At 61.6% G+C, this 92,049-nt stretch carries 79 protein-coding genes and 2 pseudogenes (1 of these 81 running past the window's edge); 56 read left to right on the top strand and 25 right to left on the bottom strand.

Annotated elements, in window-relative coordinates; translation table 11 throughout:
- The first annotated feature begins 668 nt into the window (after positions 1-668).
- Positions 669-1,328, top strand: coding sequence for a ParA family protein (locus AC1DDO_RS17345; protein WP_476850955.1), 660 nt, complete (start codon positions 669-671; stop codon positions 1,326-1,328).
- Between the two features lie 5 nt (positions 1,329-1,333).
- The gene (locus AC1DDO_RS17340; RefSeq protein ID WP_476972395.1) at positions 1,334-1,876 is read left to right on the top strand and encodes a hypothetical protein; all 543 of its coding nucleotides are present in this window, start codon (positions 1,334-1,336) and stop codon (positions 1,874-1,876) included.
- A 136-nt stretch (positions 1,877-2,012) separates the two neighbouring features.
- Here AC1DDO_RS17340 and AC1DDO_RS17335 read toward each other — a convergent pair whose 3' ends face one another.
- Both AC1DDO_RS17335 and AC1DDO_RS17330 read right to left on the bottom strand, forming a co-directional pair.
- Positions 2,013-3,755, bottom strand: coding sequence for a MarR family transcriptional regulator (locus AC1DDO_RS17335; protein WP_476972394.1), 1,743 nt, complete (start codon positions 3,753-3,755; stop codon positions 2,013-2,015).
- 265 nt (positions 3,756-4,020) lie between these two features.
- Positions 4,021-4,257 (bottom strand): hypothetical protein, encoded by a 237-nt coding sequence (locus AC1DDO_RS17330; RefSeq protein WP_116768077.1) that lies wholly within the window; start codon positions 4,255-4,257, stop codon positions 4,021-4,023.
- Between the two features lie 583 nt (positions 4,258-4,840).
- On the opposite strand from AC1DDO_RS17330, the gene AC1DDO_RS17325 reads away from it, so the two are divergent.
- From AC1DDO_RS17325 to AC1DDO_RS17310, 4 genes are all read left to right on the top strand, one after another.
- Positions 4,841-5,317 (top strand): hypothetical protein, encoded by a 477-nt coding sequence (locus AC1DDO_RS17325; RefSeq protein ID WP_476850958.1) that lies wholly within the window; start codon positions 4,841-4,843, stop codon positions 5,315-5,317.
- Positions 5,314-6,315 (top strand): hypothetical protein, encoded by a 1,002-nt coding sequence (locus tag AC1DDO_RS17320; protein WP_476972393.1) that lies wholly within the window; start codon positions 5,314-5,316, stop codon positions 6,313-6,315. The genes AC1DDO_RS17325 and AC1DDO_RS17320 overlap by 4 nt, the downstream gene beginning before the upstream one ends.
- Entirely contained in the window at positions 6,312-6,938 is a 627-nt protein-coding gene (locus tag AC1DDO_RS17315; protein WP_476972392.1) for a hypothetical protein, read from the top strand. The genes AC1DDO_RS17320 and AC1DDO_RS17315 overlap by 4 nt, the downstream gene beginning before the upstream one ends.
- A 149-nt stretch (positions 6,939-7,087) precedes the next feature.
- Entirely contained in the window at positions 7,088-7,543 is a 456-nt protein-coding gene (locus tag AC1DDO_RS17310; RefSeq protein ID WP_476972391.1) for a hypothetical protein, read from the top strand.
- 270 nt (positions 7,544-7,813) lie between these two features.
- On the opposite strand, the gene AC1DDO_RS17305 is transcribed toward AC1DDO_RS17310, so the two are convergent.
- Entirely contained in the window at positions 7,814-8,140 is a 327-nt protein-coding gene (locus AC1DDO_RS17305; RefSeq protein ID WP_476972390.1) for a helix-turn-helix domain-containing protein, read from the bottom strand.
- A gap of 118 nt (positions 8,141-8,258) precedes the next feature.
- On the opposite strand from AC1DDO_RS17305, the gene AC1DDO_RS17300 reads away from it, so the two are divergent.
- From AC1DDO_RS17300 to AC1DDO_RS17260, 9 genes are read left to right on the top strand one after another with little or no spacing between them, the layout of a single operon-like run.
- Positions 8,259-9,311: a CHAP domain-containing protein gene (locus AC1DDO_RS17300; RefSeq protein ID WP_476972389.1), complete on the top strand. Its 1,053-nt coding sequence runs from the start codon at positions 8,259-8,261 to the stop codon at positions 9,309-9,311.
- Positions 9,308-9,835 carry a hypothetical protein gene (locus AC1DDO_RS17295; RefSeq protein WP_476972388.1) on the top strand — a complete coding sequence of 176 codons (528 nt, stop codon included), beginning with the start codon at positions 9,308-9,310 and terminating at the stop codon, positions 9,833-9,835. Before AC1DDO_RS17300 ends, AC1DDO_RS17295 begins: the two co-directional genes overlap by 4 nt.
- Positions 9,836-9,870: 35 nt before the next feature.
- Entirely contained in the window at positions 9,871-11,322 is a 1,452-nt protein-coding gene (locus AC1DDO_RS17290) for a MinD/ParA family ATP-binding protein (RefSeq protein ID WP_476972387.1), read from the top strand.
- A 33-nt stretch (positions 11,323-11,355) separates the two neighbouring features.
- Positions 11,356-11,967, top strand: a complete 612-nt coding sequence (locus tag AC1DDO_RS17285) for a DUF6668 family protein (RefSeq protein ID WP_476972386.1) — start codon at positions 11,356-11,358, stop codon at positions 11,965-11,967.
- Between the two features lie 11 nt (positions 11,968-11,978).
- Positions 11,979-12,248 carry an integral membrane protein gene (locus AC1DDO_RS17280; RefSeq protein WP_028275338.1) on the top strand — a complete coding sequence of 90 codons (270 nt, stop codon included), beginning with the start codon at positions 11,979-11,981 and terminating at the stop codon, positions 12,246-12,248.
- A 27-nt stretch (positions 12,249-12,275) separates the two neighbouring features.
- Positions 12,276-13,025, top strand: a complete 750-nt coding sequence (locus AC1DDO_RS17275; protein WP_476972385.1) for a DUF8175 domain-containg protein — start codon at positions 12,276-12,278, stop codon at positions 13,023-13,025.
- A 1-nt stretch (position 13,026) separates the two neighbouring features.
- Positions 13,027-14,328: a TrbL/VirB6 family protein gene (locus AC1DDO_RS17270; RefSeq protein WP_476972384.1), complete on the top strand. Its 1,302-nt coding sequence runs from the start codon at positions 13,027-13,029 to the stop codon at positions 14,326-14,328.
- Positions 14,315-15,823, top strand: coding sequence for an SCO6880 family protein (locus AC1DDO_RS17265; RefSeq protein WP_476972383.1), 1,509 nt, complete (start codon positions 14,315-14,317; stop codon positions 15,821-15,823). Before AC1DDO_RS17270 ends, AC1DDO_RS17265 begins: the two co-directional genes overlap by 14 nt.
- Positions 15,823-17,379: a helicase HerA domain-containing protein gene (locus AC1DDO_RS17260; protein ID WP_476972382.1), complete on the top strand. Its 1,557-nt coding sequence runs from the start codon at positions 15,823-15,825 to the stop codon at positions 17,377-17,379. The genes AC1DDO_RS17265 and AC1DDO_RS17260 overlap by 1 nt, the downstream gene beginning before the upstream one ends.
- Positions 17,380-17,438: 59 nt before the next feature.
- Here the strand turns inward: AC1DDO_RS17260 and AC1DDO_RS17255 are convergent, their stop codons facing one another.
- The 4 genes from AC1DDO_RS17255 to AC1DDO_RS17240 all read right to left on the bottom strand — a co-directional run bounded on the left by AC1DDO_RS17255 (position 17,439) and on the right by AC1DDO_RS17240 (position 20,644).
- Positions 17,439-18,797: a hypothetical protein gene (locus AC1DDO_RS17255; protein WP_476972381.1), complete on the bottom strand. Its 1,359-nt coding sequence runs from the start codon at positions 18,795-18,797 to the stop codon at positions 17,439-17,441.
- A gap of 407 nt (positions 18,798-19,204) precedes the next feature.
- The gene (locus AC1DDO_RS17250) at positions 19,205-19,555 is read right to left on the bottom strand and encodes a helix-turn-helix domain-containing protein (protein WP_476972380.1); all 351 of its coding nucleotides are present in this window, start codon (positions 19,553-19,555) and stop codon (positions 19,205-19,207) included.
- A 4-nt stretch (positions 19,556-19,559) separates the two neighbouring features.
- On the bottom strand, positions 19,560-20,342 hold the full coding sequence (locus AC1DDO_RS17245) for a tyrosine-type recombinase/integrase (RefSeq protein WP_476972379.1): 783 nt from the start codon (positions 20,340-20,342) through the stop codon (positions 19,560-19,562).
- On the bottom strand, positions 20,339-20,644 hold the full coding sequence (locus AC1DDO_RS17240; protein ID WP_476972378.1) for a hypothetical protein: 306 nt from the start codon (positions 20,642-20,644) through the stop codon (positions 20,339-20,341). The genes AC1DDO_RS17245 and AC1DDO_RS17240 overlap by 4 nt, the downstream gene beginning before the upstream one ends.
- A gap of 227 nt (positions 20,645-20,871) precedes the next feature.
- Here AC1DDO_RS17240 and AC1DDO_RS17235 point away from each other — a divergent pair, with 227 nt between their 5' ends.
- Positions 20,872-22,650, top strand: coding sequence for a type IV secretory system conjugative DNA transfer family protein (locus tag AC1DDO_RS17235; RefSeq protein WP_476972377.1), 1,779 nt, complete (start codon positions 20,872-20,874; stop codon positions 22,648-22,650).
- Positions 22,651-22,663: 13 nt separating this feature from the next.
- The gene (locus AC1DDO_RS17230) at positions 22,664-23,128 is read left to right on the top strand and encodes a DUF4913 domain-containing protein (RefSeq protein WP_476972376.1); all 465 of its coding nucleotides are present in this window, start codon (positions 22,664-22,666) and stop codon (positions 23,126-23,128) included.
- Positions 23,129-23,609: 481 nt separating this feature from the next.
- On the opposite strand, the gene AC1DDO_RS17225 is transcribed toward AC1DDO_RS17230, so the two are convergent.
- Complete coding sequence (locus AC1DDO_RS17225; protein ID WP_476972375.1) at positions 23,610-23,921, bottom strand: putative quinol monooxygenase; 312 nt, start codon at positions 23,919-23,921, stop codon at positions 23,610-23,612.
- 311 nt (positions 23,922-24,232) lie between these two features.
- On the opposite strand from AC1DDO_RS17225, the gene AC1DDO_RS17220 reads away from it, so the two are divergent.
- From AC1DDO_RS17220 to AC1DDO_RS17205, 4 genes are all read left to right on the top strand, one after another.
- The gene (locus AC1DDO_RS17220) at positions 24,233-25,021 is read left to right on the top strand and encodes an SDR family NAD(P)-dependent oxidoreductase (RefSeq protein ID WP_476972374.1); all 789 of its coding nucleotides are present in this window, start codon (positions 24,233-24,235) and stop codon (positions 25,019-25,021) included.
- A gap of 12 nt (positions 25,022-25,033) precedes the next feature.
- On the top strand, positions 25,034-25,858 hold the full coding sequence (locus tag AC1DDO_RS17215) for a fumarylacetoacetate hydrolase family protein (RefSeq protein WP_476972373.1): 825 nt from the start codon (positions 25,034-25,036) through the stop codon (positions 25,856-25,858).
- A gap of 74 nt (positions 25,859-25,932) precedes the next feature.
- Positions 25,933-26,373 (top strand): cupin domain-containing protein, encoded by a 441-nt coding sequence (locus AC1DDO_RS17210; RefSeq protein WP_476972372.1) that lies wholly within the window; start codon positions 25,933-25,935, stop codon positions 26,371-26,373.
- A gap of 95 nt (positions 26,374-26,468) precedes the next feature.
- Positions 26,469-26,771 (top strand): Dabb family protein, encoded by a 303-nt coding sequence (locus AC1DDO_RS17205; protein WP_476972371.1) that lies wholly within the window; start codon positions 26,469-26,471, stop codon positions 26,769-26,771.
- Between the two features lie 66 nt (positions 26,772-26,837).
- Here AC1DDO_RS17205 and AC1DDO_RS17200 read toward each other — a convergent pair whose 3' ends face one another.
- From AC1DDO_RS17200 to AC1DDO_RS17185, 4 genes are all read right to left on the bottom strand, one after another.
- A complete protein-coding gene (locus AC1DDO_RS17200) occupies positions 26,838-27,506 on the bottom strand; it encodes a TetR/AcrR family transcriptional regulator (RefSeq protein WP_476972370.1) in 669 nt (222 codons plus the stop codon).
- A gap of 194 nt (positions 27,507-27,700) precedes the next feature.
- Positions 27,701-29,185 carry an APC family permease gene (locus AC1DDO_RS17195; RefSeq protein WP_476972369.1) on the bottom strand — a complete coding sequence of 495 codons (1,485 nt, stop codon included), beginning with the start codon at positions 29,183-29,185 and terminating at the stop codon, positions 27,701-27,703.
- A 142-nt stretch (positions 29,186-29,327) separates the two neighbouring features.
- On the bottom strand, positions 29,328-29,741 hold the full coding sequence (locus AC1DDO_RS17190; RefSeq protein ID WP_476972368.1) for a Rid family hydrolase: 414 nt from the start codon (positions 29,739-29,741) through the stop codon (positions 29,328-29,330).
- A gap of 17 nt (positions 29,742-29,758) precedes the next feature.
- A complete protein-coding gene (locus AC1DDO_RS17185) occupies positions 29,759-31,153 on the bottom strand; it encodes a flavin monoamine oxidase family protein (protein WP_476972367.1) in 1,395 nt (464 codons plus the stop codon).
- A gap of 223 nt (positions 31,154-31,376) precedes the next feature.
- Here AC1DDO_RS17185 and AC1DDO_RS17180 point away from each other — a divergent pair.
- Both AC1DDO_RS17180 and AC1DDO_RS17175 read left to right on the top strand, forming a co-directional pair.
- Positions 31,377-31,481: pseudogene (locus AC1DDO_RS17180) on the top strand (hypothetical protein); the annotation flags it as partial.
- Between the two features lie 206 nt (positions 31,482-31,687).
- Complete coding sequence (locus tag AC1DDO_RS17175; RefSeq protein ID WP_476972398.1) at positions 31,688-31,918, top strand: hypothetical protein; 231 nt, start codon at positions 31,688-31,690, stop codon at positions 31,916-31,918.
- 221 nt (positions 31,919-32,139) lie between these two features.
- Here the strand turns inward: AC1DDO_RS17175 and AC1DDO_RS17170 are convergent, their stop codons facing one another.
- The 7 genes from AC1DDO_RS17170 to AC1DDO_RS17140 all read right to left on the bottom strand — a co-directional run bounded on the left by AC1DDO_RS17170 (position 32,140) and on the right by AC1DDO_RS17140 (position 40,999).
- Positions 32,140-33,321, bottom strand: coding sequence for an aspartate aminotransferase family protein (locus tag AC1DDO_RS17170; protein WP_476972366.1), 1,182 nt, complete (start codon positions 33,319-33,321; stop codon positions 32,140-32,142).
- A 71-nt stretch (positions 33,322-33,392) separates the two neighbouring features.
- On the bottom strand, positions 33,393-33,788 hold the full coding sequence (locus AC1DDO_RS17165; RefSeq protein ID WP_476972365.1) for a RidA family protein: 396 nt from the start codon (positions 33,786-33,788) through the stop codon (positions 33,393-33,395).
- On the bottom strand, positions 33,785-35,113 hold the full coding sequence (locus AC1DDO_RS17160) for an aspartate aminotransferase family protein (protein WP_476972364.1): 1,329 nt from the start codon (positions 35,111-35,113) through the stop codon (positions 33,785-33,787). The genes AC1DDO_RS17165 and AC1DDO_RS17160 overlap by 4 nt, the downstream gene beginning before the upstream one ends.
- Before the next feature lie 40 nt (positions 35,114-35,153).
- Positions 35,154-36,497 carry an MFS transporter gene (locus AC1DDO_RS17155; protein ID WP_476972363.1) on the bottom strand — a complete coding sequence of 448 codons (1,344 nt, stop codon included), beginning with the start codon at positions 36,495-36,497 and terminating at the stop codon, positions 35,154-35,156.
- A gap of 50 nt (positions 36,498-36,547) precedes the next feature.
- A complete protein-coding gene (locus AC1DDO_RS17150; protein ID WP_476972362.1) occupies positions 36,548-38,203 on the bottom strand; it encodes a hydantoinase B/oxoprolinase family protein in 1,656 nt (551 codons plus the stop codon).
- Positions 38,200-40,233: a hydantoinase/oxoprolinase family protein gene (locus AC1DDO_RS17145; protein ID WP_476972361.1), complete on the bottom strand. Its 2,034-nt coding sequence runs from the start codon at positions 40,231-40,233 to the stop codon at positions 38,200-38,202. Before AC1DDO_RS17145 ends, AC1DDO_RS17150 begins: the two co-directional genes overlap by 4 nt.
- A 25-nt stretch (positions 40,234-40,258) precedes the next feature.
- Entirely contained in the window at positions 40,259-40,999 is a 741-nt protein-coding gene (locus tag AC1DDO_RS17140; RefSeq protein WP_441410137.1) for an IclR family transcriptional regulator, read from the bottom strand.
- Positions 41,000-42,565: 1,566 nt separating this feature from the next.
- On the opposite strand from AC1DDO_RS17140, the gene AC1DDO_RS17135 reads away from it, so the two are divergent.
- On the top strand, positions 42,566-43,468 hold the full coding sequence (locus AC1DDO_RS17135; RefSeq protein ID WP_476972360.1) for a pyridoxal-phosphate dependent enzyme: 903 nt from the start codon (positions 42,566-42,568) through the stop codon (positions 43,466-43,468).
- Positions 43,465-44,249 (top strand): annotated as a pseudogene (gene trpA, locus AC1DDO_RS17130) (tryptophan synthase subunit alpha). Before AC1DDO_RS17135 ends, trpA begins: the two are co-directional and overlap by 4 nt.
- 1,032 nt (positions 44,250-45,281) lie before the next feature.
- Here trpA and AC1DDO_RS17125 read toward each other — a convergent pair.
- Positions 45,282-45,950 carry a TetR/AcrR family transcriptional regulator gene (locus AC1DDO_RS17125; protein WP_476884067.1) on the bottom strand — a complete coding sequence of 223 codons (669 nt, stop codon included), beginning with the start codon at positions 45,948-45,950 and terminating at the stop codon, positions 45,282-45,284.
- A 392-nt stretch (positions 45,951-46,342) separates the two neighbouring features.
- On the opposite strand from AC1DDO_RS17125, the gene AC1DDO_RS17120 reads away from it, so the two are divergent.
- The 9 genes from AC1DDO_RS17120 to AC1DDO_RS17080 all read left to right on the top strand — a co-directional run bounded on the left by AC1DDO_RS17120 (position 46,343) and on the right by AC1DDO_RS17080 (position 60,213).
- Entirely contained in the window at positions 46,343-48,142 is a 1,800-nt protein-coding gene (locus AC1DDO_RS17120; RefSeq protein ID WP_476972359.1) for a sigma-54-dependent Fis family transcriptional regulator, read from the top strand.
- 224 nt (positions 48,143-48,366) lie between these two features.
- Positions 48,367-49,314 carry a C-terminal binding protein gene (locus AC1DDO_RS17115; protein ID WP_441410134.1) on the top strand — a complete coding sequence of 316 codons (948 nt, stop codon included), beginning with the start codon at positions 48,367-48,369 and terminating at the stop codon, positions 49,312-49,314.
- A 19-nt stretch (positions 49,315-49,333) separates the two neighbouring features.
- A complete protein-coding gene (locus AC1DDO_RS17110; protein ID WP_476972358.1) occupies positions 49,334-50,623 on the top strand; it encodes an aspartate aminotransferase family protein in 1,290 nt (429 codons plus the stop codon).
- A 2-nt stretch (positions 50,624-50,625) separates the two neighbouring features.
- Complete coding sequence (locus AC1DDO_RS17105) at positions 50,626-51,525, top strand: fumarylacetoacetate hydrolase family protein (protein ID WP_441410132.1); 900 nt, start codon at positions 50,626-50,628, stop codon at positions 51,523-51,525.
- Between the two features lie 34 nt (positions 51,526-51,559).
- The gene (locus tag AC1DDO_RS17100; RefSeq protein ID WP_441410131.1) at positions 51,560-53,650 is read left to right on the top strand and encodes a hydantoinase/oxoprolinase family protein; all 2,091 of its coding nucleotides are present in this window, start codon (positions 51,560-51,562) and stop codon (positions 53,648-53,650) included.
- A gap of 2 nt (positions 53,651-53,652) precedes the next feature.
- Positions 53,653-55,413 (top strand): hydantoinase B/oxoprolinase family protein, encoded by a 1,761-nt coding sequence (locus AC1DDO_RS17095; RefSeq protein WP_476972357.1) that lies wholly within the window; start codon positions 53,653-53,655, stop codon positions 55,411-55,413.
- Between the two features lie 83 nt (positions 55,414-55,496).
- Positions 55,497-56,630, top strand: a complete 1,134-nt coding sequence (locus tag AC1DDO_RS17090; RefSeq protein WP_441410129.1) for a Gfo/Idh/MocA family protein — start codon at positions 55,497-55,499, stop codon at positions 56,628-56,630.
- Positions 56,631-56,818: 188 nt separating this feature from the next.
- Complete coding sequence (iolD, locus tag AC1DDO_RS17085; protein WP_476972356.1) at positions 56,819-58,765, top strand: 3D-(3,5/4)-trihydroxycyclohexane-1,2-dione acylhydrolase (decyclizing); 1,947 nt, start codon at positions 56,819-56,821, stop codon at positions 58,763-58,765.
- Positions 58,766-58,857: 92 nt separating this feature from the next.
- A complete protein-coding gene (locus tag AC1DDO_RS17080; protein WP_441410127.1) occupies positions 58,858-60,213 on the top strand; it encodes an aldehyde dehydrogenase family protein in 1,356 nt (451 codons plus the stop codon).
- An 89-nt stretch (positions 60,214-60,302) separates the two neighbouring features.
- Here the strand turns inward: AC1DDO_RS17080 and AC1DDO_RS17075 are convergent, their stop codons facing one another.
- Positions 60,303-61,487: a Gfo/Idh/MocA family protein gene (locus AC1DDO_RS17075; protein WP_441410126.1), complete on the bottom strand. Its 1,185-nt coding sequence runs from the start codon at positions 61,485-61,487 to the stop codon at positions 60,303-60,305.
- A 183-nt stretch (positions 61,488-61,670) separates the two neighbouring features.
- Here AC1DDO_RS17075 and AC1DDO_RS17070 point away from each other — a divergent pair, with 183 nt between their 5' ends.
- The 20 genes from AC1DDO_RS17070 to AC1DDO_RS16975 all read left to right on the top strand — a co-directional run bounded on the left by AC1DDO_RS17070 (position 61,671) and on the right by AC1DDO_RS16975 (position 86,334).
- The gene (locus AC1DDO_RS17070) at positions 61,671-62,441 is read left to right on the top strand and encodes an SDR family NAD(P)-dependent oxidoreductase (RefSeq protein WP_441410125.1); all 771 of its coding nucleotides are present in this window, start codon (positions 61,671-61,673) and stop codon (positions 62,439-62,441) included.
- Positions 62,442-62,494: 53 nt separating this feature from the next.
- On the top strand, positions 62,495-64,255 hold the full coding sequence (locus tag AC1DDO_RS17065; protein ID WP_441410124.1) for an IlvD/Edd family dehydratase: 1,761 nt from the start codon (positions 62,495-62,497) through the stop codon (positions 64,253-64,255).
- A 71-nt stretch (positions 64,256-64,326) separates the two neighbouring features.
- The gene (locus AC1DDO_RS17060) at positions 64,327-65,310 is read left to right on the top strand and encodes a D-2-hydroxyacid dehydrogenase (protein ID WP_441410123.1); all 984 of its coding nucleotides are present in this window, start codon (positions 64,327-64,329) and stop codon (positions 65,308-65,310) included.
- Between the two features lie 150 nt (positions 65,311-65,460).
- Positions 65,461-66,924, top strand: a complete 1,464-nt coding sequence (locus AC1DDO_RS17055; RefSeq protein WP_441410122.1) for an APC family permease — start codon at positions 65,461-65,463, stop codon at positions 66,922-66,924.
- Positions 66,925-66,972: 48 nt separating this feature from the next.
- The gene (gene iolG / locus AC1DDO_RS17050; RefSeq protein WP_441410121.1) at positions 66,973-67,980 is read left to right on the top strand and encodes an inositol 2-dehydrogenase; all 1,008 of its coding nucleotides are present in this window, start codon (positions 66,973-66,975) and stop codon (positions 67,978-67,980) included.
- Positions 67,981-68,613: 633 nt separating this feature from the next.
- Positions 68,614-69,498, top strand: coding sequence for an ATP-binding cassette domain-containing protein (locus tag AC1DDO_RS17045; protein ID WP_441410120.1), 885 nt, complete (start codon positions 68,614-68,616; stop codon positions 69,496-69,498).
- A complete protein-coding gene (locus AC1DDO_RS17040) occupies positions 69,495-70,493 on the top strand; it encodes an ABC transporter permease (RefSeq protein ID WP_441410119.1) in 999 nt (332 codons plus the stop codon). Before AC1DDO_RS17045 ends, AC1DDO_RS17040 begins: the two co-directional genes overlap by 4 nt.
- 67 nt (positions 70,494-70,560) lie before the next feature.
- Positions 70,561-71,529, top strand: coding sequence for a sugar ABC transporter substrate-binding protein (locus AC1DDO_RS17035; protein WP_476884064.1), 969 nt, complete (start codon positions 70,561-70,563; stop codon positions 71,527-71,529).
- Positions 71,530-71,654: 125 nt separating this feature from the next.
- Positions 71,655-74,594, top strand: a complete 2,940-nt coding sequence (locus AC1DDO_RS17030; protein ID WP_476972355.1) for an FAD-binding and (Fe-S)-binding domain-containing protein — start codon at positions 71,655-71,657, stop codon at positions 74,592-74,594.
- A complete protein-coding gene (locus AC1DDO_RS17025; RefSeq protein WP_476884062.1) occupies positions 74,595-74,792 on the top strand; it encodes a hypothetical protein in 198 nt (65 codons plus the stop codon).
- A gap of 98 nt (positions 74,793-74,890) precedes the next feature.
- Positions 74,891-76,102, top strand: coding sequence for a D-arabinono-1,4-lactone oxidase (locus tag AC1DDO_RS17020; protein ID WP_476972354.1), 1,212 nt, complete (start codon positions 74,891-74,893; stop codon positions 76,100-76,102).
- A 462-nt stretch (positions 76,103-76,564) separates the two neighbouring features.
- Positions 76,565-77,395, top strand: a complete 831-nt coding sequence (locus AC1DDO_RS17015) for an acetoacetate decarboxylase family protein (RefSeq protein WP_476972353.1) — start codon at positions 76,565-76,567, stop codon at positions 77,393-77,395.
- A 142-nt stretch (positions 77,396-77,537) separates the two neighbouring features.
- The gene (locus AC1DDO_RS17010; protein ID WP_441410113.1) at positions 77,538-77,858 is read left to right on the top strand and encodes a DMT family transporter; all 321 of its coding nucleotides are present in this window, start codon (positions 77,538-77,540) and stop codon (positions 77,856-77,858) included.
- A 79-nt stretch (positions 77,859-77,937) separates the two neighbouring features.
- Positions 77,938-78,690 (top strand): SDR family NAD(P)-dependent oxidoreductase, encoded by a 753-nt coding sequence (locus tag AC1DDO_RS17005; RefSeq protein WP_441410112.1) that lies wholly within the window; start codon positions 77,938-77,940, stop codon positions 78,688-78,690.
- Positions 78,680-79,087, top strand: a complete 408-nt coding sequence (locus AC1DDO_RS17000; protein WP_441410111.1) for a DMT family transporter — start codon at positions 78,680-78,682, stop codon at positions 79,085-79,087. The genes AC1DDO_RS17005 and AC1DDO_RS17000 overlap by 11 nt, the downstream gene beginning before the upstream one ends.
- 152 nt (positions 79,088-79,239) lie before the next feature.
- Positions 79,240-80,706 carry an APC family permease gene (locus AC1DDO_RS16995; protein ID WP_476972352.1) on the top strand — a complete coding sequence of 489 codons (1,467 nt, stop codon included), beginning with the start codon at positions 79,240-79,242 and terminating at the stop codon, positions 80,704-80,706.
- A 46-nt stretch (positions 80,707-80,752) separates the two neighbouring features.
- Positions 80,753-81,541: an SDR family NAD(P)-dependent oxidoreductase gene (locus AC1DDO_RS16990; protein WP_476972351.1), complete on the top strand. Its 789-nt coding sequence runs from the start codon at positions 80,753-80,755 to the stop codon at positions 81,539-81,541.
- A gap of 369 nt (positions 81,542-81,910) precedes the next feature.
- Positions 81,911-82,774 carry a formyltetrahydrofolate deformylase gene (gene purU / locus AC1DDO_RS16985; protein WP_441410108.1) on the top strand — a complete coding sequence of 288 codons (864 nt, stop codon included), beginning with the start codon at positions 81,911-81,913 and terminating at the stop codon, positions 82,772-82,774.
- A gap of 59 nt (positions 82,775-82,833) precedes the next feature.
- A complete protein-coding gene (locus AC1DDO_RS16980; RefSeq protein ID WP_476972350.1) occupies positions 82,834-85,308 on the top strand; it encodes a GcvT family protein in 2,475 nt (824 codons plus the stop codon).
- 96 nt (positions 85,309-85,404) lie between these two features.
- Positions 85,405-86,334 carry a bifunctional methylenetetrahydrofolate dehydrogenase/methenyltetrahydrofolate cyclohydrolase gene (locus AC1DDO_RS16975; RefSeq protein ID WP_441410106.1) on the top strand — a complete coding sequence of 310 codons (930 nt, stop codon included), beginning with the start codon at positions 85,405-85,407 and terminating at the stop codon, positions 86,332-86,334.
- 227 nt (positions 86,335-86,561) lie between these two features.
- Here the strand turns inward: AC1DDO_RS16975 and AC1DDO_RS16970 are convergent, their stop codons facing one another.
- On the bottom strand, positions 86,562-87,992 hold the full coding sequence (locus AC1DDO_RS16970) for an APC family permease (RefSeq protein WP_476972349.1): 1,431 nt from the start codon (positions 87,990-87,992) through the stop codon (positions 86,562-86,564).
- Between the two features lie 80 nt (positions 87,993-88,072).
- Entirely contained in the window at positions 88,073-88,930 is an 858-nt protein-coding gene (locus AC1DDO_RS16965; RefSeq protein WP_441410104.1) for an acetoacetate decarboxylase family protein, read from the bottom strand.
- A gap of 270 nt (positions 88,931-89,200) precedes the next feature.
- On the opposite strand from AC1DDO_RS16965, the gene AC1DDO_RS16960 reads away from it, so the two are divergent.
- Both AC1DDO_RS16960 and AC1DDO_RS16955 read left to right on the top strand, forming a co-directional pair.
- Positions 89,201-90,817 (top strand): helix-turn-helix domain-containing protein, encoded by a 1,617-nt coding sequence (locus AC1DDO_RS16960; protein ID WP_476972348.1) that lies wholly within the window; start codon positions 89,201-89,203, stop codon positions 90,815-90,817.
- A gap of 122 nt (positions 90,818-90,939) precedes the next feature.
- Positions 90,940-91,455 (top strand): TetR/AcrR family transcriptional regulator, encoded by a 516-nt coding sequence (locus tag AC1DDO_RS16955; RefSeq protein WP_476972347.1) that lies wholly within the window; start codon positions 90,940-90,942, stop codon positions 91,453-91,455.
- Positions 91,456-91,604: 149 nt separating this feature from the next.
- Here AC1DDO_RS16955 and AC1DDO_RS16950 read toward each other — a convergent pair whose 3' ends face one another.
- Both AC1DDO_RS16950 and AC1DDO_RS16945 read right to left on the bottom strand, forming a co-directional pair.
- The gene (locus tag AC1DDO_RS16950; RefSeq protein ID WP_476972346.1) at positions 91,605-91,820 is read right to left on the bottom strand and encodes a hypothetical protein; all 216 of its coding nucleotides are present in this window, start codon (positions 91,818-91,820) and stop codon (positions 91,605-91,607) included.
- Positions 91,821-91,877: 57 nt separating this feature from the next.
- Positions 91,878-92,049, bottom strand: partial view of an NAD-dependent succinate-semialdehyde dehydrogenase gene (locus AC1DDO_RS16945; RefSeq protein ID WP_441410100.1) — the final stretch only. It continues 1,208 nt past the right edge of the window; the window shows 172 of its 1,380 coding nt (coding positions 1,209-1,380); its start codon lies off the right edge, out of view — the gene reads right to left on this strand; its stop codon occupies positions 91,878-91,880.

Below are 92,049 nucleotides of genomic sequence, written 5' to 3'. Positions count from 1 at the left end.
CTACTTCCGAACCGCGTAAGTCTGTCACTCTGTCATATCCGTACTCACGGAACTGCCGGACTCTGTACAAACCGCGCCGGCCAASCCTGAACCGCCAAACGCCAGGGACGCCCGCCCGGCAACACAGTGAGTCTGTGAGTCCGTGAGTCAGTAGGCCCGCCCAATTCAGAGGTCCTGCTGGGAACCGCGGCCCACCCTGGACCCTGACACTCCGGACCCCGGAAGTCACGAACTCCGGGAGTCTGTAGGCCAGCAAAGTCAAACGACTCCGTGCCCCTATGTCCACCAAGTTCCAACAGAACGTGACTAAAAGTGCTCGGTGGCCTTGTAGTCAGGGGGCGGATAGCTGTCGGGCGCGATTCATTGGCCTTGAACTGAATCGCGGGGGAGTGGTCTGTTGAGCCCACCAGATGCCTAGGGTGATACAGAAGTACAGAGTTACAGAGTTACAGAGAAACGAAGTCACTGACTCTGTGCGTCTACGGCGTTTCTTCCGACTGAAGGGGAGTGGGGCTGGTAATTTTGGCGTAGCGCTTGCCGGCGACGTGGATACAGATGTTCTCTGCCTTTGATCGAGCTGACCCATTTTCTCGGGTTGTGAAGCTTTGGTGAGGTCCCAATCCGCCGTCGGTCCGAGTGCCATGGAAACCAAATTTAAGGAAGCACTCATGAGGGTCGTAGCTGTCGTCAACCAAAAAGGCGGCGCCGGGAAAACCACCACGGTGATGAATCTTGCCGCCGTTGCCGCCCAGAGCTCGAAAGTGCTCGTCGTCGACGCCGACCCGCAAGGGTCAGTAACGATGTGGGCAACCAATGCAGAGGAACTTCCTGAAAAGGAACAGCTGCAGTTCGACGTCGCGACTGAGACGGATCCGGAAGCGCTCACACAAATGCGCGATCTCGACTACGACACGGTCTTCGTCGATACCCCCGGTAACTTGGAAAACATTCAGGTACTCAAGGCCATCGTTAGCCAGTCGGACTTCATTGTGATGCCCACAGAAGCAACTCCTTTGGCCCTTCTGCCTCTCGTCTACACATTCGAGAAGATAGTCCAGCCCTCCGGTCGGGACTACAGGGTCGTCGTCACAAAAGCCGATTCGCGTTCCCCGCAAGATGCACTGGATGCACAGGAGATGTTGCGAGAGCAGGGGATCCTCGTATGCAACTCGTTTGTTCGAGCCTATAAAGCACACGAGCGGGCACCCATGTACGGAACGGTGGTTACTTCTTACGAGAAGACCCGCAACTCCGAGAAAGCAACTATGGATTACAAAGACGTCGCCCTGGAGCTGTTTAGTCTCTGGGCCAAGACCAGGAAGGGCTGACCTCGATGGCGCTCAAAGGTGGATTCAAGAACTTTGCCAACCAGACCCGGGAGATCAAAGAAGCCCCTCCCATAGACCTAGGTGGAGATGCGCCCGTCCTGCACATTGTCCATGAGGCCGCTGCATTGCATAATGGCTCACAATCGTCCTCGACAGCACAAGTTGCCACGCCTGCGCCGGCTGCTGAGCCTGCACGAACTGAGACAAATGGGGGAGTGGAGTCCGAGGTCGCGCCCAGGCTCGAGAATGCCCTGGTGCAGCCCCCTTTGACCCAAGAGATACAAGAGGTTAAGGGACCCGTTGTTTCGAGCCATACCCACTACACAGATCTGGTCCGTAAGGAATTGCGGCTGCACGCAGACCAGGCTGATGAGCTGACAGCGCTCGCTTCGAAGGTTCAACGTGCCCGCAGGGAAAAGGGGGAGCGGATCACCGATAACACGCTGATCCGCGTTGCCGTGGACCTGCTGATGGAGCGCCAGAAGGAACTGGTGGGTTCTACAGAGGATGAGCTCCGCGTTGCCTTGGGCCTGGCCCCACGGGCCTAAAAATCCCCGTTTCCTATCCCCAGGAGGACCTGACTCCTGGGGATAGGACCCTAATGCTCTGTAAGTACGTTATTCACAGACTGACAGAGTCCGTCACTACCAGACTGCCAGACTTATTGCCTTCGTTTTGGTCCGATCATCCCGCCTGTGTGAACGCCATGTCCGTCAGGGCCCACTCGTCCGGTGGACCCTCGAAAGCCTCCCACGGATAGTCCTCACCGGGGGAGAGGAGCTCAGCGACGGTGTTGACGTTCTTGGACAGCCATTCCTTCCACAGGATCCGTTCGATCCGGTAGCGCTGCAGCTGCGCTGCGACAGCTTCCATGACCCCGAAGTGCTCGGCGAGGTCTTTCAGTGACGTCGATGCCACCACCGACCAGGCCCGTGCGTGGTTCCGGGCGATCATGTTCCAGGCGGCCATCACCTCAAGCGCCTCACTGACAGCTGTCCTCGAAAGCCTGGTCAGCTTTACGATCTCGGATGCTGACAGGCCGGGGGAGTGCTCGAGTGCTTCGTACACGAAGGCCGCCGGCAGTCCCAGTTCCCTGAAAACTGGCCGAAGCGCGTGGATTTTCCCCTTCCGCCAAGTCAGGTCTTCAGCCGCCGTCTTCACCTCCTCAGGCACGGTCAGCATGTAAAGGTCTCCCTTGGTACCGCGGCCCCGTTCAACGAGGGTCACCAACGGGTCCTTCTCGTTGCGCAGGGCTCTGAGGTGTGATCCGACCGTGGTGTGGTCGAGGCCGGTGGCCACCGCGATGGACCGGTCACCGAATTCAATGAACCTGGACGCCGTCATGTGTGCTGCCTCCCCCAACGACCTCAGCACCATTCTCCTGGCCAGCCCTGTCCTTGACTCGGTGTAGGCATGTTCCTTCAACCGCAGTGCATTTCGCCAGGTCCGGATGAACCGATGCTCACCATCGGGATTCGATGAAATCGGATTTCCCTGCAGTACGGGGGGCTGTGTACTTGGCTGGCTTGTGGGGGAAATACGGGCATTGTTCTTTCCGTCCCTGGTCCCGGCGTTTTTGCTCAGATACGCGATCGCATTCAGCCAGTCCCTGCGCAGCGCCGGGACACGGTGGCCGGAGGCATAACGGGCATAAAAAGAGGCCAGCCCCGGCCAGGTCCCCTGCAACATCCGGCGTTCGACGTCGACGAGCTCCAGCCCGGCGGCCGCAGCCCCCGTGACAATGGCCTGTCGTGCCTCCGAATCGGAGGCGTACCGGTTTGTGTCGTACAGCCCCGTCTGGGCCATCAGCTGCATGGCCCGGGACATCCGCCCGGCCGGGTGCTGGAATCGGGACGTCTCGGCGGTGGCCGGTGTGACCGTGCCTTCCAGACGGAGTGCCCTGACCGCTGCGATCTGCCCCGCCAGGTCGGCCTTCATGGCTGCCCAGACCGAGGTCGTGTTGGGCCGGCGGGCAACGTCGTAGGCCATCGACAACGACATCGCCAGTTCCTGGTGGCCGCCGCGCTTGTGCGGGGATCCGGGTGTGCGCATGCAGCCATGCAAAAGGTTCTGGTGCGGGGTCTTGTCCAGGCTCCGGTACCGGGTGCCCAGCGCCTCGACAAGATCACGCGCTTCAGAAAAAGTAACCCGCTGCTCGAGCGGGATGTACACGTGCCGGCCGCCATTGGGGGAGTAGTCCTCAATCCACCGCGCACCGACCGAGTGCAGCCAGGTCTGGACGGCCCGGACATCGGCTTCGACCCAGTCAACACCAGCAACGGACGAGTCAAAGTCAAGGAAAATCGCAGCGCACGTGCCGTCCTTGCCAAAGATCCGGACGGCAGCGGGGAAGGCCGGAAGCGCTGGCGTTAGGGTTCGTTCATGTTTTTGCGGGTAGGACTTTCCGCCGTCGCGGGAAAGGCGCATGCGAGGCTGCCCGGCAAGCAAGAGAGCTAGTGCGGCCCAGGCTTCGGCAGGACGGCATAGTGCATGCGGCGCGCCCGAACTCTGTGAGTCTGTGCATGCGCGCATCTCGTGGGGTACGATGATGCTATTCCTCTCAAGGGATAGGAAGATGCCCGGACCGCAAGGCCCGAGTTGATTCTCAAGGACTCTCTACCTCGTCGCCGGCAAGCAAAAAAGGTAGTGAGTCAAATGCTTAGAAGGCCCGCCTCGTGCGGGCCTTCGTCATTTAAGAGGCGATGCGGCCAATGGGCAGCTCCTCCTGAAACTTAGGGTGGTCGTGACGCTCCAGATCGACTTCAAGCTGCTTTGCTACAACCGAAGCCACGTAGTCCGTGATCGTGACGCCCTCCGCTTCGGCCACCTGCGCGACCTGGTCGGCCATCTCGGCAGGCACACGAAAGCCAATGTATTTGCGGAGGCCCTTACTGGGGCGCCCGCCTCCCCGATGTGCAACAGCAGTCATGTGTCATGTCCTTTGAATCTCGTACAGACTGTCTTCACCTGTACTGGCTTCAGTGCTGTAAATCGTTCGTACCCCTCAACAGGTTTTAGTTACTGTTTTAGGTTCCTCCGAACCTAGCATTCAGGGGACCGCTGGAAGCGGATTTGGTTACTGTAACTACTCGGCGTGTCGCCTTCGTTACATTGCCATTCCCTTTCGGGTAGGCGACGCCGTGACGAGCCGCCTACAGGGTCTGGCCGTCGATTGCCCTCGGTGGCGCGGATGTCGACGGATATGCGGTTCGCGCCGAAAGTAGCGTCTACGCCGCGGGGCCGCACGAAACCTCAACGACCATGTCTGCCTTCTGATAAGCGACGAGTTGCGCGGGGGCGGTCGCTCGCTTCCCGATGACCTCGCTCAAAACGCGTCTCGATCATTGCTGCTCAGGTGTCCAGTTCTGGGTCATCGGGATTCCTGTTCCTTCTTTGACTGCTGCTGTTTTCGGAAGCTTGGTAGGGTGGCTCCTTGCCAAGGCGCGTCTGGCGCTGATTTCATAGTACACATTACTGAAATTTTTTCAGTTGATTACCGGAGCAGCTTAGATATGGAACAGGCCGCACTGACCGCGGACGTCATAGAGACCTTGAATCTTCCGGCGTACCCGGATCTGGGCGACGTAGTGTACGCGGTTGAAGAGAAGTACGGCAAGCGTCTGATCTTCGAGGAAGGCACAGTGGAAAGCCTTGGAGAAGGTGTTACTGGCCAGTGGCTCGATACTCCCGGCTATGGCATCGTCCGTTACCTGCGTGGTGCCAAGGCTTGGAGTGTTCACGTCATTCTGCATGAACTTAGCCATATCCTTTTGGGCCATAAGGGGAAACCTCTCGACGGCCTTATCGCAGGGTCTTTCTTTTCCGGTATCGGTAAGCGGAACGGTGTCAGCTGGATGTGCCGTGCAGTGGACGTTCCCCTAGACGAGGCGGAGGCTGCAGCCGAAAGATTGGCCTTTGGCCTGGCGCAGGTTCTGCATGCCACGCCCATGAAAGAGGCCACGAAGGCCGAGCGAGTGTTTGGCCTATGATTGCTGCTGCGTTCTGGATCCTGGCAACGGTATTTGTTTTTCGCCTGTATTTTGCCGCTCGGTGGGGCTCTTCCACGGCCTTTATTGGTGCGATCGGGATCGGTGTCCTCGGCCTCTTTTTTACGGGCGTCGTCTTACCCGAAGAATCCATGGACGCTGCTCTCGGCGGCGTCAACTTTCTGCACCTTGTTCGCAATATGTGTGTCACGTGTGCCGTCTGGCTGGTACGGGAGGGAATCTTCGCTGCCTACTCACCTGACGATAAGTACCGAATCCGCTTCAGCCACGGCCCAATTGCTGCTGGCCTGGGGGCAGTTGTGATCACGGTTCCATTCCTGTTCCAGCAGTTCGTTCCGACGACTTTGAGCTACGTGCCGGAAAATGTCCAGCAGCTGCCGGTCTTCATCTATGCCAGCGTCTACATGGGCATTTTGGCGTTGCTGGCTGTTTCCGTCCTTCGCATTTGCCTCCGGCCTCAGGAAAGCCTGCCCGTCCGTGTGAGTTCCCGGGTTGTCGCATTCGGCATGGCGATGGTCGCACTCGCCTCCTTCGAAGAGATCGCGTACATGACCGCCATGCACATCGATGTGGGCGGTTCCTATCTCCATCAGGCTTTGTACGCCCTGTTCAGTCCGCTGTTCTACGGCGGGGTTCTGCTCACCTCTCTCGGTCTGGGCATCCCCCCGCTTGTTAAGGCGTGGCGCCGGCTACAGCTTTGGGACCGGGTCGCCTTGGTCTTTCTTACAGCCACGCTGGGGAGAGCCTACTGGGGGCACTCCCGTGCAGCGTGGTTGGCAGGCATTGCGAGCAGCTTCTACGACACGTGCCCCTCCGCGCGCCTGTATGAGTACGTTATTCGCTCCAGCGATCACAAGGTCGTTCTCTCCGGGCGATCCACACCTATGCTTGCCAGCCGTGTCCTCGACGCGGTCCAAGCCCGATTTGATGGCGGCGTCGGTTCCCTGGAATCGGTGCTGCCGGTAAAGGCACCTCAGTGACAGCAGCAACCACGACCCGAACCACCGCAGAGAGGTCCTCCACAGCCGTTGGGCGTGTGGCCAGGTCCGCAACCGAGATTGCGCAGCCGCCCTTGGTGTTGTCTCTCCTGTTGATATTGGCTTCTCTGCTGAGTGACCGGTGGGCGGTCTCTATCTGGTCGGGCATTATCGCTGCATTCTGCATCTGCCTTGTGCCATTTGCTGTCGTACTGATGCTTGCCAAGAAAGGCCAGCTGACGGACCACCACGTGGGAGACAAGAAACAACGCCGCCCGGTCATGCTCTGGACCTTGGGCTCGTCACTGCTTGGCTGCGCAATCCTCGCCGTCATCGGGGCACCCCAGCCCGTCTGGGGGCTAATTGGCGGGATTCTTTGCGGGATTGTAGCCCTCATTCTGGTCAGCCCGATCTGGAAGATATCGGGCCACGCAATGACGTTGGGCGGCGCGACCGTGTCAGCGGTACTGATGTTCGGCTGGCTCGGTCTTCCGTTCGTCGTGGCGGCCCCGCTTGTCTGCTGGTCCAGGGTCTATCTCCGGGATCACTCAGCTCCTCAGGTCATTGCCGGGTTCATAACCGGTGTAGTCGCATTCGGAGCCTCATATACTCTGATTGTCGGTTGATCTTCACGTGGCACTCCACGAAGCCGCCAAGGCCTCGCAGGGGGTCTCAACGATGACGGAATTAGAAGGAGGGCTGTGACTTTGCTACCGGTGGCAGAGCGCTTCCCTCGGGATGTGGCCGCCCTGGTTGGCCGGGAGCAGGATCACGCGTGAATTCGAACGACAACCCCATAGATCCTCGCAGCGATAAAGAGGTTCTCGCGTCGAAAATCCAACTTCTTCTGGACATCGTTCATGCCAAAGACGCCGACAGCTTCACGTACGAAGACGTTCGACAAGGTCTCGCGGAACAGGGGCTCACGCTCACCAGAACGCGCTGGCATCGGCTACTGGCCGGTTCCCCTGATAACCGCTGGGATCCGGAGCTACTGAAGGCACTGGCGTACTTTTTTGACGTTGACGAGAACTACCTGCTTCAGCGAAGCGGTCCCATCCCGGAGCGCGTCGAGGCTGAACTCCGCCTGATAGAGGCTTACCGCATCGCCGAGGTAGAACACTTCGCAGCGCGGGTTTTGGGAGAAGTGAACATCGACGCCCTTCGCGCGGTGACTGAAGCACTCCGAAACCTTCCACCCAGGCACGAGAAGAAACGCCCGACGGACTGAAAATTTTCACTACTGAATTTTTTTCAGTAGACTCAGGGGCATGACATGCTCTAGGCGCCCGCTACGGCCTGACCATGCGCATTGAGTGGCACTAAAGGTGCGGCCCCTACGACAGGTTTGGGGGGTAGTAGGGGCTGTACCTCCGCGGCGACCGCACCTCAGATGCGCACTCGGGTCGCAGCCCTCATGGGCCTAAATCTCGTTACCCACGCCCTTGATCTACAGGCTGACGGGGTGGCCCGCCGTCTCGAATGCGGCCACATTGAGCGCTTATTCTCCCGACAGATATCTCATGTAGATGAGGCCCTGCGCCCGCAGCCTGGCCAAGTCTATGGAGTAGTGAACGCGTTGCCCGCTGCGGGCCCCAGCTTCGCCTGCGGCGGAGACGAGCCCTTCAGCCTCAAGCGTCTTGATATGCGCGTAGACCTGCCTGTAGTCCACGCCGATACGTTTAGCGATATTTCCGGTGGTGTCGCCGTCAAGATGCTGGGCCAGGTCCCTGATAACAGCCGCTCTCAGCGTGTTGGCGTTGAACACGTTCAAAGCCCTTCCGGCCTCGTGAGGCGGCGCAAGGAGCGGCTTGTAGATGCGGGGCATTCGTCAATTCTCACGCACCGTCGCAACTTGAAAAAGCATCAACGTATTTTTGGTGATGCTAGCATCATTTTAAAAATGATGCTTCTAGTCCGTTGAGAGAGCCGAGAGGGGAGCAAGAATGAAGCCGAAAGGGCTAGCGATCGGTGCGGCACTGCTGGTGCCAGCGATGTTCCTGGGGCTGGCCTTGTCGATCGTTCTGCTCTTCAGGTCGCCACCGGCAGCGGCCGATTGCAGCCCCGCGGTTTCCGTCTCGATCAGCGCCGATACCGAGGTCGACGGGTACTCATCTGAGCAGGTGAGGAACGCTGCGGCGATCATGAATGCGGGCAAGTCCCTGAACCTGTCGGCCAAGGGCCAGATGGTCAGTGTGATGGTGGCCCTGGGGGAGTCGGGCCTGCGGGTTTTGGATATCGGCGACGCGGCTGGGCCGGATTCCCGGGGTCTGTTCCAGCAGCGGGATAACGGCGTCTGGGGTTCCTACGCGGACCGGATGAACCCGTCGACCAGCGCGGCCAACTTCGTCAAGGCCCTCCAGAAGGTCGACGGTTGGGAGCTGCTGGAACCGACGATCGCAGCGAACCGCGTTCAGCGCAACGCGGACCCGTATCACTACCGGCGGTACTGGGACCCGGCAGTCAGGATCGTCCAGGCGCTCTCGGACGCGAAGTTTTCCGTCACCGGCACGGGCTGTGCGGTTCCCGGCGCCTCCGGCGCGGACGATGACCTGCCGTGGGCCACCGCCGCGATCTATCAGCCGAGCGTGTTGGGGATGTTCAACCGTGAGTGCGTCGACTTCGCCCTGTGGCGGGTCAACCAGCAGCTCGGCAGCACCGCGGCCCCCTACAGGATCCTCAACAGCACATTCCGCCCCGACGGAGTGAACCTCGGCTCGGCGCTGTCCTGGCGGGAGGGATGGAACGCCCGCGGCTGGCCGACCGGTCCGGCGCCGCGGGTCGGCGCGGTCGTCTGGTACGCCCCGGGAGCTGGGGGAGCGGACCCCACCTACGGCCACGTCGCCGTCGTGAAGGCCGTCAACGCCGACGGGACCTATCTGGAGGAGGGCTACAACGGCAACCCGGCCCCCGAGGACCACAAGTACTACACCCGGACCGTGAACAACGAGGTGCCCAGCGCGTTCCTATACGTGCCGGGCTCGGAGGAGCAGAAGTGAAACGACCCCTGACAACCCTGGCCACCGTACTTCTGTGCACGGCGTGCGCTCCTACGGCGACCACCGGCGGCGGTCCGGAACGCCAGCTCGTCCCCATGTCTCCCGCAGTGGTATCCGTGGCTCCCTCCCTCAGTGCCGGCGGCAGGTCCCAGGCCCCGGGCGGGACCGTCCCGCCCACCTCCGGCATCGCCTGGGATGACGAGAGCAAGACCGAGGCCGCCAAGATCGCGACCCGGGCCATGGCCGACTACGCCCGCCCCAAGGAAGAGGCCACCCAGTGGGCGAACGACTTCGCCCGCTGGCTCACCCCGCAGGCCACGGCCGACTACTCCACGGTGGACCCGGCCAACATCCCCGTCTCCCGGGTGACCGGGCCGGCGACGCTGGCCGTGGATGAAACCAACGGATACGGCGTCACCGTCACGGTCCCGACCGACATCGGCCACTACACGCTCCAGCTGCTGCGCACCTCCAAAGACGCCACCTGGAAGGTCAACCGGCTCACGCCGCCGGCTTCCCGCTAACCCAAACCACCCCGCTCGAGAAGAGGAAGAAGCCCATGGGTCTGACCCCGACAGAGGTACTGGCTTTCCCCAAGATCCAGGCCATCGTCCGTGACAACGGCACCGCCGAAGTCGTCGTGGCAGGGAACTCCCGCACCGTGGCGTCGGCAGAGTCCCTGCAGCAGCTCCGCGAGAACGTCCTGGCCCTCGTGGTCGGGGAAGCCAGGACGCTGAACCGGGCCGTCCGGGTGACCATCGATGACCCCGAAGGACACGGCGAACTCATCGTCAGCCCCGACGGCAGCAAGGAATCCGTCAGCTACACACCCAAGCCCGCCCGGCGCCGGGCCGAGGCCCAAACGACCACCGCCGCGCCCGTGGTGACGGCGGCCGCCATCGAGACGGCACCGATGGAACCGGCCCAGCCGCAGGCCGCCCCGGCGGACACCACGCCGAAGGGTGAAGCGACAGCACCCCTCGGAACCACAGCAACGACAGGAACGACCATGAATCCCACCCCCGCAGCGGCCCTGGCCGCGGGGGGAGCCCCGACGCGCCGGAGCCTGAAAGACACGTCCTTTCTGGTGAGCGCTCCGGTACCGGAGCCGGCCACGCAGGGCTGGCGCGGCACCCTGACCCGGCTGGGGCTCCGGATGGACCCCTCCGAAGAAGAACTCTCCGAGCGGGAGGACATCCGCACAGTCAGCCAGCACTGGCCCGGCCCGCGGACCATTGCCGTGGTCAACCGCAAGGGCGGGGCGAACAAGACCCCCACCGTGGTGATGCTCTCGGCCATCCTTGCCCGCTACAGCGGGGCCGCCACGGTCGCGTGGGATAACAACGAGTCCCAGGGCACCCTCGGATGGCGGACGGAAAAGGGCGCCCACGACCGCAGCGTCCTGGACCTGATCGACTCCTCCCAGACCCTGCTCTCGCCCTCGACCAACGCGGCCGAAATCGCCAGGTTCGTCCACCACCAGACCGCCGACAAGTTCGATGTCCTGCGCTCGGATGAAAACGAGGAAGGCGATCACGAAGTGACCGCCGAGGAAGTCGACATCGCCCACCAGGTCCTCACCCGCTACTACCGGCTCGTGGTCATGGACTCCGGCAACACCGCCCGCGCCGCCAACTGGCGGCGGATGATCGATCACACCAACCAGCTCGTTGTCCCCGTCACCGCCATCGAGGACCGCGCCGAAGCCGCACGCCTGACGCTGCAGACCCTGGAATCCCGCGGCGGGCACGATGCGGAACTGGCCCGCAACGCCGTCGTGATCGTCTCCGAGTCCACCGACGCCAAACGCAGCATGAGCGGGGATGCCCTGAAGCGGTCCAAGGACGAGGCCCAGCGGATCGCCGACGGCTTCACCCCGTTCGTCCGCGCCGTCGTCCGGATTCCTTACGATCCGGCCCTGGTCAACGGACCCATCCGCTATGAAGCCCTCCAGCCCGCCACCCAGCGGGCATGGCTCGCGGCCGCGGCCGCCGTAGCCGCTGGCTTCTGAACCACTCACCAACGGAGTTTGGAAGGAGGAACCATGCAACAGACATTGAACCCCTGGATCACAAGCCCCGCCACCGACAACGCGGAGGAGGAGGTACAGGACGCGCACCTGCCGCCCGCGGCAGTGATTAGTGCGCCGCTGAGGGGAGTGGTTGAACCGGACGCTGCAGACCGTCTGTCCCGCCGCACGGTCTCAGGTTCTGCAGTGCTGTGGGTCACCGGCGCTCACGGTGGATCCGGTGAAAGCCGCATCGCTGGCCTTCTCGAAGGGGCGCGCGTCACCGGTCACTGCTGGCCTGTTCTCCGGGACGGCAGCATGCCGCGGGTGCTGCTGGTCTGCCGTGCGGATATGCGCGGGCTGACAGCTGCACAGAGCGCGCTGACGCAGTGGGTATCAGGCGCGGCACCCGAGCTTGTTCTGCTCGGCCTCGCCGTCCTGGCGGACGCACCGGGGAAGACTCCCAAACCCTTGCGTGACTTCGCCGCCATCGTCGGCGGGGGAGCGCCCCGGCTGTGGACCCTGCCCTGGGTCGAGGCCTGGCGGCACGGGGACGCCACAACGCCGCCGCCGGGCCGCGAATACGAACGCTTCATCACTGACTTGGCCGTCCTGGCTACCGACACCACACCCGGCACCACCAACTGAAAGGTCTCACCATGAACCCCTTCGCGGTACTTGACGGAAGCGTTATCCCCAACCCCACCCCGGTCGTCCCGGCACAGGCAGGTGGCCTGCTCACGATCCTGAACTGGGCCTCCGGCATTGGCCTGGTCCTCGGCGTCCTGGGCGTGATCATCGTCGGCATCGGCATGGTGATCCAGCTCCAGCGCGGCGAAGGAGCCCAAGCCATCGGCAAGCTCGGCTGGGTCCTGATGGGCTGCATCATCATCACCGGTGCCTCGGGCATCGTCCGCGCCTTCGTCTAAGCCAGCACTATCAACGGGAGGTTCAGCATGAGCCAGTCAACAGAGAGCACCACCGAAAGCAATCCGTTCACCAAACCCGGTTTCATCATTGCTGCCGCGCTGGTGGTCGCGCTGATTGCAGCAGCCATCGTCATCTTCCTGCTCCCCAAAGGACAGGGGAACGCACAACCGGCCCCCGGGACGGCGGGGCCCGGCAGCTCAGCCACAACGAGCCCCACCGCCCACGCTGCCGCTGACAAGAGCGTCTGCGGACTGCCCTCAAGCACGGAAACGGCGCTGGGGGCAGCGCCTAAATCCAAGTGGGAACTTGTAGGAAAAATGGCGGCACCCACCGAGCCCAAGACCTTCGGTCCGGGCGTGACAGACGGAGACGGCTTCAGATCATGCTTCGCGAAGTCCCCAACTGGTGCCCTATATGCGGCCGCCAACATCTTGGCTTTGGGCTCCTCTGGAGATCCTGTCCTCAATCGGAAAGCAACAGACAAGCTCTTGATGCGCGGGCCGGGCCGGGATATCGCTAGGGCAGACTCCTCGACAAAGTCCACGTCGAACACAACCGTTCAATTTCGCGGCTTCGTAATCAAGAGTTACTCACCTTCCGCAGCAAACGTTGACATCGCCTTTCAGACCGACAAAGGGATGCTTGGGCACGCGGTCCTTCCTTTGCAATGGGCCGATGGGGACTGGAAACTGGCAATTGCCGATTCCGGTCAATTGATCAACGAAATAGCCCAACTTCGAGACCTGAGCGGCTTCATCGCCTGGTCGGGAGCCTGACGTGGCAGAAAAAGCATGTGGACCCATTGATGCCGGATGTGCAGTCGGGAACTGGGTCTCAGGGCTCGCCGATGACGCCATGGGCAACATGGCGAAGGCCATCATGGAGGGCATGAGCCAGATGGTGACGACTCTGTCGACTTTCTGGGTGTCCATGCCCACGGTGAACCTGGCCAGCGAGGACGGAACGACGCCGAGTCCCATCGTCTCCATGGTGAACAGCGAATTGATGGTCTGGACTCTGACGCTGGCGGTTCTCGCCGTCATTCTCGGCGGTATCCGGATGATCTGGGAACAGCGCGGAGCACCGCTGAAAGACCTGCTGCGGTCCCTCGTCACGCTCACACTTGTCAGTGGCTTGGGCCTGGGCGTCATCTCGATTCTGGTAGTCGCCGCGGATGCTTTCTCTGCCGCCATCATTGAGCGTTCCACGGACGGAAAGGGCTTTGCTGAGTCGATGAACCTCCTGATCGTGTCCGGCCAGACGGGGGTGGGCGTTTTCATCCTTATCGTTCTGGGATTGATCGGGTTGCTTGCCTCCCTCGTCCAGATCGTCCTGATGGTGGTCCGCAGCGGCATGTTGGTGATCCTGGCGGGCATCCTGCCCACCACCGCGGCTTTCACGAACACGGAGATGGGAAAGCAGTGGTTCCAAAAAGCGGTTGGCTGGACCATCGCTTTCATCCTCTACAAACCAGCTGCGGCCATCGTCTACTCGGTCGCATTCCTCCTCATGGGCAGCAGGGGGAAGGACGGCCTGATCGGCTCCATCACTGGATTCTCGCTAATGGTTGTCGCCCTGTTCGCTTTGCCCGCGCTGATGCGCTTCGTGACGCCCATGGTTGGTGCCGTCGCCTCCGGCGGCGGAGCAGGGGCCGGTGCAGCGGTCGGGGCCATGGCCACAGGCGCTGTGTCCCTGGGCCGCAGCGGCAGCGGTAAGGGCAATGCCGCCCCGACCCCGGCGAGTACACAAAGCAACCAGCCAGGAACAGCTGCGAAGGGCAGCAACGGAACGCCGGGCCCCAAGGGAAGCGGCGGCCAGCCGACACCCGGGGCTACCGGCCCGGGCGGGGCCACCAGCACCGCCACAGCCGGCGCAGCAGGCACCTCTGGCGCCGGGGCAGGAGCTGCCGCCGGCAGCGCAGGCACCGCGTCGGGTGCGGCGAAGGCCGCAGGTCCGGCTGGCATGGCCGTCGCCGTCGGAGCACAAGCAGCGTCCAGGGTTTCTCAGGCCGCACAACAGACCGCGCAGGATTCAACCGGCCAATCAGAAACAACGGAGGGCCCCAGTGGCAGCAATTAATACCGAATACAAGGAACCGTCCTACGGCAACTGGCGCGTCCCGCGTTCTGCCGGGCTGGGCAGCCTCGGCGCGATCGGCACCGGCATTGTCATGGCCGGGTTGTTGGCCGGGATCATCACCTTCGCGCTTCTTGGCCTGTTCCCGGGCCTTGCTGTCCTGGCCGTGGCCGGGGCCAGTGCCCTGTTGCTGACGGTCAAGGACAAGCACGGCCAGTCCGTTGTTGACCGTTTCGGAACACGGATGAGCTTCCGTCTCTCCAGGTCCTCCGGAACGAACCTCTACCGATCCGGCCCGCTCGGTGTAACGCAGTGGGGAATGTACCAGCTGCCCGGCCTGGCCGCGAAGTCGACCCTGTACGAATTCGCCGACTCCTACAAACGTCCGTTCGCGCTGCTGCATGTGCCGGCCACCAGCCACTACACCGTGATCTTCTCCACCGAACCCGACGGTGCGTCCCTGGTGGACCCGGAGCAGGTCGATGCGTGGGTGGCGAACTGGGGCGGCTGGCTCGCCGGGCTGGCCGATGAGGCTGGTTTGGACGCCGCGGCGGTGACGGTCGAGACCGCACCGGACTCCGGCTACCGGCTCCGCAATGAGGTCATGATGAACATCGACCCGAACGCCCCGGATTTCGCCAGGAACGTGCTCCACGAGGTCGTAAACACCTACCCGGAAGGCTCGGCCACGGTCCGGGCCTGGGTGTCCCTGTCCTTCAACGCCTCCCTGCGGACGGGATCGAAGAAGCGCACACCCGAGGACGTGGCCCGAGACCTCGCGTCCCGGATCCCCGGCCTGTCGGCCCGGCTGCAGTCCACCGGTGCCGGCATCGCCAGGCCGATGTCCGCGCAGGAACTCTGCGAGGTCGTCCGGATCGCCTACGATCCGCCCGCGGCCCTGATCATTGATCAAGCCCACGCCGCCGGCTCCCCGGTGTCCCTGACCTGGGGCGAGGTCGGACCCTCCGCGACGCAGGCGGCCTGGGATGACTACCGGCATGACAGCGCGTTCTCAGTCTCCTGGACCATGACCGGTGCCCCGCGCGGGTCGGTGAACTCCTCGGTCCTGTCCCGGTTGCTGGCCCCGCACGGGGACATTGACCGCAAGCGGATCTCGCTGCTCTACCGTCCGATGGATTCGGCCCGTGCCGCCGCCGTGGTGGAGCGGGACCAGAACAACGCCAACGTCCGCATCACCTCCGGGACCCGGCCCTCCGCCCGCGCCCTGGTCGATGCCCGCTCCGCCGTGCAGACCGCGGCCGAGGAAGCCCAGGGCGCCGGGCTGGTGAACTTCGGCATGGTCGTCACGGCCACCGTGACCGACAAGGAACGCCTCCCCGACGCTGTCGCCGCCGTGGAACAGACCTCCGGCACCGCCCGGGTGCTGCTGCGCCGCGCCTACGGCACCCAGGACACCGCGTTCGCCGCGTCCCTGCCGCTGGGGCTGGTCCTTCCCAAGCACAGCCTGCTGCCCTCCGAAATCAAGGATGCCCTGTGATGGCCCGCATGAAACTCTTCGCCCGACCAACCAAAGCGGTTGGTGCGCCGGTCAAAGATGCGCCGAAGAAGAAGGCTGAGAAGGAACCGCGTCAGGCCGGGCCGGCTGCCCGGGGCTGGACCGGACGCGGCGGCGGGATGGCCCAGCTCGTTCCGTCCGTGAAGGAATACCGGGGAACCACGGTTCAGGTCTGCGGGCTGTGGCCGTTTTCCTCCGGGGCGTCCTCGCCGATGATCGGCGTCCCGCTTGGACGCCATGAGGAGACCCAGGCCACGGTCTGCTGTGACCCGGTCAGCTGGTTCCAGCGGGCACGCCTGATTTCCAATCCGTCGGCGTTCATCCTGGGCAAGCCGGGGCTGGGAAAGTCCACCGTGGTGCGCCGGATGTTCATCGGACTCTCCGCGCAGGGCGTCCACCCGCTGATCCTGGGGGACCTCAAAGGCGAGCACGTCAAAGCGGTCCAGGCACTCGGCGGCCAGGTCATCAAGCTCGGCCGCGGCGTCGGCTACCTGAACATCCTCGATCCCGGCCAGGCCGTCGAAGCGGCGCAGCTGCTCGAAGACAGCGGCCACCATGAGGACGCCGCCCGGGTCCGCGCCGACGCGCACGGCCGGCGCCTGACCATGGTTGTCTCCCTGATCACGATCAGCCGGAACAACCCGCCCACCGATCAGGAACAGACCATCCTGGACCGGGCCCTGCGGGTCCTCGATGACCGGTTCGACGGTGTACCTGTCCTGAAGGACCTGTTGGACGTGATCATCTCCGCACCCGATGAGCTGCGGCAGGTCGCGCTGGACCGCGGAGACATGGCCGTCTACCTGCAGGAAACCCGGGCACTGGAAGCAACCCTGCTGGGCCTGACCGGGGGCGGGAAACTGGGAGAAATCTTCTCCCGGCACACCACCAACCCCATGAAGCGCGACCGCGCCGTGGTCTTCGACGTCTCCAGCATTGACGAGACCGAAACCGACCTCCAAGCTGCAATTCTGCTCGCGTGCTGGTCCTACGGTTTCGGCACCGTCAACGTCGCCAACGCCCTCGCGGACGCCGGGCTGGAACCGCGCCGGAACTACTTCGTGGTCCTGGATGAACTGTGGCGGGCGCTGCGCGCCGGTAAAGGCATGGTGGACCGGGTGGACGCCCTGACCCGGTTGAACCGCTCCGTCGGTGTCGGGCAGATCATGATTTCCCACACCATGTCCGACCTGCTGGCACTGCCGGCCGAGGAGGACCGGATGAAGGCCCGCGGATTCGTTGAACGCTCCGGCATGGTGATCTGCGGCGGACTCCCGGCCTCCGAAATGCCGCTGCTGACCTCGGCCATTCCGTTGTCCCGCCAGGAACAGCAGAAGCTCATCTCCTGGCAGGACCCGCCCGCCTGGGACTCCCGCGGGCTCGACGTCGAACCGCCCGGACGCGGGAAGTTCCTGATCAAGGTCGGCGGGCGGCCCGGGATCCCGGTCCTGGTGGGACTGACGTCCCTGGAGCAAGGCCCGGACGGAGTCAACGACACCGAGGCTAAGTGGAGAGAGAACGTTGAGAAGTTCGCGTGAATTTTGACGCTTTGGGCGCGAACCTGAGCATGCCCGGGGGTTACAGCCTGTGTGGGTGCTCAGGTTCGGGGAACCTGTTCGCCCTCAAGGGTGAGGTCCGGGTGCTCGACGGTGTTGAGGTAGCGGGTGGCGCCTTCGACGCTGAGCCCGAAGAGATCGCAGACGCGGCGGACGTCGCCGCCGGTCGCGTGGATCTCGTGCAGGATACGGTCCTCGCGCAGCGCCTGCGGCCGCAGCGTCAACCCGTTCCAGGGGTACTGCCGACTGACGGGCAGGAGCCTGGGCGCCGTACGCCGGTTGATGAGCAGGTGCGGGTTGGCACTGCCTGGCCAGGTCCGGTTGCGCTGGTCGAGCCAGGCCGCCATGCGGGTTCGCACGGGCGCGGCCAGCGGAATGTCGCGGGTGCCCAGCACCAGATGTCCGTCGCTGATGTCGGTGAGCCGCAGCTCGCTGAGCTGTTTCTTGGTCAGCGCGTGGAAGGCGACCAAGGCAACCGCGAGGGCGACCACCGGGTTCGGGGAGTTCAACTCCTCGCGGATCACTGCGGCGTCCAGAGCGAAAGGGATAGTGCTGCCCTTCGGGGACGCCTTCATCCCGCGGGTCGGATTCGCGAAGATGAGCCGGCGGCCTTTGAGGGTCGTGAAGAGCGACTTGAGCCCGTTCCCGGCGACGTGGCGACGGACCCTCGTTTCGTCCAGCGCGGCTGTGATGTCGTCGCGAGTGATCTCGGCGAAAGACTGGAAGCCTGCCTCGGCCCAGGCGTGGATGATGGGTTCGATGCCCATGATGTGCGCCCTGATGGTCCCTGGGTCGCGCGGGATCTGCCGTGGCGCCTGGTGGGCGCCGCTGGTCAGGACCTGCAGCCACACCTCGAGCTGGTCCTTCATGACCGGCGGCAGGGTGCTGGTCTTGGCGGCGAAGTAGCGTTCGATCCGGGTCGGCCGGTCCTCGATGAGCAGTCCGGCCGCGGCCAGAACGTCGATCGTGGAGATGACGTTGCCCGAGTATTGGCGCAGCTGGAGGACGTCGGTGGCGCGGATCTTCGCGGTCGGGCCGAGCCGGAAACCCTGCAGCAGCCGAAGCGACCGGGTCACGTCGTTGCGTTGCCGCTTGCTCCAGCCGGCCCTCTGGGCGTGTTCACGGACGATGGCGGCGCAGTAGCGGGTCAGGTCTCTGTCTTCGAGGCGGGCACGCGCCGCGACAACCTTCGGGTCGGGCGCCATATCGAACAACGTCATCTGCACACCGTGGTCGGCGCCGGGCAGGGTGTTCTTGTCCCGCCGCTTCCATGGGGCGCGTTGGTCCGGGCTCAACGGTGGTGCTCCCCGACGTGCGAAGGTCATGTTGGCGAGGAAGAGTTGGTGCCCGGCCTGATTCGCGCCGGCCAGGTCCAGCCCATGTCCGGGCTCCTGGAGCATGCGGGCCTGTTCCAGACACAGGCGGCAGGCCCGCCGCTCTCCGATCCGGGCCGCGCGCCCGCAAAAGTCGCAGATTCCTTCCGGGTTGTGGGAGCGCCACCAACGACACTGCCAGCACGTCCAGTTGTATCGGCGGTAGACGCCCCACGCCAGACAGCCCCTGCAGGAGCCTGGGTATTGCGGACTGCCGGGATGGCAGCCGGCGCACAAGCCCTGGCTGAAGTAGCCCATGCTGGTGCCGCACTTGGAACACGGCGGTGCGATGAACGGGCCGCCGGGAAGGCAGTCATAGCAATAGTCCACCCGCGGGTGAACCCAGGCGACGCGGTTGATCTGGCAGCGGGGGCACATCGATGGCGGCCGCAGCGCCGCCGCCGGGCCCGGGGCAGGACTCACAACAGCCCTGCCTATAGGGGCGGCTCGGACCGCGGCCTGCCGAATCTCGGCGTGACGACCGGCGATACCCCGCCATTGCCTGAGCCGTGGCCCTGGTCACCGCCGTTGACGGTCTCGGTCGCGCGTGGACGACGTGCAGCGACCTTGTCCGGCTCGGGACTCATCAGGTCCGTCGGCGTGCACTTCAACACTGAGCAGAGCACGTCGAGCTCCTCCAGTCTCATCGTCGCCGGTGTCCCCGCCCACCACGAGGACATCTTCCCGGCGCTGATCTCCAGCCCGGCATCGGCGAGCATCCGGCGCATCTGCGCCGACTTCCAGACCCCGCGTTCAGCGGCTCTGATCCGCAGATTCCACAGCACGGCCTCATCCCTCCTTCGGTGTAGTCGCGAAGCGGGACTCGACCCGCTCATTGGCGTTCTTCCATGCCAGTTCGACGTGCTCGCTGCGCACGTGGATGTAACCCGAGGTAGTCGCGAGCCACTGATGCCCCAGCAACTCCTGGAGGGCCTTGATGTCCATCCCTGCCCCGTACAGCGAGGAAGCGCAGTAATGCCGCAGAACGTGGGGCGTCATCCGACCCGACCATGCCGGCAACCACTGCTCGACCTGCAACCCCAGGCTGCGCCGCAGCGCGTTGCCACCGACCCGGCCGCATCGCCCAAGCTCGCGGTCGAACCGCTCCGAGGGGAGCAAAGGTGCGTCGGGGTCAGCCCAGTCCTCGCCGCACTGGTGTCGGACCTCGCCCAGCCACCAGTCGATCAGCTCTGCCGCGCCATTGATCGCGGGCACCAGACGCGGCTTCGGGCCACGGCCCTGTGCTCCCTTGCCGAACCGGACATGGAGCTTGCCGAACCCGCCCAAGTCCGGGCGCCAGTCACGGATGTCGAGCATCACCGTCTCGTTGATCCGCAACCCCAGCCGACGCCACAGCGATGCAGCGAAGTAGTCCCGCGCGGCGGGCAGATACTTGCGGGCCTGCGGGATCGAGTGCCGCCAACAAGTAAAGAACGCGTCGATCTCGGCATCAGACGGCGGCACTCTGACGTTGCCCAGCGCCGCCCCGGACTGGCGGTTGAACTCATCGATGGGCTGCTCTACCAGCACGCCGGCCACCCGATGGATCCGGCCCTGATAACGGCTGATCATGAAAACAACGCGAGTGTCCCTGCCTTGCCGGCCCTGGTGCTCACACTGCGACCCAGCCTGCGCTGCTCGGCCAGGAACCGGTCGGCGTCCTGGCAGGTCGCCGCCCACAGCGGGCCCGTCACCGAACGAGCGAACTCAATAATCGTCGCCCGGGTATTGCGGATATGCGAGTCGCTCAAACCAGCCGCTGCCATCGCCAACGCGTACTGGTCAACGATCTCCTGCTCGAAATCCTCGGCCGCCTGCACACTCCAGAACGCCGGATCCATGGCGCCGCCACCGGGCAACGCCACCAGCACCATCAGCTACCAACTTCAGAAGGAGCGAGCATGCGTCGACATTACGCCCAAACCGTCACTCTCGTCGATGGTTCGTCGATTCGGGCCCCAAGGGGCTCCGAACCGACATCACCTACTCAAACGCGACTCCCGGCCGCAGAACAGGCCAACGAACCTGAGCGAATAGAGATAATCCCGGAAATCCTCCTCGAGCCAACGACCCCTGCCGTACCGGCTGAGGGAGGCACGCTGTGAGCGCACCGAACCGTAAAGGAATGGGCCTCGGCGATGCCCTGCTGGTCTGGTTCGCCATCGGCTTCATCGTCGTCTTCGGCGGCGGGACCTACGCGGCCGCGCACCTCGGCTCCTGGATGGCCGGCATCGACTCACCCCCCAAACATCCGATTGATCTGATCGCCGGGCTCATCAAGGGCCGGGTGCCCTGGCCCGTCCAGTCCACCGTCGCGGCCGCCCTTATGGCAGGGGTGATCCTGGTCCTGACCATCGTCGTGCTCGTGGCCTGGAAGAAAGGTTCGTCCAAACGTGCCCGCGTCGACAAAGCCGCCCGGTACCTGGGTCGAGGGAAGTCCCTGGCCGCGTTCTCCGAGAAGGGAGCCAAAGCCACCGCCGAGCGCCTCGGCGTGACAGACACCCCCGGAATCGTCGTCGGCAAGGTTGTATCCACCGGCCAGACGTTCATTCAGTCCTGGGAAGACCTCAGCCTCGATATCTGGGGCCCCCGTACCGGTAAGTCAACCTCCCGGGTCATGCCCGCGATCCTGGACGCACCCGGTGCTGTGGTGTCGACCTCGAACAAGCGTGACGTGGTGGACGGCACCCGTGGCGTCCGCGAGCTCACGGCCCCGGTATGGGTGTTTGATCCGCAGAAGATCGCGCAGGAGGAAGCACAGTGGTGGTGGAATCCGCTCTCTTATGTCACGGATGAAGAGAAGGCGTACAAGCTCACCCAGCACTTTTCTGTCGGTTCACGGGTGCCGGGGTCTAAGCCGGATGCCTACTTCGACCCCAAAGCCGAGGACATCCTCTCCTCCTACTTCCTCGCGGCCGCACTCGGCGGGCTGCCCATCACCCAGGTCTACCTGTGGGTCACGGAGCAGGTCAGCCAGGAACCCATCGAGATTTTGAGGGAGCATGACTACGAGCTGCAGTACAAGGGTCTGGAGTCCACGCTGAAGCTGGCTGACAAGCAGCGTGACGGTATCTTCGGCACGGCCGAGAAGATGATTCAGTGCCTCAAGAGCAGGAACACGCTGCGCTGGGTCGCCCCGGCCCACGGCGCATCCGTGGCCACGGACGCCCGACGCCAGTTCACCCCGCACGACTTCGCCGCCTCACAGGAATCGATCTACATCCTCTCCAAGGAAGGCGCCGGCTCTGCCGCCCCGCTCACCACAGCGCTGACCGTGGCGATCGCCGAAGCCATGGAGGAACGCGCCGAACGCAGCGGCGGCCGCCTGCCCAAGCCCGCGCTGTTCGCCCTCGACGAGCTGGCCAACGTCGTCCGCTGGGCAGCCCTGCCGGACCAGTTCAGCCACTACGGCTCCAAGGGCCTGATCGTCATGGGCATCCTGCAGTCCTGGTCACAGGGCGTCGAACTCTGGGGTGAGGCGAACATGCGGAAAATCTGGTCCGCCGCGAACGTCAAGGTCTACGGCGGCGGCGTCGCCGAAGAAGGGTTCCTCCGAGCCCTCTCGGACCTGATCGGGGACTACAGCTACACCAACGTCTCCATCTCCTCCGGAAAGACCGGATCCAGCCGCTCCCGCCAAGAGGGCAAGGAACGCATCTTCGACGTCTCCAACCTCGCCGAACTCGACCGCGGCCGCGCCGTCGTCCTCGCCTCCGGCGCACCCGCCACACTCGTCCGCACCCTGCCCTGGTACACCGGACCCCACAAAGACGCCGTCGAGGCGTCCATCAAGACCTACAGCCCCCGCCCCGAGGAACCGGACGAACCCGTAGCGGCTGTGCCGGCACCCCATGCCGCCAATCCATGGATCACGACGTAGGGGAGTTTCCGCCATGACCATCGACATCGGCCGCTTCAGCACAGCTTCCAGCACCGGCGAGACAGAGGCACCTGCGGAAAGGCCGGCCGAAGAGCAGAAGCCACCGGAACTGGTCTACGGCTCAGCCGAAGAGTTCCTGCACGAACAGCTGCTGCCCACCTACGTCCGCGACGTCGACGGCCGCGCCGCGAAATGGTGCATCGAGTGGTACTTCCACCCCGAAGCCGTCTCCCGCGTCGAAGCGCTGTGGCGGGCATGGGAACACCTCCGGCTCGACGGGGCCACAGGGATCAGCGTCTGGTTCAAAGACCACGCAGACCACCACATGAGCGTGCTCCTGGACCCACGCGGGCCGTACTACAAATGCGACATGCAGAAGCACCGCGATCCCGAACATTTGGAGCCACAAAAGGCTCCCGAAGGCTGGTTCCCCGATGTCCGCCTTGATTCCGCCCGGCCGCAAGGGGTGGGCTCCTAGGGGAGGCGGAGCCTTCAGTGGACCCGGGTGCACCTCGAACTTGCTAGTTACCGCTCCGGCGCGAGGATCGATAGCACGACAAAAGATGAGCCACTGCTGTTACGAGAGCGGCAGCCGTTTTTGCGGTGACCGCAGAGGCCGATGGCCTGTTTGAAAAACAGCTGTACCGCGGGGCTGCATGTGACCAGGCGCGGCTTTGGGTCGCCGCAACCCTAGAGCAGTGAGAAGGAGGAATATTCCAAGAATGGCCAGGAACAAATTTGCCATCACATTACTCCTATCCTGGCTGGCGGCTCTCTTCGAGCCAACCATCCGAAAAGTCGTGTTGGTATCTCAGGGGCTGGTGGTGCGAGACCTTGAAGATGGATTGATCCGGAGTGGAACCGGGGCCTCCCGAGTTGCGAGAGTCAGGAGGCTCCGGTGGCTGCATTCCTCTGAGGAACGGAAGGGTCACATGCGCATGGTTTGCGGCGTCGTGATCTTAGAGAATTCCTTGATGTCCGGTCCCAGCCGGTACAGCCGTTAGCCGAACCACTTCCGGGGATTTGGCGATGTGGGGCTTGATTCGGTCCACTAAGGCGGCCACCGGATCTCCATCCAGGTGCGTCTGGAGAAGCTCCTCCGACTCCCATTTTTCGAGCAGGACTACAGAGCGGTTTTCAGCCCTGTGGAGGGCGAACATTAGGCAGCCCGGCTCAGCATGAACCGCAGGGATGGACTCCCTCAGTGCATCGATGAGGTTCTGCTCGTGCCCTTCGTGCGCTTCGAAGTGGGCGGTAACTATGACACTCAAGAAATACTCCTTTGGTTTGTGGATCAACCTAACTAACGTTAGCTCGGGCGGCGTAGATTGGATAGAGGCCGCGGCAGCCTTATTCGAGTGCTGCGAGCGGTGCCCGCGATCCCAGCGCAAAAATTGCGAACCCTGAATGCGAGGGGCTTCTGCCGATAAGCCAGCCATAAGACTCCGAGGCAGCGGGCCAGATTTTCCAAAAGGTGCTGCTTTCTGGTGTGATATCTGCTACATTGCTACCTAACGTTAGTTAGGCACTACTGGCGTTAGAACATCGACCGCGCAGAGACGCGCAGGGAGGAAGGGCTCTCATGGCTGGAAGGCTTGAAGGCAAAGTAATTGGAATCACTGGCGGTGCCAGTGGTATGGGCCTGGCGTTCGGTGAGGCCTTCGCCCGTGAGGGTGCGAGGGTCCTGATCGTCGATCTGAACGAGGACGCTGCGAAGAAGGCTGTCGAGGACATCGTCGAAGCTGGCGGCTCGGCCGCCTATGCCGTCGCAAACGTTGTTGACCGGGCCCAGGTGCGCGCAGCGGTTCAAACAGCAGTCAGCGAGTTTGGCCGCCTCGATGTCTGGTTCAATAACGCGGGCTTTAATGCCCCAATGCAGTTCCTCGACATCACGGAAGAGAACTTCAGGAAGGTTTTGGATATCAACGCCTTGGGCGTGCTAATCGGCACCCAGGAAGCGGCCAGGCAGATGGTCGAGCAGGGACAGGGCGGCAAGATCATCAACACGTCCTCAATTGCCGGCAGGGAAGGGTTCCCCACCTTTGCTCCCTACAGTGCTTCGAAGGCTGCCGTCATTTCCTTGACCCAGTCCGGGGCCAAGGCGCTGGCCAAGCATGAGATCACCGTGAACGCCTTTGCTCCGGGTGTCGTTGCCACGCCCCTTTGGGACAAGCTGGATCAGGACCTGTACGCCATTGGTGACATTGAGAAGCCCGGAACGGCGCTGAATGAGTATGAGAAGGGCATCATCCGTGGCCGGAAGGCGTACCCGAAGGACATCGTCGGCACCGCGCTCTTCCTGGCTTCGGGCGACTCCGATTACATGACCGCCCAGTGCATCATGATCGACGGCGGTATGACCCTGGTCTAGGAGGAGGTTTCCATGAGGCTCGGCACCGCCCGGAACGGCGATCACAGCCGTGCATTCCGGCAAGACGAAACCGGCACCTACTACTACGCCGTTCATGACGTGGGGCAGCTCCTGAATACTCCGGAATGGACTTCACTTCCCGCGCAGCAGGGCGAAGCGCCTGACCCTGAAGACCTCCTGGCCCCGATCTGCAGGCCGGGCAAGACCATCTGCGTCGGCCTGAACTACTACGACCACGCCGCAGAAGTCGGCAAGACGGCTCCGGAAGTGCCGACCTTGTTCGCCAAGGTCTCCACCGCTTTGACCGGGCCCCGGGCCGAGATCCGCTTACCCGACCTGAGCGCAGAAATCGACTGGGAAGCAGAACTTGCAGTCGTGATCGGCACACGAACCAACCAGGCCGACGAGCAGCGGGCGCGGGAGGCGATAGCAGGCTACACGGTGTTCAATGACCTGAGCGTCCGGGATTGGCAACGCCGTACCTCGGAATGGTTCCAGGGCAAGAATTTCGATAAATCCTCACCGCTGGGTCCGGTCATCGTCACACCCGACGAAGTTTCTCCCGAGGACGGCTTGCAAGTCGAAACCCTTGTCAACGACAGGGTGGAGCAGTCGGGTAACACGTCCGACCTGATCTTCAGCGTCACGAAGCTGGTGGTTTACATCAGCCAGTTTCTGACGCTGGAGCCCGGAGACATCATAGCTACCGGCACTCCCGGAGGCGTCGGCTTCGTCAAGACACCGCCGCGATACCTGCGGGACGGGGACGTGATGAGGACCCGGATTGAAGGAATCGGCGAGTTGCGCAACACCATCCGCATCGGAACGGCTGACTGAGCTTCCCCCAACACGGCAGAACCAACCAAGTTTGAACAGTGCGCCAGAGGCGCACTTAAGGAAGGAAGAAGAAAATGACCGAACAGCGCATCGAGTACAAGCGCCCCAGCGTACAGAAGGGAGACGATCTCCCCTTTCTGGACCAGGACCAGACTTCACAGGCGCGGCGCTATGCCGGTGTGACGCCCCGGAACACCGAGGTCGAGCACCTCTGGTTCGGAAAGGTGTACACGGCGGTAGGCGAGGCTTCCGATCCGCATCACCACGGGGTGGCCGAAACCGGGGGCTATGTCCTGCAGGGCAGCGCATACCTTCGTTTTGGGGAACGATTCGAGGAGATCGTCTACGCGGATGAAGGAGACTTCATCTTCGTACCCCCGCACATGCCGCACATCGAGGGAAACGCCAGCCGCAGTAAGGAACTGATCTGGCTCACCACCCGCCAGCCGGACAACATCGTGGTGAACCTCCCGGATCATGAGGTCGCGGACATCGAGATTGACTACCGCGACTAAGAGTTGGACAGGAAAGAGGGCTCCCGATCATTCACGATCGGGAGCCCTCTTTCGAATCGATATCCCTTCAGCCATCCATTTCAGGAGACAACCCCATGATCCAGCACATCGTAGCTTTCCGCCTTTCCGGCAATGACGTCGAGGAAAAGCGCCGGCAGTCATCGTTGGCCCAGGCTGAACTCAGGAAACTGGACACCGGCCGGATTCCCGGACTGCTGGACCTGCGGGTACGGCCGGATCTGGGAAAGGTCACCGCCCACTGGGATCTGGTTCTCGTTTCCCACCATGAATCCGAAGCCGCCCTGGAGACCTACATGGAACATCCGCTGCACCTGGCCGTGGCGCGGGAAGTCGCGGTGCACGTCGCCGAGAAGGCGATCATCGATTCACGGGTCTGAGCCGAAGCAAACGGGGGTGCCCCTGAATACTCTGAGTATTCAGGGGCACCCCGTCGTCGCAAGCGGTTACTTTGTGCTGCTGAGTAGGTGCGCGTCCAAGGTCGCTAAGGAGGTGCGGATGGCGACTTCCGCGATGCCATCCAAGGCAGCGATGTCACCGTTCCAGCGGCTCCATGATCGGACTCCATCCAGGACGGTGAGGACAATCGCGATGGTCTGGTCGAGGTCGCCCTGATAGCCCATGTCCAGGGCAGCGCCTTTGAACAGCCCGGCGTTCAAATCAACGAGGTGGCTAATTTCTTCGCGGGTTTCGGGCGGGAGGAACCCGCTGATCCGGTCCGTTGCGAGCATCAGGTCGAACATGTCATTTTCAGGAGTCTGCAGCTGGCGCCGGATGTGTTGATCGACAAGCGTCGTCCAGAATTCCATGGCGTCAGCCGTGCGTTCGACTGCCTGGATGGTCCCGGTAGCAAATTGGGAGTAGTGCCACGTAAGGGCTTCGCTGACGACCTCATCCCGACCGCCGGGGAAGTGACTGTACAGGCTAGGTGCCTTGACGTTCACCTGCCTGCCGAGGGCCCGCATTGTGACTGCTGAATAACCGGCGGTAGTGGCGATGCGTAGGAACGCCTCAAGTATGAGTCGTCGTCCATCGGTCAGGTTCGTCCAGTCGAACGAAGCTATCTGGTCGCGCACGACGTCAAGAGCCTGCATGCGCTGCGGTCGCTCTAACATTTCTCTCCTGAATCTGTTTGGCATGGCCAGCTGCCGGCAGATGGCCACCTGCCTATCTTAAGTCCACTCATCAGCCATGATCGCCGCCAACGGCCGTTCACGTCCCAAGCATGCGGGGACGCTGACGGGGAAAGCGGCGCTGGCCGAGGCTGTGGAGGGGGCGCTGTCTCCAGCCCCCCCCGTCCACAGTCCAGTCAGGACAGGTCGACTGGTCCTGTGTCCCTCCGGCCAAGTCCCTGGTAGATCTGCGGCTTGGCCCATCGGAAGTATGCCGCAACGAGGGTTCCGAGGAGGAGGCTTGCGCCCAGAACGTACAGCAGTCCAAGGTTCTGCCCTGGTTCACCGCCGACGACGAGTTCGAAGCGCATGATGGCGAACACGACAACGGCCGTAAGTGCCAGGAAGGACACGATGGGTGCGACGAAGACTTTCCAGATGTTTTCGCTGGCGGGCACTCCCTTGCGGAAGAAGAACACCGCTACGGCAAGGCTCACCAAAGCCATCAGGACGAGAACGCCGGTGGAACCGAGGCCGGCCATCTGACCGTAAAGTTGAGCGGCGTCGGTGCCTGCGACGACGAAGGAAAGCAGGGCCAGTGCAACCACGATCGAGACGGTGATAGATGCCAGGTGAGGGGAGTGATGGCGCTTGTGAACCCTGGAGAGATAGGGCGGCAGCGCCCGGTCAGAGCCGATGTTGAACAGGTACCGGGCGATGACGTTATGGGTTGAGATCAGAGCAGCAACACAGGAGGAAGCGATGAGGACCAGCGCGACGTTCGAGAAACCCGGCATGACGAATCGGTCGAGTGCGTCGTTGAACATGCCCGTCGTATTGTTGGTGGCGGTATCCACGGCCTTGGAGCCGTAGGCGCTGACGAGTGCGTAGCAGGACAGGCAGTACAGCAGACCGATGAGGATCACGGCGAGATAGGTGGCCCGGGGAACAGTCTTGTTGGGGTTTTTGACCTCGTCCCGGTACATGGCGGTGGCTTCAAATCCGATGAAGGTCAGGAAGGCGAACAGCAACGCAACGCCCACCTCGCTTTGGGAAAAGAATTCCACCGGGTTGAACGGTGCGGCGGAAAGTCCTTCCGCTCCTCCCTTGGAGAGGGTCGCGACATTGAACGTCATGACGACCACGACTTCGAGGATCATGACCACGCTCAGCACCTTCGCTGAGAGTTCGATGTTGAAGTAGCCGAGAACACCGACGATCACAAAAGCGGTGTAGGACCACACCCACCAGGGGGTCTCTGGTCCGCCGAAACTCTGGACCAGCGCAGACATGGTGATTCCGGTGAAGGAGTATAGTCCCGTGATGATCATGGAGTAGGAGACGATGGCCAGGTAGGCGCCGCCGAGCCCGATGATCTTGCCTAGGCCTGTGCTGACGTAGGCGTAGAAGGCGCCCGGGCGCGGGATGTGCTTGGTCATGGTCGTGAATCCGACCGCGAAGATGGTCAGGGCGACCGTGGCCGTCAGGAAAGCGACGGGGGACGTAGTGCCGCTGAAGATGACCGTGAACGCGATGAAACCCGAGACTGTGACGATCGGGGCGGAGAAGGCGAGCACGCTCAGCACGAGCTCGGTGATGCCCATGTTGCCGGTGAGACGGCTGGTCGTCGTCTCCGAGGCTGGGCGGGTGTTCAGTGTCGTGGGAGGGGGATCATTCCTCATCTTGTTTGCCTCTTTTTTGGATGCGAATCAATGGATGGACCTGGTGCCGCCCCAAGCTGGCCGCCAGAAAGAAGTGGGACCCTAAGGATCCCGCCTGCGTAGCCGCCCGCCAACATGTGTGGTGCGGGCGGCCGTGCAGGATTCAGGAGCGGACGCGGGCGATGGCGCCGATCTCGATAAGGGCGCCTTCTCCACCGAGGTCAGAGACTCCGAAGCCTGTCCACGTAGGGTAAGGAGCTGTGAAGAAGCGCGACTTCACCGGCAGGAACCATTCGTTCGTGGCAGCCATTCCTCCCTTATGGAAGGTCTGCAGCTGAACAATGTCACGCAGGGTAGCCCCTGCCTCGGCCAGTACACGCTGCACGGCGAGAATCGCCAGCTCAGCCTGACGCGCACCGTCAGCCGGGATCGCGCCGTTCTCGTCGATTCCGAGCTGGCCGGAAACGAAGATCAGGTCGCCCGTTCGCAGTCCCGGAGCCAGCCCGTAGGTTTCGCCCACCTCTTCCGTTCCCTCTGGAACGAGGTAGGTAAAACCGGCAGCGGTATCTTCTGTCATTGATGGCTCCTTAGTCATCAGGCGGCACCTGCCGCCAGGGTCTTGTGCGTGGCCAGGATGCTGTGGGCTGCGGCTTCGCCGGCCTGGACAGCACCTTCCATGTAGCCGGTCCACATCGGCGCGGCTTCAGTGCCGGCGAACCGGAGTGGCCCCACGGGTGCGTTGAGGGCGTTGCCGATGCTGCTCAACAGACCCGGTGGCAGGACGGTCACCGGGGCGCCCATTGTGTACGGGACGCTCGGCCAATCCGTCTCGTGGTATCCGAGTGGGTGGGCGGCGTCAGGGCCCAGAACTGCGACCAGCGAATCGAGCACCGCCTTCTTCCGGGCTTCGGCGCCGAGGGCGAACCAGGCGTCGTAGTCCTTTCCTCCGATAAACGCCACGATAGTGGACCAGTCGTCCCCGGGCCGGGTGACGTCCAGGGAAAGGTAGCCAAGGTCGAGATCGAAAATTTCGCCTGAAAGGCCGGCATCACGCCAGAACGGGCGGTCATAGCGCATCTGGACCTTCGACTCCCGACCCATGGGCGCTCGGGCCTGCAGCTGCCGGCGGGGAAGGGGCAGTTCAGGTGAAAACTGGATGGTGTTCGCCGCGGACGGCGGAACCGCGATGGTGGCCGCCGGTGCGGTGAACCGGCCCTGCGCCGACTCCACTACGACCAAGTCATTGGTGTAGGAGATGGCGTGAACGGGTGCCTCGGTGACGACAGTGATCCCAGGCAGTTCTGCGATTCGCTGCGAGATCTGCTGGGAGCCGCCGAGCCAAAGGGCATCGTTGGCGGTGACCTGCAGAGAGCGCATGCCTTCGCACTTAGCGACGTACTGCGCCCAGAACAGCATGGACATCTCCGAGGTATCGGCACCGACGATGATATTCAGATCCGTGGTGACGATGCGACGCACCACCGGATTGGCAACGTTCTGCTCAAGCCACGACGCAACGGTGATGCTGTCCAGTGCGATGTCCTCAGGGGTGTTCCACGGCCCCTCCGCTCCGACCTGCTTGGCGAGTTCATCGAACAGTGCGTTTGCCTTCGACAGCTCCACTTCCAGGTCGGTGGCCCCGGCGATGGACTCCGGGTAGCCCCCATCAGGAGCCCTCACGACCTGCCCTTCGACGCGGTAGCTCATATCGCCCTTCGGTCGCGCCGGAACCCAGGCCAAGCCAAGTCCCTCCCCCAGAGCTCGCGAACGATGATGGGTTGTTCCAATGAGCATGCCGCCCAGATCAAGAGGACCGCCCGGGACATCCGGGTCAGAATGCGTGCGGCCTCCCACACGGTCCTTCGCTTCGAGCACCGTGACCCGCAGGCCCTCGCTCGCCAGAGTGTAGGCGGCGGCCATTCCAGACAGGCCGCCACCCACGATGATGGCATCGGTCTGGTTGCCGGCCTCATTAACAGTGGTTGACATTGTGAAGCTCTTCCTGCTTATGGGAGCCCACGATGCGATCGCCAGACGGCTCACGACCGCAGCTCCCCTCAGTGATGTACCTAACGCTAGAGAGTGACCTAACTAACGTTAGGTAGCAATCAATTTAGCAGGAATAGGCTGAAGTAGCAGCACTTTTCTGAAATATTCTTTGACCGGCCCTGCACTCGTCGGCTGTCCCCAGCCGCAGCAGTAGTCCCTGGCAATGGGACACGCCCCTCGGGGCGTCCCCTCTACTAACTGGTGGGGCGAAGCGAACATGCGGAAAATCTGGTCGGCCGCCAACGTCAAGGTCTACGGCGGCGGCGTCGCCGAAGAAGGCTTCCTCCGCGCACTCTCTGACCTGATCGGGACTACAGCTACACCAACGTCTCCATCTCCTCCGGCAAGTCCGGCTCCAGCCGCTCCCGGCAGGAGGGCAAGGAACGCATCTTCGACGTCTCCAACCTCGCCGAACTCGACCGCGGCCGCGCCGTCGTCCTCGCTTCCGGCGCACCGGCCACACTGGTCCGCATCATGCCCTGGTACACCGGGGCCCACAGGGAAGCCGTGGAGGCGTCCATCAGGAAGTACAGCCCCAGGCCGGAGCAAGACGAAGTGCCGCTCGCTGCAGCAGCTGCCGCCAACCCCTGGGTCACCGGGCAGAAGAAACTATGGCGCGCCATCGCCAACCGCTACACCACTGCGTCTCCGTCGCGGGCGAACGGCATCAGTTCGATGAGCTGTGGCCTGGCTATATCCCGGTGAAGACCCGGTCCAGAACCAGGCCTTCGAGCTGACGCTCCTCGTTCTGATCCAGGTACTCACGCGCACACTCCCAATCGGCTGACCAGCCACCGCCGGCCTCCAACACTCATCCTGTCAGGTGAGTTCTAGGCCTATCTCGGAAGAACGTCAAAAGCAGCAAAGCCGGTTTGGTTGTGGTTTTATTGCACTCAACCGACCAGCTCTCTCAATTTGAATCACCTTCATTTGACTGAGAGGTCAGCGGTACTACAAATGACTGCTTCTGCGACTTGTTGGATGTGGTCATCGGTCATTGCTGTTGAGAGGGCAAGGAGTCCATTGGAGCCGGCCAGGACGCCCTTATCGTAGAGATTCCACCAAAGGGATTCGATGTCTGGGGTGACTATGCGCATCAGTGATCCGAAGCCGTTGACCGGAATTCCCGCGGATTTCAGTTGACTGCGCAAGCGGTCGCCTCGGATGTTCAGATCTAATACGGCTTCTTCGTCGTATAGGCGGAGGGCAGAGAGGCCAGCTGCCATAGTCACGGGGTTGGCGGTGAACGTGCCACCCCACATGACGTTGCCGGTCGTTGTTGGGCTGAACGTCTTGAGAATGTCGGGGCTTCCGCCGATCGCTCCGGCGGGAAAACCGCCTCCAATGATCTTCCCTACCGAGATCAGGTCCGGCTCCACGCCATAATGTTTATGAAACCCCCCCCAGCTAAGGCGAAGGCTGATCACTTCGTCTACCGCTAACAGCACATCGTATTGCCGTGTGAGTGCCCTGAGCTCTTGGACGAATTCCTGGGTTGCTGGTTGCAGCCCCGCGCGGTTAGGCATCAGGTCGATAAGAACCGCTGCAGTTCTGTGGCTGTGGTTTTGGAGTGCATCCGAAAGAGCCCGGAGGTCGTTTTGGGGGAGCACAATAACAGATTGTCGTGTCGAAGCCGGGACGCCCAGCGATTTTTGGTCCACAACTTCATCGCCGGTGCCGTGGTAGCTGCCCTCGAAGCGGATGATGATGTCGCGCCCCGTGTGGGCTCGCGCTGCGCGAAGCATCATGAGAACGGCTTCAGTTCCCGAGTTGCAGAAGCGCCACTGCTGGATACCGGTTCGTTCTGCAAGGCACTCAGCCATTTCCACTTCGTACCTGGTCGGCAGGCCGAATGCAGTTCCCTTTTTGGCGGCATCAAGAGCGGCGTCAAGGACTTCTTCCTTGGCATGCCCATGTATCAGGGATGTGTAGTTGTTGTTGCAGTCGATGACCGATCGTCCGGTTTCATCGGTGACAAGGGCGCCGGAACCTTCGGCGGCATACGGTGGATGGGGAGGGACGAACACGGTCGAACGAGTGTTGCCGCCTGGCATGACCCTCTTGGCTCGATCGAAAATGTCGGGCAAATGTTTGGTGGACGTTGGCATTGTGTCGATTCTCTTCAGCTGGGGCGTTGGGGGCAGTCCCTGGCCTGCTTGTGTAGGCCAGGGACTGCGGGTCAGCGTACGGCGACGGCATCGATTTCGATGACGGCACCTTCGGCGGCCAAGTCACTGACTTCGACAAGGGTGCTGGCCGGTTTTGTGTCGGGCCAGCGAGTAGCCCGCAGCCTGTTCACTGCGGAACGTTCGCTGATGTCGGTGACGTAGACAGTGAGCTTTACCAAGGAGGCTGGAGAAGAACCTGCTGCATGAAGGATCGACTCGAGTGAGTCCAATATTCGCGCTGTCTGAGCTTCGATGTCCCCCGGTTCAGGGAGCTGTCCGGAGGCGTCAAAGCCGAGCAGGCCGGACACGTGCACAAAATCTCCGGCGATTACGGCGTGCGAAAAGTGACCGCGGGGGCTTGGTACGTCAACGCTTAACACTTCCGTCCTCTTTGTTGGATGTGTCATACTCTGGCCTCCTGCAATGTATTTTTCTGCGCTCTCGAAATTGCCGTGAGCGTCGAGGTGAAGGCTTGGATGGCAAATTCGAGATCTTCCTCGGTCCAGGCTGCATTCGGACCAAAGGTCCTGCTGGTAAGCCCGAGCCCAGTGTTGGCCAATCCCAAGCACATTAGGCGCCACAACCCGTGGTCTGCACGTTCGGCTGACGCGAAATCAATGACTTCTTCACTGGTGAAGTGGAGTCCCACGCACGGGCCGTCACCAGTGACTGCCAGCGGGGTTGCAAGCCTTGCCGAGAGGCCGCGTAGGGCCTCTCGTAGCTTGTCGCCCTTAGACGCCGCTTCTGTGAATACCTCCCTGGTTGTTAGTCGCATCGTAGCTACGGCCGCGGCAAGGGCAACAGGATTTTGAGCATGCGTGTTTGATGCGCTGATTGGTTGCTCAAGAATGTCGGCCCGCCCGGTCACTACGGCGACAGGCAGGCCGCCGCCGAGCATTTTGCCCATGACAATCAGGTCCGGCGCTTCAAAGCCGTAGTACTCACTTGCGCCGCCGACAGCGAATCGACATCCAGTTATGACCTCGTCAAGGATGAAGAGCGTCCCATGGCGCTGTGTGGCAGAGCGGAGGCCTTCAAGGAACCCATTTCTTTGATGCACAGCGCCGGGGATCGTCATCATGGGTTCAACGATCACTGCCGCGACTGACCCCGGATGGAGGTCCAGGGCCTCGTTAATGGCTGCCAGATCGTTGAACGGCACGGTGATGATGTTGTCATGTGCAGTTGGTGAGATACCCGCTTTTGACGATTGTTCGCCGAGGAGGGCGTCGTGTTGGCCGTGGAAGCCGCCAGCTACCCTGATGACGGTCTGGTGCCCTGTAAAGGACCGGGCGAGACGCAGCGCGTACGTATTGGCTTCCGACCCGGAGGGGGCGAACACGACCCGTTCCGCACCCGGGATGCGTTCGCACAACTGTTGCGCGAATTCGTCCCGAATGGGGGAGGGGTGCATCGCGCCTCCAGGCGCCCCCCCTTGGTTCATAGCGTCGTGCACTGCGGCGGCCACGACCGGGTGGGACCGTCCAATAAAGCTTGCGTTCCACCCAGCGTTGCAGTCCAGGATGTCATTGCCATCCACGTCAGTGAAATGGGAACCCGATCCCTGCTGGATGTAGACGGGATACGGCATTCCCGAGTTGAACCGGCTTCGCTGACCTTTGGCAATGAAATTTTGTGCGGACTCGTTCGCCGCCTTCGATCGGGCATTTCGCCGGTGATACGTCTCCAACCACTCAGCCTCGAGTGCCTTCAGCGTGCTTGTGCTGGTCATAATTTTTCCTAGTTCATTTGGTGTGGCCGGCGGCCGGACGCTATGCGTGAACAGATGTGTCCGCAGTTTGCTGTTCTTCGTGGTCGTTCATCCTCACGCCCCGGGTTTCCCGGGTGAAGGCAGCCGTCACAGCGACAATGGCCAGAGCGATGCAGACGTAGACGGTGATGGCAGTTGTGGAACCGAAGATCTGCAGAAGACCGATCGCGATGGTGGGTGCCAGGCTGCCGCCAACGATGCCGGCTAGTTGGTATCCGAGCGAAGCGCCGCTGTACCGGTGCTTGGCGTCAAATAGCTCGCAGATCCACACTGCCTGGACGCCGTACATCGCAGAGTGGAAGACGAGACCGACCAGCACGGCAAGGATGATCAAGCCGACAGATTTGGTGTCGACCAGCGGGAAGAAGGCGACGACCATCCAGATGATCGCCCCTACCGCGCCGAAGATGGTCAGCGGTTTCCGACCGAAGCGATCGCTGAGTGCGGCGAAAGCCGGATACGTCAGGAGCTGCATTCCCGCTCCAAGCATCGCTGCGGTGAGGCCAACCGTAGTGGGCAGGCCCAGGGTCTTCGAAATGTAGGTCAGGAGAAAGGTAATGAGCAGGTAGAACATAATGTCCGCTCCGGCCCGAATTCCAATCACGCGAAGGACGTCGAGGGGCTGGCGCCGCAACAGCTCAAGCACGGGGGATTTGCTGACGCTGCCACTTTGCTTCAAGGCGTCAAAGGCGGGTGTCTCGGTGACTTTCAGACGAATGTAGATGCCCACGACAACTACTACTGCCGACAGCAGGAACGGTACCCGCCACCCCCAAGCAACGAAATCGTCGTGTTGAAGGGCCGTGGACATCAGCAGCAGGATTCCGGTGCTCAGAAGGTTGCCGATGGACGCACCGACCTGAACGAAGCTTGTTAGGAAGCCTCGCCGTTCCTGGGGTGCGCGTTCGGCGATCATTAGCGCGCCGCCAGCCCATTCACCGCCAAGTGCAAGGCCCTGAATCAGCCTGACGGTGACCAGCAGAATCGGAGCGAGCACTCCTGCGGTCGCGTAGCTTGGGAGGAGTCCGATACAGATAGTTGACACTCCCATCACCATGATGGTGGCCAGCAAAACCTTTTTGCGTCCGATCTTGTCGCCGAAGTGGCCAGCTATCACTGCGCCAACGGGGCGGGCAGCAAAGCCCACAGCGAATGTAATGAATGATAAGAGCGTTCCCGTTAGAGGGTCATATGACGGGAAGAATACCTCGCCGAAGACGAGGGCGGCTGCCGTCCCATAGAGGAAGAAGTCGTACCATTCCAGAGACGTGCCAACAAGGCTTCCCATGATGGCCCGCCGCAGGGATTTTGTCTGTTCGTGCGCTGCTTGTCCGGTGTTTTCCATGATGCCTCCAGGTGGTGGTGCCGAAGCTGATGCTTTGCGATGGTTGCGTGTCACAGGGCGGAGGGCGCTGCCCGGACGTAGCCTGACTGCACATCGGCCCTTAGGGCCTTGTCGGACCGGGCTGAAGGGTGGCCGTAGCCACCTCCTCCAGGGGTGAGCATGCAGATGAGGTCACCCCGCGTGAGTGGGATGTTCTCTCCCTTGCTGATCATGGGAAGGATGACTTTCTCGCCACGGAGGCGGAACCAGGGCGCCGATGCCGCCCCGGGACCTCCACCGGCGCGACCAACTGGAGCGGTTTTCGATTGGTCTCCGAGCAGGCTCGCGCGTCCTCGATCACCGGTGTACTCGAACTCGAAATGCACACCGAGTCCGCCTCGGAATTCGCCTTCACCGAATGAGTCCTCGCGGAGCGAGTACTGGCGGACGAGAATGGGATAGCGCTGTTCCAGTGTTTCGACTGACTGGATCAGGCCAATGCTCATGAGCGAGCAGCCGTTTGAGAGCCCATCGCCAGCTTTGTGGCCCCCGTAGCCGCCTCCTAGGAAGACGTACATGACAAACGGGTCGCCTTCCTCGTCAACGCCGCCGATGGACAGGTTGTTGGAGGTAGCCGAGGAGCCCGCGGGCACTCGGTCCGGAAGCGCCCCGGCCAACGCGCCCATGACCGCCGTGATGATCCGCTGGCTTGTTTCCGCTGCGCATCCGGCCACAGGCCGGGGCACCTTGGCATTCAGGAAGACACTTTCGGGGATTACGAAAGTAAGGGGTTCAAAGATCCCTGAGTTGATGGGCACATCGGGGAAGACGTGTTTGATCGCGACAATGGCGCTGGAGACGGTGGCCGCGTAAACGGAGTTCATCGGCCCCTCGCAAGGGGGCGAGGATTTGCTGAAGTCGACTGTCATTTCCTCGCCGGAGACGGTGAGCTCAACTGCGATGCTTAGGGCCTTATCCACGATGCCGTCGTTGTCCATGTCCTCAGTGAACTGGTACGTGCCATCAGGGATGTCCTTGATATAGCTACGCATCTGAATCGAAGAACGTTCGCGCAGTGTATCGATCACCGCGGAGACAAGATCGGCACCGTATTCATCAAGAAGCTCGGTCAATCGTGCATCCCCGGCTCGCAACGCCGTCGCCTGGGCCTGGACGTCGCCCAGGACATCGTCCGGCAGCCGGGAATTAGTCTGCAGGATTGCGAGGATATCCGAATTCAATGCCTCGTCAGTGAACAGACGCACAGGCGGGATGCGCAGGCCCTCCTGGTAGCAGTCGCTCGCTTCTGCTGCGAAGCCTCCGGGGACGCGTCCACCAAGGTCTGTCCAGTGGCCTGTGTTTGCCAGCATCGCAAATAATTTGCCGCGGTAATAGAACGGCCGCACCATCTTGGTGTCCATGATGTGAGTACCGCCGGCGAAAGGATCATTCACCAAGTACATGTCGCCAGGCTTCGGATCCTCGATTGCGGATAAGACGCTGGCAACCGTGTATTGCATGGTGCCGACGAAGATGGGCAGACCGCGGACGCCCTGCACGATCATCGATCCGTCAACCGCGGAATAAATTCCGTCGGCGCGGTCCCATGCGTCTGAGATGACCGGGGAGAACGCCATGCGTTCAAAGACAGTGTCCATTTCGTCTGCGATTTGCTCGAGTCGGCCGCGGATCACGGCCAAAGACAGGGCATCTACTTCGGGCCTCATCGGGCCACCTCCACGAGAAGAGAACCATCGTTCTGGACCACCGACGTTGTGCCTGGCGGCAGGATGATGGTTGTATCTGTTTGTTCAATCACCAGAGGTCCTTCCAGTGTCTGGCCCACGGTCAACGTGTCCCGGGAGAGCACGTCGACCATTACAGTCATGCCGTCGAACGTTATGGTTCGTTTTGCCAGCGCGTGCCCGGTACTTGCGGGTAGAGCTGACCCCATTTGCAGTGACCGTTTTCCGGTGGCGACGGTACGGAGGTTTATCAGTTTGATATCCCGTGATGGGTGCCTGCCCCCATATGTAGTGGCATGCTGATCGAGGAACGCCTGGACGAGGCACTTGGCTGTCCAATTGGTCTCTACGTCCCCGAGGGGAATCCGCAGCGTGTACCTCTGCTTGCTGAAACTCATTTCAGCGAAGTGTTCGACTGTTATGACGGTGTTGTCGAAGCCGTCGTTGGTCAGCAGTACGTCACCGGTGACGCGGTGTTCGGCGAGAATGTGCTGCACTGTGTCGGCAAAGCTGCTGCCTTCAACGGTGGCATTGACTGCGGTTACGTAGTCGTACTTTGCATCCGCGATCAAGCAGCCGTAGGCGCTCAGGGCGCCTGGGTGGGGAGGGATCAGCACTGTGGTGGCACCGACAGTCCGGGCAAGTTCGACAATGTGCATTGGGCCGGCGCCGCCGAAACCGACGAAGGCGAAGTTGCGCGGGTCATAGCCCTTGTCAACGCTGACGCTTCGGATAGCAGCGGCCATCTTTTCATTGGCGATGCGGATGATCGCCAGCGCGGCTTCGTCAACAGTGAGTCCGAGAGGTTCGGCGACTTCATTGCGGATGGCATCTTGTGCGGCGTTTAGGTCAATCTTGAAACCTTCTTGTGTCCCCAACTGCTGCTTAGGGGCGATTCTGCCGAGGACGACGTTGGCATCTGTCACGGTGGGCCGAATACCTCCACGGCCGTAGCAGGCAGGTCCGGGGTCAGATCCTGCACTCTCAGGGCCGACTTGCAGTATGCCTCCGCGGTCGACTGAAGCGATTGATCCTCCGCCCGCGGCAATGGTAGTGATGTCGATCATCGGCAGTTTGATCGGCATTCCGTAGTCGATATTCTTCTCGGAAGTGATGGCTGGGCTGCCATCAGGGATGAGCGCCACGTCAAAGCTGGTGCCGCCCATATCGCAGGAAATGACGTTGGCAAGGCCCGATGCGGCCCCGAATGCGGCCGCGGCGACGGTGCCCGCGGCAGGTCCGGACAACAGGGTCCGTGCGCCCAAATGCCCAGCTCGGCTGGCGGGAGTCAGCCCGCCGTTGGACTGCATGACCTGAACTTCGTGCCTGAAGCCCTGGGAGTTCAAACGTTTCTGAACGCTGTCCAGGTATCGGCTCATCGTGGCGCTTACATAAGCGTTGACAGCCGTGGTGTTGGCCCGTTCGAATTCGCCGGCCTCGGGGCAAAGCTCATAGGACGCACTAACGGCCACGTCCGGGAGTAGTTTCGTCAGGAGTTCGACAATTCGTTGTTCATGAGCGGGATTGACGTAGCTGTTGAGCAGACATATGGCGACGCTTTCGATGTTCGCCGTTCGCAGCCGTCTTGCCAGGGCATGTACTTCATCCTCGTTAAGAGGAGCGTGAACACGGCCTTTCGAATCGATGCGTTCATCGATCTCGAAGGACAGGCTTCGAGGCACGATTGGGGTGTAACCAGTAGTCAGACCATAGGTCGTGGGCCGGTCGCGGCGGCGAAGCTCAAGCACGTCCCGGAATCCGCGGGTCGTTACAAGGGCACAGCGGTCACCCTTGCGCTCCAGGACAGCATTGGTGGCAACAGTCGTTCCGTGGACAACTGCACCTAGACGTTCGAGCGGTACTTCCAGTTGGTTGAGTCCAGACACGAGCCCCTCTGCCTGGTCCCCGGGTGTGGAGAAGACTTTGGCGATCCGCAGTCTTCCCGTTTCTGCATCGTGGAGGACCACATCGGTAAATGTGCCTCCGACGTCGATCCCAGCGATATATTCCATAAGTTTTGTTCCTTCATCGTTCTCGTTAGAAACGTGTGTTCACTGCTGAGTTGCGGCGGCGGGCTGCAAGAAGTGCAGTCATGTCGTCTGCGGCCTGGAGCAGGCCGCTCACCCATTTGTCTGTTGAGAATCGGCTGCTTGGTCCCGCCACGCTCAGTGCCGCCACCACAGAACCCGTGGAATCGGCGACTCCGGCAGCCACACCATCAATCCCTACTGCGTATTCGCCTTCGGTCACCGCATATCGTTGCCTCCTCACAGTTGGGAGGATCACGGATTTAAGGAGGTCTTTGGAACGGATGCTGTGTTCCGTCACGGGGGGCAGGTCGTCCTCCGGGTAGAGATTGTCGATCTCTGCATCCGACAGGGAAGCCAATATGATTTTTCCGGACGCGCAACTGATGAGTGGCATCCGAGTCCCAACCCCAATGTCCACCCTTAGGACGTGATTGGTCTCAAAGCGCTGGACAATAACCGCGTCGCGATGCCACGGGATTGCCAGTGATACGGCCTCGCCGGAAAGATCTGCAAGCTCGCGCATCGGCCCAAGCAGCTCACCCCCGAAGCGGGCCGCGTCCGGTACAGCTGCTCCGACCTCAAAAGCTGTAATGCCCAGAACATACTGGCTCTCCTCGTTCTGCAGGGCGAATTCCTGTTCGACAAGGGTGGCTAGGAGCATGTGTGCTGTGCTGCGCCCAATTCCCATCCTTCGGGCAACGTCGCTTACCCCAATACCATCAGGATTCTCACTCAGCAGCTTGAGCACCCGGAGGGCCATTGCAACTGTGCTTGAGGTCCTAGAGCTATTTGACATATGCGAACACCCTTCGTAAAATGCGAATGCCTGTAGATCATGCCCTGTGCCTAGAGACCGGTCAAGAGTCTTTTCCGAATTAGCCGGATGTGAGAGTACGGTCTCTGCATCTCTGGCAACCCCTTGCAGCGCGGAAGTACTGACCGTGGCGTGCGCGGTATTTTGGGATCCCGGGGGCCGCTCGAGGGATCGGCTGAAGGAGCAGCCCCACTCCTGGGACACATCGCCTAATGCCTACGACGAAGCCTAGGATGCTCATAACGGAGCGGGCCTGTCTTCATTCACGACAGCGAAGTCGCCGAGGCGGCTTGCCCTTTGGAAAGCCGGGATGGAGGGGTTTATGTCCCTCTTTTGATACCGCCCGGACGCCGGTGTTTCGGCAAGGTGTTGTCTGTGGTGTCGACGCGTTCACCGCGGACAGAGCGTCCAGCCCAGTGTTCTTCCGGTCGAGAGGATCGAAGACGTCCTCACACCGTCTGAAGGCATCTGGGTGGGTAGCGTCGCGTCGACCGCTACGGAAACAGGGCGAGAAATGTTTGAAAACCTAAGCGCCCCGGCCACCTGGCCATTGGCCGCAGGTACATGCTGCATTCGCTCTGATGGATTTTGTTGCTACCTAAAATACCCATCGCCATGGCGGGGAATTGGCGTCGCCAGCTGTCTCAAAGTGACACGTTTTGTTCCTTGCCCCCGATCCCATGCTGGAGGAGACCCTTTAGATCTCAAAGTTTGGTGAGTTGATCAGAATGATGAACCGGAAGCTTGCGCACGGTCGGCACCTCGAGTGGGGGCTACGCGCGAATGAGCAATGCAACCCGCAGGGGGCCTTCGACGGCGAGTCGGTACAGCGCAAGCAGCGCTCGGAGTTGAGAGAGCCCATGGGGCCGTGGTTGCCTGCTTCCAACGAATCAATGGTTTCAGTTGTCGGCCATACCCTCGATGGCATTTGGCCGGACACCATGGCGGCAGTGGCCTGACACGGTGCGGCGAGGACGCGGATACAAAGTAATGCTTGCGCGGGGGTCACGGGATCCACCCACTATTGAGTTTGGCGCTCAGGGTCTGTGAACAGCGTGGCAGTGACGGTACATTCCGCCACAGGTTCTTACCGGCTGGGCAGGTCCGACTAGCCGCTCTCAGCGTCTAGGTCATTGGCGACCTCAATCGGCGCCCAAGCTGCTGCGCACAAACAGTTCCTATTTACAGATCAAGGGGAAAGCAATGAAGGCTCGAGAAGCTCACAGGAGACAGAGAAAGCATGCTGCGCTTTCCGACTGGCGAGAACTGCAAGACGGTGAACGAGTAAACATTTTGAGGAATGCAATGATCGTTGCCCATGGTCGAGTGGAAGAAGTCTCGGAGAGTGGGGGAGTGCTGTGGATTCTGAATGACCAATCCCAAAACCAAGCATTTCTCAAGTCGGACGGGGTTTTTGTTCACAGGAATTGATGGCAATTGAAATGAAGCGCACCACCGCGCGACCACTGCCAGCAGCCAAGGTAGCCGCGCCAGCACGGCGTGGCCAGCGCCACCGCTGCGGCACTGCTTGGGCTGGAGTGCGTCGTCTACATGGGGGCGGAGGACTGCCGGCGGCAGGCGCTGAATGTGGCCCGGATGGAGCTCCTCGGTGCCACGGTCGTGCCGGTCACCAATGGATCCCAGACGCTGAAAGACGCCATCAACGAAGCTCTCCGGGACTGGGTGGCCCATGTCGGGAACACTCACTATCTCTTGGGCACAGCCGCCGGGGCGCACCCGTTCCCGGTGATGGTCCGCTACATTCACGAGGTCATCGGCGAGGAGGCCCGGGCCCAGATACTGGAGACCGGCCGCCTGCCAGACGCCGCCTGCGCGTGTGTTGGTGGCGGGCCCAACGCCATCGGCCTTTTCCACGGTTTCCTGGATGATCCGTCCGTCAAGATCTACGGCTTCGAGGCCGGCGGCGACGGCGTGGAAACCGGCCGCCACGCCGCCGTCATCACGCTTGGTCGTCCCGGCGTGCTGCACGGCGCCCGCTCCTACCTCATGCAGGACGACGACGGGCAGACCATCGAATCACATTCCGTCTCGGCCGGCCTGGACTATCCGAGCGTCGGACCGAGCATTGTTATCTGGCTGACATCGGGCGTGTCGGCTACGAGCCGATTACGGACAGCGAAGCCCATGGAAGCCTTCCGCCTTCTGTGCCGCACCGAGGGCACTATTCCCGAAATCGAGTCTTCCCATGCCCTGGCCGGGGCCTTCAAAGTCGGACAGCGGCTGGCTGCCGAGGTCGGCGCCGCCGGGGCAGCAGACAAGGTCGTGTTTGTGAGCCTGTCCGGCCGGGGCGACAAGGACGTGGCGACCGCCGCAGAATGGTTCGACCTTCAGGACAAGAACTCGCCCGAGGCAGCCATCGGCAAGGAAGGCGAACAGCTGTGAGCACCGCGCAGTCGACCAGCAAATCAGCGTGTGCCATCGACAAGGCCCGAGCGGAAGGCCGGGCTGCCCTGGGTTACCCCAGTGTGGAGGAGACCATTGCGGCAGGCATCGCCCTGGCACGCAACGGTGCCGACTTTATCGAAATCGGGATTCCCTACTCCGACCCAGTCATGGATGGGCAGGTCATCCAGGCGGCCACTGCCGAGGCCCTGGCCAAGGGGTTCTCCGTCCGCCAGGTCTTCGACGTGGTTGCGGGGATCACAGCGAAACGGACGCTGCTGTCCTGGTCATGACCTACTGGAACCTAGTGGTTTGCATGGGTGTGGACGAGTTCTCGCGGCGCCTGACGGAGGCTGGCGGAGCAGGACTTGTTACCCCTGATTTGATTCCAGACGAGGCAGCCGAGTGGATGGAGGCCTCCGAGGAGTACGGCCTCGATCGCGTCTTCCTGATGGCGCCCTCTTCGACCCCGGGGCGCATGCGACGCTCCGTGGAGGCGAGCTGTGGTTTCGTGTACGCCGCCTCCATCATGGGTGTCACCGGTTCCCGGGCATCGGTGAGCTCGCCCGCCACGAACGTCGTGGCCGCTGCCAGGGCTGCCGGCGCCGAACGGGTGTGTGTTGGCCTCGGTGTCTCCAACGCAGAGCAGGTTGCCGAAATCGCCGCCTACACTGATGACGTCATTGTCGGCTCGGAGCTTGTGTCGGCTCTGCACGAAGGCGGCGTTGATGCCATCGCTTCCCTCACCAGAGACCTCAGTGCAGTGCCGGCCAGGAAGTAGCCCGCATCAAGCAGACGTTCCTTATGGGTCCCGCAACCATCCCGAGCCCCGACTGGTCCGGGTTCCATATCCCGCTGCCGTGGGGTTCGCTCCGTATCACGCACGCCGAAGCCCTGTAATCGAGGGCAGCATCATTTAAACGACGGACCAGCCAACAGCCCGTCCGTGCAACCCCACGGGACGGTTCGGCAAGCTCGCTGAAAACTGCTCTGCCCGGATGGCCGGCAGGACAGGTATCGTCCGAGGGTGGCCTCGGCCGTGACTTTGGGGATCTGAGCCCAGGCACCCAGACCCTCGCCGCCCAGGAGGCCATTGGCGAGTTCTAGCTCAGGTCGGGGGCCGGGACTTCGAGTTCCAGGCTAGGGGCGTCTTCGTTTTAGGAAGCGCTGAGAAGACTACGGTTTGAGCGTACTCCAAGTCCAGGAGCTTTAATGGGCCGTTCAAACTCTGGGTCGCGCCAGGGTGTCCCAAACTGACACGGTCTCTTGGTAAACCCAAAGCTGATGCTTTAAGCATCTCCAGACATCCACTAATGCGCAAGTTATTTGGACACTAAGGCTTAATACCATCAAGCAATTCGACAAAGAAATGGTGCAGCATCTATGACGAGAATTTTAGGGACACGTTGGGACAACGTAGCTCGACGCGACGTAGTGGAAGTAAGTTTCGCGGGGAGGTTCGTGCAAGTGGGAACCGTTGATGAGTGTACTCCCGACGGTGATTTCGTGTGGCTTCTGGACAGCCTCGGAGAGCGGCGACTCTTTCATGAGCACGACGGTTACGACCTCGTGAAAGTGGATCGGTAAAGGTTTTCACTTGCAAACCGAATGCGACGTCCTGCAGGTCCTGGTTACATATTGGAGTCGCGGATCGCTCTGACAGCTGCCGAGAGCAGCATCGCGGTACGTTTCATTTCTTCCCTGCATCCTGCGAGCCTCCTGGCTACACCTTGAGATGCAGTAAAGGGCCACTCTTTCGGGAGCGGCAAGAGTCCGTTCGAAGCCACGCCCGTCAATAGTCGAACCGTCCCGTTTATAGCGGTTGCGCTGCAGCATGGAGATCCAGCTTGAGAACGGCGTGTGAAAGCAGGACCGCCCGGTCGGTCAGCTTCTCCAACTCTTCATCGTCGCAGTCGGGTGATGCCCACCGGGTCGCACCTTCAAGCAATGTCACGACAACTTTGACTCGCTCTTCCGCCTCCGGATAACCCATATCCATGGCTGCGGCTACATACATGTTCTGGTGCATCCGCACCCAGTCATCGACCTGGGCGCGGAGTTCGGCCGGAAGGATTCGTGCCGCTCTGTCCGTGGCAACCAGCAGATCCCACAGATTGCTCTCCGGAAGCCGCACCTGACGGGTGAAATGGAGCCTGACCATGGCATCCCAGAAGTCCTCAGCGGATGCGGCTTGGCCAACCGCTTCTAACAGTGCGACGCCGAACCGATGGAAGTGCCACCTCAGCGACTCTGTGACAATCTCATCCCGGCCATTCGGAAAGTGTGAGTAAAGGCTTGGAGGCTTGATGTTGACGGCATTCGCGATGGTCCGCATCGAGACTGAGTTGAACCCGTTCGCTATGGCTAGTTCAAGGAAAGCCTCAAGGATATGCCGACGCGAGACTGACTGTCCGGCCCAGCCCCACTCCTCGAGGCGGTCTGCAAAATCGTCGCGTGCAGTCACATAAGATGTACCACTCATAGCTCGACCCTAACAAGCAAATAACGTCTCAAAAACTCTTGGCTAACGATCATTCGTTAGGTACTCTTGGAGTGGCACGAAGAAACAACCGCCTTGGGCGTTGTATAGATGCGGTTCTGAGCAGGAAGAGCGGAACATGGTCACCGAAAATACAAGCTGGGGGGCCAGCCAGCAAAGCAACAACTTTGGAAGCGGCCTTTCGGGCATGATTGCCGCGCACATCAGCGCCAGAGCCTTGGAAGATAACGCGTCCCAAGACGAAGCTTGGCAGGCCCAGCAGGCCTTCCGCCCTCGGATCCCGGGGTGGCTCGCACGGCGACGCGCATCACACGGCAGCGGTGCTGCCGCTGTCTCCTAGACCCTCTTACTTTCTCCAGAAAGACCGTTATTCCATGGCCTCCGCTGAACTGCTATCCCCTTGGCCGCAGAATTCATTGCGCGAAACAGATCGAGTTCGTGAACTCTTCCTCATGCAACCTCATGCGGATCTCCATGGAATCCGGCCGATCGTGGCGCGCTCTTGGTACCGCAGCCGGGCCGCCGGGGTCGACGCCGTAGCCGATCGAGGCTTTTTTGACGAAGGCCGGGTAGACGAATACACAATCCATGCGGCCGGCCCGCATCTGCAGAAGCTGGATGAAGTGGCTGCCGACTTGGGCGGATATGTCAGCCTGACGGCACCGAACGGCGTACTCGTCAAGGCCAATTTCCTTCGTGACGACGGCTTCCCGGCCGGATATTCGCTACTGGAAGAAAGTTGCGGCAGCAACGGTGAGGGCTTGGCGCTGGAGGAAGGCCGCGGAGTCTGGCTTGCCCCGGAGGAACATTTCCGCGAAGACATGCGGGGGAACTGGTGCTTTGCTTCCCTGGTCCGGGACCCGCTCCACAACCGCGTGCGGGCAGTGATTGGTCTGACACTCCCAGCCAACCGCGTCTCCACCTTGGAACCCTCCTCGACGCTGCTGATGCTTGAGGGCGTGGCCTCGCGGATCGAACGCGACATCGAGGTGCGGACCTCTTCCAAGGAGCGGGCGCTTCTGAATGAGTACTTGAGAATCTCGCGCCGAAGGGGCAACCACGCGGTGATAGCAGTTGATGGGAAGAACTCCCTCCTGAACACCTCTGCATCGGCTTCTTTGGAAGACAGCGATTTCTCGATCATATCCGGCTACGCCACGGCGGTGATGTCTTCCGGCCGCAGCATGAACTGCGAGGTCATGCTGCGGGGGCCTGGACTGTCCACTCTGGAAGTTTCCCCTGTAACCCTGTCGCCTGCGAGTGTCGGGGCGATTGTTGTGGTCCGGCCCCATGCTCCGACCAAGGATCGGGCTGTCGCTGCTGCAGCCATACCTCTGCAGTTGGAGTCTTCCCCGCAAGGAACAGTTGAGCGGCTGATGAAGCACTTGGATGGCACCAGCACCGAATTCAAGCGCACCCTGAACCTGGCCCGCAAGGCGGTGGACGAGGGCAGGTCCGTGGTAATGATCGGTGAACTTGGCAGCGGGAAACGCCGCTTGGCGAGCGCCATCGCATCGTTGCGCGGTGGCCAAATGACAGTTGATGCACGCAGTGGCACCCTCAGGAACCACCAATTCAGGGACGTGCTCCACCGGGTGGCTACGGAACTGCCTGCGACGCTGATTGTTGAGCACGCCGATGAGCTTTCCCAGAACGAAGCCAGCGAGATCGCCCGCAACCTGCGGGGCAATTCGGCCACCAAACTGATCTTCACCATTGCTCGGCCCACAGAAGCCACCCTGCTGCTTTCCGAGTCTTTTGACGTCCTTGAGATCCCAGTGGCCCCGCTGCGGAACAGACGGGAAGACATCCCGCAACTCGCCACTGCCATTGCGGAGGAACTGGGGGAGCGCAGGCTTTCCCGCAGGCTCGTCTCGACGCTCACACACGCCGACTGGCCGCGAAACATAGACCAGCTCCGGTCCGTCGTCTCCAACGCCGTGGAGCGGGCAGAAGGTGCCGAAGTGACGGGGGACGACCTGTCACAGGGCTTCCACCGGGTCTTGACCAAGGGCCGGCTTTCGCGGTTGGAAGACGCCGAGCTCAGCGAGTTGCGCACCGCGCTTCAGGAGGCGAAAGGCAACCGCAGCCTCGCAGCGGAAACTCTGCAGATCGGCCGCTCCACCCTGTATAGGCGCATGGACTACTTCCGCAGTCGGGGCATCGACCTCTGATTCCACCGGGCAGCACGCAGGAGCCGGCCATCAAAGGATGACCGGCTCCTGCGTGCTGCCCGGCAACCCTGTCCCGTGGGACAGGTGTCCCACTCTTGTGTCTCGATCTGGCACGGATAGAGGCTTCGATATCGCGTTGTACTTGAAATCACCCGACACCGGCACCCCGTCCCATGGAGTGTTCGGCAGCGAACGACGGTACGACACGAACAGGACGACAGACTATGACCCTCGATGCCCAGGGAACCATTCTTGTGGCTCCCCACCATTTCCCGAATCTGGACCGCGAACACGCACTCGCGGAAGAGTTCGGTTACACACTCAACCCTGCGGCAGACACCGATGCCTTCCGCGACGGGCTTCCTGAGGCCGACATTGTGATGATCACGCCCTACGCCAAACTCACTGCCGACGATTTTCCGATCATGTCCAAATGCCGTGCGGTCATCAGGTACGGAATCGGTTACGACAACATCGACGTTGCCGCAGCCACGGAAGCCGGCATCCCGGTATCAATTGTTCCAGGAACAGCATCCGAGGAAGTCGCCTCTCACGCATTTGCCATGGGCCTGGCTCTGGCCCGTCGCCTGCCGGCCGGTAATGCCTCGATCCGCGACCTGGGCTGGGCCGGAACCATCGGCTACGACACACCGGTACTCTCCGAGCTTGAGGTCGGCGTGCTCGGAATGGGACGCATCGGCCAGCATGTGGCCCGAATGTACTCGGCTGTCGGAGCCCGCGTCCGGGCTTATGACCCCTTTGTCACAGACAGCTTTGTGGAATTGGCTGCCCTGGAAGACATCCTGGAGAACTCCGACGTCGTCTCGCTGCACCTGCCACTGACCGCAGACACGGGAAACCTCCTTTCCGGGGATGTCCTGGCACGGATGCGCAAGGGCGCGGTGGTCGTCAACGTGTCCCGGGGCGGCCTCATCGATGAAGCGGCTCTTGCCGAAGCACTGACCTCCGGACACATCGCCGGCGCCGGCATCGACACCTTCGCCGAGGAGCCGCTGCGTGATGGACACCCGCTCCGCTCAGCGCCCAACACCATCCTGACTCCCCACATCGCCTGGCGCTCCAACCGCTCAACGGGCGCACTGCAGGACGGAGCCGTGGAACGGGTCCGCCTGGCACTGACCGGGCAACCGCTCATCGACCTCGTGAACTGAAAAGACTGGAGACTCGAAATTGGGAACAACAAACTTGGACAACGTCGCGGAGCTCAATCCCACGGAAGATCCGCACGTGCGTCGTGGGCCGCGCGGTTTTCCGCTGCTGCCGGGCGGCTACGGCCGATCAACCTATTACACCGGAGCCCCGAGCCCATATGCCATCAAAGGCGAAGGCTACCGTGTATGGGATGACCGCGGCCGCGAACTGATCGACGCGAACAACAACTTCACGTCCTTGATCCACGGCAACGCCCACCCGGAAATCACGGAGGCCGCAACCAAAGCCCTCACCGCTGGAGCCAGCTGGGGCATCCCAAACCTCTACGAATGGGAACTTGCCGACCTCCTGCTATCCCGCCTGCCCGACCTCGACCAGGTTCGCTTCGCGAATTCCGGCACAGAAGCCGTCATGTCCGCAATCCGCGTCGCCCGGGCGAGTACCGGCCGTGAACGCGTCGTCGTCACCAAGGGCGGTTACCACGGAACGTCCGAGGTAGCCCTGGTGCCCGGCGGACCCTCCTACCAGCGTGGGGTGACCCGCGGCGTGATCGACGACGTCACCGCAGTGCCGCTCAACGACGTCGAATTCCTGCGCCAGGCGATTGAGGCCGCCCCTGATCAGTACGCGGCAATCATCCTCGACCTGCTGCCCAACCGCGCCGGCCTGCTCACGATCTCTAAAGAGTTCGTCCAGACGGCCAGGGAGCTTGCGACCCAGTACGGCATCGTCCTGATCATCGATGAGGTCATCAGCCTGCGGCTCGGATTCAACGGTTTCAGCGGCGAATACGGCGTCTCCCCCGACTTGCTGACAACCGGCAAGCTCATCGGCGGCGGCTTCCCCGTTGGAGCCCTCTGCGGCAAGGCCGAACTCATGGCCGAGGTGGACCCGACCCGGCCGGGCAGCCTGCCGCATGGCGGCACATTCTCCGGCAACCCGGTCAGCATGGCCGCAGGGGCCGTGGCCTTGCGTCTCTACACTCAAGAGGAAGTTAAGCGGCTGAACCATCTGGGCGATTCCGCACGGGACACAGTGAACTCCCGGGTCGCTGAGGCAGGCTGGGAAATCCGCGGCCGTGGCTCACTGCTCCGCGCGGTCCCGGCTGGCGCAGAGAAAGTGGACGAACAGACCCAGCACCAGCTGTGGTGGGCCACCTACGAACGGGGGCTGCTCGGTTCCCCAGCCAACCTGCTGTCCCTGTCCACACCCATGGACGAGAAGGTGGTAAGCGACATCGCTGACCGTCTGGCAGATGCCGTGCTGGCAATTGCCGCAAAGACTCCCGCAACGGAAGGCGGCAAATAACCATGAAGATCGTTTCCTACGAGCACGAATCCGGCGTTCGTGGCGGTGTCCTGATCGAAGATACCGTCTACGACCTGGAGCTGCTCTTGCAGGGTTCCAAGCAAGCCGTTCATGGAGCCACCACCGTCGTCCGTGAGTTCCTCGAGCTGTATGGTGACCGGCTTGAGGCCATTTCTGCCGAGGTCAACACGTTGGCAAGTCAGGACCCCGTGGCCCGCGTTGGTGCACGGGCCGAGATCCGCCTCACCACACCCGTGACTGATCCCTCCAAGGTCCTTTGCGTTGGACTGAACTACAAAGATCACGTAGCAGAAACCGGACGAGCCTTCCCCGAGTACCCGGACGTTTTCGCCAAGTTCGCCTCCACCATGGTTGGTCCTGAAGACGAGATCGGTGGTGCACAAGTCAGCGAGAACCTTGACTTCGAGGGTGAACTGGCAGTGGTCATCGGACGACGTGCCAGCGAAGTATCAGAAGAGGACGCGCTGGCGTACGTCGGCGGCCTCGCTCCGCTGAACGACATCACGGCACGCGACCTCCAATACCGCGGCACCCAATGGCTTGCTGGCAAGGCCGTCGACGGCTCAACCCCCTGGGGCCCTGCACTGGTGACCCTGGATGAAGTGGGCGATCCGCAAAACCTGGAACTGGCAACCCGCGTGAACGGCAATGAGGTCCAGCGCTCCAACACGCGATACCAGATCTTCCCCATCGCCCGCATCGTCTCCTACGTCTCGAGCTTCCTCACCCTGGAACCGGGTGACGTCATCGCCACAGGTACCCCGCAAGGTATCGGTGCCAAGCGGAACCCGCCTGTCTGGCTTGAGCCCGGAGACACCGTGGAGATCGAGATCGAAAAGGTCGGACTGCTTCGCAACACCGTCGGCAAGCCCCAACTCTAATTCCCTGCAAGCTCTACGAAAGTAATGAAGACCCATGAGTGAAGTACAAACACAACCAGGCGAGGCCAGGTACCGTATCGCCGTCGACACCGGCGGTACGTTCACCGACGTCGTGGTCGATTCCAACAGCGGCGACATGGCGGTCGGTAAGGCACTGACCACCTACGACCGCGTGTTCACCGGCTTCGAAGCTTCTGTCCGCCGTGCGGCGGAGTCGGTCGGCTGGAGCGGCGACGAGGTGCTCCGCAACGCCGACGTCATCGTCTACGGCACCACCCACGCCACCAACGCAGTGCTGACCGGCAAGGTTGCCAAGACCGCACTGCTGACCACGGACGGGTTCGCGGATACTCTGCTGCTCCGCGAAGGCGGCCGCCGGGATGCTTTCGACTCCAAGGCCGCCTACCCGCCGCCCTACGTTCCCCGCCAGCTGACCTTCGAGATCACCGAACGCATCTCCGCCGAAGGCGATGTCCTGGTGCCGCTGGACGAAGGGCAGGTCCGGGAAGTACTGGGTTCCTTCAAGGAACAGGGGATTGAAGCTGTTGCCGTATCCTTCCTCTGGTCGATCATCAACGACACCCACGAGAAGCGGGTTGCCGAGCTGATAAAGGAAATCCTCCCTGATGTTCCCTTCACGCTCTCCAACGAGGCCAACCCCACCATCCGCGAATACCGCCGTTCCTCTGCAGCCTCGATCGACGCCTCCCTGAAGCCCTTGATGGCCGACCACCTGGGCAAGCTACGCTCGGACCTCCAGAAGTACGGCTTCGCCGGTGACCTTCTGGTGGTGACCTCGGAAGGTGCTGTTCTCGACGTCGCCGATGTCCTGGACCGTCCCGTTCTGCTGCTGAACTCCGGCCCGTCCATGGCGCCGCTGGTCGGCGCGGCAGCGGCTCCGGACCGCGACACTGTGGTTGTTTGCGACATGGGTGGCACGACCTTCGACGTGTCCTTGGTTGAAAAAGGCGTGGTCCGCCACACGAGGGAGGCCTGGCTGGGTGAGCCCTTCGTAGGACACCTCACCGGTCTGTCCTCCGTTGCCGTCTCCAGCATCGGTGCCGGTGGCGGCAGCATCGCGTGGATCGACGGCGGCGGCTTGCTCCGCGTGGGTCCGCAGAGCGCGCGCAGCACCCCCGGCCCGGCAGCCTACGGCCGCGGCGGCGAAGAGCCAACGGTTACGGATGCATGTGTGGCACTCGGTTACCTCGATACCGAGGGCTTCGAAGGCGGGTTCACCTTGGACCGCGAGGCCGCCGTGCGGGCCATCGATACCCGCATCGCCGGACCGTTGAAGATGGACACCCTGCAGGCCGCACAGGCCATTCTGGACGTCTCTGCCAACCACATGGCCACGGCTATCCGGCAGGCTGCCTTGGAACAGGGTGTAGACCCCCGGGGTGCGCTCATCGTTGCCGGCGGTGGCGCCGGGGCCATGGTTGCCGCCGCGATTGGTGTCCTCCTCGAAGCTGAGACTATCCTCATTCCGGCCACCGCAGGTGTGCTGGCGGCCTACGGCGCCCACCGTGCACCCATCGCCACGGAGTTCCTCTCGCCGCTGCACAACGACACCCGCAGTTTCGACGCCGGTTCGGCCTCCCGCGCTGTGGAGGACCTGACGGCCAAGGCCGAGTTCTTCGTGAAGCGCTTCGATGGGGTGGGCGAGGCAGCCAACGTCACCTACTTCGTCGACGCCCGCTACCCGGGCCAGGCCTGGGATCTGCGTGTGTACCTGGATGCCGCCCCCGACACCTCCGGCGATGCCGCTGGAATCATTGAGCGGGCCTTCCACGAAGAACACGACCGCCGCAACGGCACACACGATCCGGACAGCCGCGTCGAGATCATCACCTGGGGCGTCCGTGTGGAGATCCCGCGGCCCGAGCACACGAAGGACGAGGCCGGCACCACCGGCACCAGCGAGGTCCACCGTACCGATGACATCGTCTTTGGGGGCGAGGCCTTCAGCACCCAGCGGTACCGCGGCGTCACCTTGGCACCGAGGGACAAGATCGTGGGGCCTGCAGTCATTGACCAGCCCACCACCACAATCGTCGTTCCGCCGGAGTGGAACGCCACGCTCGACGAACGATCCAACATCTACCTCACCCGTAAGGAGGCATAACCGTGACGCGCGAATTTGATCCTGTAAAGCTTTCGGTACTTGCCAATGCATTCGACGGCATCGTCCGCGAGATGACCAGCGGCCTGCTCCGCTCGGCACGTTCGTCCGTCATTAACACGGCCCGCGACTTCTCCTGCGCCGTGCTGACCGCAGACAACCAGCTCCTCGCAGCAGCGGAAGGCGTCCCCGTGCACGTCTTCGGCGCCGGCCCTCTCGGCGAGGACATGGTGGAACTCCATGATGACATACGTGAAGGTGACGCGTTCCTCCACAACGACCCCTACATGGGCAACTCCCACGCCGCCGACCACGTCATCCTGGTGCCCATCTTCATCCAGGGACGCCACCTCTTCACCGCCGTGACCAAGGCCCACCAGGCCGACTGCGGTAACTCGCTGCCCACCACGTTCTTCGCCACCGCCCGTGACGTCTACGAGGAAGGCGCCCTGATCTTCCCCTGCGTGAGGATCCAGCGCGATTACACGGACATCGACGACATCATCCGCATGTGCCGCTCCCGCATCCGCGTTCCTGACCAGTGGTACGGCGACTACCTCGCATCGGTGGGCGCATCGCGCATCGCCGAGCGCCGCATCCACGAGCTCGCCGAAAAATTCGGCGTCGATGACCTGGTGGACTTCGTTGACGCCTGGTTCGACTACTCGGAACGCCTCACCGCCAGTGCCATCGAAACGCTGCCCGAGTACGTCCTCCACGGCACCTCGGTCCACGATCCCTTCCCCGGCACCGGCCCGGACGGTGTGCACCTGCAGGCCACCATCGAGGTCAAGCCCAAGCAGGGCAAGATCACCATTGACCTTCGAGACAACCCGGACAACCTCCCCAACGGCCTGAACCTCACCAGGGCAACGGCAACGGGTGCAGCACTGGCAGGTATCCTCTCCGGTATCCCGGAGAACCTGCCGAGCAACGCCGGAACCTTCCGCAGGGTGGAGGTGCTGCTCCGTGACGGCTGCGCAGTCGGTGTCCCGAAGCACCCCTACTCCTGCTCGTCGGGAACCACCAACCTCGCCGACCGCGTGGTCAACATCGTCCAGGCCGCGTTCTCCCAAATCGACGACGGCTACGGCACCGCTGAGGGGGCAGCCGGGCAGGCACCCGCCAAGTCGGTCATTTCGGGCATCGACGAACGCAACGGCAATGCCTACGTCAACCAGATTCTGGTGGGCGGCGTCGGTGGCCCCGCCACCCCCTACGTCGACGGTTGGCCGACGTACCAACGGCCAGTCTGCGGTGCTCTTCTCTACCACGACAGCGTGGAGGTGGATGAGCAGCGTTATCCGATCCTGGTCCACGAACGCACTTTGGTAGCCGACTCCGGCGGAGCAGGTCGGCAGCGCGGCGGACTCGCAACCCGCGTCACCATGGAACCCCGGGGGGAAAGCGTCACCCTCACATACGGCATCGAGGGTAAGCTCAACCCGCCGAAGGGCGTCCGCGGCGGACACGACGGGACCGTGCCGTCGACCTGGGTGGAAGATCTCAAGACCGGTGAACGCCGTGAAATTCCCGTGGTGGGCCGCTACGACTTGCAGTCCGGCGAGAAGGTAGTGTCCATCACCCCGGGTGGTGGCGGATACGGCGACCCGCTGGAACGTGACGTACTGGCGGTCCTCGATGACTACCGCGAGTCGCGGGTTTCCCTTGAAGCGGCGGTTGCCGAATATGGCGTCGTCATCACCGACGACGCCGTCGACGAACCGGCCACGGCAAAGACCCGCCTAGAGCGTCTGCCCAGCTAGAAGTATCAGCCATAGCAACTGATTCCGGGGCGGGGTATGTTCCTCGCCCCGGGAGGTTTCACCAACTAATGACGGAGATTCACATGGAACCCATTCGAGTCGGCATCATCGGCGTCGGAAACGTTCTCAACCAATACCTGGACAAGATCGACGTCCACCCGGATGTCGAGGTTGTGGCACTGGCAGACGTTAACGCGGAGGCCGTGAAAGCCCGGGCAGCAGCTTATTCGGTTCCCAAGGCCCTCTCGCCGGACGAACTGCTGGCCGACGACGAGGTAGAGCTGGTCCTCAACCTCACCCCGCCGAAGCTCCACGCGCCGGTGACCCTCCAAGCCATCGCCGCAGGTAAGCACGTCCTTTCGGAAAAGCCGTTTGCCACCTCCCTGGAGGAAGCACGCCAGATCCTGGACGCAGCCCGCGAAGCCGGGGTGAAAGTGGGCTCCGCGCCCACCACCTTCCTCGGTTCCGGCATGCAGACCAGCCGCAAGCTCATCGATGACGGTTGGATCGGTGAACCCGTGGCCGCCTTCGCGTCCTTCGCGTGCCGCGGCTATGAGCACTGGCACCCGAACGTCGACCCCTTCTACAGCCCGGGAGCCGGCCCCATGCTGGACATCGGGCCGTACTTGATCACCAATCTTGTAAACTTCTTCGGCCCGGTCAAGCGGGTTTCTGCAACAACACCGCGTTCGTCGGAGACCCGGCCCCGTCCCGGCAAAGAGGGCGAAGTCATTCAGATCAAGACCCCGACGCACGTCACAGGCGCCATTGATTTCGAGTCCGGTGCGGCCGCAACCGTGATCGTCAGCTGGGACATTTGGAACCACAACCTGCCGCATTTGGAGATCTACGGAACGGGTGGCTCGCTGGCGGCGCCAAACCCGGACCACTTCTCCGGGGCACCTGTTCTGCGCCGTGGCGAGCCCGGCGACCTGGCGTTGGACATGACTCCTCCAGGCGGTGGCGACTGGCGGGAAACGTCAATCACTCACCGTGACGATGCCTACCGAGGCATCGGCCTGGCCGAGTTCGGCTATGCCATCCGCAAGGGCGTGGAGCCGCGCACCGGTGGCGACTTCGCCTACCACGTGCTGGAAGTCCTTCTGGCCTTTGAAGCATCCTCGGAGCAGGGCCGTCACATCGAGATTGAAAGCACCTGCGAGCGGCCACGGCCGCTGCCTTCGGTGGGGCCACAGGAGCCCTACCGTTTCGACTAGAGGGACGGACGTAAACAACTGCAGCAGCCGACGGCGGTACTGACGTGCCGTCGTCGGCTGCTGTTTTGTGTCCCGTGGGCAAGCTGCGTATCAAACTGGGACACAACATTGCCTCCCCAGGATGAAAACCTGATGTTCTGGCGAATCGGTTTGCAAATGCCGACGCACCTACGAATTTAGGAGATCGCATGACCAGCACAGCCGCTGCTGATATCGGCACCGAGGTCGACATCAAGAACGTCCGCCGCCGCACTGTCGCACAAGCAATCGTTGAATACCTTCAGGTCCAGTACAGCGAACTGGACGGTGAAAGGAGGCGCCTGATTGCCGGAATGTACGGCATCTTCGGACACGGCAACTCCGTCGGCCTGGCGCAGGGAATCGACGAATATGGCGTGGACTTCCCCCACTACCAGGGCAAGAACGAGCAATCGATGGTGCACGCGGCCATTGGCTTCGCGAAGGCCTCAAACCGCGCCGCAACCCTCGCCTGCACCGCCTCCGCCGGCCCGGGAGCGACGAACATGATCTCAGGTGCCGCCACGGCAACTACCAACCGCCTTCCGGTGCTTCTGTTCCCCGCGGATATCATCAACAACCGTTTCGGTGATCCCGTGCTGCAGCAGATCGAGCACCCGGTAGAACGGGATGTATCCGCCAACGACTGTTTCCGCCCGGTCAGCCGCTACTTCGACCGGATCACCCACCCGGCCCAGCTGCTGTCCACACTCCCTGAAGCGATGCGGGTCCTCACCGATCCCATCGAAACCGGCGCCGTAGTAGTTTGCCTGCCCCAGGACATCCAGGGCGCGGAATTCGACTTCCCGGAATCCTTCTTCACACCGCGTGTGTGGCACATCCGTCGTCGTCCGGCTGTGGAGGACGAGTATCGCGATGCTGCCGAAATCATTGCGAACGCCGAGCGCCCCCTTCTGATCGCAGGTGGTGGCGTCCGTTACTCGAAGGCACAGGAGGAGCTGGCACGCTTCAGCGCCGAGTTCGGCATTCCGGTGGCCGAGACGTACTCCGGCAAGGGAAGCGGCCCCATCAGTGAACTCAATCTGGGCGCCCTCGGCGTGACCGGCACGGTGGGGGCAAACGAAATCGCCGACGGCGCGGATGTTGTCATCACTGTAGGCTCACGCCTCCAGGACTTCATCACTGCATCACACTCACTGTTCCAGAACCCCAATGTGAAGTTCGTGAACCTCAACGTTGGCTCATTCGACGCCCACAAGATGGGCTCATTCCCCGTCATTGGCGATGCCAAACTGTCCCTTGCTGCGTTGCGGGAACGCCTCGCAGCTGTTGACTACGGCACGTCCCAGGACTTCCGCAGCGACATCGCGGACGCCCGGAAGGCCACCTTCGAGGTACGCCGGCACGACCTTCAGGCATTCCCCGGTGAGAACATGAGCCAGGCCCAGGTGATCGACGTGCTCAACCGGACGGCCACCAGCCAGGACGCCCTGGTCCTGGGCTCTGGCGGTGCGGTTGAAGGAATCCACAAGGCCTGGGATCCGTCCAACGGCACCGAGATCCACTTCGAGTACGCCAACTCCTGCATGGGCCATGAAATCCCGGCCGGACTGGGTTACCGGATCGCCCGCGGGGACGCACCGGGCGAGGTGTACGTGCTGATCGGTGATGGCACCTACTTCATGCAGCCCACTGAACTGGTCACTGCAGTACAGGAACACAAGAAGATCATCACTATCGTGATCGACAACCGCGGGCACCAGTGCATCTGGCCGCTCCAGGTGGCGAAGGGCGGGGGCCGCGAGTTTGGTACCCAGTACCGGGAACGCAGCAAGGAGTCCGGTCGCCTCGACGGAGCAATTCTGGACTTCGACATTGCGGCCAATGCTGCCAGCATGGGCTGTGCAGCCTGGTCCACGACCACCATCGAGGAATTCGAGGCGGCGCTCACCGAGGCCAAAGAAGTGGACGGGCCTGCAGTCATTGTGGCCCGTGTCGAGCGTGCGCGCTACCTGTCCGGCAACGGTGCTTTCTGGGATGTCGGAGTTCCCATGACCTCGGAGCGCCCGGGCAGCCAGGAAGGGACTGCGAAGCACCTGGAAGGCCGTGCCCGCCAGCGCTTCTACGCAGCCACCGTCGCACCTAACGCGCGCTAAACGCACCGGGCGGGACCGCTCTGGAGCGGTCCCGCCCGACGTTCTACGGGGCAACCCCGTTCTTTCAATTTTCTGACAAAGGAGCATCCACCATGAGTGCATTCGCTGTTGTAGATCCCGCCACAGGAACCACCCACGCGCAATACCCTGCGGCTACCGACGCAGAGGTGGAGGCAGGCCTCAGCGCAGCGCAAAAAACCTATCAGGAGTGGTCACGCACCACCTCCGTGGCCGAGCGGGCAGCCTTGGCCAGGCGACTGGCCGACCTGTTTGTGGAACGCAAGGACAAGCTCGCGGCCATCATCAACCGGGAGATGGGCAAGCCCCTTCCACAGGCAGTGGGGGAAGCAGAGTTTTCCGGCGCCATCGCGGCAGCATTTGCCGAGCACGCGGATCAATGGCTCGCCGATGAAGAACTTGAGGTAGCCGACGGCTTGCGGACCTTCTTCCGGTACCAAGGCCTGGGCGTGGTCCTCGGCATCATGCCGTGGAACTACCCCTACTACCAGGTGGCACGCTTCGCGATTCCCAACATCATCCTGGGCAACACCGTGATCGTCCGCCATGCGAGCCAGTGCCCCGAGTCGGCCCTGGCCCTTGAGGAACTCTTCCGCGACGCCGGTTTCCCGGAGGGTGCCTACGTCAATCTTTTTGCCACGCATCAGCAGATCTCGGACATCATCGCCGACGACCGCCTCCAGGGGGTATCACTCACAGGTTCGGAGCAGGTAGGTGCGATCGTGGCTGAGCAGGCCGGGCGTGCCCTGAAGAAGTGCGTGCTGGAGCTCGGCGGCGCTGACGTGTTCATTGTGCTGGACACCGATGACGTTGACCAGGCCGTTAAAAAGGCCGTCATGGGCCGTATGGGCAACACCGGCCAGTCCTGCAATGGCTCCAAGAGGATCGTGGTGCTGGACAAGTACTTCGATGAATTCTCAGAGAAGTTCAAAGCAGCCATTGCCGGGCAATCCTACGAAAACGGCGATTTCGGCCCGCTCTCTTCAGATTCGGCTACTAAGTTCCTCACAGAGCAGGTGCAGGGAGCCGTCGACCAGGGCGCCGAAATCCTTGTGGGCAACAACCAGCCCCAGGGCAACGTCTTCACCCCAACGGTGATCACCAACATCACGCCGTCCATGGACGTCTACAGCCAAGAGCTCTTCGGCCCGGTGGCCCAGCTCTACAAGGTCGGCAGCGACGAGGAAGCGATCAAGCTCGCCAACTCCTCGCCGTACGGCCTCGGTTCCGTGGTGATCTGCGACGATCTTGAGCGCGCTGAGCGCGTCGGCAACCAGCTCGACGTCGGAATGGTCTTCATCGGCGCATACGACCTCAGCGGAGCCGATGTTCCCTTTGGTGGCGTCAAGAAGTCCGGCTACGGCCGCGAACTGGGCAAGGTGGGCATGCTGGAGTTCGCGAACAAGAAGTTGTTCCGCTTCGCCAAGTAGCAACCTTTTATGCAAGCACTAAAACGCTAGAGGAGGCCGGATCATCCAGATCCGGCCTCCTCTTGTTGCGAGTGGAGTGCGGTGTGGGCTTAGGCCTGGTAGGTCGTGTTCCCGGAAACTTCCGGGATCTCAACCCAGTCGCCGGAACCGGCGCTGCGCAGCGATGCATCCACGAGTTCGGAGGCTGACCAGCCGTCCGCGGCGGACGGACCAAGCTGCTTTCCTTCCGCAACTGAACGCAGGAACAGCGCGGCCTCGATGGTCTTGAGGTCGTTGAATCCAATCCCGGGCCCGGGACCGGGCTGGAAGCGGCCAAATTCGCCGAAGGACGGCGGTGTCATGATGGTGCGGTAGCCGCTGCGGTCTGTGGCGAGTTCAAGCTGATTCATGCGCTCAAAGTTCCAACGCAGGGAGCCTTCAGTGCCGTAGACCTCGATGATGTATTCGGCATGGGGTCCGATGGCCACGCGCGTGGACTCGAACATGCCGATCGCGCCGCCTTCGAAGCGGGCCAGCATGGCGGTGTAATCCTCGTTTTCCACCTCCCGGGTGACGTCCGAGGCCTGGCCCATGTCGAAGGAATTCGAGGAGTTGCCGGCAGGCAGCGGCCGGTCCTTGATGAAGGTCTCCGTCACGGCATTCAGCGAGGTGATGCGGCCCACCAGGAACTGTGCGAGGTCGAAGCCGTGGCTTAGGACGTCGCCCAGGACTCCGGAGCCTGCGCGGGCCTGCTCATAGCGCCACGTAAACACCTGGCTTGGATCCGAGGCGTATCCGGTGAGGAGGCGGATCTGCACGTTGGTGATTCGGCCCAGGGCTCCGGACCGGATGAGCCGCCTGGCTTCCGCCACAGCGGGTGCGTGCCGGTAGTTGAATCCCACAGATGTGATGAGTCCTGCGGCCTCTGCGCCCTGGGCTATTTCGCGGGACTCCTGCGCGCTGCGGCCCATGGGCTTCTCAATCCAGAAGTGCTTGCCGGCTTCGATGGTGGCAAGTGCTATTTCGTGATGAAGGAAGTTGGGGGAGCAAATGGACACAACGTCCACGTCCGGGTTCTCCAGCACCTTGCGGTAATCCGTGGCCGTTTCCTTATAACCGAGTGCGTCCTCGGCATGGTGGCGACCGGCGTCGTCCGGGTCCGCGGCGATCACCAACTCAGGATGCCGAGGCAGTTCCGGAAAGAACTGCTTGGTGGCCAGGTACGCGCGCGAATGCAACCTGCCCATCCATCCGACCGAAATCAAGCCAACCCCAATGCGGTTCTGCTGTTCCAAAAGGACTCCTTAGTCTGTGCCGCTCTCAGCGGTGCTGTGCCACGGAATGAAGGCGGCATCTGCTGACCAGCCTAAGAACGCAGGCAGTGTGCGATGTGTCTCAATGTGAGACAGCTGGCGGCGGGGATGCACTGCTTTAGTGGAACATGCCAGCCACCTGTGCCTACAGAAGGAGTTCCGTCGATGATGATGGACCGAAATCAACAGCTTCGAACGGAACCCCTGCGCGTGCTCATCACGGGTGCGGCATCCGGCGTCGGGGAAGCGACCGCAAAGCTTTTCGCCAAACGAGGCGCCCGGGTGGCACTGCTGGGCCGGCGGTCGGCCGGTCTGCAGCGCGTCGCAGACGAGATCGGCGCCGGCGCGCACACAGTGGTTGCCGACGTCTCCGATGCCGCCGCAGTCAAGAACGCCGTCCGAGGTGCGATCCATACGCTGGGGGGCCTGGACGTAGCGGTCAACGCTGCTGGTGTGGCCGGGCATGTGGCCTTGGAAGACCTCAACGAGGACCGCTGGCACGACGTGCTGGAGACAAACCTGTCCGGGACTTTCTACGTTTCCCGTGAGGCCGGGCTCCATATGCGGCGGTCCGGGGGAGGCTCGATCGTGAACGTCGCTTCCGACCTCGCCGCCATGGGTGCACCCGGGCTTGTCCATTACTGCGCGGCCAAAGCCGGCGTTGTAGGACTCACCAAGGCTTTGGCCTTGGAACTGGCACCCCTTGTCCGAGTGAACGCAGTCTGCCCCGGGCCGATTGATACGCCCATGGTGCGGGCAGGCCTGGCGGCGGCGCCGGATCCAACGGAAGCCCGGAGATTGAAGGAAAGCACCGTGCCCCTGAACCGGCTCGCGGATCCGGACGAGGTGGCAGCGGCTATCTATTTCCTGGCTGTCGAAGGGACTTTTGCTACCGGAACCAGCATGGCGTTCGACGGCGGCACAACCGCTGCGTAGGAACGCCCCAATTTACCCGCCAAGACCGAACAAGCCCAAGGAGTTTAAAGGACATGGAAGAGTCGAACTACAAGGACCTCCGCAGTGCGCGATGGTTCGCACCGCACGACCTCACCGGATTCGTTCACCGCACAGCGATCCAGGCCGAGGGCTTCTCGCGCTTTGCTCTCAAGGACAAGCCGGTGATTGGAATCGCAAACTCCTGGTCGGAGCTGGTCAACTGCAACATCCATTTCAAGCTGTTGGCGGACGCCGTGAAGCGCGGCGTTCTCATGGCCGGCGGTCTTCCGCTGGAATTCCCCACCATCTCCCTGGGTGAAAGTCTGATGAAGCCGTCGGCCATGCAGTTCCGCAACCTGATGGCCATGGACGTTGAAGAGTCCATCCGCGCCTACCCGCTGGACGCCATCGTGCTGCTCGGCGGCTGTGACAAAACAGTCCCAGCCCAGCTCATGGGGGCCGCCAGTGCAGATGTACCAACCATCATGCTGACAGGCGGCCCCCAAGAGCCCGCACACTTCCGGGGGAAGCAGCTCGGGGTCGGCACAGACACCTGGAAGTACGCAGATGAGCTCCGCGCAGGGAAGATCACCGAGGCGGACTTCGACGAGCTTGAATCGGCTGCGAAACCTTCTGCAGGACACTGCAGCGAGATGGGCACGGCCTCCACCATGACGTCCCTCGTCGAAGCACTCGGCATGTGTCTGCCGGGCACTGCGTCGATCCCTGCGGTAGATGCGCGTCGCGCTCAAGCGGCGGAAGCCACCGGCCGCCGGGCAGTGGAGATGGCACTGTCGCAGGGGCCAAAGCCCAGCGAAATACTGACAAAAGAGGCCTTCGATAATGCAATCACCCTCCTGATGGCTGTGGGTGGTTCCACCAACGCCGTGGTGCACCTTCTGGCACTGGCCCGGCGGGTTGGTTATGAACTGCCGTTGGACCGCTTCCACGAGATCTCCCAACGGACCCCCCGCATTGTCAACGTCCGTCCCTCCGGCGAGTACTTGGTGCAGCAACTGTTCCAGGTCGGCGGCATCTCCGCCGTACTAAAGGAACTGGCGCCGCTGCTGAACAGGGACGCCATCACGGTCACTGGGGAGTCCCTTGAGAATGGCTACCGTTCGGCCCCCGAACCTGACGGCGTCGTGGTCAGTACTCTCGAGGCCCCTTTCGATGCTTCCGGAGGCATTGCCGTCGTCCGTGGCTCCCTCGCACCCAACGGAGCGGTCATCAAACGGAGTGCTGCGTCCAAGGATCTGCTGCAGCACAAAGGCTCAGCAGTGGTCTTCGAGGACATTTACGACCTGGGACGCAGGATTGACGACCCCGATCTGGACATCACCGAAGACTCTGTGCTGGTTCTGCGCAACAGTGGACCGGTTGGAGCTCCCGGCATGCCCGAATGGGGCATGCTCCCCATTCCCGAGAAGCTCCTGCGTCAGGGGATCCGTGACATCGTCCGGATTTCGGATGCCCGCATGAGCGGCACCGCCTTTGGCACCACAGTGCTGCACGTTTCTCCAGAGGCTGCCGTGGGTGGGCCGCTGGCGATTGTCCGGGACGGAGATCCCATTGTGCTGGACGTCGAGAACCAGCGCCTGGATTTGGACATCCCAGCCGAGGAGATCGAGAGCAGACTGGCGGAACTGAAGCTCCCGGAACCGAAATACCGGCGCGGCTACGGACGGCTTTTCATCGATCACGTAAACCAGGCCGATGAAGGCTGCGACTTCGACTTCCTCAAGGGCCTGCCGGACGAGGAGCCACAACGCTTGCCGTACGGTCTGATGAGCGGTTGGCAGGGCGGCTGGTAAACAACAGCAAACTCCAAACACAAGAACAAGCGGAGGCTGCTCCTGAGGGGCAGCCCCGGGAAGGGGTAAGTGTGTCAAGACCAAAAGTGATGGTGATTGTCCAGGAGGGCCGCCCGCGCCCTCCTGTTGAACGGTTGGAAGCCGAGGCAGATGTCGTGGTGGTGCGCACCGCGGACGAGTTCCGGGCTGCCCAGCCCGGTGCGGAGATCCTGTTCCTGAACGACTTCAGGACCAAGCTCCTGCGTGAGGTGGGGCCGGGGGAGCTGCGCTGGATACACACCTCAAGCATCGGCGTTGACAGCCTGATGACCGATGAAATCGTCAACAGCGACATCGTTGTGAGCAACTCCCGCGGCGTGTGCGAGCGGCCGATCGCAGAGTGGGTACTGGGCGTCCTGCTGATGTTCACCAAAGACCTGCGCCGCACCATAGAGCTGCAACAGGCGCGCATCTGGCAGCACCGAGAAACCGAGCCGCTGCTGGGACGGAAAGTCCTGGTAGTGGGGCCGGGTCCGGTGGGCCGCGAAACCGTCCTCCTCCTGCGCGCTGCAGGAATGGACGTCAACGTTGTGGGCCGGTCTGCCAGGAACGATCCCCAGCTGGGTTCAATCTCCGGCTTTGATGAGCTTGACCAGCTTCTTGGCCAAGCCGATGACGTGGTGCTGACCCTGCCGCTTACATCAGAAACCCGCGGGCTGTTCAACTCGTCGCGGCTCCGCACAATGCGGCCCGGGGCGCGTCTGGTCAACGTAGGCCGCGGGGCGGTGGTGGTGGAGCAGGACCTTCTTGACTCCCTTGACGCCGGACATCTGGGCGGGGCGGCACTGGATGTGTTTGAACATGAGCCCTTGGATATCGGGAATCCGCTATGGAGTCGTCGGGACATCCTGGTCTCCCCGCATGCCTCCGGCGACTTGATCGGCTGGCGGGGAAGAGTAGTGGATTGCTTTGCCCGGAATCTCAGGCTGTGGAAGGCCCGTGAGCCGCTCCAGGACGTGGTGGACCTGAAGAAGCTTGGTCCGGCTACTCCTGCCTTGGCGTCTGAAGCGCCCTGATGAAGCCATTCCATGGGGTGTATTCCGGGTTCTAGAAACGGGCCGGAATACCCCCATGGGATCCCGTGTCCCAAGCTGGTACAGTGCTCTCACGATCCCCGTCGATAGTGTGATTTAGCACTCAAAATTATTTCGTGACGAGGATTTTACATGTCAAGCACACCAAGAGGTACGACGAAGACGCCGGCCCATACGCAGGAACATAAGCTCAGCGGAAATATGGGCGTGGGCGAGCTCGTGATGAGCGTGCTCGCGTTCTCCTCGCCCTTGACAACGGTCGCAGGTTTCATCCCTGTGCTGCTGATGTTCAGCGGCCACACCGCGCCCGGCATTTACATTTTGCTGACTGTAATGCTGCTCATCTTCTCCGTTGGATTCGTGAAGATGAGCCAGAGCGTCAAGAACCCCGGTGGTTTCTACTCCTTCGTCACGGCGGGCTTCGGTAAGCCCGCCGGTCTGGGAGGGGCCTTCCTTGCGCTCTTTGGCTACATGTTCATCGGCTTCTTCGCGCCGCCGCTGTTCGCGGTAACGCTGCAGGCTTTCGTCGTCAACACCCTAATCGGCCCGGACATCCCGTGGTATTGGTATGCACTCGGAATTATCGCGGTGACGACGTTTCTCGCCTACCATCGGATCGATCTTTCGGCGAGGGTCTTGACGATCGTGATGCTCCTTGAGTCCACGGTAGTTGTCATCTTCGACATCGCCTCCTTCGCCTCGAGCGGCGGCAATATGGAGCACAGCATCGGCTTTGCCATGCCGGGGCTGGCAGACGCCGGACTGGGACTGGCTTTGCTCTTCGCTGTTGGAAACTTCTTCGGATTTGAGGCCACAGTGATCTACCGCGACGAGGTCAAGAACCCCGAGCGGACGATCCCGAGGGCAACCTACCTTGCCGTGGCCGGTATCGGCCTGTTCTATGCCATTGCGGCTTGGGCCTATATCGCGTTCCTGGGAGCTGACAACGCCCAGACTGCCGCCCAAGACAACACCGTCAACTTGTTCAATGACGCCGCCACAGCGCTGCTCGGAAAAATCTTCGCAGATGTGGGCACGATCCTTTTGATCACCTCGATTCTGGCGTCGATGCTCTCTGTGCAAAATATCGCGGCCCGGTACAGCTTCTCCCTCGCGGCCGATGGGGTGCTGCCGTCAATCCTTGGGCGGGTACACCCCCGCCATAAGTCCCCGTACGTGTCGGGGCTGGCTGTGGGTCTGGTCTGGGGCGTGGCGACCGTGATCTTCACGATCCTGGCAGTATCCCCGGACAACCTTTATCCAATCGCCAGCGGCAGCGGCAGTTTCGCAGTCTTGCTCCTGATGTTCATCACGAGCTGCGCGGTTCTCGTTTACTTCCTGCGCCGTCGTAGCTTTGCGCCGGAGTCGGTCTGGAAGACAATAGTCGCACCGCTCATTAGCGCCGGATTCCTCGGACTCATCACTTACCTGGCAATCACCAACTACCCTGAGCTCATCGGCGGATCCACTGTCTTGACGGTCATCTTCATGACGTTCACTTTCGCATTGTTTTTAGGCGGCATTGCTTACGCCCTCGTCCTGCGTGCCAAGCGCCCTGAGGTGTATGCACGGCTGGGGCGGCAGAAGGTCGACTGACAGCTCCCCATTTCCCCTCAGCGACATATCTACATCTGGGAGATTGCAATGACGAAACAGATCAGGATTGGCCTGTTCGGTACCGGACGGATCGGTCAGGTGCATGCCATGAGTTTGGCTACCTTGGACGAAGCCACGCTTGCCTGGGTATGTGACCCCATTATCGAAAGTGCCAAACGGACAGCCGCCGAGTTTGGCGGCCGTGTGAGCGACGACCCCGAGGAAGTGTTCGCCTCAGGAGAAGTCGATGCCGTCATTGTCGCCTCACCAACTGCAACCCACGTGGACCTGGTGGAGAGAGCCATTGATGCAGGTGTTCCCGTGTTGTGCGAGAAGCCAATCGATCTGGATATCGCGCGTGTGAATGCGCTCCGTGCGAAAGCGGCGGCGTCGGACGTTCCCATCGCGTTGGGCTTCAACAAGCGCTTCGACAGGCATTTTGTGGAGCTAAAGCGTCGTGTAGCAGCTGGCGAGATTGGCAGGTTGGAGCAGATGGTGATCACCAGTCGCGACCCTGGGGAGCCGCCGGCATCGTATCTTGCAGACTCGGGTGGGATCTTCCGGGACATGACCATCCACGATCTGGATATGGCGCGGTACTTCATACCGGACATCGTGGAGGTATCAGCGCAGGGCGCGAACGTTTTCAGCGAGAACGCCCGCCACGCCGGAGACTTCGACTCGGCAGTGGTTACTCTGCGCGGGTCCAAGGACGAGCTAGTGACGATTGTGAATTCTCGTCATGCAGCCTATGGCTACGACCAGCGAATTGAGGCATTTGGCTCAACGGGACTGCTGCAAGTGGGCAACAAGAATGACACGCTCGTCCGGCACTGGAGTGCCAGGGCAGTCGAAGCGATCGGTCCCTACCAGAACTTCTTCCTGGAGCGCTATGCGGAGGCCTACCGTCTTGAAGTGGCCGAATTCCTGCGCGCAGTGCGGGGACTTCCTTCGCGGAACCCGGGCTTTGAGGACGGCCGCGCAGCGCTGATCCTGGCCGACGCCGCAGAGAAATCGGCCCGGGCCGGGGTTGCGATAGAAGTGGACCATACCTAGAGGGGCCAAAGATGCCGCCTGAACTGGGCCCCGATGTTTCGCAACAGCATCTGCGACCCAGGTCAGGCTCTTTTCGCTGATCACACAGAACCAACCCAGATGAGCTGGGCGGAAAGCCGGTGTCGTCGCAGCTCATAGGCCCAGGACATGACGGCTGACTGGCTGGACGGCGTCGGTTGGCATTTGCAAACAGAGACAGGGGACCTTGGTCCGTTTGCAAAAGCCGGGCGGGTACTGCTCGACGGATACGTAGAGGACAAAGCTCCCGAGGGGACATCATGTGGGTTGTCTCGAGGGGCGAGCGTCGCCTCTTTCACAGGACGGCTGCAGCCTTCTTATAGGGAGATAAGCCGGCGTCCGGCCAATCTCGGGCCAGCACGAGCCCCTAAATCCGCTATTAATTGAAACGATCCACATGGTCTGTTCGGCATTCCTTCCCCTGTTTCAAATTGGCACACATCCCGCATTCTCGAATCCGTCAAAGTTCAAGTAAGTGAAACAGTGTGGTGGGGGTCACGCAGATATAGGGCTTCCCCGGATTACCCCTGAAACTGCAGGATCAAACAAAAATTTGATCGACCGCCGCCTAAGGTTTCACCGGTTCATTGCATAGCCCTATCGAACGAGGATGAGATGACCGACGCACCACCGGCGACCCCTCCACTGGTCGCCCTAAAGGACATACATAAGACATTCGGGGCGGTGTCCGCTTTGCGCGGCGTCAGCATCGATGTCCAGCCCGGCGAAACCTTCGCGTTGCTTGGCGACAATGCCGCCGGCAAGTCAACGCTCATGAAGGTACTCACGGGCGTGTACCAACCCGATCGGGGTTCCATCGAGTTGGACGGAAAGAGGACGGAGTTTCCCACTCCGTCGGCCTCCCGCGACCAAGGGGTCGAGATGGTGTACCAGGACTTTGCCCTGGCTGACAACCTGGATGTCCGTACCAACATTTTCTTGGGGCGGGAGCCGCAGAAGAACATTCTGGGTCCGCTGCTGAAGATCATCGACCGGAAAAAAATGGAAGCCGAAACCAGGCGGGTGCTGGAGCGGCTGGACATCCCTATCAACCCCCGGCTCAAGGTCAAGCGCTTGTCGGGTGGACAACGGCAAGCCGTTGCCATTGGGCGGGCACTGGCCTTTGATGCACGCCTAATCATCATGGACGAGCCCACCGCGAACCTGTCAGTGGCCAAGGTGGACAAGCTCATCGAGGTGACGCAGCGGCTCAAGGATTTGGGCATCGCTGTCATCATCATCACTCACCGCCTGGATGAAGCATTTGCAGTGGCCGACCGCTTCGCGGTCATGCGCCAAGGCCAGGTGGTGGGGCGCTTCCACGTAGGAGACGTCACTGAAGCCGAAGTGGCGCACCTCATCTCACACGGCACTCTGGACGACTATGTCGACAATGGGAGCGGCATTCCGGACGAGCGCCGCAAAATCGGAAGCACCTCGTCGATGAGTGTCGTTGACGCGCTGGCCGGACGCGGTACGACGAACGGGAGCGACTCGTGAGCCTCACAATGGAAAATCTGAAGACAAAGCTGGGACCGGCTGAGCTTAATGAGGAATCCGCTGCCACCAAAACCAAGCGCCTCATCGGGGATTACGGAATCCTCATTTTCTTCGTCCTCATCATCGTCTTCTTGGCTGCTGCCGCCCCGAACTTCCTCACGCTGAACAACCTGGTCAACGTCGTGCGGCAATCATCCATCATCGGATTGATTGCGCTGGGGATGACCTTCATCATGATCACCGCAGGAATCGACCTCTCTGTGGGATCCGTAGTGGGTTTGGCCGGCATGACCTTCGCGCTACTGGCCCCGGCCAGCGGAGGTGCCTTCTGGTTGCCGCTGATAGCCGGGCTCGGAGTGGGCCTGTTGGTCGGCTTCCTCAGCGCAGCGTTGGTGGTGTGGGGAGCTATCCTGCCATTTCTGGCAACCTTGGCGACGATGGCCATTGCCCGCACGGCGGCTCTGGTTATCACGGACGGGCAGGTTGTCTCCGGGCTGAGTGGCCCGGCTGAGTGGCTCGGCTCCGGGTTCATTGGTCCTGTCCCGGTGCCGGTGATTATCTTCCTCCTGGCTGCACTGCTGTGTGAGTTCGTGCTGAGCCGCACCAAGTTTGGTTCGCACGTCTACGCCGTGGGTGGAAATGAAGAATCCGCCAAGAAAGTGGGTATCTCCACAAGCCGGGTGCTTTTCACCGTCTACCTCATCGGCGGCATCACCGCCGCGCTGGGCGGCCTCGTCCTGACTGCCCGTCTCGATGGTGCGGCCCCCGTGGCCGGCACCGGCTACGAGCTGCAGGTGATTGCCGCCGTCGTCATCGGCGGGACAAGCCTGTTCGGCGGTGTGGGCACCATCCGGGGAACCGTCGTCGGCGTGCTCCTGCTGGGCGTCGTAATGAACGGCATGAACCTGCTGGGCGTCTCCTCATACTTCCAGCAAGGAGTCCAGGGCATCATCCTGGTGCTCGCCGTACTGCTGAACCGCTGGAAGTCGGACTGACCCTCACCATCGACAAACAAACCACCAATTTCCTTCACCACAGACAAAATCATTGAAAGGAACAACCATGGGAATGCGACGTAAGCTCGCCGCGGCTGTAGCAATGCTGGCCGCGAGTGCCCTCACGCTGACCGGGTGTGCCGGCGGCAGCAATGCCAGCAACGGCTCAGCCGCAGGCAAGACCTACAACATCGGAGTTGTGGTCCTCGACCTGCAGGACCCGGACCTGGCCCACATGACTGACGCCATGAAGAAGACGGCCGACGAAAAGGGCGTCAAGCTCAACATCACCGACTCCAAGAAAGACGTCGGAAGCGAACTCAACCAGGTTGAGGACCTCCTCACCCGCCAGGTTGACGCCATCATCATGCAGCCTCTCGATGGCGATGCCAGCCAGAACGCTGCGAAACGGGTCATCGCCGCCAACGTTCCGCTGTTCATCCTGTCAACCGAGTTCGCAGAAGGTGCCAACGTCGGCTACAAGAGCTACATCGGTGTCGATGACACGGTGGCCGGCGAAATGCAGGCCGAGTACCTCAACAAGCTCCTTCCCAACGGCGGCAACCTCGTCTTCGCGGCGGGCGTCTACGGTGCGTCATGGACCGACCGCCGCAAGTCGGGCTTCGACAAGACAATCAACAAGAACTTCAAGATTGTCGCCGAATTCCAGGCAAAGGGCAGCCGTGACGACGCCAAGCGCAACATGGAGGACACCCTTCAGCGCTTCCCGTCCGGAAAGATTGACGCCGTGGTGGCGAACAACGACGAAATGGCCATCGGTGCAGCCTCGGCCATTGCTGACGCGGGCCGCACGGCCGAATTCAAGGCAGTGGTTGGCGTCGACGGCACCGACCCCGCCCTCCAGGACATCAAGGCAGGGACAATTTCGGCAACTGTACGCCAGGACTCAGCCGGACAGGGCACCAAGGCAGTCGAGGTTGTCACCGACTTCCTTAAAGGCGGAAACGTGGAGAACCGCTACACGCTGCCATTCACGCTCATCACCAAGGACAACCTTTCCGAGTTCTTGAAGTAGGCAGTTCCATCAATCCAACGGGCACAGCGGATTCATCTGCTGTGCCCGTTCTGTTTTGGCACACCCCCGCGTCTACCGCAGCTGCCTACACTTCCTGCGGACCAATACGAATGGAGAATGCAACCATGCCCGACGATGACGACGGTGACACGAAACTCAGGCAGCTGCTCGCCAGGTTGAGGGATCACGGCATCCAGGTGGACGACTCTCCGCGAAGACGCTCTGAGTATTCCTACGATGCATCGAACTACCGGGTACGGCCTGCCGCCGTCGCCTTCCCGAAAAACGTCGACGACGTTCGGACAGTTTTGCGGGCATGCTCGGCCACGGGAGTACCGACCACCGCACGCGGCGGGGGAACCTCGATGGCAGGGAACGCCGTAGGCGACGGTGTGGTGATCGACCTTTCCCGCCACATGACCTCTGTGGGATCCCTCGATGCAGGCCAGGCGACGGTGTGGGCCGACGCGGGGGTCGTCCTCGGTGAGCTGCGTGCGCAGGTTGAGAAGGTCACCGGAGGCAAGCTGACATTTGCCCCAGACCCTTCTTCCCTGACGCGCGCCACAGTGGGTGGCTCCATCGGTAACGACGCCTGCGGAAACCACTCAGTAGCCTACGGCCGCATGACCCATCACGTGCAGGAGTTGGAGCTGGTCACGGCCGACGGCGCGTACCTCAGGGCGGGGCGGGAATTCCTCCGCGCTGTCGACGATAACGACACCCATTCCGTTGCCCGGGCTGAGGAGCTGCTGGAGGGCCTCAAAGCGCTGGCGGGAGCACATCTGGCGGCCCTCCGGGTGGAGCTGCAGACCATTCCCCGGCAGATCTCTGGATATCACTTGGGCCATCTGCTGCCGGAACACGGCTTTAATGTTGCCAGTGCAATGGCAGGCAGCGAAGGCACATGCGCCGTTGTCGTGCGGGCCAAGGTGGGCCTTGTGCAGAAGCCCCTGACCACGGCGCTGCTGTGCCTTGGCTACGCGAGCACTATCGATTCCGCGCGCGATGTGATGACCATCCTGGCCGCAAAGCCGAGCGCCATCGAGGGCCTGGACGTATCGATCGTGGACATCATGCGGCACCGCCGGGGAGCGGCCAGCGTCGAATCATTGCCGGAGGGCAAGGCCTTTCTCATGGTCGAGTTTTCGGATGACACCCTTCTGCAGGCGGCCGCCTCTTGTGAAGACCTGGTTGACAAGCTCAGCGTCGACGGCCGCGTCCTTGACCATTCGATCGTCACGGAACCACTGGACAGGGCCGCACTTTGGAGGGTGCGAGAAGACGGCGCGGGGCTCTCATCGAGACGGATCGATGGAGTGCAAACGTGGCCCGGCTGGGAAGATTCCGCGGTTGCACCGGAGCGTCTTGCCGACTATCTGGCGGACTTGCTCCCACTGGTAAAAAAGTACGGCTATACGGCCCTAATGTACGGCCACTTTGGTGCAGGGTGCGTCCATATGCGATTGGATTACGATCTGCGCAGTGACTCCGGGCGCAGGGTGTTCAGCGACTTCACCCGTGAAGCGGCCAAGCTGGTGGTGGCCCATGGCGGCTCGCTGTCCGGGGAACATGGTGACGGTCGGGCGCGCAGCGAATTACTTGAGGTCATGTACTCCCAGGAGATGGTGGGCATCTTCAAGGACTTCAAGCGCCTCTGGGATCCGGCAGGTATCCTCAACCCCGGGATCATCGTCGACCCGGAACCTTTCTCTGCCTCGCTGGCTTTGGAAGGAGTAGTTGCACCCGGCTCCGCCCATGGTGAGCTGACCGCAACCGCGACTGCCGCCGTCGTACCTTCCTCCGGAGACCGTACTCTGCTCCCGGTGGCGAGTCCGTTCGTCGGGAACACCCACGCATGCATCGGTGTAGGACGGTGCCGGTCCACCACTGGCGGCTTCATGTGCCCCAGTTACCGGGCCACGAAGGATGAAAAGGATTCGACCCGCGGCCGGGCCCGGGTATTGCAGGAACTGACCCGGACCCAAGGCAGCAGCAAGGACGGCTGGTCGAGCCCGGAAGTCCGGGAGGCACTGGACCTCTGCCTGTCCTGCAAGGCCTGTTCCGCCGACTGTCCCACCGGAGTGGACATCGCTGAGGCCAAGTCGGAACTGGTCGACGAGCATTACCGCGGGCGCATCCGGCCCTTCACTCACTACTCCATTGGCTGGCTGCCCCGGTGGCTCCCGCTGCTGACCCGCGTAGCACCCCTGGCGAATGTGGGGACAGCTTTACGCCCCTTCCGGCTTGTCGGGGAATGGTTGGGCATCAGCGCCCGACGGCGGCTTCCAGCTTTCGCGACGACCGGCAGGATCCGGCGACAGGTGCGGGAAGCCGGGTTCGCGGCCAACGCCGACGTCCTTCTGTTCATCGACAGCTTTACGCGCGCGTTCCGGCCCGAGGTCGTCCCGGCTGCAGCCCGGGTGCTCCGCGACACCGGCAGCTCGGTAGGGTGCACTCCGGACGCTTGCTGCGGCCTAACCTGGATCTCCACCGGGCAACGTGATGGAGCCCGACGGCGGCTGGCCAGGCTGATCAGAAAGCTCGACGACGGCACGAACCGGGATATCGTCGTCCTAGAACCCAGCTGCGCCGCGACCATCCGTGACGAAGGCCCGAAGCTGGTAGGCGGCGCGGCCGCCGCCAGGGTCGCGGCAAGAGTCCGCTCGTTCTCCGTCGCTGTTGACGAGGCCATCAAACGCGGGTGGAAGCCCACGGCGCCGGCGCCCGAAACAGCCGTGCTGCAAACTCACTGCCACGAGCACGCCGTATTCGGTTCAGGTGCCCAGAAACGCGTCCTGAAAGCCTGGGGAGTTCCGAACCTCGTGGAATCATCCTCTTGCTGCGGCGTCGCCGGCAACTTCGGTTTTGAGGCCGAGCACTTCGACATGTCCATGAATGTCGCCGAGCACTCCGTCATCGCCGCCCTCGCGAAAGGTGACGCTGACGCCCTTGTTCTCACCGACGGCTTCAGTTGCGCCATGCAGGTCTCGCAGATAGACCCCGGGCGCTCGAGCAAGCACCTCGCCGTGGCGATGGACCCTGACAATGCCAGAGAGGGAGGGTAGGTGGAATACTTCGGAATTTTCCTCATTTTGGTCGCGGCCGGGTTGGGCTTGGTTGGCCCACATGTGGACAAGCCCGCCCGTCAACCGCGAAACATGGCCAACATGCGGCGCATTCTTTTTGTACCAGCGGGTGCAGCAGCCTTTCTAATCGCCGCGGCCGGGTTCTTCATCTTCGTCACGAGCATCAGCTCACGATGAGCCCGTCCCAACCGCGACGTATGACCGTGTCCAAAACTGAATCGGTTGGTTCAGCGGCGGGATACCCATTAGGTGCCATAGAACGGAGATTTGGAAAAGTGAGCATTCAGACGGGGTGGAGCAATTGGGCGGGAACACAAACATGCCAGCCCGAATCGGTCGTGAAGGCAGTATCTGTTGAGCAGGTGAGCGAGACAGTCAAGGACGCCACAAAACGGGGGATTTCGGTTCGACCGGTGGGGGCCGGCCATTCGTTTGCTCCCTTGGTGCCCACCGACGGAATCGTGCTCGACATCTCGGCTATCTCCGGAATCGTAGACATCGACAGGGAAGCGGCACAGGTGCGGGTCAAGGCAGGCACCCCCATCTGGGCGATGGGGGAACCTTTATGGGACGCCGGCCTGTCCTTGAAGAACCAAGGAGCAATTGATCTCCAGACGATCGCCGGTGCCATTAGCACATCCACCCACGGGTCAGGACTGCAGCTTACGGCCCTGTCGGGATCGGTTATCGGAGCAGAGTTGATAACTGCGGCCGGCACACTTGAACGAATCGGACCGGACGATCCACGTCTGCCTGCTCTCCGGGCGTCCATGGGCATGCTTGGCATTCTTGTGAGCGTAGATCTGCAGCTTGAGCCCGCATTCAAGTTGAAGGAATCATTGACTTTCCACCCCTTTGCGGAGGTTCTCAGCGATTGGGATGAGAGGAACCGGACGCACCGACACTTCAGTTTCGTACGCGGCCCCATGTACGACATGTCCGCTGAGCTGCCCCCGCTGCCCCGCGATCTGGATGCTCCAACGCTGGTACGGACCTACGACACAGTCCCAGTAGACGCTGAAGACGATCCGACACCAGGCGCACGCGTCAACCGCCCATACCGCATTTACCCTGATCTGTATTCCACGCCATGGGATGAAGTGGAGTATTTCCTCCCTTACGACAAGGCGCAGGATGCGATATCGGCCTGCCTGCCCATCTTGGATCGTTTCCCGGATGATTTTCCGCTGGAGGTGCGGACGGTAGCAGGAGACGAATCATGGCTCTCCCCGATGTTTGGCAGGGATTCCGTGGCTCTTGGTTTCTGCAGGACGTTCGGCGCCGACAATCTGCCCTTTTTCCAAGCGATTGACCGTGCAATGTCCGAATTCGATGCCAGACCCCATTGGGGCAAACAACCATATTTTCTTGCCCCCGACCTCCTGCGGTCCCGCTATCCCAAATGGGACGACTTCAATGCTGTGCGGAGGGCGCTCGACCCCAACGGTACCTTCCTAAACGCTCCCTTGCGGGCGTTGTTCGGGTAGGAGCAGGCAAAGGAAACGCATGGCTGTCGCCGGACCGGATGTCCGGCGACAGCCTGGCAATCATGCGGTGCAAAGCACATGCCGTGGATTCACGGTGTACTTTCACAGGAGGCCCGTCCCAGAAGGAAGTCAAGACATCCAGGCCCCTAACCGTCAGCTTGGGTGTGGTTCTACCTGACGGAAACACTGGGGGACCGCGGTGCTCGGTGGGCTGAACGAAGGATCGGGCGCTCACGTCCGATCGAGGACGGTGGGCTGCCCAACCCGCAAGGAATCCAACAGTGACTACTGTCACTTTTTTGGCCATCAGTATGACAGCCATCACAATTTCTTGCCTTTGTACTATTGGGATGCTCGGCAGGGAGTGGTGTTGTTTATGTAACACCCTTAGCACCAGCGAAGGGCGTGTCACCAGCTAAGAGAGGGCTTCCCATGCCGGGTTATGTGAAAAACAAAGAAGAAGTGCAGCGAATCGAGGACTTCGTTGCGCCGTCCAGGTTTACCTGCGACGAAATCGGAGTCTACTTCAAGACGACCTGGGAGTACGCAAAGTCTGTCTTGCCTCCCATCTTTGAGCCACTGGGCGACGAGGAAGCAGGAACTTGCAACGCGTATGCAAACGTCACCCAGTACGAAAGCGCCTACTGTGGGACTTTCGACGGAGCAATTGTCTCAATCCTCTGCAAGTACGGCGACATCGAGGGCTACTGGATGTTGACTGAGATCATTTCTCCGGAACTTCCCGTAGCGATCGGACGCGAGCTCTGGGGTGAGGTCAAGAAGAACGGCAACGGGCGAATCTGGCGCGATGGGGCTAACGTCCGCGCAACAGGAGACAGACGTGGCATCCAGCTCATGGAAATCAACGCCGACATCACCGGCCCGGACCATGGCCCACACGTGGTTGACAGCAACGGTTTCGACATCAAGATGTTCCCCCACTCCAACGGTCGTGGCCTCCAGTACCCGCCCCTGCTGAACATTTGGGACATCAAGTATGAGTACACCTCCTACCGGGAAGGAACCGCCACACTCGAGTGGGGCCACTCCAAATGGGATCCCACGGACACCATCCCCATCGTGTCCATCGACAAGGCAATCGACGCCCAGTTTGCCGGCTACTGGCCTCTCGGGCAGCAGATCGAACTGGAAGACCCTGACAACATCTACGCCGGGTACATGTGGGGCCGCGGCTTCGACGATCCCACCTGGATGCCGATCGCACACCGGTTTAAGGGCCTGGACCAGCTGAACCCTGATCCCGACCGTCAGACAGAGCAGCTCAACGCATAGTTGTAGCCCACGCCCAAGCTCCCGCCGGGGCGCAAGCCGCCCACCCGGCCGGTGGCGCCCGGGAATCGGATTCTGACAATGGCGGGGTTGCCGTGAAGTACAACCACGGCAACCCGCCCCGATCACCAGAAAGGAAGCCGCTATGATCTGGCCGCTTCTCCTACTCGCCACCGCAGCTGAAGTGGCCGCAACAACTCTGCTTCCAAGGACCAACGAGTTCAGGAAACTGAAACCCACCCTGGCGGTCGCAGGCCTGTACACCATCGCGTTTGCCTTACTGGCCCAGATCCTGCAATTCACCGACATGGGTGTCGCCTACGCACTCTGGGCAGGGCTGGGAACTGCGGCCGTCGCGGCCGTAGGCGTCATGTTCCGAGGCGAAAAAGCCGGTTGGAAACATGCCCTGGGGATGGGACTCGTCGTGGCCGGCGTCGTCACTCTCAATCTTCAGGGCGGACACTAAGCCGCCGACAAGCCCAAGGCCAGTCCGCCGGTCTTCCCAGTCTCGTGCTGGCTCTCATCCCATGAACTAGGACACTGACATGCAAACGAATCAACGACTTTCCGACACAACCGTCCTGATCACCGGGGGAGCACGGGGAATGGGGGCCAGCCATGCCGAAATCCTCGCCCAGCGTGGAGCAACGGTCGTGATTGGGGACATACTCGACGAGGAGGGAAAAGGTTTCGCAAAAGATGCCGCTTCCAGGGGCCTATCTATCCACTACCTGTACTTGGACGTCACGGATGAAGCATCCTGGTTTGATGCGGTCAGGGAAATCAACGAATCCTTCGGCCAGATCAACGTGCTGGTCAACAACGCCGGCATAACCGGCACGCCCGGTGGCTTTGAAATCGAGGGACCGTCCGACTGGGCCAAGACCGTCGCAGTGAATCAGACCGGCGCCTACCTCGGGATGCGGGCCGTCGTTCCTTCCATGCGGCGGGCTGGAGGCGGGTCCATCATTAACATCTCCTCCATACTCGGCTACATCGGGGACGGAGAATACTTCGCCTACAACGCCACAAAGGGCGCACTACGACTCATGACGCGCAGTGCCGCCGTCAAACTCGCCCCGGAAAACATCCGCGTCAACACAGTATGTCCAGGCATGGTCCAGACACCCATGAATGAAGCCGAAGTCGACGCGGACTCATACGTTGCCGCCACGCCCATGAAGCGAATGGCTGCCCCGGCGGAGATATCCCACGCCGTCCTGTTCCTCGCATCAAAGGAATCATCGTTTGTGACTGGAACCGATCTCATTGTGGATGGGGGGTACCTTGCACTCTAAGGAAGAAACCACCCAAAATGACCCGGCAGAGCCAGATCTACGGAAGAAGCCAGTCACAGGCTGGCTGTTCCTCGCAGGAGCGATCGTCACCGAAATCACAGGCACGATACTTCTCGACTTCTCAGAGGGCTTTCGGCTCCCTGTGCAGACAACAACGGCGCTCACCCTTTACGCCCTGTCCTTTTACCTCCTGACCCGTGCGCTTAGATCCGTCTCTCTGAGCATTGCTTATGCCACCTGGTCCGGGATCGGCACGGTGGCCGTGGCACTTGCCGGAGTCCTCCTACACAACGAAGTGATCTCCTGGGGGAAAGCCGCAGCCATAGCCGCCATCATCGGCGGAGTTGTTCTTCTCAACTTCGCCAACCGGGCAAACCAGCCCTGTCCTAGCACCTGAACGGCCACGCTGGACGACCAATACCAATCCTCTCTGACACATCTTCTGCCTGAATCTAGGGGATTCAGCTGCAGTGACGCGTCTACCCCAACACCCGGCAACTCTTCGAACGCGCCGCACACACATCTTGAATCACCCCCAAGGAGCCAGTTATGAGCACCCTCAACGAATTAGCGGCAGGCCCGGGCTCAAAGCCCGGGACACCCTCACGCCGGCTGACCGGAAAACTCAGCACGTTTGACATCGTCTTCACCGTCCTGGCCTTCAATGCACCCTTGTCGGTGTTTGTTGGGTTTATTCCCGTCATCATTGGATCCGGAAACCAGCTGGGGGCACCCACCGCTTACCTCGCAGCAGGGGCGTTGATTCTGGTCTTTGCCGTCGGATTCACCTCGATGGGCCGGCACCTTCCCAACCCCGGCGCCTTCTATGCCTACATCACAGCAGGTTTGGGCAAGCCCCTGGGACTTGGGGCATCTTTCCTGGCTATTGTGTCGTACTTCTTCATCCTGGTTGGAGGCTACGCATTCGGCGGCATCTCACTGGAAGCGCTGGTAACTGACGTGCTTGGCGGCCCGGAAGTGCCGTGGTGGGCCTATACGCTGCTGCTGATGACAATCGTCGGAACCCTGGGGTACTTCAAGATCACTCTTTCCGCGAAGATTTTGACGGTTTCCATGATCTTCGAAGTGATCCTGATGGTGGCCTTCGATGTTGCTGCCTTCATCAACGGTGGTCCGGAAGGGCTCACGACGGCACCCTTTGAACCGGCGAACATGCTGTCGGGAAACATCGGGCTCGCCCTCCTCTTCGGCATTGTCTGCTACGCCGGATTCGAAGCCACCGCTGTCTTCCGCGAGGAAGCCCGTAGCCCGGAAAAGACCGTGCCCCGGGCAACCTACATCGCCATTCTCTCCATGGGTTCTATCTACGCCCTGACGGCATGGGCACAAATCATTGCCATCGGTCCCGGGACCGTCGTTGAAGCTTCTGCGACAGACCCCACCGGGACGGTCATGGGCGTTGTCTCCCAGCTCCTGGGCAAGATCGTCATGGATGTGATGATCGTGCTTCTCTGCTCGAGCATCTTCGCGGCCAACCTGGCCACGCATAACATCAGCGCCCGCTACCTCTACTCCCTCAGCGTCGACCGTGTCTTTCCGGCAGCCCTCAGCCGGGTTCACAGCCGCCACGATTCCCCCCACGTTGCGTCCCTAGCCACCAGCGTGTTTGCAGTGATCTTCTTGGCAGTCGTAGTGATCGCGGGAGCCCCGGGCGCAACACTCTATGCGGTCCTAGTAGGAGTCGGCGGCTATGCCCTGATCCTCCTGCTGATCCTCACCAGCGCAGCCGTCGTCGTCTACTTCCACAAACGTCCCGAACTCAAGGTCAACCGCTGGAAGAGCCAGGTTGCACCCGTCGCCGCGACGCTGGGTCTCATCGTCGCCGGCGTCCTCGCCACCCAGAACATCGCAGTAATGATTGGAGGCGACGAAACCCTGGCGGCATTCCTGATGGCACTGTTCTACGGATGCCTCGTCATTGGAATCATCCTGGCGCTGATTTTCCGCCGCACCAAGCCTGATACCTACGCCCGCATCGGACGACAGGACGTCTGAGCCCCGCTGCCTGCAGCTGCGCTGCACGAACCCTGAAAGGAAAGACATGAACTCCAACGACCAACCCGTAGCACTGATTACGGGGGCAGCGGGCGGCATTGGCAGAGCTACGGCGCTCGAGCTGGCACGAACGCATGCGGTCATCATTGTGGACCGAGATCAACGAGAGCTTGAAAAGACCGCAGCCCTGATCGTGGAGGCTGGCGGCCGCCCCGCAGCCTTCGTTGCCGACGTTACTGACCTGGAATCAATGCGGCGTGCAGTGGAAGACGGTCAGTCGTTCTTGGGCACGATCAGCGCGACCGTAGCCTGCGCCGGCGTGGAAGTCCAGGGAAGTGTCCTGGATCTTGGGCTGGAGGAATGGAACCGTTCCCTTGCGGTCAACCTAACGGGAACGTTCGTGACCGCAAAGACAACCGTTGATTCGCTGATCAAGACCCGGGGGACGTTCACTGCGATTGCCTCGGACGCAGGGACAAATGGTGCCCAGGGGTACTCGGCTTATGTAGCTGCAAAACACGGAGTGGTCGGGCTGGTTCGGTGTCTCGCGTTGGATTTCGGCCCCGTCGGTGTGCGCAGCAACGTCATTTGTCCCGGCTTCGTGGAAACACCCATGGCGAAGAGACTCTTTGCGAAAAGCTCCGAAGAGGAGGTGCAGTTCTACAAGAGTTCTGTGCCGTTGGGCCGTTTCGCGAAGCCCGAAGAAATTGCGGCCACTGTTCGCCACTTTATGGAATCCACCTATGCCAACGGAACGGTCTACGCCGTCGACGGTGGTGCTACGGCCGGCTACTTCGTTGGATCCGACCAATCCCACCCCGCCGCCCCCGTGTGATCCTCCCCCTCCGTGGGATTTGAAAAGCAACTGCCGTGCAGCACCGACAAGGTGCTGCACGGCAGCGCCATTTCTCAGGAAAATTCTGCACCCGATCAGTCTCGTCCCGACCCCGAGCAATAGCGCAAAGAAGTGCACGGCCGGGACTTCACTTCACGCCCCCTCGGGGGTACCAGAGTATGAAAAATGCCCGCATTTCTTGCATTTTCAGCATGGAGTTGGGATTTTTGGTCGCATATGGTCGATGTTGAACGCGATATTTCCAGTGCTGTGAGGCGTTCCTTCTGAAACCTCTGGAATTTTCGCCCATCCACGGATGGCGTCCGGCTTGAGGACACCAACGTGACGAATCCCCACCTAGGAGTTCCTATGAATCACGCACATCCCCGCGAAGTGATTCTTTCCCTCAGCTGCCACGACACTCTTGGAATCGTCCATGCAGTATCAGGTTTCCTGGTATCGCATGGGTGCAACATCCTCGCCAGCCAGCAGTTCGACGACGCGTCCGAAGACACGTTCTTCATGAGGGTTCATGCAACCTATCCGGGGACGGTATCAATTGGTGACTTGAAGACGGCATTCCGGGCCACAGCGGATGCCTATGGCATGTCCTGGACCATGGCTGACACCGCTGACCGTCCCAAGGTAGCGCTGATGGTGTCCAAAGCCGAACATTGCCTCAATGACCTTTTGTTCCGCTGGCGGGCAGGCCAACTGAAAGTCGATTTTTCCTTTATTGCCTCGAACCACCAGACGCTCCAGCCTGTGGCCGACGCCCACGGGATCCCGTTCTTCCACATCCCTGTCACACCTGAGACGAAACCTGCAGCAGAAGACAAGCTGCTCGCCCTCATTGACGAACACCAAGTGGACCTGACCGTGCTGGCCCGCTACATGCAGGTCCTCAGCGACGAGCTCTGCCGGAAACTTGCCGGCAAGGCCATCAACATCCATCACTCGTTCCTCCCCGGCTTCAAGGGCGCCAGGCCCTACCACCAAGCCTTCGACCGGGGGGTCAAGCTCGTAGGCGCCACCGCTCATTACGTGACCGGAGAACTGGACGAAGGGCCGATCATCGAGCAGGAAGTCCTTCGGGTCGGGCACGACTACAGCCCGGCGCAGCTCGCGGTTACAGGCCAGGACGCCGAGCGGCTTGCCTTGTCGCGGGCTGTCCAGTGGCACGCCGAACAGCGAGTCCTGCTTAACGGCCACCGCACCGTCGTCTTCAACTAACTACCAACTTCAACACCCTTGCCACGCAGGGCACTGACCATCACAGAAGCGAGAACCCCATGGACAGGCTTGTCGACCGCAGCATCAGCGCCAAAGCATTCACGGACACGTCCCACGACCCCCTGCCCGCACGAGTCCGGACCGTCATCGTTGGCGGCGGCATCGTCGGCGCCAGCATCGCCTATCATCTCGCCGCGGCGGGGGAGAGCGACATCCTTGTCTTGGAGAGCAACGTCCTCGGCAGCGGCACCTCATGGCACGCCGCCGGTCTCGTGACGGGCGCGCGCGGCTCGACAACCATGACAAAGCTCGCAAAGTACGGGCTGGAGTTCTACGGCAAGCTCGAGCAGATGTCCGGCGTTGACGTCTCATTCCAACGCTCAGGGTCCCTCAGCGTGGCCCGTACAGCCGGGCGGGTCGATGAGATCCTTTACGCAAAGGATGTCGCCGGCCAGCAGGGTTTGCGAACAGAATGGCTAACCGAAGACCGCTTTAAAGAAGTGTGGCCTCTGGCCAGCCATGAAGGGGTCCTGGGCGCGCTACTGCTGCCGGATGACGGACACATCAACCCTGGGCACGCAACTGTTGCCTTCGCAAAGCTGGCTCATGAACTGGATGCACAGATCCGCGAAGGCGTAAAGGTCGAAAGGGTTCTGCGCGAAGGGCACCGGGTCGTCGGTGTCCTCACAGATCAGGGCACTGTGCACTGCGAACGGGTGATCCTTGCCTGCGGGCTGTGGACCCGGGAACTCGCTGCGACGGCGGGGGTGAAGGTGCCGTTATACGCGGCCGAACACGTTCACGTCCGCTCCGAACCTATAGATGGGGCGGGTCCGGCGCTGCCCGTATTCAGGGATCTGGACAGCAGTTATTATCTGCGCCATGAGGCTGGGCGTCTTCTGGTGGGAGCGTTCGAACCCGATGGCCTGCCGCGACCTGTCGAAGACATTCCCGGCAATGGATTCGCCGAGTTCGAGCCGGACTGGGACCACTTTTCTCCGATCCGGTCGAAGGCAGAAGCAACCGTCCAAGCGCTCACGACGGTCGGGTATGACCGATTCCTCAACGCCCCGGAGAGCTTCACCCCTGACGCCAATTTCGCCATTGGTGAGACCGCGGAAGCCCCGAACCTGTACGTGGCGGCGGGCTTCAACTCACAAGGAATCATCTTTGCCCCTGGAGTGGGTAAGGAACTGGCGGATTGGGTTATTTCAGGAACTCCCGGCTTCGACTCGTCCAGTGTAGACGTGCAGCGCTTCTCAAGGCACCAAAACAACCGCAGGTACCTGCAATCACGAACTAAAGAAGGCCTGGGCCGGCTGTATGCCATGCACTGGCCGAGCCTGCAGATGGACACGGCACGAAATGTTCGCCGCACGCCCTTGCATTCCAGGCTGGCAGAGCTTGGAGCCTGTTTTGGTGAAGTCAACGGCGGAGAACGGGCCAACTGGTACGGCGAGGCTGGAATGACGCCCAGCTATGACTACAGCTACGGCCGTCCGACCTGGTTTGAGCGGGTCGCCGCCGAACACAAGGCAGCCCGTGAAGGCGTAGTCCTCTTCGACCTCAGCCCATTCGCCAAGTTTGAAGTTGCCGGTCCTGACGCTCTGGCGGTGTGCCAGCAAGCGACGACGGCCAACGTCGATGTACAGCTCGATAAGGCTGTCTACACCTTGTTCCTCAACGAGGCTGCCGGGATCGAACTTGACGGCACGGTGACCCGCCTGGGTGCGGACCGCTTCCTGGTAGTAACGCCATCCTTTACCCAGCAAAAGACCCTGACCTACCTTCAGCGCCTTGCTGAGGGAAAGGCAGCGGCTGTTTTCGATTGCACTGCGGGACTTGCCACGATCGGCGTCATGGGACCTAAGAGCAGGGAACTGCTCTCCAGGGTTTCACCTGAGGACTGGTCCGACGAGGCCCAGGAGTACACCCATGGCCGGATGGTAGAGATCGCGGACGGCTACGCCTACAGCCTGAGGGTGAGCTTCGTGGGGGAACTCGGCTACGAGCTGTACCCCAGTGCCGACCTGGCAGTAAACGTCTTTGATGCATTGTGGGAAGCCGGCCAGGATCTGGGCATCAAAATGGCTGGCTATCATGCTTTGGATTCGCTGCGCAGCGAAAAGGGCTTCAGGCACCTTGGCCACGACATTGGCCCTATCGACGACCCCTACTCGTCGGGTCTGCGCTTCACGGTGGCCCTCGACAAACCAGGGGGTTTCGTTGGAAGGGACGCGCTGCTCAAGCTGGACCCCGCTGCACCAGAACACCGCACGGTTTATGTGGCGCTGGAGGACCCGGAGCCCGTGTTTGTCCACGATGAGACCGTTTACTGCAACGGTCTCCCCGTCGGCCGCATGACCAGCGGCAGCTACGGCCACACGCTCGGCCGAGCCGTGGGCATCGCAGCCATCAACCCTGATACCGACCTCTCCGGTGCCTTCGAAGTTCAATGCAAGGGACAGAACTACGCGGCAACGGTCTCACGGCGACCGTTCTATGACCCCAAGGGCGAACGGCTCCGCGGCTAACAATCACGCCTGCGCACTGCACCGCCTCCCGAAGAATCGGCGTACGCGGGCCAGCGCCGGTCAAACAGAACCTCAGCATCAAGTAAGGAGCAAAAGATGGCAGGGAATCTACTGGAGAAAAACGCCGTGGCGGGCAGACCAGGGCGCGTCCTGGATGGGAAAGCAATGGCAGGGGCCATCAAGAGCGAATTGGCTCACCGCGTTGCTGCGCTGAAGGAAAGCGGCACAAACGTCGGGCTTGGAACGGTCCTGGTTGGCGACGACCCTGCAAGCCGCTCCTATGTCGCAGGAAAACACCGCGACTGTGCGGAAGTAGGAATTAAGTCAATCCGGAGGGATCTTCCAGCGGCCATCTCCCAGACCGAACTGGAGGCCGTTCTGGAAGAACTGAACGACGACCCCAGAACCACCGGCTATATTGTCCAGCTTCCTTTGCCAGCCCACATCGATCAGAACGCCATCCTGGAAAAAATTTCGCCGGAGAAGGACGCCGACGGCCTGCACCCAACAAATCTTGGACGACTTGTCCTCAATGTTGGTGCTGACCTTAGCTCTCCTCTACCTTGCACTCCCAACGCCATCGTGGAGCTGTTGGCCAGGCACGGGATAGCACTTCAGGGGCTGGAGGTTTTGGTCATAGGACGGGGGGTGACGGTCGGTCGTCCGCTGGGCCTACTCCTGACACGCCGGGCTATCAACGCCACTGTTACTTTGGCTCATACAGGATCGCTGGACCTGCCCGGCCTGATAGCCCGCGCGGATGTCGTTGTTGCCGCTGTAGGCGTGCCGGGACTCGTTAAAGCCAGCCAACTGAAGCCTGGAGCGATTGTATTGGACGTTGGCGTTTCGCGCATTGTTGATGAGGACACCGGAAAGGCGGAACTCAGGGGCGATGTTGAAGCCGACGCCGGCACAGTCGCCAGCTGGATATCGCCCAATCCCGGGGGAGTTGGTCCAATGACCCGGGCCATGCTCTTGGCTAATGTCGTGGAAGCCGCTGCGCGGAAGTCCTTGACTTCAACCTGAGCGTCAGCGGCGATATGGTTTCGCCGGATGCGGCACGGCGCCGCAGGCTCGCAACACCTGTACGCGTGCTTCCGTGCCCGCTTTCGGTGAAGGAAAAGGAGCTGCACACGTTGTAGCTCCCTCTAAGCAGGGCGCGCCCCATTTCGTTTGGAAACGGGGCGCCCTCTGCTTACGGGAGGCAATCCAATTCTCCAGCGCCCATGGCACCGGTGATGTTCGGAGTTCTGTTAGAGGAGGTCCGCCAAAGCGTCTTCCGCGGCGGGCTTGCGCTTATGCGCAACGACGAAGGCCAGGAAGGCGACTAAGGTCAGGACTAGCGCGATCCACGGGAGTGCTCCGAAGACACCCTCACCTGCGCTTGTTAGCGCGTAGTAGAGCACGTAGGCGCAGGCGCCCCCGCCGACAATAAAGGTCGCAACCAGTACTGGATTCGGGCGCCCTTCCCGGACCACTAAAACCACAGCAGCCACGGATGCCAGTACGTACGGCAGCAGGTAGCAGTAGGAAAACAGTGTGTAGAGATACACAGATGACTCCAACGGCGGGGCAGACGAAACCAGCTGCAGGGTGATGGGAATTCCCGCAGCGATGAATGTCATAAAGAACACCGCAGCCGAGGGAGAGTGATGACGCTTGTGGATGCGCGAAAGCTTGTTTGGCAGGAGCCCTGCGGACGCCGCGGTCGCCACGATACGTGAGCCATAGTTGAACGTCGCGATAAGGCCAGCGAATGTCGCTGCCGCGAGGAGGAGGTCCAGCGGTGCCGCCAGATACCCCACCCCGCCGATGTGCGCCAGAACCGCAGCGGGTGATTCACCGGCCGCCAGCTGGTCCAGGCCGGCTCCCAGTGACGGAATCTGAAACCAAAGGGTCAGTATGTATGCCGAACCGGTGACACCCAGAAGCCACAAGACCAATCGGGGCACATTGCGTTTAGGATTCCTGGTTTCGCCCGCCATGGCACTCAATCCCTCAAAGCCCACGAAGTAGGCAAGCGCGATCAGGGTTCCCTGCAGGATGGCATCCCACGACATTGCCTCGCTGCCGAAATCGAATTGAGGCGCCAGGGAGTAGCCTTCAGTCGCTTCTGCCGCCGCCACCGTAACCCAGATGACGAAAGGGATGCCGATGAAGGACAGAACTGCAGATACTTTCACTGAAGCGTCCAGCCCCCGGTAGGCGATGGCCCCCGCGATGACAGCTATGACAATGGCCGAAAGCGCTTGACCCATCGGCGTCGCGGCCCAGTCCATACCCATTTGAACCAGGAAACTGGAACTGAAGATGACAACGCCCGTCACAACAGCTGCCACAGCGATCAGAATGCCCACGACATATCCCGCGCCAACGAGTGCTCGGGCGTAGGGGCCCAGCACTGAGGCCACATAAGACATCAGCCCGCCGGTGGCTACAAGGCGCCGCGAGAACGTCGTCACCATGGCACCGATGGCACAGGCACCCAGAAAGGCGATGAGCATCGACACCCAGGAAGCATCGCCGGCATAGACGATCATGTAGCCTCCGGCCAGAGCGATCCCGGGGCCGATCTGTTGGGCGGAAAGCCCAAGGATGGTTACGGAAAGAAGTGATGCCTGACCGTGCCTGAGGGTTGTTTCATCAGTTTGCGGCGGACTGATCGCGTTGTGTTGCTGTGTCATGAGAGTCTCCATGGACTTGACGGAAGGATAGGCTGGCACGAGTGTGGCCAGCGGAACACCATAGGCCTGGCACCCATGGCTCAGGCCAGGGCCAGTGTGGGAACGTCCTGCTTGAGCGTTGCTTCTTCAGTGTGGCGGCCGGCGGTCTCGCGCAGGTCCGGCCAGTCGTCGTACATGCGGCCAAGGATGTAGGGCGCGTAGTCGTGGCCGTCGTCGTTCAGATTGACGACGTCGACGATCTCCCACGTCATCCTTCCGCCCGTCATTCCTCCCCCTGTAAATTCGCCAAGGGGGACACTGCCGATGCCGGGGTCCCAGGGGGAGCCCTTGAGGACGATGTGCGGGTTGTGGAGTTCCCGGTAGCGGTTCACTGTCGAGCCGAGCTTGAAGACGACCAGTTCGCGGTCTTTGAGCGTGAACCCGTTAGCGCCGAAGTGGCCACGGAGTTCAAAGTAGAACTCCTCCTGGAAGGGCTGGGCTCCCTGTTCCGGTCCCATTTCGGCTTGGAACTCCATGATCCGGTGGTTCTTGCGTTCGACGAACGCGAACAGGGTGTCGCCGTCGTCGAACGAATCGATCGTTCCCAGCTTCTTCGGCATGCCCCAGAGCTCGCGTCCGGTCTCGAGGTTGACTTCCTCGGTCTCCAAAACGCTGAGGTAGTAGATTCCTTCGGCGTCACCGAACTTGGCGTTGATGTGGATCATGGCGCAGCGGTCCCGGCCTGTTCTGTTCGTGCGGCCGTTCGCGACCTCCATGAAAGACATGAAGGATACGGTCACTTCAGGTGTATCCGTGGGTTCCAAACAAGGCGGCAGCACCGAACGTGCGAATTCCTCGGAAGTGGAGAAGGTGAGGTACGAGTACGTGTTGCGGGTCGCGAGGCCCTCGTAGTAGCCGAAGTATCGCTGGATCTGTTCTTGTGTCCAAACGTAAGTCATTTGCGAATTCCTGTTCGTGAGTGTCTGCTTGCGGCCACTGGTGCCTTGTCGTTGGCTTCTGGTGGCGGAGCCGCGCGTGTTGCCCGGGCTGCTGTTCAGAGGTAGTCCCCCCGTGTCCCGTTCGGCTATGGAGCCCGAGGCCCCGGCGGAAGCGTTTGAGCCAGCTTAGATCCCACCGCCGCGTCTGAATATCGTCGGTTCGCACAGAGTTGTGATCCAGCACTCATCCATATGTACAATGGTTCATATCGCTGCAGGACAGGATTGACTATGACAACGATTCGCGAACTAGTGCACTTCCCTGATGCCGGAGCTCGGCTGATCGCGGGCGGCCGCGGTGAAACGCGGTTCATCGACGCAGCCAACGTCTGCGCCGAGACCGACCCTTGGCGGTGGCTCTCCAGTGGTGAACTGCTGATGGTGACCCGTGATGCGCTCCCGGCAGACTCACGAGGGCAACAATTTCTAATTCAGCAGTTGGATCGCCACGGCATAGTAGGCCTCGCAGCCTCGGATCCGCGCGGGAATTCGCCATTCAGCGAGGTGATGTGCAGAACTGCCGAACACCTCGGGTTTCCGCTGCTTCAAGTCAACTGGGAGACACCTTTTTCGACTTTGGCGGCCTTTGTCTCGAAAGACGCCGCAGAGCAGGCCCAGGCCGGCTTAAACAAAGTTGCCGACGTCTACGAGGCCTACAGCAAGAGTCTTAGTCGAACGGCGCGGCCGTTTTTGAGTGACGAAATTTCCTCCATGCTGGGCATACGGGTAGAGGTGGTGGAGGCCGAGACCGGATGCTCACTCTTTACGCGATCGACGGTGGACTCAGGCGTCCTGAACGAGCGGCGACGGCTTCTCAATATCGGTAGTACCGGCTCCGCTGACCGCCGGGCAGCCATTGCCGGCCGCGATTACTATGTACTGCCGATCGAGGGACGACACCATGTGTGGCTAATGACACCGGCTGATCAGGAAGTCGTCGACCGCCGCAGTTTGCTCCACCTCTGTACGTTGTTCGCCGTGGAGGTCGAGCGCTACTACGTGGAGCACGATGGAGATAGCTCAGCCCTCACGGAGACAATGGTCAGATACTTTGGAGGGTTAATCGACGTCGAGCAGGCCCTGAATTCGCTTGCCCGAAGAGGATTGGGGCAACCTCCCTGGCGGGTCATCGATGTGGGAGCAGAAGCCTCATCAGACTTTCTGCTCTGTCTCAAACAGGCCGGTATTCCGCATATCCCCTTGACATACGCGGGAGGAGTGTCGGTTCTTGTCGATGCGGTCAGGTTCGACGAAGACCGCGGGGCAGCGGGTGCGGGCCAAGAGCTACCGCAAAGCGACAAGTTCTGGTCGATTGAATCCTTCACTGATGCCGCCCGCTCTGCCGCATGGGCCCGCCACCTTGCTTCAGAGCAGTACCAGAGGCCTAACCTGATAGGCCGCGCACTGGCCCCTGCCACCCTGACCGGAGCAAGAGAGCTTGTCGAAACGGTACTCGGCGCGCTCGTGGAATATGATGCGTCGCATCGCAGCGACCTGGTCCGGTCACTTGAATACTTTCTGGCCTGCAACCGTTCCTGGGAGTCTGCCAGCACCGGCCTTCATGTGCACCGTCAGACGCTGAGATATAGGCTCGGCCGGGTCACCGAGCTAACCGGCCGCCGGCTGGACAATATGGACGATCTAGTCGAACTGCATGTCGCTCTGAAAATTCAACGCATTCTGGAAGCCATGCCCGTCCCGATGTTTGGAGTCAACGGTGCACGTCGGGATGACGAGGCGCGGCAGGGAAGGCCGCGAACTCCCGGCGGCTCCATGCACTCCGGTTTGGAAGCAACCGTGGCCGGTCCGAAGCAGACTCTATTCGCAAGTCCGGCGGTCCAGTCATGAGAACAGAGACGACGGTGCATAGTTCACCAGAGCCTACGGAACCTGCTGCTCCGAGTATCCCCGAGGCAAGCAAGCCGTCCGGAGGAGGACGCCGCCCGCGACGCTACGACCCGGACCGTCGAATGCGGCTGACCCGGGCGGCCGCCGACGTGCTGAAACGCGACGGCTTCTTAGCGCTCAATCACCGTTCGGTAGCAGCTCATGCCGATGTACCGGTCGGCTCTATCGCCTATCACTTTGAGGATCTCGACGGCCTTCTAGCCGCCGCATTGGAGTGGATCAGCGATGGTGAGCTTGAGGTCCTTGATCAATGGCACCGGTCATGGGACCTGACCCGCGATCTTGAAGACGCGCTGGTTGACCTGGCGCTCATCTACACGAACACTCGCCGCGACATGAGCATTTTGGAGTATGAAGTGCACGTGCTTGCCTACCGCAGGCCAGCCCTGCGGTCCCTCAACCAGCGGTGGGAAGTGGCGTTCAGTGAACTGCTCAGACCTCACCTTTCAGTCGATGACACTAAACTCGTCATCGCGATGCTCGACGGCATCATGTTATACGGATTAGGGCTTGACGACCCGCTTGGCGAGGATTGGGCACGGTTCTGCTTACGGAAGGTTTTACCGACACCCGTTTAAGTACAGCTGGTTTGGCCGGAAGTCTGTGCGGGGGCCACCTACAGGGAAGTCAGCGATGAAGCCCCCGTTGCTCACCACATCAAACTTGGTCGGAGAAGCACTCCATTTGAAGGACAGCGACCGGAGCGGCTGATCGCTGTCCTTACTGGTCATTGCTTGTACAAGGTGAGTGGGTCAGTGATGAGGTGGAGGGATCGGTAGCCCATGGGATCATTCCGGAGCCAGACCATGGTTCCGTCATCGGTGAGCGTGTCGACCACCGCCCGGCTAATTACCCCGGTGTCCGTGCGGACATGGACAAAGTCTCCGGGGGTCAGGTCAATCCAGTCCCACACGGCGTTGGCCGAAGTGAAGTCGTCAGGCACAGGGTTTGAGACGGTATGTCCTTTTCCCGGTTGTTGTAACTGGCCTTTCATGCTTTTCTAACTCCCTCCGGTGTTGGGGCCTATCCAGACCGTCTTCATGTTCGTGAACTCTCGGATTCCCTGAGGACCCAGCTCGCGTCCGTATCCGGATTTTTTGATGCCGCCAAAGGGCAGGCGCGGGTCAGACGCGACCATACCGTTGACGAATACCGCTCCGGCATCGATCCGG

The sequence above is a fragment of the Arthrobacter sp. 10N43 genome (genome assembly GCF_056394525.1).
Note: the sequence above shows the minus strand (reverse complement) of the source record. Positions and strands in the feature narration are given on the sequence as shown.

What these genes read in the sequence shown, in the direction of transcription:
- AC1DDO_RS17345 (WP_476850955.1), top strand. Translation starts at nt 669, where the DNA reads ATGAGGGTCGTAGCTGTCGTCAACCAAAAAGGCGGCGCCGGGAAAACC.
- AC1DDO_RS17340 (WP_476972395.1), top strand. Translation starts at nt 1,334, where the DNA reads ATGGCGCTCAAAGGTGGATTCAAGAACTTTGCCAACCAGACCCGGGAG.
- AC1DDO_RS17335 (WP_476972394.1), bottom strand. Translation starts at nt 3,755, where the DNA reads ATGCGCCTTTCCCGCGACGGCGGAAAGTCCTACCCGCAAAAACATGAA.
- AC1DDO_RS17330 (WP_116768077.1), bottom strand. Translation starts at nt 4,257, where the DNA reads ATGACTGCTGTTGCACATCGGGGAGGCGGGCGCCCCAGTAAGGGCCTC.
- AC1DDO_RS17325 (WP_476850958.1), top strand. Translation starts at nt 4,841, where the DNA reads ATGGAACAGGCCGCACTGACCGCGGACGTCATAGAGACCTTGAATCTT.
- AC1DDO_RS17320 (WP_476972393.1), top strand. Translation starts at nt 5,314, where the DNA reads ATGATTGCTGCTGCGTTCTGGATCCTGGCAACGGTATTTGTTTTTCGC.
- AC1DDO_RS17305 (WP_476972390.1), bottom strand. Translation starts at nt 8,140, where the DNA reads ATGCCCCGCATCTACAAGCCGCTCCTTGCGCCGCCTCACGAGGCCGGA.
- AC1DDO_RS17300 (WP_476972389.1), top strand. Translation starts at nt 8,259, where the DNA reads ATGAAGCCGAAAGGGCTAGCGATCGGTGCGGCACTGCTGGTGCCAGCG.
- AC1DDO_RS17290 (WP_476972387.1), top strand. Translation starts at nt 9,871, where the DNA reads ATGGGTCTGACCCCGACAGAGGTACTGGCTTTCCCCAAGATCCAGGCC.
- AC1DDO_RS17285 (WP_476972386.1), top strand. Translation starts at nt 11,356, where the DNA reads ATGCAACAGACATTGAACCCCTGGATCACAAGCCCCGCCACCGACAAC.
- AC1DDO_RS17280 (WP_028275338.1), top strand. Translation starts at nt 11,979, where the DNA reads ATGAACCCCTTCGCGGTACTTGACGGAAGCGTTATCCCCAACCCCACC.
- AC1DDO_RS17275 (WP_476972385.1), top strand. Translation starts at nt 12,276, where the DNA reads ATGAGCCAGTCAACAGAGAGCACCACCGAAAGCAATCCGTTCACCAAA.
- AC1DDO_RS17260 (WP_476972382.1), top strand. Translation starts at nt 15,823, where the DNA reads ATGGCCCGCATGAAACTCTTCGCCCGACCAACCAAAGCGGTTGGTGCG.
- AC1DDO_RS17255 (WP_476972381.1), bottom strand. Translation starts at nt 18,797, where the DNA reads ATGCTCCAGGAGCCCGGACATGGGCTGGACCTGGCCGGCGCGAATCAG.
- AC1DDO_RS17245 (WP_476972379.1), bottom strand. Translation starts at nt 20,342, where the DNA reads ATGATCAGCCGTTATCAGGGCCGGATCCATCGGGTGGCCGGCGTGCTG.
- AC1DDO_RS17240 (WP_476972378.1), bottom strand. Translation starts at nt 20,644, where the DNA reads ATGGTGCTGGTGGCGTTGCCCGGTGGCGGCGCCATGGATCCGGCGTTC.
- AC1DDO_RS17230 (WP_476972376.1), top strand. Translation starts at nt 22,664, where the DNA reads ATGACCATCGACATCGGCCGCTTCAGCACAGCTTCCAGCACCGGCGAG.
- AC1DDO_RS17220 (WP_476972374.1), top strand. Translation starts at nt 24,233, where the DNA reads ATGGCTGGAAGGCTTGAAGGCAAAGTAATTGGAATCACTGGCGGTGCC.
- AC1DDO_RS17215 (WP_476972373.1), top strand. Translation starts at nt 25,034, where the DNA reads ATGAGGCTCGGCACCGCCCGGAACGGCGATCACAGCCGTGCATTCCGG.
- AC1DDO_RS17210 (WP_476972372.1), top strand. Translation starts at nt 25,933, where the DNA reads ATGACCGAACAGCGCATCGAGTACAAGCGCCCCAGCGTACAGAAGGGA.
- AC1DDO_RS17205 (WP_476972371.1), top strand. Translation starts at nt 26,469, where the DNA reads ATGATCCAGCACATCGTAGCTTTCCGCCTTTCCGGCAATGACGTCGAG.
- AC1DDO_RS17200 (WP_476972370.1), bottom strand. Translation starts at nt 27,506, where the DNA reads ATGTTAGAGCGACCGCAGCGCATGCAGGCTCTTGACGTCGTGCGCGAC.
- AC1DDO_RS17195 (WP_476972369.1), bottom strand. Translation starts at nt 29,185, where the DNA reads ATGAGGAATGATCCCCCTCCCACGACACTGAACACCCGCCCAGCCTCG.
- AC1DDO_RS17190 (WP_476972368.1), bottom strand. Translation starts at nt 29,741, where the DNA reads ATGACAGAAGATACCGCTGCCGGTTTTACCTACCTCGTTCCAGAGGGA.
- AC1DDO_RS17185 (WP_476972367.1), bottom strand. Translation starts at nt 31,153, where the DNA reads ATGTCAACCACTGTTAATGAGGCCGGCAACCAGACCGATGCCATCATC.
- AC1DDO_RS17175 (WP_476972398.1), top strand. Translation starts at nt 31,688, where the DNA reads ATGCCCTGGTACACCGGGGCCCACAGGGAAGCCGTGGAGGCGTCCATC.
- AC1DDO_RS17170 (WP_476972366.1), bottom strand. Translation starts at nt 33,321, where the DNA reads ATGCCAACGTCCACCAAACATTTGCCCGACATTTTCGATCGAGCCAAG.
- AC1DDO_RS17165 (WP_476972365.1), bottom strand. Translation starts at nt 33,788, where the DNA reads ATGACACATCCAACAAAGAGGACGGAAGTGTTAAGCGTTGACGTACCA.
- AC1DDO_RS17160 (WP_476972364.1), bottom strand. Translation starts at nt 35,113, where the DNA reads ATGACCAGCACAAGCACGCTGAAGGCACTCGAGGCTGAGTGGTTGGAG.
- AC1DDO_RS17155 (WP_476972363.1), bottom strand. Translation starts at nt 36,497, where the DNA reads ATGGAAAACACCGGACAAGCAGCGCACGAACAGACAAAATCCCTGCGG.
- AC1DDO_RS17150 (WP_476972362.1), bottom strand. Translation starts at nt 38,203, where the DNA reads ATGAGGCCCGAAGTAGATGCCCTGTCTTTGGCCGTGATCCGCGGCCGA.
- AC1DDO_RS17145 (WP_476972361.1), bottom strand. Translation starts at nt 40,233, where the DNA reads ATGGAATATATCGCTGGGATCGACGTCGGAGGCACATTTACCGATGTG.
- AC1DDO_RS17125 (WP_476884067.1), bottom strand. Translation starts at nt 45,950, where the DNA reads ATGAGTGGTACATCTTATGTGACTGCACGCGACGATTTTGCAGACCGC.
- AC1DDO_RS17120 (WP_476972359.1), top strand. Translation starts at nt 46,343, where the DNA reads ATGGCCTCCGCTGAACTGCTATCCCCTTGGCCGCAGAATTCATTGCGC.
- AC1DDO_RS17115 (WP_441410134.1), top strand. Translation starts at nt 48,367, where the DNA reads ATGACCCTCGATGCCCAGGGAACCATTCTTGTGGCTCCCCACCATTTC.
- AC1DDO_RS17105 (WP_441410132.1), top strand. Translation starts at nt 50,626, where the DNA reads ATGAAGATCGTTTCCTACGAGCACGAATCCGGCGTTCGTGGCGGTGTC.
- AC1DDO_RS17100 (WP_441410131.1), top strand. Translation starts at nt 51,560, where the DNA reads ATGAGTGAAGTACAAACACAACCAGGCGAGGCCAGGTACCGTATCGCC.
- AC1DDO_RS17090 (WP_441410129.1), top strand. Translation starts at nt 55,497, where the DNA reads ATGGAACCCATTCGAGTCGGCATCATCGGCGTCGGAAACGTTCTCAAC.
- iolD (WP_476972356.1), top strand. Translation starts at nt 56,819, where the DNA reads ATGACCAGCACAGCCGCTGCTGATATCGGCACCGAGGTCGACATCAAG.
- AC1DDO_RS17080 (WP_441410127.1), top strand. Translation starts at nt 58,858, where the DNA reads ATGAGTGCATTCGCTGTTGTAGATCCCGCCACAGGAACCACCCACGCG.
- AC1DDO_RS17070 (WP_441410125.1), top strand. Translation starts at nt 61,671, where the DNA reads ATGATGATGGACCGAAATCAACAGCTTCGAACGGAACCCCTGCGCGTG.
- AC1DDO_RS17065 (WP_441410124.1), top strand. Translation starts at nt 62,495, where the DNA reads ATGGAAGAGTCGAACTACAAGGACCTCCGCAGTGCGCGATGGTTCGCA.
- AC1DDO_RS17055 (WP_441410122.1), top strand. Translation starts at nt 65,461, where the DNA reads ATGTCAAGCACACCAAGAGGTACGACGAAGACGCCGGCCCATACGCAG.
- iolG (WP_441410121.1), top strand. Translation starts at nt 66,973, where the DNA reads ATGACGAAACAGATCAGGATTGGCCTGTTCGGTACCGGACGGATCGGT.
- AC1DDO_RS17045 (WP_441410120.1), top strand. Translation starts at nt 68,614, where the DNA reads ATGACCGACGCACCACCGGCGACCCCTCCACTGGTCGCCCTAAAGGAC.
- AC1DDO_RS17035 (WP_476884064.1), top strand. Translation starts at nt 70,561, where the DNA reads ATGGGAATGCGACGTAAGCTCGCCGCGGCTGTAGCAATGCTGGCCGCG.
- AC1DDO_RS17030 (WP_476972355.1), top strand. Translation starts at nt 71,655, where the DNA reads ATGCCCGACGATGACGACGGTGACACGAAACTCAGGCAGCTGCTCGCC.
- AC1DDO_RS17010 (WP_441410113.1), top strand. Translation starts at nt 77,538, where the DNA reads ATGATCTGGCCGCTTCTCCTACTCGCCACCGCAGCTGAAGTGGCCGCA.
- AC1DDO_RS17005 (WP_441410112.1), top strand. Translation starts at nt 77,938, where the DNA reads ATGCAAACGAATCAACGACTTTCCGACACAACCGTCCTGATCACCGGG.
- AC1DDO_RS16995 (WP_476972352.1), top strand. Translation starts at nt 79,240, where the DNA reads ATGAGCACCCTCAACGAATTAGCGGCAGGCCCGGGCTCAAAGCCCGGG.
- AC1DDO_RS16990 (WP_476972351.1), top strand. Translation starts at nt 80,753, where the DNA reads ATGAACTCCAACGACCAACCCGTAGCACTGATTACGGGGGCAGCGGGC.
- purU (WP_441410108.1), top strand. Translation starts at nt 81,911, where the DNA reads ATGAATCACGCACATCCCCGCGAAGTGATTCTTTCCCTCAGCTGCCAC.
- AC1DDO_RS16980 (WP_476972350.1), top strand. Translation starts at nt 82,834, where the DNA reads ATGGACAGGCTTGTCGACCGCAGCATCAGCGCCAAAGCATTCACGGAC.
- AC1DDO_RS16975 (WP_441410106.1), top strand. Translation starts at nt 85,405, where the DNA reads ATGGCAGGGAATCTACTGGAGAAAAACGCCGTGGCGGGCAGACCAGGG.
- AC1DDO_RS16970 (WP_476972349.1), bottom strand. Translation starts at nt 87,992, where the DNA reads ATGACACAGCAACACAACGCGATCAGTCCGCCGCAAACTGATGAAACA.
- AC1DDO_RS16965 (WP_441410104.1), bottom strand. Translation starts at nt 88,930, where the DNA reads ATGACTTACGTTTGGACACAAGAACAGATCCAGCGATACTTCGGCTAC.
- AC1DDO_RS16960 (WP_476972348.1), top strand. Translation starts at nt 89,201, where the DNA reads ATGACAACGATTCGCGAACTAGTGCACTTCCCTGATGCCGGAGCTCGG.
- AC1DDO_RS16955 (WP_476972347.1), top strand. Translation starts at nt 90,940, where the DNA reads ATGCGGCTGACCCGGGCGGCCGCCGACGTGCTGAAACGCGACGGCTTC.